This is a genomic window from Rahnella sp. PCH160 (assembly GCF_047784855.1).
Classification (GTDB): domain Bacteria; phylum Pseudomonadota; class Gammaproteobacteria; order Enterobacterales; family Enterobacteriaceae; genus Rahnella.
In genome coordinates this window covers 576,433-690,814 of the sequence record NZ_JBLOGT010000001.1, presented here as the reverse complement: position 1 = coordinate 690,814, position 114,382 = coordinate 576,433, and the positions used below count along the sequence as shown (strand labels likewise).

Annotated in this window: 113 protein-coding genes and 3 pseudogenes (2 of these 116 running past the window's edge); 75 read left to right on the top strand and 41 right to left on the bottom strand. The window is 52.3% G+C overall.

Annotated features, from left to right (window positions below; translation table 11 throughout):
• The 4 genes from feoB to greB all read right to left on the bottom strand — a co-directional run.
• Positions 1-2,051, bottom strand: partial view of a Fe(2+) transporter permease subunit FeoB gene (feoB, locus tag ACM5QY_RS03210; RefSeq protein WP_416119170.1) — the 5' portion only. The gene continues 268 nt to the left of window position 1, outside the view; 2,051 of the gene's 2,319 nt are visible here — the first part of the coding sequence; it begins with the start codon at positions 2,049-2,051; the stop codon falls past the left edge of the window.
• A gap of 98 nt (positions 2,052-2,149) precedes the next feature.
• Positions 2,150-2,374 carry a ferrous iron transporter A gene (feoA, locus tag ACM5QY_RS03205; RefSeq protein WP_104923656.1) on the bottom strand — a complete coding sequence of 75 codons (225 nt, stop codon included), beginning with the start codon at positions 2,372-2,374 and terminating at the stop codon, positions 2,150-2,152.
• 426 nt (positions 2,375-2,800) lie between these two features.
• Entirely contained in the window at positions 2,801-5,134 is a 2,334-nt protein-coding gene (locus ACM5QY_RS03200) for a Tex family protein (RefSeq protein ID WP_416119169.1), read from the bottom strand.
• Between the two features lie 120 nt (positions 5,135-5,254).
• Positions 5,255-5,728: a transcription elongation factor GreB gene (greB, locus tag ACM5QY_RS03195; RefSeq protein WP_416119168.1), complete on the bottom strand. Its 474-nt coding sequence runs from the start codon at positions 5,726-5,728 to the stop codon at positions 5,255-5,257.
• 260 nt (positions 5,729-5,988) lie between these two features.
• Here greB and ACM5QY_RS26490 point away from each other — a divergent pair.
• The 3 pseudogenes from ACM5QY_RS26490 to pbpC all read left to right on the top strand — a co-directional run.
• Positions 5,989-7,744, top strand: a pseudogene (locus ACM5QY_RS26490) (alpha-2-macroglobulin family protein); the annotation flags it as partial.
• 68 nt (positions 7,745-7,812) lie between these two features.
• Positions 7,813-12,006 (top strand): annotated as a pseudogene (locus tag ACM5QY_RS03185) (alpha-2-macroglobulin family protein); the annotation flags it as partial.
• A 58-nt stretch (positions 12,007-12,064) separates the two neighbouring features.
• Positions 12,065-14,433, top strand: a pseudogene (gene pbpC, locus ACM5QY_RS03180) (penicillin-binding protein 1C).
• A gap of 38 nt (positions 14,434-14,471) precedes the next feature.
• Here the strand turns inward: pbpC and ACM5QY_RS03175 are convergent.
• From ACM5QY_RS03175 to ACM5QY_RS03160, 4 genes are all read right to left on the bottom strand, one after another.
• On the bottom strand, positions 14,472-15,563 hold the full coding sequence (locus ACM5QY_RS03175) for a fimbrial protein (RefSeq protein ID WP_416119167.1): 1,092 nt from the start codon (positions 15,561-15,563) through the stop codon (positions 14,472-14,474).
• Between the two features lie 10 nt (positions 15,564-15,573).
• Positions 15,574-18,099 (bottom strand): fimbria/pilus outer membrane usher protein, encoded by a 2,526-nt coding sequence (locus ACM5QY_RS03170; RefSeq protein ID WP_416122808.1) that lies wholly within the window; start codon positions 18,097-18,099, stop codon positions 15,574-15,576.
• A 68-nt stretch (positions 18,100-18,167) separates the two neighbouring features.
• A complete protein-coding gene (locus ACM5QY_RS03165; protein WP_416119166.1) occupies positions 18,168-18,854 on the bottom strand; it encodes a fimbrial biogenesis chaperone in 687 nt (228 codons plus the stop codon).
• Between the two features lie 93 nt (positions 18,855-18,947).
• Positions 18,948-19,502: a fimbrial protein gene (locus ACM5QY_RS03160; RefSeq protein ID WP_416119165.1), complete on the bottom strand. Its 555-nt coding sequence runs from the start codon at positions 19,500-19,502 to the stop codon at positions 18,948-18,950.
• 651 nt (positions 19,503-20,153) lie between these two features.
• Here ACM5QY_RS03160 and ompR point away from each other — a divergent pair.
• Entirely contained in the window at positions 20,154-20,873 is a 720-nt protein-coding gene (gene ompR / locus ACM5QY_RS03155) for an osmolarity response regulator transcription factor OmpR (protein ID WP_009635740.1), read from the top strand.
• Positions 20,870-22,228 carry a two-component system sensor histidine kinase EnvZ gene (gene envZ, locus ACM5QY_RS03150; RefSeq protein ID WP_416119164.1) on the top strand — a complete coding sequence of 453 codons (1,359 nt, stop codon included), beginning with the start codon at positions 20,870-20,872 and terminating at the stop codon, positions 22,226-22,228. The genes ompR and envZ overlap by 4 nt, the downstream gene beginning before the upstream one ends.
• 402 nt (positions 22,229-22,630) lie before the next feature.
• Here the strand turns inward: envZ and pckA are convergent, their stop codons facing one another.
• The 5 genes from pckA to ACM5QY_RS03125 form a co-directional block, all read right to left on the bottom strand.
• Positions 22,631-24,253 carry a phosphoenolpyruvate carboxykinase (ATP) gene (gene pckA / locus ACM5QY_RS03145; RefSeq protein WP_416119163.1) on the bottom strand — a complete coding sequence of 541 codons (1,623 nt, stop codon included), beginning with the start codon at positions 24,251-24,253 and terminating at the stop codon, positions 22,631-22,633.
• Between the two features lie 239 nt (positions 24,254-24,492).
• On the bottom strand, positions 24,493-25,377 hold the full coding sequence (gene hslO / locus ACM5QY_RS03140; protein ID WP_416119162.1) for an Hsp33 family molecular chaperone HslO: 885 nt from the start codon (positions 25,375-25,377) through the stop codon (positions 24,493-24,495).
• 21 nt (positions 25,378-25,398) lie between these two features.
• Positions 25,399-25,803 (bottom strand): ribosome-associated heat shock protein Hsp15, encoded by a 405-nt coding sequence (gene hslR / locus ACM5QY_RS03135; protein ID WP_416119161.1) that lies wholly within the window; start codon positions 25,801-25,803, stop codon positions 25,399-25,401.
• A gap of 24 nt (positions 25,804-25,827) precedes the next feature.
• Complete coding sequence (yrfG, locus tag ACM5QY_RS03130; RefSeq protein ID WP_416119160.1) at positions 25,828-26,517, bottom strand: GMP/IMP nucleotidase; 690 nt, start codon at positions 26,515-26,517, stop codon at positions 25,828-25,830.
• A gap of 122 nt (positions 26,518-26,639) precedes the next feature.
• Positions 26,640-28,781, bottom strand: a complete 2,142-nt coding sequence (locus tag ACM5QY_RS03125; protein ID WP_416119159.1) for an intracellular growth attenuator family protein — start codon at positions 28,779-28,781, stop codon at positions 26,640-26,642.
• 442 nt (positions 28,782-29,223) lie between these two features.
• Here ACM5QY_RS03125 and nudE point away from each other — a divergent pair, with 442 nt between their 5' ends.
• Complete coding sequence (nudE, locus tag ACM5QY_RS03120) at positions 29,224-29,781, top strand: ADP compounds hydrolase NudE (protein ID WP_104923641.1); 558 nt, start codon at positions 29,224-29,226, stop codon at positions 29,779-29,781.
• Positions 29,782-29,876: 95 nt separating this feature from the next.
• Here nudE and mrcA read toward each other — a convergent pair whose 3' ends face one another.
• Positions 29,877-32,435, bottom strand: a complete 2,559-nt coding sequence (gene mrcA / locus ACM5QY_RS03115) for a peptidoglycan glycosyltransferase/peptidoglycan DD-transpeptidase MrcA (RefSeq protein WP_416119158.1) — start codon at positions 32,433-32,435, stop codon at positions 29,877-29,879.
• Positions 32,436-32,556: 121 nt separating this feature from the next.
• On the opposite strand from mrcA, the gene pilM reads away from it, so the two are divergent.
• The 11 genes from pilM (at position 32,557) to trpS (ending at position 42,583) form a co-directional block, all read left to right on the top strand.
• Complete coding sequence (gene pilM, locus ACM5QY_RS03110; protein ID WP_416119157.1) at positions 32,557-33,396, top strand: pilus assembly protein PilM; 840 nt, start codon at positions 32,557-32,559, stop codon at positions 33,394-33,396.
• Complete coding sequence (locus ACM5QY_RS03105; RefSeq protein ID WP_416119156.1) at positions 33,396-33,959, top strand: PilN domain-containing protein; 564 nt, start codon at positions 33,396-33,398, stop codon at positions 33,957-33,959. The genes pilM and ACM5QY_RS03105 overlap by 1 nt, the downstream gene beginning before the upstream one ends.
• Positions 33,956-34,810, top strand: coding sequence for a pilus assembly protein PilO (locus ACM5QY_RS03100; RefSeq protein ID WP_416119155.1), 855 nt, complete (start codon positions 33,956-33,958; stop codon positions 34,808-34,810). The genes ACM5QY_RS03105 and ACM5QY_RS03100 overlap by 4 nt, the downstream gene beginning before the upstream one ends.
• Complete coding sequence (gene hofQ, locus ACM5QY_RS03095; protein WP_416119154.1) at positions 34,810-36,066, top strand: DNA uptake porin HofQ; 1,257 nt, start codon at positions 34,810-34,812, stop codon at positions 36,064-36,066. The genes ACM5QY_RS03100 and hofQ overlap by 1 nt, the downstream gene beginning before the upstream one ends.
• 348 nt (positions 36,067-36,414) lie before the next feature.
• Positions 36,415-36,936, top strand: coding sequence for a shikimate kinase AroK (aroK, locus tag ACM5QY_RS03090; RefSeq protein WP_104923635.1), 522 nt, complete (start codon positions 36,415-36,417; stop codon positions 36,934-36,936).
• Between the two features lie 56 nt (positions 36,937-36,992).
• Positions 36,993-38,075, top strand: coding sequence for a 3-dehydroquinate synthase (gene aroB, locus ACM5QY_RS03085; RefSeq protein ID WP_416119153.1), 1,083 nt, complete (start codon positions 36,993-36,995; stop codon positions 38,073-38,075).
• A gap of 129 nt (positions 38,076-38,204) precedes the next feature.
• Positions 38,205-39,251: an SPOR domain-containing protein gene (locus ACM5QY_RS03080; RefSeq protein WP_416119152.1), complete on the top strand. Its 1,047-nt coding sequence runs from the start codon at positions 38,205-38,207 to the stop codon at positions 39,249-39,251.
• Between the two features lie 80 nt (positions 39,252-39,331).
• On the top strand, positions 39,332-40,147 hold the full coding sequence (dam, locus tag ACM5QY_RS03075; RefSeq protein ID WP_152327512.1) for an adenine-specific DNA-methyltransferase: 816 nt from the start codon (positions 39,332-39,334) through the stop codon (positions 40,145-40,147).
• A 49-nt stretch (positions 40,148-40,196) separates the two neighbouring features.
• On the top strand, positions 40,197-40,874 hold the full coding sequence (rpe, locus tag ACM5QY_RS03070; protein WP_152327511.1) for a ribulose-phosphate 3-epimerase: 678 nt from the start codon (positions 40,197-40,199) through the stop codon (positions 40,872-40,874).
• Positions 40,867-41,565: a phosphoglycolate phosphatase gene (locus ACM5QY_RS03065; protein WP_416119151.1), complete on the top strand. Its 699-nt coding sequence runs from the start codon at positions 40,867-40,869 to the stop codon at positions 41,563-41,565. Before rpe ends, ACM5QY_RS03065 begins: the two co-directional genes overlap by 8 nt.
• Before the next feature lies 1 nt (position 41,566).
• Positions 41,567-42,583: a tryptophan--tRNA ligase gene (gene trpS / locus ACM5QY_RS03060; RefSeq protein WP_416119150.1), complete on the top strand. Its 1,017-nt coding sequence runs from the start codon at positions 41,567-41,569 to the stop codon at positions 42,581-42,583.
• A gap of 75 nt (positions 42,584-42,658) precedes the next feature.
• Here the strand turns inward: trpS and ACM5QY_RS03055 are convergent, their stop codons facing one another.
• The 5 genes from ACM5QY_RS03055 to nirB all read right to left on the bottom strand — a co-directional run bounded on the left by ACM5QY_RS03055 (position 42,659) and on the right by nirB (position 50,190).
• A complete protein-coding gene (locus tag ACM5QY_RS03055; protein ID WP_416119149.1) occupies positions 42,659-44,371 on the bottom strand; it encodes a ShlB/FhaC/HecB family hemolysin secretion/activation protein in 1,713 nt (570 codons plus the stop codon).
• 93 nt (positions 44,372-44,464) lie between these two features.
• Positions 44,465-45,610 (bottom strand): collagen-like triple helix repeat-containing protein, encoded by a 1,146-nt coding sequence (locus ACM5QY_RS03050; protein WP_416119148.1) that lies wholly within the window; start codon positions 45,608-45,610, stop codon positions 44,465-44,467.
• Between the two features lie 238 nt (positions 45,611-45,848).
• Positions 45,849-47,231 carry a siroheme synthase CysG gene (gene cysG / locus ACM5QY_RS03045; RefSeq protein WP_416119147.1) on the bottom strand — a complete coding sequence of 461 codons (1,383 nt, stop codon included), beginning with the start codon at positions 47,229-47,231 and terminating at the stop codon, positions 45,849-45,851.
• Positions 47,232-47,290: 59 nt separating this feature from the next.
• Positions 47,291-47,641 (bottom strand): nitrite reductase small subunit NirD, encoded by a 351-nt coding sequence (gene nirD / locus ACM5QY_RS03040; protein WP_416119146.1) that lies wholly within the window; start codon positions 47,639-47,641, stop codon positions 47,291-47,293.
• Entirely contained in the window at positions 47,638-50,190 is a 2,553-nt protein-coding gene (gene nirB / locus ACM5QY_RS03035) for a nitrite reductase large subunit NirB (RefSeq protein ID WP_416119145.1), read from the bottom strand. The genes nirD and nirB overlap by 4 nt, the downstream gene beginning before the upstream one ends.
• Positions 50,191-50,401: 211 nt before the next feature.
• Here nirB and ACM5QY_RS03030 point away from each other — a divergent pair, with 211 nt between their 5' ends.
• The 3 genes from ACM5QY_RS03030 (at position 50,402) to ACM5QY_RS03020 (ending at position 53,882) form a co-directional block, all read left to right on the top strand.
• Positions 50,402-51,685 carry a cytosine deaminase gene (locus tag ACM5QY_RS03030; protein WP_416119144.1) on the top strand — a complete coding sequence of 428 codons (1,284 nt, stop codon included), beginning with the start codon at positions 50,402-50,404 and terminating at the stop codon, positions 51,683-51,685.
• A 145-nt stretch (positions 51,686-51,830) separates the two neighbouring features.
• A complete protein-coding gene (ppiA, locus tag ACM5QY_RS03025) occupies positions 51,831-52,397 on the top strand; it encodes a peptidylprolyl isomerase A (RefSeq protein WP_416119143.1) in 567 nt (188 codons plus the stop codon).
• A 474-nt stretch (positions 52,398-52,871) separates the two neighbouring features.
• Positions 52,872-53,882, top strand: a complete 1,011-nt coding sequence (locus ACM5QY_RS03020; protein ID WP_416119142.1) for a LacI family DNA-binding transcriptional regulator — start codon at positions 52,872-52,874, stop codon at positions 53,880-53,882.
• An 82-nt stretch (positions 53,883-53,964) separates the two neighbouring features.
• On the opposite strand, the gene ACM5QY_RS03015 is transcribed toward ACM5QY_RS03020, so the two are convergent.
• Positions 53,965-55,320: a NosD domain-containing protein gene (locus ACM5QY_RS03015; protein ID WP_416119141.1), complete on the bottom strand. Its 1,356-nt coding sequence runs from the start codon at positions 55,318-55,320 to the stop codon at positions 53,965-53,967.
• A gap of 77 nt (positions 55,321-55,397) precedes the next feature.
• Positions 55,398-56,831 (bottom strand): glycoside-pentoside-hexuronide (GPH):cation symporter, encoded by a 1,434-nt coding sequence (locus ACM5QY_RS03010; RefSeq protein WP_416119140.1) that lies wholly within the window; start codon positions 56,829-56,831, stop codon positions 55,398-55,400.
• 367 nt (positions 56,832-57,198) lie between these two features.
• On the opposite strand from ACM5QY_RS03010, the gene ACM5QY_RS03005 reads away from it, so the two are divergent.
• The 5 genes from ACM5QY_RS03005 (at position 57,199) to ACM5QY_RS02985 (ending at position 62,900) form a co-directional block, all read left to right on the top strand.
• Positions 57,199-58,722, top strand: a complete 1,524-nt coding sequence (locus ACM5QY_RS03005) for a helicase HerA-like domain-containing protein (RefSeq protein ID WP_416119139.1) — start codon at positions 57,199-57,201, stop codon at positions 58,720-58,722.
• A gap of 242 nt (positions 58,723-58,964) precedes the next feature.
• The gene (locus tag ACM5QY_RS03000) at positions 58,965-60,170 is read left to right on the top strand and encodes an aldose 1-epimerase family protein (protein ID WP_416119138.1); all 1,206 of its coding nucleotides are present in this window, start codon (positions 58,965-58,967) and stop codon (positions 60,168-60,170) included.
• 153 nt (positions 60,171-60,323) lie between these two features.
• Complete coding sequence (locus ACM5QY_RS02995) at positions 60,324-60,899, top strand: aminodeoxychorismate synthase component II (RefSeq protein ID WP_416119137.1); 576 nt, start codon at positions 60,324-60,326, stop codon at positions 60,897-60,899.
• A gap of 167 nt (positions 60,900-61,066) precedes the next feature.
• Positions 61,067-62,287, top strand: coding sequence for a bifunctional acetylornithine/succinyldiaminopimelate transaminase (argD, locus tag ACM5QY_RS02990; protein WP_416119136.1), 1,221 nt, complete (start codon positions 61,067-61,069; stop codon positions 62,285-62,287).
• Between the two features lie 238 nt (positions 62,288-62,525).
• Entirely contained in the window at positions 62,526-62,900 is a 375-nt protein-coding gene (locus ACM5QY_RS02985; RefSeq protein ID WP_416119135.1) for a hypothetical protein, read from the top strand.
• Positions 62,901-63,022: 122 nt separating this feature from the next.
• Here the strand turns inward: ACM5QY_RS02985 and ACM5QY_RS02980 are convergent, their stop codons facing one another.
• Together ACM5QY_RS02980 and crp are read right to left on the bottom strand one after the other, a co-directional pair.
• Positions 63,023-65,098 (bottom strand): YccS/YhfK family putative transporter, encoded by a 2,076-nt coding sequence (locus tag ACM5QY_RS02980; RefSeq protein WP_416119134.1) that lies wholly within the window; start codon positions 65,096-65,098, stop codon positions 63,023-63,025.
• 61 nt (positions 65,099-65,159) lie between these two features.
• Positions 65,160-65,792: a cAMP-activated global transcriptional regulator CRP gene (crp, locus tag ACM5QY_RS02975; RefSeq protein ID WP_013573634.1), complete on the bottom strand. Its 633-nt coding sequence runs from the start codon at positions 65,790-65,792 to the stop codon at positions 65,160-65,162.
• A 362-nt stretch (positions 65,793-66,154) separates the two neighbouring features.
• Here crp and ACM5QY_RS02970 point away from each other — a divergent pair, with 362 nt between their 5' ends.
• Positions 66,155-66,562, top strand: a complete 408-nt coding sequence (locus ACM5QY_RS02970) for an OsmC family protein (protein ID WP_416119133.1) — start codon at positions 66,155-66,157, stop codon at positions 66,560-66,562.
• A 57-nt stretch (positions 66,563-66,619) separates the two neighbouring features.
• On the opposite strand, the gene ACM5QY_RS02965 is transcribed toward ACM5QY_RS02970, so the two are convergent.
• The 9 genes from ACM5QY_RS02965 to yiaK all read right to left on the bottom strand — a co-directional run bounded on the left by ACM5QY_RS02965 (position 66,620) and on the right by yiaK (position 75,318).
• Positions 66,620-67,489, bottom strand: coding sequence for a phosphoribulokinase (locus ACM5QY_RS02965; RefSeq protein WP_101077437.1), 870 nt, complete (start codon positions 67,487-67,489; stop codon positions 66,620-66,622).
• Between the two features lie 137 nt (positions 67,490-67,626).
• Positions 67,627-68,328 (bottom strand): L-ribulose-5-phosphate 4-epimerase, encoded by a 702-nt coding sequence (gene araD, locus ACM5QY_RS02960; protein WP_416119132.1) that lies wholly within the window; start codon positions 68,326-68,328, stop codon positions 67,627-67,629.
• A complete protein-coding gene (locus ACM5QY_RS02955) occupies positions 68,322-69,182 on the bottom strand; it encodes an L-ribulose-5-phosphate 3-epimerase (RefSeq protein WP_416119131.1) in 861 nt (286 codons plus the stop codon). Before ACM5QY_RS02955 ends, araD begins: the two co-directional genes overlap by 7 nt.
• A complete protein-coding gene (ulaD, locus tag ACM5QY_RS02950) occupies positions 69,179-69,838 on the bottom strand; it encodes a 3-keto-L-gulonate-6-phosphate decarboxylase UlaD (RefSeq protein WP_416119130.1) in 660 nt (219 codons plus the stop codon). The genes ACM5QY_RS02955 and ulaD overlap by 4 nt, the downstream gene beginning before the upstream one ends.
• Entirely contained in the window at positions 69,831-71,360 is a 1,530-nt protein-coding gene (locus ACM5QY_RS02945; RefSeq protein ID WP_416119129.1) for an FGGY-family carbohydrate kinase, read from the bottom strand. The genes ulaD and ACM5QY_RS02945 overlap by 8 nt, the downstream gene beginning before the upstream one ends.
• A gap of 9 nt (positions 71,361-71,369) precedes the next feature.
• The gene (locus tag ACM5QY_RS02940) at positions 71,370-72,707 is read right to left on the bottom strand and encodes an MFS transporter (protein ID WP_416119128.1); all 1,338 of its coding nucleotides are present in this window, start codon (positions 72,705-72,707) and stop codon (positions 71,370-71,372) included.
• 106 nt (positions 72,708-72,813) lie between these two features.
• Positions 72,814-73,788 carry a DUF4862 family protein gene (locus ACM5QY_RS02935; RefSeq protein WP_416119127.1) on the bottom strand — a complete coding sequence of 325 codons (975 nt, stop codon included), beginning with the start codon at positions 73,786-73,788 and terminating at the stop codon, positions 72,814-72,816.
• A gap of 52 nt (positions 73,789-73,840) precedes the next feature.
• Positions 73,841-74,308, bottom strand: a complete 468-nt coding sequence (locus ACM5QY_RS02930) for a NanQ anomerase/TabA/YiaL family protein (RefSeq protein WP_416119126.1) — start codon at positions 74,306-74,308, stop codon at positions 73,841-73,843.
• Positions 74,309-74,319: 11 nt separating this feature from the next.
• Complete coding sequence (gene yiaK / locus ACM5QY_RS02925) at positions 74,320-75,318, bottom strand: 3-dehydro-L-gulonate 2-dehydrogenase (RefSeq protein WP_416119125.1); 999 nt, start codon at positions 75,316-75,318, stop codon at positions 74,320-74,322.
• A gap of 300 nt (positions 75,319-75,618) precedes the next feature.
• On the opposite strand from yiaK, the gene ACM5QY_RS02920 reads away from it, so the two are divergent.
• Positions 75,619-76,425 (top strand): IclR family transcriptional regulator, encoded by an 807-nt coding sequence (locus ACM5QY_RS02920; RefSeq protein WP_152327483.1) that lies wholly within the window; start codon positions 75,619-75,621, stop codon positions 76,423-76,425.
• Positions 76,426-76,427: 2 nt separating this feature from the next.
• Here the strand turns inward: ACM5QY_RS02920 and ACM5QY_RS02915 are convergent, their stop codons facing one another.
• Positions 76,428-76,673 (bottom strand): YheU family protein, encoded by a 246-nt coding sequence (locus tag ACM5QY_RS02915; protein WP_416119124.1) that lies wholly within the window; start codon positions 76,671-76,673, stop codon positions 76,428-76,430.
• Positions 76,670-77,698, bottom strand: coding sequence for a hydrolase (locus tag ACM5QY_RS02910; RefSeq protein WP_416119123.1), 1,029 nt, complete (start codon positions 77,696-77,698; stop codon positions 76,670-76,672). Before ACM5QY_RS02910 ends, ACM5QY_RS02915 begins: the two co-directional genes overlap by 4 nt.
• A 100-nt stretch (positions 77,699-77,798) precedes the next feature.
• Between ACM5QY_RS02910 and ACM5QY_RS02905 the strand changes: the two genes are divergently transcribed.
• Positions 77,799-78,401: a LysE family translocator gene (locus tag ACM5QY_RS02905; protein ID WP_416119122.1), complete on the top strand. Its 603-nt coding sequence runs from the start codon at positions 77,799-77,801 to the stop codon at positions 78,399-78,401.
• 72 nt (positions 78,402-78,473) lie between these two features.
• Here the strand turns inward: ACM5QY_RS02905 and ACM5QY_RS02900 are convergent, their stop codons facing one another.
• On the bottom strand, positions 78,474-80,393 hold the full coding sequence (locus tag ACM5QY_RS02900; protein WP_416119121.1) for an ABC transporter ATP-binding protein: 1,920 nt from the start codon (positions 80,391-80,393) through the stop codon (positions 78,474-78,476).
• A 129-nt stretch (positions 80,394-80,522) separates the two neighbouring features.
• On the opposite strand from ACM5QY_RS02900, the gene kefG reads away from it, so the two are divergent.
• The 4 genes from kefG to slyD all read left to right on the top strand — a co-directional run bounded on the left by kefG (position 80,523) and on the right by slyD (position 83,954).
• Positions 80,523-81,077: a glutathione-regulated potassium-efflux system ancillary protein KefG gene (gene kefG, locus ACM5QY_RS02895; protein WP_101077422.1), complete on the top strand. Its 555-nt coding sequence runs from the start codon at positions 80,523-80,525 to the stop codon at positions 81,075-81,077.
• Complete coding sequence (gene kefB, locus ACM5QY_RS02890; protein WP_416119120.1) at positions 81,077-82,885, top strand: glutathione-regulated potassium-efflux system protein KefB; 1,809 nt, start codon at positions 81,077-81,079, stop codon at positions 82,883-82,885. The genes kefG and kefB overlap by 1 nt, the downstream gene beginning before the upstream one ends.
• Positions 82,886-82,963: 78 nt before the next feature.
• A complete protein-coding gene (locus tag ACM5QY_RS02885) occupies positions 82,964-83,167 on the top strand; it encodes a YheV family putative zinc ribbon protein (RefSeq protein WP_104923594.1) in 204 nt (67 codons plus the stop codon).
• Between the two features lie 199 nt (positions 83,168-83,366).
• On the top strand, positions 83,367-83,954 hold the full coding sequence (slyD, locus tag ACM5QY_RS02880; protein WP_416119119.1) for a peptidylprolyl isomerase: 588 nt from the start codon (positions 83,367-83,369) through the stop codon (positions 83,952-83,954).
• A gap of 74 nt (positions 83,955-84,028) precedes the next feature.
• On the opposite strand, the gene ACM5QY_RS02875 is transcribed toward slyD, so the two are convergent.
• Positions 84,029-84,247 (bottom strand): protein SlyX, encoded by a 219-nt coding sequence (locus ACM5QY_RS02875; protein ID WP_104924813.1) that lies wholly within the window; start codon positions 84,245-84,247, stop codon positions 84,029-84,031.
• A 293-nt stretch (positions 84,248-84,540) separates the two neighbouring features.
• On the opposite strand from ACM5QY_RS02875, the gene fkpA reads away from it, so the two are divergent.
• The 11 genes from fkpA (at position 84,541) to bfr (ending at position 92,907) form a co-directional block, all read left to right on the top strand.
• Positions 84,541-85,392 carry an FKBP-type peptidyl-prolyl cis-trans isomerase gene (gene fkpA / locus ACM5QY_RS02870; protein WP_416119118.1) on the top strand — a complete coding sequence of 284 codons (852 nt, stop codon included), beginning with the start codon at positions 84,541-84,543 and terminating at the stop codon, positions 85,390-85,392.
• Between the two features lie 264 nt (positions 85,393-85,656).
• Positions 85,657-86,379 carry a helix-turn-helix transcriptional regulator gene (locus ACM5QY_RS02865; RefSeq protein WP_165061123.1) on the top strand — a complete coding sequence of 241 codons (723 nt, stop codon included), beginning with the start codon at positions 85,657-85,659 and terminating at the stop codon, positions 86,377-86,379.
• On the top strand, positions 86,376-86,768 hold the full coding sequence (gene tusD / locus ACM5QY_RS02860) for a sulfurtransferase complex subunit TusD (RefSeq protein ID WP_416119117.1): 393 nt from the start codon (positions 86,376-86,378) through the stop codon (positions 86,766-86,768). The genes ACM5QY_RS02865 and tusD overlap by 4 nt, the downstream gene beginning before the upstream one ends.
• 22 nt (positions 86,769-86,790) lie before the next feature.
• Positions 86,791-87,150 (top strand): sulfurtransferase complex subunit TusC, encoded by a 360-nt coding sequence (gene tusC / locus ACM5QY_RS02855; protein ID WP_416119116.1) that lies wholly within the window; start codon positions 86,791-86,793, stop codon positions 87,148-87,150.
• A 13-nt stretch (positions 87,151-87,163) separates the two neighbouring features.
• Positions 87,164-87,451, top strand: coding sequence for a sulfurtransferase complex subunit TusB (gene tusB / locus ACM5QY_RS02850; protein ID WP_416119115.1), 288 nt, complete (start codon positions 87,164-87,166; stop codon positions 87,449-87,451).
• A 143-nt stretch (positions 87,452-87,594) separates the two neighbouring features.
• Complete coding sequence (gene rpsL / locus ACM5QY_RS02845) at positions 87,595-87,969, top strand: 30S ribosomal protein S12 (RefSeq protein ID WP_013573668.1); 375 nt, start codon at positions 87,595-87,597, stop codon at positions 87,967-87,969.
• A 96-nt stretch (positions 87,970-88,065) separates the two neighbouring features.
• Entirely contained in the window at positions 88,066-88,536 is a 471-nt protein-coding gene (rpsG, locus tag ACM5QY_RS02840; protein ID WP_005969574.1) for a 30S ribosomal protein S7, read from the top strand.
• Between the two features lie 96 nt (positions 88,537-88,632).
• Positions 88,633-90,747 (top strand): elongation factor G, encoded by a 2,115-nt coding sequence (gene fusA, locus ACM5QY_RS02835; RefSeq protein ID WP_104923589.1) that lies wholly within the window; start codon positions 88,633-88,635, stop codon positions 90,745-90,747.
• Between the two features lie 71 nt (positions 90,748-90,818).
• Positions 90,819-92,003, top strand: a complete 1,185-nt coding sequence (gene tuf / locus ACM5QY_RS02830; RefSeq protein WP_416119114.1) for an elongation factor Tu — start codon at positions 90,819-90,821, stop codon at positions 92,001-92,003.
• A gap of 145 nt (positions 92,004-92,148) precedes the next feature.
• Entirely contained in the window at positions 92,149-92,343 is a 195-nt protein-coding gene (gene bfd / locus ACM5QY_RS02825) for a bacterioferritin-associated ferredoxin (RefSeq protein ID WP_416119113.1), read from the top strand.
• Between the two features lie 84 nt (positions 92,344-92,427).
• A complete protein-coding gene (gene bfr, locus ACM5QY_RS02820; RefSeq protein ID WP_416119112.1) occupies positions 92,428-92,907 on the top strand; it encodes a bacterioferritin in 480 nt (159 codons plus the stop codon).
• Positions 92,908-92,932: 25 nt separating this feature from the next.
• On the opposite strand, the gene ACM5QY_RS02815 is transcribed toward bfr, so the two are convergent.
• Positions 92,933-93,757, bottom strand: a complete 825-nt coding sequence (locus ACM5QY_RS02815; protein WP_416119111.1) for a prepilin peptidase — start codon at positions 93,755-93,757, stop codon at positions 92,933-92,935.
• 438 nt (positions 93,758-94,195) lie between these two features.
• Between ACM5QY_RS02815 and rpsJ the strand changes: the two genes are divergently transcribed.
• The 31 genes from rpsJ to ACM5QY_RS02660 all read left to right on the top strand — a co-directional run bounded on the left by rpsJ (position 94,196) and on the right by ACM5QY_RS02660 (position 109,121).
• Positions 94,196-94,507 carry a 30S ribosomal protein S10 gene (gene rpsJ / locus ACM5QY_RS02810; protein ID WP_009639175.1) on the top strand — a complete coding sequence of 104 codons (312 nt, stop codon included), beginning with the start codon at positions 94,196-94,198 and terminating at the stop codon, positions 94,505-94,507.
• 31 nt (positions 94,508-94,538) lie between these two features.
• Positions 94,539-95,168: a 50S ribosomal protein L3 gene (gene rplC, locus ACM5QY_RS02805; RefSeq protein ID WP_056778020.1), complete on the top strand. Its 630-nt coding sequence runs from the start codon at positions 94,539-94,541 to the stop codon at positions 95,166-95,168.
• Between the two features lie 16 nt (positions 95,169-95,184).
• Complete coding sequence (rplD, locus tag ACM5QY_RS02800) at positions 95,185-95,790, top strand: 50S ribosomal protein L4 (RefSeq protein WP_009639177.1); 606 nt, start codon at positions 95,185-95,187, stop codon at positions 95,788-95,790.
• Complete coding sequence (rplW, locus tag ACM5QY_RS02795) at positions 95,787-96,089, top strand: 50S ribosomal protein L23 (protein WP_056778023.1); 303 nt, start codon at positions 95,787-95,789, stop codon at positions 96,087-96,089. The genes rplD and rplW overlap by 4 nt, the downstream gene beginning before the upstream one ends.
• 19 nt (positions 96,090-96,108) lie before the next feature.
• Positions 96,109-96,933 carry a 50S ribosomal protein L2 gene (rplB, locus tag ACM5QY_RS02790; RefSeq protein WP_104923584.1) on the top strand — a complete coding sequence of 275 codons (825 nt, stop codon included), beginning with the start codon at positions 96,109-96,111 and terminating at the stop codon, positions 96,931-96,933.
• A 14-nt stretch (positions 96,934-96,947) separates the two neighbouring features.
• The gene (rpsS, locus tag ACM5QY_RS02785; RefSeq protein ID WP_004929772.1) at positions 96,948-97,226 is read left to right on the top strand and encodes a 30S ribosomal protein S19; all 279 of its coding nucleotides are present in this window, start codon (positions 96,948-96,950) and stop codon (positions 97,224-97,226) included.
• Positions 97,227-97,240: 14 nt separating this feature from the next.
• Positions 97,241-97,573, top strand: a complete 333-nt coding sequence (rplV, locus tag ACM5QY_RS02780) for a 50S ribosomal protein L22 (protein WP_004391423.1) — start codon at positions 97,241-97,243, stop codon at positions 97,571-97,573.
• Between the two features lie 17 nt (positions 97,574-97,590).
• The gene (gene rpsC / locus ACM5QY_RS02775; RefSeq protein WP_104923583.1) at positions 97,591-98,289 is read left to right on the top strand and encodes a 30S ribosomal protein S3; all 699 of its coding nucleotides are present in this window, start codon (positions 97,591-97,593) and stop codon (positions 98,287-98,289) included.
• Positions 98,290-98,301: 12 nt separating this feature from the next.
• Complete coding sequence (rplP, locus tag ACM5QY_RS02770; protein WP_104923582.1) at positions 98,302-98,712, top strand: 50S ribosomal protein L16; 411 nt, start codon at positions 98,302-98,304, stop codon at positions 98,710-98,712.
• Entirely contained in the window at positions 98,712-98,903 is a 192-nt protein-coding gene (gene rpmC / locus ACM5QY_RS02765) for a 50S ribosomal protein L29 (RefSeq protein WP_013573692.1), read from the top strand. The genes rplP and rpmC overlap by 1 nt, the downstream gene beginning before the upstream one ends.
• Positions 98,903-99,157, top strand: a complete 255-nt coding sequence (gene rpsQ, locus ACM5QY_RS02760; protein WP_014333604.1) for a 30S ribosomal protein S17 — start codon at positions 98,903-98,905, stop codon at positions 99,155-99,157. The genes rpmC and rpsQ overlap by 1 nt, the downstream gene beginning before the upstream one ends.
• A gap of 170 nt (positions 99,158-99,327) precedes the next feature.
• Entirely contained in the window at positions 99,328-99,699 is a 372-nt protein-coding gene (gene rplN, locus ACM5QY_RS02755) for a 50S ribosomal protein L14 (protein ID WP_008457164.1), read from the top strand.
• Between the two features lie 10 nt (positions 99,700-99,709).
• Positions 99,710-100,024 (top strand): 50S ribosomal protein L24, encoded by a 315-nt coding sequence (gene rplX / locus ACM5QY_RS02750; RefSeq protein WP_013573694.1) that lies wholly within the window; start codon positions 99,710-99,712, stop codon positions 100,022-100,024.
• Positions 100,025-100,038: 14 nt separating this feature from the next.
• Positions 100,039-100,578: a 50S ribosomal protein L5 gene (gene rplE, locus ACM5QY_RS02745; RefSeq protein WP_013573695.1), complete on the top strand. Its 540-nt coding sequence runs from the start codon at positions 100,039-100,041 to the stop codon at positions 100,576-100,578.
• Positions 100,579-100,591: 13 nt separating this feature from the next.
• A complete protein-coding gene (gene rpsN / locus ACM5QY_RS02740; protein WP_013573696.1) occupies positions 100,592-100,897 on the top strand; it encodes a 30S ribosomal protein S14 in 306 nt (101 codons plus the stop codon).
• 33 nt (positions 100,898-100,930) lie between these two features.
• A complete protein-coding gene (gene rpsH / locus ACM5QY_RS02735; RefSeq protein WP_104923581.1) occupies positions 100,931-101,323 on the top strand; it encodes a 30S ribosomal protein S8 in 393 nt (130 codons plus the stop codon).
• 13 nt (positions 101,324-101,336) lie between these two features.
• Positions 101,337-101,870, top strand: coding sequence for a 50S ribosomal protein L6 (rplF, locus tag ACM5QY_RS02730; protein ID WP_013573698.1), 534 nt, complete (start codon positions 101,337-101,339; stop codon positions 101,868-101,870).
• Between the two features lie 9 nt (positions 101,871-101,879).
• The gene (gene rplR / locus ACM5QY_RS02725) at positions 101,880-102,233 is read left to right on the top strand and encodes a 50S ribosomal protein L18 (RefSeq protein WP_013573699.1); all 354 of its coding nucleotides are present in this window, start codon (positions 101,880-101,882) and stop codon (positions 102,231-102,233) included.
• Between the two features lie 14 nt (positions 102,234-102,247).
• A complete protein-coding gene (rpsE, locus tag ACM5QY_RS02720; RefSeq protein WP_101080135.1) occupies positions 102,248-102,748 on the top strand; it encodes a 30S ribosomal protein S5 in 501 nt (166 codons plus the stop codon).
• A gap of 6 nt (positions 102,749-102,754) precedes the next feature.
• The gene (gene rpmD / locus ACM5QY_RS02715) at positions 102,755-102,934 is read left to right on the top strand and encodes a 50S ribosomal protein L30 (RefSeq protein ID WP_101080134.1); all 180 of its coding nucleotides are present in this window, start codon (positions 102,755-102,757) and stop codon (positions 102,932-102,934) included.
• 3 nt (positions 102,935-102,937) lie between these two features.
• A complete protein-coding gene (gene rplO, locus ACM5QY_RS02710) occupies positions 102,938-103,372 on the top strand; it encodes a 50S ribosomal protein L15 (RefSeq protein ID WP_013573702.1) in 435 nt (144 codons plus the stop codon).
• 7 nt (positions 103,373-103,379) lie between these two features.
• The gene (gene secY, locus ACM5QY_RS02705) at positions 103,380-104,711 is read left to right on the top strand and encodes a preprotein translocase subunit SecY (protein ID WP_034793668.1); all 1,332 of its coding nucleotides are present in this window, start codon (positions 103,380-103,382) and stop codon (positions 104,709-104,711) included.
• Between the two features lie 33 nt (positions 104,712-104,744).
• Positions 104,745-104,861 (top strand): 50S ribosomal protein L36, encoded by a 117-nt coding sequence (gene rpmJ, locus ACM5QY_RS02700; protein WP_012768118.1) that lies wholly within the window; start codon positions 104,745-104,747, stop codon positions 104,859-104,861.
• Between the two features lie 148 nt (positions 104,862-105,009).
• A complete protein-coding gene (gene rpsM, locus ACM5QY_RS02695; protein WP_013573704.1) occupies positions 105,010-105,366 on the top strand; it encodes a 30S ribosomal protein S13 in 357 nt (118 codons plus the stop codon).
• 17 nt (positions 105,367-105,383) lie between these two features.
• Positions 105,384-105,773, top strand: a complete 390-nt coding sequence (gene rpsK, locus ACM5QY_RS02690; protein ID WP_004929731.1) for a 30S ribosomal protein S11 — start codon at positions 105,384-105,386, stop codon at positions 105,771-105,773.
• Between the two features lie 32 nt (positions 105,774-105,805).
• Positions 105,806-106,426 carry a 30S ribosomal protein S4 gene (gene rpsD, locus ACM5QY_RS02685; protein ID WP_095923750.1) on the top strand — a complete coding sequence of 207 codons (621 nt, stop codon included), beginning with the start codon at positions 105,806-105,808 and terminating at the stop codon, positions 106,424-106,426.
• Positions 106,427-106,451: 25 nt separating this feature from the next.
• Positions 106,452-107,441, top strand: coding sequence for a DNA-directed RNA polymerase subunit alpha (locus tag ACM5QY_RS02680; protein WP_002919219.1), 990 nt, complete (start codon positions 106,452-106,454; stop codon positions 107,439-107,441).
• Between the two features lie 40 nt (positions 107,442-107,481).
• Positions 107,482-107,871, top strand: a complete 390-nt coding sequence (rplQ, locus tag ACM5QY_RS02675) for a 50S ribosomal protein L17 (protein WP_034793661.1) — start codon at positions 107,482-107,484, stop codon at positions 107,869-107,871.
• A 160-nt stretch (positions 107,872-108,031) separates the two neighbouring features.
• Positions 108,032-108,397: a DnaJ family domain-containing protein gene (locus tag ACM5QY_RS02670; RefSeq protein WP_416119110.1), complete on the top strand. Its 366-nt coding sequence runs from the start codon at positions 108,032-108,034 to the stop codon at positions 108,395-108,397.
• A gap of 5 nt (positions 108,398-108,402) precedes the next feature.
• Positions 108,403-108,819 (top strand): Zn(2+)-responsive transcriptional regulator, encoded by a 417-nt coding sequence (zntR, locus tag ACM5QY_RS02665; RefSeq protein WP_416119109.1) that lies wholly within the window; start codon positions 108,403-108,405, stop codon positions 108,817-108,819.
• 101 nt (positions 108,820-108,920) lie between these two features.
• Complete coding sequence (locus tag ACM5QY_RS02660; protein ID WP_416119108.1) at positions 108,921-109,121, top strand: alternative ribosome-rescue factor A; 201 nt, start codon at positions 108,921-108,923, stop codon at positions 109,119-109,121.
• A gap of 30 nt (positions 109,122-109,151) precedes the next feature.
• On the opposite strand, the gene mscL is transcribed toward ACM5QY_RS02660, so the two are convergent.
• A complete protein-coding gene (gene mscL / locus ACM5QY_RS02655; protein WP_416119107.1) occupies positions 109,152-109,568 on the bottom strand; it encodes a large-conductance mechanosensitive channel protein MscL in 417 nt (138 codons plus the stop codon).
• Between the two features lie 167 nt (positions 109,569-109,735).
• Between mscL and ACM5QY_RS02650 the strand changes: the two genes are divergently transcribed.
• Positions 109,736-110,847 (top strand): IS3 family transposase gene (locus tag ACM5QY_RS02650; RefSeq protein ID WP_416118689.1). Its coding sequence is split into 2 segments (ribosomal slippage): positions 109,736-109,997 and positions 109,997-110,847, totalling 1,113 coding nucleotides; the frame shifts between segments, so codons are not numbered across the junction.
• A 54-nt stretch (positions 110,848-110,901) separates the two neighbouring features.
• Here the strand turns inward: ACM5QY_RS02650 and trkA are convergent.
• From trkA to fmt, 3 genes are all read right to left on the bottom strand, one after another.
• A complete protein-coding gene (trkA, locus tag ACM5QY_RS02645; protein ID WP_104923577.1) occupies positions 110,902-112,278 on the bottom strand; it encodes a Trk system potassium transporter TrkA in 1,377 nt (458 codons plus the stop codon).
• A gap of 60 nt (positions 112,279-112,338) precedes the next feature.
• Positions 112,339-113,628 (bottom strand): 16S rRNA (cytosine(967)-C(5))-methyltransferase RsmB, encoded by a 1,290-nt coding sequence (rsmB, locus tag ACM5QY_RS02640; protein ID WP_416119106.1) that lies wholly within the window; start codon positions 113,626-113,628, stop codon positions 112,339-112,341.
• 74 nt (positions 113,629-113,702) lie between these two features.
• A protein-coding gene (gene fmt / locus ACM5QY_RS02635; RefSeq protein ID WP_416122807.1) for a methionyl-tRNA formyltransferase crosses the window boundary here: on the bottom strand, positions 113,703-114,382 show its 3' portion. The gene runs 280 nt beyond the window's last position; the window shows 680 of its 960 coding nt (coding positions 281-960); the start codon falls outside the window, past its right edge; the stop codon is at positions 113,703-113,705.

Genomic DNA, 114,382 nt, shown 5'->3' with positions numbered 1-114,382 from the left:
GCGCCCATCACCGAAACACAAGGCACGTAAAGCAGCACGAAAATCAGGTAGCTGTAAGCAGAAATCGCTGAGCCAAACTTGGTGCTCATCACGCCCATTGAGCTGACGCCCATTTCGCCGTCGCCCTTGCTGGCTTCAATTGGGTTAGAAAGTACGCTGATGCTGAAGGTATCTTTCAGACCCTGCCAGGTTTGCTTGAACGCGCCACCCAGTTCGGCAGGGAGGTCAAAACTGGCGGCATCAAACTGTTCGTGAGTAATGTGCTCGGCGGTATACAGCGTATTGAGCGTACCGACGACGACTTCTTTCGCCATCGCCCCGGTGACCAGCCCGACGGTCGCCTGCCAGTTATCCGGATGAACACCCATCGGCGTCAGTACCGGCGTCAGCACTTTACTGACAGAGGCCAGCGCAGAATCATTGATGCTGTCGACGGCCTGGCCGCTGAAGGAGAAACTGTTCAGTGCGCCGATGAAAATACTGGCGATCACGATCACTTTACCTGCACGCAGCACGAAACCTTTCAGACGCTGCCAGGTTTGCAGCAACAGGCTTTTCAGGTGCGGAACGTGATACACCGGCAGTTCCATCACGAACGGAGACGCTTCGCCGCGCATGATGGTGTATTTGAGCAGAAGCCCGGTCAGGATCGCGACCACAATTCCCAGCAGATACAGCGAGAAGACAACGGACGCGCCGTCCTGCCCGAAGAAGGCGGCGGAGAAAACGGCGAAAATCGCCAGACGCGCACCGCAGGACATAAACGGTGCCATCATGACGGTGATCAGGCGTTCACGCGGGGCATCCAGCGTACGGGCACCCATAATCGACGGCACGTTACAGCCGAAACCGACAATCAGCGGCACAAAGGATTTGCCCGGCAGGCCGAGTGACTGCATCAGGCGGTCCATCACGAACGCCGCACGCGCCATATAACCGGAATCCTCGAGGAAAGAGAGGAACAGGTACATCATGCCGATTTGCGGAACCAGCGGCAGAACGGTGTTAATCCCGCCGCCAATGCCCTGCGCAAGGAAAATCGTCAGCCACTGCGGGAAGTGCAGCGTAAAGCCAATCCATTGCATACCTTGAATGAAAATGGCTGCGGAGCCGATATCAAAAATCGGTTGCAGCGCGCCGCCGATGTTGATCGCCAGCACGAACATCAGGTACATCACCAGCAGGAAAATCGGCACGCCGAGGAAGCGGTTGAGGATCACGCGGTCCAGCACCTGCGTCAGCTTGTTTGGCGCGGTGAGATGTGAATTACTGACTGCCGCGCACAGTGACGCAATGCTCTGGTAACGCGCATCGGCGATCAGCAGGGCAGGATCAGTCAGATCTTGCTGCGCCAGACGCGCTTTTACTTCCGGCAATAAAGCCTGCGCGCTGCCCGCGTGAGTCTGGCTGTAAATATCCCCTTCAAGGATTTGCAGCGCCAGCCAGCGGCGTTGCTGCATCGCCATATTTTCCGGCATGGCGGCGGCCAGCACGTCCACTTCCTGTTGCAGAACCGGATGATAGGTCACGCGTTCGAGTTTTTCGACCTGCGGAAGGGTATCGATGGCGGCTTTCAGTTCTTTGATACCGCTGGCGCGGGTGGAAACCAGCGCGATGACCGGGCAACCCAGACGGGCAGACAGCGCCGGGATATCGATGTTGATGTTCTGGATTTTGGCGATGTCGAGCATGTTGAGCGCGACGATGCACGGAACACCGAGTTCGAGCAGTTGCAACGTCAGATACAGATTGCGTTCAAGATTTGAGGCATCAACCACGTTGATCATCAAATCAGCGCCGCCGCTCAGAATGTAATGGCAGGCAATTTGTTCATCGAGCGAGGTTTGCTCGGAGATGGTCGTCAGGGAATACGTCCCCGGTAAATCCACCAGCGTGATCCGATGTTCTTCTGTGGAGAAATGGCCTTCTTTGCGTTCAACGGTCACGCCAGCCCAGTTACCGACGCGCTGGCGGGAGCCGGTCAGCTGATTAAAAAGCGTCGTCTTACCTGAATTGGGGTTACCAATCAGGCCGATAGTTAATGGTTTCATACGTTAAGGTCTACGTGTGAGAAAGGGAAATCGCGGGGAGTCAAAGCGGCCCGCCCCAAAAAAAAGGTCAACATGACTACGTGGCCTGATGCTGAAGATCAGGCCATCATCTCGAGCATGAGCAGGTCGAGGTCTTTCTTTCTAACCACGAGGCTGGTGCGGCGGGTTTCGATTTGTACCGGGTCACCCATCGGTGCGACGCGGATAATATTGAAGAATGAACCCGGCAGCATGCCCAGTGAGAGCAGTTTCTGGCGGTAAGCCGGGCTAATTTCATGGGAAAAGCCGGTGATTTTATAAGCACATTTTGATTTAAGTTGCATAGTTTCCTCGCGAAGCGATCCGGTAAATGTGGAGACGGCGGCAGGAGAGTAAAGGTCCTGCAATGCCGCGCGTCCTTGCCCGGTGTTCCCACTTAACGGCGATGAGTGTGGCAAAAAGAATTGCTCAAAAATTGTCCCTGATGCGAAGTGGTCAGCCTGAAACTGACAGCGCATTGAATACGCAAAGAAGTACAAACGAAAATAGTTATCATAATTAGTACGCGTGAAGAGACAAAAGAAAAGAGGTTAACCTCTTCACGGGTATCTCCACCGCGAGGCATATGCTATGCCTGTGGGATACCTGTTTTATTGATTTACCTCAGTGATTGATTCATTAGGACAGTGTTTAAAAAGTGTCGAAAAAAAATACATAAAAAAAGCCGCTGGTTATCAGCGGCTTTCGTTTGATGGGGGAAAACGAAAAAATCAGCGTTTTTTACCCATTGCGGCAGCCAGCGCATCGGCCATCGCATTATTCCCGGCCGGAGCCGCATTACGGCCTGCCGGTTTGTTGGCCGCAGGACGTTTCTGCGCATCCCGGTTATTGCCGGACGCCGGTGCAGAGGCGCGGCGCGCCGGTGCTTCGCCCGGTTGCTCGTCCAGACGCATGGTCAGGGCAATACGCTTGCGCTGCAAATCGACTTCCATCACTTTGACTTTAACGATATCGCCGGCTTTCACCACGGTGTGCGGATCTTCGACGAACTTGTTTGCCAGAGAAGAAATATGCACCAGCCCGTCCTGATGAACGCCGATATCCACGAACGCACCGAAGTTGGTGACGTTGGTGACTGAGCCTTCGAGGATCATGCCCGGCATCAGGTCATTCATGGTTTCCACACCCTCGGCAAAGGTCGCGGTTTTGAACTCAGGACGCGGATCGTGCCCCGGTTTTTCCAGCTCTTTGATGATGTCGGTAACCGTCGGCACACCAAATTTTTCATCAGTGAATTCGCTGACTTTCAGGCCGCGCAGCGCGTTGGAATCGCCCATCAGCTCTTTCAGTGCCAGTTGTGTGGCGGCCAGAATGCGTTCGACGACCGGATAGGTTTCCGGGTGGACCGTTGAGGCATCGAGCGGGTTATCGCCGTGATTGATACGCAGGAAGCCCGCGCACTGTTCAAAGGCTTTTGGCCCCAGACGGCTGACTTTCAGCAGTTGTTCGCGGTTGCGGAACTGCCCGTTTTCATCACGCCAGTTAACGATATTCTGCGCCATCATGCGGGTCAGGCCTGCGACGCGGGTCAGCAGCGGAACCGATGCGGTGTTGAGATCCACACCCACGGCGTTCACGCAGTCTTCGACGACGGTGTCGAGTTTCTTCGCCAGCTGAGACTGGCTGACGTCGTGCTGATACTGACCGACACCGATGGATTTCGGATCGATTTTCACCAGCTCGGCCAGCGGATCCTGCAAGCGACGGGCAATGGAAACGGCGCCACGAATCGATACGTCCAGATCCGGGAATTCCAGCGCGGCCAGTTCGGAAGCGGAATAGACGGACGCGCCTGCCTCGCTGACAATCACTTTCTGCGCAATCACTTTCGGGAATTGTTTTTGCAAATCAAGGAAGAAGCGCTCGGTTTCGCGTGAAGCGGTACCGTTGCCGATCGCGACCAGCTCAACGTTATGTTTGATGCACAGCGCGGCAACCTGCTGCGCCGCTTTCGCCGCCTGACCGGTATGGGGATAAACCGTGTCGATATCCACCAGTTTGCCGGTGTTATCCACAACGGCGACTTTTACGCCGGTACGCAGACCCGGATCGAGGCCCATTGTCGCGCGCATTCCAGCCGGTGCGGCCATCAGCAAATCGTGCATGTTGCGGGCGAAAACGTTAATCGCTTCGTCTTCGGCGCGTTCTCGCACGGTGCTCATCAGTTCGGTTTCGAGGTGCAGAAGCACTTTGATACGCCACGTCCAGTTCACCACCGCGCGACGCCAGACGTCGGCCGGTGCGTTGTTCAGACGCAAGCCCAGATGGTCGATAATCAGTTGTTCGGCGTAGCTTTCTTTCGGCGGTTCATCGTGCTGCGGATCGGCATTCAGCGCCAGTTGCAATACGCCTTCGTTGCGGCCACGGAACATCGCCAGCGCACGGTGAGACGGCACCTGAGAAATCGGTTCATGGTGATCGAAATAATCACGGAATTTCGCGCCTTCCTGTTCTTTGCCATCGACCATACGGGACGTCAGATGGGCATTTTTCCACAGATAATCACGGACTTTCGCCAGCAGCGCGGCATCTTCGGCGAAACGTTCCATCAGAATATAGCGCGCGCCATCGAGTGCGGCTTTGGTGTCGGCGACGCCTTTTTCGGCATCGATGAATTGGGCGGCGGTGGTTTCCGGTTCGTTCTTCGGTTCATTCCACAGCAGGTCGGCCAGCGGCTCAAGGCCCGCTTCAATCGCAATCTGCCCGCGCGTACGGCGTTTAGGTTTAAACGGCAGATAAAGGTCTTCCAGCTCGGTTTTGCTCAGCGTGGTGTTGATGGCTTTTGCCAGATCGTCGCTCAGTTTGCCCTGTTCGTCGATGGATTTGAGGATGGTCTGGCGGCGGTCTTCCAGCTCACGCAGATAGCCCAGACGTGTGTCTAACTGACGCAACTGGGTATCATCCAACCCGCCGGTGACTTCCTTACGATACCGCGCAATAAAGGGCACGGTATTACCTTCATCCAGCAGACGCACCACGGAAGCTACCTGCTCCGGGCGAACCTGCAATTCACTTGCGATAATGCGGCTCAGTTGATCATTCATAGGTCGGGTATCAGTTTTTTCGTTAGTGAGTGACGTAAATACAGGGCACCGTTATACGATTTGAAGGCTGAAAATGCCAGCCGTCGGGACGATGTGCCTCACGTTTTGGGCGTTATCTGATTATTTGCCGTAGTCGATTTCATTGACGTACCACGTCGCATCACCGACCGGCGTGGTGACCACCAGACTGTCGCCGACTTCCTTTTTCAGCAGCGCTCGCGCCATCGGGGAGTCGATAGAAATGTAGTCTTTGCGGCCAAAAATTTCGTCATAACCGACAATGCGAAAGCGTTTGATGTCACCGTCGTCGTTTTCCACTTCCACCCACGCGCCAAAGAACACTTTGCCATCCTGTTGCGGCGAGTAATCGACGATGCGTAGCTGTTCCATGCATTTGGTCAGATAGCGGATACGGCGGTCAATTTCACGCAGGCGCTTTTTGTTGTACTGGTAATCGGCATTTTCACTGCGGTCGCCCAGGCTGGCGGCCCAGGTCACCTTTTTGGTGACTTGCGGACGCTCTTCGCGCCACAGAAAATCCAGCTCAGCTTTGAGCTTGTCGTAGCCTTCGCGGGTAATCAGTTTGGTCTTCATATCCTCTGCCACTTTCCTTAAAATTCTTTCGCCATTGTTTCACACAATTGCGTTGCTGGCAGTGCAGAAATTGACCGAAAAAACTGCCGGGCTGCTACGCTTTATCTGATGGCTTTTTAGTCGGATAGTTATTATCCTTCGCCGCGCTTCTTGCGAATTTATTATTCCGTTACAACTTTCGCAATATTCTGAATTTCAAAATATTTTTATTAAATATCACTTCAGATTATGGGTCATAGGGATTAGGGGTACAGCTACAAATGGATTTACTCAGATTCTTACTGCGTTTGCCTTTTACGTTGATAAAAGGCGTCCTCCGCGTGCTGGCTTTTCTTTTAAGTCTGCTCGGGCGCGTCATTAAACCTGTTGTCGGCAATATCGACTGGCGTGCGCCGGTCTGGTGGACGGCAATGTCCGGCTGGCTCAAACGCGGATTTACGCGGCTGGAAGGCGACGTCGATAAATACCCGAAAGCCATCAGTCTGGCGATTCTGGTGCTGCTGTGCGCGGCGGGCGCGGGCGTTTATGGCTGGCACTGGTGGTTAAACCGGCCGCAGCCGATTGAGCCAGCGCCGATGGTGTATCAGGAAACCAGCGTGCGGGTCAGTAACCCGGAAGCGATTAATTATGCTGCGCAAAAACTTGCGCCTCAGCAGGCCATTTTTAATTTTAGAAATTCGGCGGCGCCGCTGACTGATGTCGGCAAAGTGGTCGAAAAAGGCATTGCGCTCAAACCGGCTACCGAAGGCGAATGGAAATGGATCAGCGGTTATACGTTAGTCTTCACGCCGAAAAATCCGCTGCCGATGGGCACGAAATACGAAGTGAATTTCACGCCGGACGTATTGCTCGCGCCGCAAATAAAACTGGCGACCACGCGTTACGAATTTACCGTGCCGGCCTTCGATTATCAGTTGGGCACCGCCGAGTATTTCCAGGACCCGCAGGATCCACAAAAACGCAGCGCGATTTTTAACGTCAAATTCAATGCGCCGGTGGATGTGGCCAGCTTTGAGAAACAAATCTCTCTGGGTCTGAGCGAAGGGAAAGCCAAAACGGAATCCAAACTCAATTATTCCGTGGTGTATGACCAGAAAAAACTCAATGCGTGGGTGCATTCTGAACCGCTGAAATCACTCGATCACGGTGGTTCCGTGCATGTGACCATAGGCGAGGGCGTGAAAGCGTCCGTGGCATCGAATGCCACCACGCAGGCGCGTAATGCCTGGGTTTCCGTGCCGACGCTTTACAGCCTGACCGTGAGTGACGCCAGCGCGCAGGTGGTCGATGCCGACGGCGCGAAAGGTCAGCGTGCGCTGATCATCGGGTTCAGCGATGCGGTGAAAGATAAATATATCCGCCGCGCCGTGAAAGTCTGGCTGTTACCGCAGCACGATCCGAATGATTCAGACGCCGCAACCGGCCCGGACGATTACGCCAGCTGGAATGTGGACAGCGTCGAAAATAACGTACTGGCGCAATCCACGCCGCTCAATATCCAGCTGAACGAAGCCGAAAGCGACTATCAGCCGCAGTTCAGTTTCCGCTTCGATGCGCCCGCGCACCGCGCCATGCTGGTGGAAATCGACAACGTACTGACGTCTTCCGGCGGCTATAAAATGCCGGAAAAAGTCTACCGCATTGTTGAAGTCCCGGATTATCCGAAATCCCTGCAATTTATGTCGCAGGGTTCGCTGCTGTCGGTGAACGGTGACAAGCAAATCAGCGTGGCGGCGCGCAACGTGCCGGGAATGCGTCTGGACATCAAACGCGTGATCCCAAGCCAGCTGCAACACATCGTGTCATTTAAAAGCCGTGAATATTCGTCGGCGGAATTTAACCGTCTGAATGACGAATACTTTACCGAGCACTTTAAATACCAGACGGCGGTGAATAACGACAAACCGGGTGAAGTGAATTATCAGGGCGTCGATCTTTCCCGTTATCTGTCCACTGATCCTTCCTCGCATCGCGGCGTATTCCTGCTGACGCTATCGGAATGGGATCCGAAGAAGAAAGAAGAAAAACCGGCGACCGATGACGACGGTTATCAGTATCAGGATGACGATCAGAGCGGAGACGAAGCGCCGGTCGGCGATTCCCGCTTTGTGGTGGTCACCGATCTGGGGATTATCGCCAAGCGTTCGCAGGATAAAACCCGCGACGTGTTTGTGCAGTCGATTCACAGCGGTACGCCGGTCAGCAACGCCAAAGTGTCGGTGATTGCGAAAAACGGCGTCACGCTGCTGACGCAAACCACCGGCGCCGACGGGCATGTGCGTTTTCCGGCGCTGGACGTTTACACCAGCGAGCGGCAACCGGTGATGTTCCTGGTCGAAAAAGAGGGTGATGTGTCGTTCCTGCCCGCCGACCGCAATAACGATCGCGGCCTAGACTTCTCACGGTTTGACGTCGATGGCGAAATTACCCCGAACGATCCGCGTACGCTGAGCAGTTATCTGTTCTCCGATCGCGGCGTTTATCGTCCGGGTGACACTTTCAACATCGGTCTGATCACCCGCGCAGCCGACTGGAGTATGGGCCTGGCCGGTGTTCCGGTACGCGCTGAAATCCACGACCCGCGCGACAAGCTGATGAGCACCATTCCGCTGACGCTCGGTGCCAGCGGTTTCAACGAGCTGAGCTATACCACTGACGACAATTCACCGACCGGTGAATGGAACGTTTATCTGTACCTGATCGGCAAAGACAACGAATCTTCCGTGCTGCTGGGTCACACCTCAGTCAACGTGAAAGAGTTCGAGCCGGATCAGCTGAAAGTGAAACTGCAGCTGACGCCGGAACGTAAGCAGGGCTGGGTGAAACCGACGGAATTGCAGGCCAATATCGACGTGCAAAACCTGTTTGGTACGCCAGCGCAGGATCGCCGCGTGACGTCGAAACTGACGCTGCGCCCGATGTACCCGAGCTTCGACGCGTTCCCGGATTATGCGTTCTACGAGAATCGGCAGAACAGCGACGGGTTTGAAACCAATCTGGAAGACCGCACCACCGACGATAAAGGCACTGCGAATATTCCGCTGGATCTGAAATCGTATGCCGATGCGACCTACCAGTTGCAACTGCTGTCAGAAGCCTTTGTGGCCGGTGGCGGGCGTTCAGTCTCTGCGACCGCGCGGGTTCTGGTTTCGCCTTATGATTATCTGATTGGCGTGAAACCGGACGGCGATTTGGGGTACATCAATCGCGGTGCAGTTCGTCATCTGAACGTGATTGCCGTTGATCCGACCCTTAAACAGATTGCCCTGCCTGCGCTGAAAGTGGCGCTGATCGAACAGAAATACATTTCGGTTCTGACTAAGCAGGATTCCGGCGTTTATAAATATCAGTCGAAAATGAAGGAAGTGCAGCTTTCGGAACAACCGCTTTCGCTGACCGCGCAGGGCAACGACCTGACGCTGACGACCGACAAGCCGGGCGATTTCGTGCTGGTGGTGGAAGACGCGCAGGCCAACGTGCTTAACCGCATCGCGTACACCGTCGCGGGCAACGCCAACCTCAGCCGTTCGCTGGATCGCAACGCCGAGCTGAAGCTGAAACTCAATCAGGCGGAATATCAGCCGGGTGAGGAAATCGAGGTTTCCATCAATGCGCCTTATACCGGCAGCGGATTGATCACCATCGAGAAGGACAAAGTCTACAGCTGGCAGTGGTTCCACACGGATACCACCAGTTCCGTGCAGAAAATCCGTGTGCCGGCCGGAATGGAAGGCAACGGCTACATCAACGTGCAGTTTGTGCGTGATGTGAATTCTAATGAAATCTTCATGAGCCCGCTGAGTTACGGCGTGATGCCGTTCAAGATCAGCACCAAAGCGCGCCAGAACTATCTGGAAGTGGATGCGCCGGAAGTGATTAAGCCGGGCGAAAATCTGGCGATGACCGTCATGACCGATGGCCCGCAGCAGGTTGCGCTGTTTGCCGTGGACGAAGGTATTTTGCAGGTGGCGCGTTATCGCCTGAAAGATCCGCTGGAGTATTTCTTCCGCAAGCGCGAGCTGGGCGTGGAAAGTTCGCAAATCCTAGACCTGATCCTGCCGGAGTTCAGCAAGCTGATGCAGCTGGCGGCAGCGCCGGGCGGTGACGGCGGCGAAGGGCTGGATCTGAACGTCAATCCGTTCAAACGCAAACGCGACAAACCGGTGGCGTACTGGTCGGGCATTACCGAAGTGAACGGCGAGAAGCAGTTTGATTATCAGGTGCCGGATTACTTCAACGGCAAAATCCGCGTGATGGCGATTTCCGTCACACCGGACAAAATCGGCAAAGCGCAAACCGCGGCGACTGTGCGCGACAACTTCATCATGACGCCAAACGTGCCTGCAATGGTTGCGCTGGGCGATGAATTTGATGTCAGCGTCGGCGTGAGCAATAACCTCGAAGGGCTGAACGGCAAGAGCGTGGCCATCGCCGTGCATCTGGCGGTGCCGCCGCAGTTGGAAGTGGTCGGTAAAGCGGATCAAAACCTGTCTCTGGCTGAAAAACGTGAAGGCGTGATTAATTTCCGCCTGCGCGCCAAAGCTGTGCCGGGGGACGCGCCGCTGGTATTTGAAGCAACGTATGCCGATAAAACCAGCCGCCGCACCATCAGCACGTCGGTACGCCCGGCCATGCCATTCCGCACGCAGTCAGTGATGGGGCGCATGAGCGGCAGCAGCCAGAACGTCGATAACCTTCGTCAGATGTTTGATGCTTACGCGGTGCGCAAAGCCGCGGTGTCCAACTCGCCGCTGGTGCTGACTAACGGGCTTTCACAGTATCTGGCGGATTATCCGTATTACTGTTCTGAGCAGATTGTCAGCCGTTCCATTCCGATGATCCTCGAAGGTCTGCATCCGGAAATGAAAGGCTCGCTGAGTCAGGCCGAGACCAGCAAAAAACTGAAAGACATGCTGGCGATCCTGCGTTCACGTCAGAACGACAGCGGCGCGATTGGCCTGTGGCGTTCGTCGCCGCAAACCGATCCGTTCGTCACGCCTTACGTGGTGCAATATTTGCTGGAGGCCAAAGGGGCAGGCGTTGCATTACCGGCCGGTATGCTCGATGAGGCCAACGCGGCACTGCGCGAGCTGGCGGCCAGTCAGAGTGATGATTTGTACACCCTGCGTCTGCGCGCGTGGGCGGTGTATCTGTTAACGCGTCAGGGTGAGATCACCACCAGTTCGCTGGCGTCGGTGCAGGACACGCTGCAACAGCGCTATCCGGACACCTGGAAAACTGATCTCAGCGCGCTGTATCTGGCGTCGTCTTACCGCATGCTGAAAATGGATGATGAAGCCAATACCCTGTTGCAGCCAACGTGGAAGCAACTGAGTAAGGCGTATGACAAAGCCTGGTGGACGCAAAGTTACTTTGACCCGCTGGTTCAGGACGCGACGCGGTTGTATCTCATCGCCCGCCACTTCCCGGAAAAAGTGTCTGCTATTCCGCCGCAGGTGCTGGAAAACATGGTCAAATCGCTGAAAGAGGAGCGTTACACCACCTATTCTTCGGCAATGAGCATTCTGGCGCTGGAGAGTTATTCCGCACAGGTCGCGGCGCAGGCCACGGCACCGGACGCGCTGAAAATCACGCAGATCAGCAAAACCAAAAATGTTGAACCGCAGCTGATTTCCAGCGTTCAGGGGCTGTTTGCGAAAGCCAATTTCACCGCCGATGCGAAGGCATTGCGCGTGGAGAATGGTAACGACACACCAGCGTGGTACGTGGTGACGCAGGCCGGTTATGACCTCGCCGCGCCGAAGAAAGCCATTTCGCGCGGGCTGGAAATTACCCGTGATTACACCGATGACCAGGGTAAACCGGTGACGCAAATTACGCTGGGGCAGAAAATCAATGTACACCTGAAAATCCGCGCCAATTCGAAAGAAGGGCAGGATAATCTGGCGATTGTCGATTTGTTGCCGGGTGGATTTGAAGTGGTACAGCAAACGGCACCGGAACCGGAATCTGACAGCAGCGATGAAAACAGCGATGCAGCAGCTTCCGCATCCTGGCAGTCACCGCTGTCCGCCTCCGGCTCGACGTGGGCGCCGGATTACAGTGACATTCGCGAAGACCGCGTGGTGATTTACGGCAGCGCCAGCACTGATGTGCAGGAGTTTGTCTATCAGATCAAAGCCACCAACACCGGCAGTTTCATCATCCCACCGGCGTATGGCGAAGCGATGTATGACCGCGAAGTTCAGGCACTTTCCGTCAGTGATCAAAAACTGGTGGTCGTCCCGGCAGACGAACCGGCTGTAGCTCAAAAATAATAGACCGCAGACTGCGCCCCGCTGTTTTGGCGGGGCGTAACTGACGCTGAGTAGCAAGATGAACACCTTTCCTCTTTTTTTCAAAACAGCCAAACGCCTCCTGCAAAATATCGCCATGGCGGGTTTTTTACTGGCGCTGCTGCTTCTGGCGTGCCGTCTCTGGCCACATCCGCCGCTTTCTCAGGGGCAACCTTTTTCATCCGTCTATTATGACCGGCATGGAACGCTGATGCGCATCACGCTGGCCAATGACGATCGTTATCGCGTGTGGACGCCGCTCGAACAGGTTTCGCCGCTGGCGGTAAAAGGTCTGTTGCTGCACGAAGATCGCTGGTTTTACGTCAATCCGGGTTTCAATCCGTTCAGCCTGATGCGCGGGTTCTGGCGTAGTTATGTGGCGGGCGGAAAAATGCAGGGCGGTTCGACCATCAGCATGCAACTGGCGCGGATGCACTGGCATCTCAATACCCGCACGCCATCGGGCAAGATTATGCAGATCTTACGCGCGGTCCAGCTGGAGCTGAGTTATTCCAAACACGATATTCTTGAAGCCTATCTGAACTACGCGCCCTATGGCCGCAACATTGAGAGCATCGGCGCGGCCAGCCTGATTTATTTCAACAAAGCCCCGAAAGACCTGACATTGCCGGAAGCGCTGACGCTGGCCGTTTTGCCGCAATCCCCCAGTTACCGCATCGACGCCAAAACCGGCGTGCTGGGCACGGCACTGACGCAGGCACGCAACCGGCTTTTCGGCCGCTGGCAGGCGCATTACGCGACCGACAGCAGCCAGATTTCACTGTTCAAACTGCCGCTGGCGCTGCGTCAGCCGGAGCAGATGCCGTACATCGCACCGCACTTTATCGAGCAGCTTCGCCAGCAAAATCAGCAGCTGGTTCAGACCGATAACCGCGTGGACACCACGCTGGACGCCGGTTTGCAACGGCTGATTGAGCGGCAGGTCAGCGCCTTCATCACCCGCAATGAAAGCCGCGGGATCCATAATGCCGCCGCCCTGCTGGTGGATACCCGCGATATGGGCGTGCGGGCGCTGGTGGGCTCGGCGGACTATTACAACCGTGAAATTCAGGGCAGGTAAACGGCACGAACGCCAAACGCTCGCCGGGCTCGGCGCTTAAACCTTTTATTTATGCGCTGGGGATGGAGCAGGGCGTGCTGCATCCGATGACCATCCTGAAAGATGTGCCTTCGGCGTTCGGGGCTTATGCACCGGAGAATTTTGACCGGCGTTTTCTCGGGCCAGTCACCGCCACAGATGCCCTGAACTTCAGCCGCAATATTCCGGCGGTGTACGTCGCTTCACAGCTCCGGCAGCCGACGTTCTACCAGTTTCTGCGGCTTTCCGGTGTCGCGGATATGTCGAGCGAAAACCATTACGGCCTGTCGCTGGTGCTGGGCGGTGGCGAAGTGACGATGCAGGAGCTGGCAAAACTGTATGCGCTGCTGGCGAACCGTGGCGTTCTGCAACCACTACGGATGCAAAAGAGCGATCCGGCAGCCGCGACGCCGGTCAGATTGCTCAGCGAGGAAGCCAGCTTTATGACGCTGGACATGCTGCGTCAGCACCGCCGCCCCGGCGATACGCTGGCTCAGCAGCCTTCATCGTTACCGGTGTACTGGAAAACCGGCACATCGTGGGGGTTCCGTGATGCCTGGAGCGTGGGCATTTTCGGGCCTTACGTTCTGGTGGTCTGGGAGGGGAATTTCGACAGCAAAGGTAACAACGTGTTTGTGGGTGCCGAAGCCGCCGCGCCGCTGTTCTTCAATATCATCGACAGCATTAACGCCAGCTATCCCGCGTTGCAGGAACCCCGCCATCCGTTTCCGAAACAGCTGAAGCGGGTTGATATCTGCCTCGCCAGCGGTGATTTACCGACGCCCTGGTGCCAGCAAAAAGGCAAAACGTGGTTTATACCCGGAAAATCGCCCATCAAAGTTGATACGGTTTATCGCCCTGTCAGGCTGGATAAACTGACCGGCGAAGTGGCTTGTCCGCCTTATGAAGAAAACGAAACCCGCACGGAAGTTTTTGAGTTCTGGCCGTCAGATCTGGCCAATGTGTTTGCTCAGGCAGGCCTGCCAAAACGCAAACCGCCGGTGAATCACTGTAAAAATGAGGGTGCCGACGTCAGCGGCAATCCGCCGCGCATTACATCTCCGCTTAAAAACACGGTCTACACCCTGCGGCAATCTCAGCAAGGGCGCGACAGGATTTCGTTCAACGCGGTGACGGATGCGGACAGTAAAACGGTCTACTGGTTTGTGGATGATATTTATCTCGGCAGCTCTGCCAGCAAATCGGCCATCGACTGGCGGCCCATCAACAACGGGCAATACCGCATCCGTGCCGTCGACGATCATGGCCGCGCCGACAGCCGGTTAATCAGTATTGAAATTTTGAACTAAGTAGGAAATCAGGCAGCGGATAAGCTGCCTGATTTTTATCATCTGATATCGACTTTTAGCGTAGCTGTTGCTTCGAATTCACCGGTATCGAGTTCGCCGCCCACCAGATTTATCGGAAATGCAGTCAGGGTGACTTTTCCCAATCCGTTCTGGTTCATGGGTAAAACACCTTCTGCAAAGGGCATGTAGGTCCCGCCCGCATCCTGCACCACAATCCCTATATCTGCCTTGTTATCGGACGGACGGCGGCGTGCAATCAGGTAATATTGATTCTCAACGTCCTGTCCCTCGAGGATCATTTCGAGTTTGTCGTTGACAGGAATGACCGGTAGCCCGCTTTTTGTGCAGTCATATTTGATATCAAACGTGACAGGCCGGTAACCATCCGGTGGCGTATTTATCTTTGTGAAACTGCTGCCCTGAATTGTGCCGAACCTGACGGAGATAATTTCCCCCTGATTGATCTCACAGTTTTGTGGCACCGTAATTGTTCCGCTGAGATACAAAATTGCAACGGGCGATCCCAGCGGAGGGGCCGTTGTGTTTACCGTTGCCGAAGAGGCATAAACCCGGGCAATTTCAATACGAGGGATGGTGACTTCGCCAATAAAAGGCGTCGTAATGTAAAGGTCTACTTTGCCCTGCGAACCGGTGTTCAGATTATCTTGCGTGCTCTGCTGTGCACAGATACCGGTGTTTTCCTTATCCCAATGATGTGTTCCGTCACTGACGGCTTTACTGGTAGGAACGATCACGTTTCCATTTTTAGGGATGGCGACCTGGGTCATTACATCGAGATGATCATTAATTTTGAAGTAGTTCGTGGTATGTCCGAGCGGGAGCGAAGTTTGCAGGCTGTACATAATCAGCACCCCATTCGCGCTCGACGCATCTGCCGCTGAACAGTTGCAGGTAATTTGATAACTTTGCTGGCTGCTGTTCAGCGCCTCAGAGAAAGTGCTACCCCGCGCGTTATCATCGCTACTCAGGTCACGCAAAATAGAGTTTTCATACGTAGTCGCACTGCCATTTCTGGATTCACAGGTGGCCGAGCCCGCGAGTGCGGGTAAGGCATAGAGACTTGAAATACCCAATATCAGTGCAAACAACGTGCTTTTACTGTGGTTCATGTTTTTATCCTTAAATGCATGAGGCCGTGATGGATTGCACCGTTGAGGCAACGGGCTTCAGATTTATGCTGGCTTTGCATTGTTGGTTAGCCGCAATCCCCCACTTCACGTGCAAACCCACCTGCTCGCCTGTCTTTATCCCGGAGAGATAAAGGACGCCGCCATCATCTACGATATTTTCCAGCGATTGATCTTCACTGACCGCAACGGCACCGAAAGGAACTGTCGTGCCATCATTGCGCACCAGTTTGATTAAGGCGCGTGCGCCTATGTGGGCATCAAAATGGGCCAGAACCATTGCACCTTTATTGGGAATGACTAATTCAGATGTATTAGTCACATCCACGTCATCAGGCAAAGTGGTCGTGTCGAGAACGATGCGGTTTTCGGTATAAGACGTGAGGTAAGGCACGACGGCGTAGCCACGCCAGTCGGTCCTGAGGCCCGGCAGATTTTGTACTCTTGCACCGCTCGCCCCATTGGCATCAATCAGGGCAAATGAATCCCCCAGGGGTTGGGACAGCGTAACGCCATGGGCGTGAGCGACAACGCCGCCAGCAACGCCATAGCTCATTTGCTGGGAATTGTTGTCGTAATAATAACCGGCGTTGAGCGTGCCGTAGGATGACCGATAGGAAGTATTAATATTGCTGCTGTCGTTTCCTCCTTGCCGGGTATGACTTTGCTGAAGCGAATAACTGAGCCGATGATCGTCCAGAGCCGTCCCACTGAGTCCGATTTGCTGACGAGTTTCACCTTCTTTATCGTGCGTAACATTATAGGTTGCCCAGCTTTGTGGCAGCCATCGGCTTAGCGGAACGCGAATATTCAACGCGATCTGTTGATCATTATCTCCACCGCCCAGTCGGCTGTAGGAATAGGACAGGTTATAGCTGATGCCGTAAAGGGTGGTGTTCATCCCGAGGGCGATATTTTTCTCTTTGTTGCTATCACGCCAGTAGTTCTGCTGATAAGCCGACACGTACATACTTGTACCTTCCCAAAGCGCCTGATTAATACTGACCTGATATTTGCTGCGCTTATGGCCCTCTTGTGTCGCGTTATCCTGAGACTGATTCGCCTCATCGAAATCGTAGAATCCGCTGGTTGAATAGCGGTAGCTGGCAATTGAAAAGTTAGTATCAGTCGCCTCGATGTTTTTAGAATATTGAATACGATAAGACTGGCCGCTGCTGTTTTGATTGTTGTCCAGTGTGGTTTGAGCCTGCGTAATATCGACAGAAACAGAACCTAATGACAGTAAACTGAACCCAACCCCAGCCATTCCGGAAACATAATCGGGTGACAATAATGTACCGGCATACATTGTAATTTCATTCGAGACACCATAAATCACCGTGCCTTGGGCAAAGTCTGGTTCTTTGTCGCCATTGTTGTTTGAACGGTAGCGTCCTGCGGTGCCGCTGTATTTCAGACGCCCCGGACGTTGCATCACCGGCACGGATGAAAAAGGCTGATTAAACCTGCGCTCAGTTCCGTCGGCTTCTTTAATGGTGACTTCTAAATCGCCGCTGTAGGAAGACGGGTAAAGGTCGTTAATTTCGAATGCACCGGGCGCGACATAACTTTGATAAATGATATATCCATCTTGCCGGATGGTAACTTCGGCGTTGGAGCTGGCTATTCCTCTGATCGTCGGTGCAAAACCTCGCTGGCTGTCGGGCAGCATATTGTCGTCGGAAGCTAGCTGAACACCGATAAATTGCAGACTGGGAAACAGATCGCCCGGTGTCGAGCTTTGGCCGATCAGAAACTGGGATTTAAGACTTTTGATGTCGCGCTGAGCGTAAGTTGAAATGGCATCCCAGCTTTGCTGACCGTCGCTGCTGCTGTAGGTGCTGTAATTACGTAAACGCCACGCGCCCAGATTCAACCCGTTTTGCATGTTCAGATACTGGCTGGAATCATCGCTGCCATTCTTGTTCTTTCGCTGAGATCCAGAGAATGCATAGTTAGAAAACAACACAGGGACACCGTCATCCCATCTTTTCGGATCGACATAGCCGTTGGCTTTACGATCCATCGCAGCCTGCGGAATGCTGATATCGAGGCGCATCCGGTTAAAATCGAATTTAGCGGCTGCTGCGGGAATATACTGAGCTAATGCATCCAGAGGGGCATCATGCTGGTGATTTGCCAGAGAGGGAAATGCGTCGACCCTGACGTTCATTGCGCGAAGTAAATCAGGCGTTATCTCAGGTTCAAGCGAGCCATCGGGCATCTGGTTGTAACGAATTTCTTGCTGGAGCACCTTATCAAGATTGACGTAAACAGCGGTATCGTACATACCTGCTATCTGCGCCTTATCACTTCTGGAAAAAATAGAAAGATCTACATTGTCAGTGGGTTGTCCGCTTTGCTCAAGCAGCCGGGGATCAAAAAAAACGTCTTCTGCCCGCGCAATATCAATAAACAAAGCCGTCATCGTGAAAGCACAGATCAGTACAAGTGTGAAAATATGACACTGCAGGCGGGGGCAATTTCCCGGATTTATTGCATTCGGAGAGTTATCCATAGTCATTATCACTGAATTCCCTGAAGAGATTCTGATGCAGCTAAATTGCCGGGTTAAAAAACATGTAATTAGAGACTTCTCTTTTCGGGTGGTGTGTCGCCGCCATAATCATTGATTGCGCTCCACTCAACGGTATTGCCAGAGATATCGCCTGGAATTTTCACGTTGATTTGGCTGCCAGGTGCAATCATTTCAGTGTCTTTGAGCAAGGTATTGCCCACCGTCAGATAACTGAACACAACGTAATAAGAGGAAGGATTAGTGATGTTGAGTTGACCATTAGCGCGTGAGAAGGTCAGTAGCTTATAGGCGTCATAAGATTTCCCTTGTAATTTCTCAGGGCGGTAAAAAAGTTTTATTCTTGTCTTAATAACTAACCTTAACTCGTTAGCATCATTTTTGGGAGTGGATGGGATAGCGCGTACATTAATATAAAATATGGATTCTCTATCTTGCGGCAATTCTCCTCCTGTATATGAAATACGAAGGTTGTTTTCATCATTTGCATTCAATCTAAAAAGTGGAGGGGTGACAACAAACGGACCACGTGTTTTCCCGTCCCCATTATCAATCCAGGACTGAATCAGAAACGGTTTACTTTCCGATTTGTTGCTAAGAGGCAATGACGCTTCTTTTTTATTAGCGGCATAAATTACACGGGTACGACCCACAAGAATTCCGCCACCATAACTTAGCTGAATAGAAAAGAAAAACAGAAGAGTTAACTGAATGAGTCGGTTGATTGCATTGCACATGTGATTATTCGATCCAGAAATGAGTAGGCCTTGTTTTTTTATAATAGTTAAGCCGGCAGGCTCCGTGACAGAGTCCGCCGGCGTCAAAGCAGATTAGCGATAATCGAGGGTAACGTTGACACTTGCATCGGCTGGACCGGCAGTGATGTCATCTGGATCTTTGAACGACTGGTAGTTTGCAAGCAAATTGACATCCATCGTTGCTGTTTTAATGTCATAGGTAATAGTCGGTAAAGTATTCAGCAGCATAACGGCTTTTGTATTGGCATCCAAAATTTGAATACCTACGCCGTCCGCCATCGTATCGCTGAAGCTATTGCCCAGTTTCACGAGATTAGGATGGGTTGAATCAACCGCTTCTGCCTCCAGCCATATACGGAAATGCGGAAGAGGGTCGCCCTCTTTCTGTGCCACAGGGCAGTTCGCTAAAGGCAGAGTGAAAGGGATATTTGGGGAAGTATCGCCAATTTCTCTAAATTGAGCTGCGGAATATGTACCCAAAGGAACATCTACATCATTCCCCCCGTTAATGACACATGCAGTTTTAATAATTGCGCCAGAGAAGTTAATTCTTCCATCAATCGCATAGCTATTTCCGGCTAATGCCAGAAGCAACCCACTTACCATGAGCTTGTATGTCGTTTTCATTGTTGCATCCATTCTGAAATAAAACGTTGAAGGTTGTCCCGCGAAGTTTATCAGAAAGTTCGCAATACCACTGATGATTTTTCGCGGAAAGTGAGTCTATCAATTGTTTTGTTTATTGAATAGTAGGTATTAGTTTGTTGAGTTACACGATGATTTAAATTTGATCAGTTCTATTCATTTTATTGATCATTGATGGGATTCTAATTCAATTTATTTATTGTTCATCATGGTTTCAAATAAAATATATATCTTTCTGAATATATAATTAATACGTTTCTTTTAATTGAATGATTTAATTGTATTCCAACAGGAAGAAAGCGAATAAACGGAATTTCAAGGGCACTAATAACGATATTCACAGTAATTTTTAAGAATGTCTTTTTCATTAAAGCGCCGTTTCATCTCTGATACAGAAACCCGCAGCTCGCTTTTCAACCATCATGCGCGGGAGAGTATGCACACGGGTCGCGGTGCGATCTCCGGAGAACCGAGCACAAAGGTCGGAAGATTGCTCTGATATTGTTGATAAATTAGGAAAAGCATATCCATTGTTACAATTTCGTCTAGAATATATACCAATAAACGCTGTCTGTTTTGATTGATATTTCTAACAATAGAAGCTTCAGGCATTCACGCCTTTGGGAGATTTACATGCAAGAAAATCACAAGATTCTGGTAGTCGATGACGACATGCGCCTGCGTGCACTTTTGGAGCGTTATCTGACTGAACAGGGTTTCCAGGTGCGTAGCGTTGCCAATGCTGAACAGATGGACCGTTTGCTGACCCGTGAGTCTTTCCATCTGATGGTTCTGGATTTGATGTTGCCTGGTGAAGATGGTTTGTCTATCTGTCGCCGCCTGCGCAGCCAGAGTAACCCGATGCCAATCATTATGGTTACGGCAAAAGGCGAAGAAGTTGACCGTATCGTGGGCCTCGAAATCGGTGCCGACGACTATATTCCTAAACCGTTCAACCCGCGTGAGTTGCTGGCTCGTATCCGTGCGGTGCTGCGTCGTCAGGCGAATGAACTGCCGGGCGCGCCTTCTCAGGAAGAAGCCGTGATTTCCTTTGGTAAGTTTAAACTGAACCTCGGCACCCGCGAAATGTTCCGTGAAGATGAGCCTATGCCACTGACTAGCGGTGAATTTGCCGTGCTTAAGGCGCTGGTCAGCCATCCGCGTGAGCCGCTGTCTCGTGACAAACTGATGAATCTGGCACGTGGCCGCGAATACAGTGCAATGGAACGTTCTATCGATGTGCAGATTTCCCGTCTGCGCCGCATGGTAGAAGAAGATCCGGCGCATCCGCGTTACATCCAGACCGTCTGGGGCCTGGGCTACGTATTTGTGCCGGACGGCAGTAAGGCATGAGACGAATACGCTTTTCACCGCGTAGCTCGTTTGCCCGAACACTGTTATTAATCGTCACCCTGCTGTTCGTCAGCCTGGTGACGACCTATCTGGTGGTGCTGAACTTTGCCATCCTGCCCAGTTTGCAGCAGTTTAATAAAGTCCTGGCGTATGAAGTCCGTATGCTGATGACCGACCGGCTGCAACTGGAAGATGGCACGTTGCTGGCGGTTCCCCCTGCGTTTCGTCGCGAGATTTACCGCGAACTGGGCATTTCGCTTTACACCAACTCTGCAGCTGAGGAGAGCGGTCTGCGCTGGGCGCAGCACTATGAATTCCTCAGCCAGCAGATGGCGCAACAGCTTGGTGGCCCGACGGACGTGCGCGTTGAGGTCAATAAAAATACCCCGGTTGTGTGGCTGAAAACCTGGTTGTCGCCTGATATCTGGGTACGCGTTCCTCTTACCGAAATCCATCAGGGCGATTTCTCTCCGCTGTTCCGCTATACGCTGGCAATTATGTTGCTGGCCATTGGTGGCGCGTGGCTGTTTATCCGCATCCAGAACCGACCCCTTGTTGAACTGGAGCACGCGGCCTTACAGGTTGGGAAAGGCATTATTCCGCCGCCGTTACGTGAATACGGTGCTTCTGAAGTGCGTTCAGTGACGCGCGCCTTCAACCAGATGGCCGCCGGTGTAAAATTACTGGCTGATGACCGCACGTTGCTGATGGCTGGTGTAAGCCATGATTTGCGTACGCCGCTGACGCGTATCCGCTTAGCGACAGAAATGATGAGTGATGATGACGGTTATCTTGCCGAGTCGATTAATAAAGACATCGAAGAGTGCAACGCCATCATTGAACAGTTCATTGATTATCTCCGCACCGGGCAGGAAATGCCGACGGAGATCACCGATCTCAACGGTATTTTGGGTGAGGTGATTGCCACCGAAAGCGGTTACGAACGTGAAATAGATTCCGATCTGGTCGACGGCGAATTGCTGGTGAATGCCCATCCGCTATCCATCAAACGTGCTGTAGTGAATATGGTGGTGAATGCCGCCCGGTACGGAAATGGCTGGATCAAAGTCAGCAGCGGACGTGAACTTCAGCGTGCGTGGTTCCAGGTTGAAGATGATGGACCGGGGATTGCGCCGGATCAGCTCAAACATCTGTTCCAGCCGTTTGTACGTGGCGAAAGTGCCCGAACCACCAGCGGAACCGGGCTTGGGCTGGCGATAGTGCAGCGTATTATTGATGCACATTCCGGGACTCTGGATATCGGCCGCAGTGATCGCGGTGGATTGAGGATCAGGGCGTATCTGCCGTTGCCGGTGGAGATACTGCAGAAAACTGCTGCAGTTCCGGTTTCTTAAGCGGGACTGGTGGAGGTTTCGGTTTTTCACTTGCAGTGATCGCTTAACTCACCGCGCCGAAACCGACAAGAGAGGGCCAGGACGGCCCCTCTTTTGACTCTCCCCGTCTTTTTACAACCCGCGCTGACGCTCGCAAACTATTTTTCAGCAACATCGGTTATTGCCGCAAACGCCGCCGCTGCGCGGTTCTCTCGCCTCGGATTCGAACCTGCTCGAAAAAAGACTCTCGCTGTTTCTCACCACTCACCCGACGTCGTTTTGAAAGCGGCCAATAGCTTTCTAAAGCGCAGCCTTCCCAACGTCCTGTTAGAGGAAATTATTGGGCAGCAACCCACGACCTTGAGCTTAAGGCCAGTAATAAAAAAGGCGCGGAAGCCCGCGCCTGAGAAAGGAGATTATCGCCTAACGGTGCGGGCCTGCGCTCACCAGCGCTGCGCCTGCCGGAGTATCGGTATATTTATCAAAGTTATCGATAAACAGCTGAGCCAGATGTTCAGCTTTTTCCTGCCATTGTTCGCGGCTGCCGTAAGTATTGCGCGGATCCAGAATAGGGTTGTCGACGCCCGGCAGTTCGGTTGGAACGGCCAGATTAAACAACGGCAGCGTGAAGGTTTCGGCGTCATCGATCGTCCCGTTCAGAATCGCATCGATGATGGCGCGGGTGTTTTTCAGGGAAATACGTTTACCCGTCCCGTTCCAGCCCGTATTGACCAGATAAGCCTGAGCGCCTGCGGCTTCCATGCGTTTTACCAGCACTTCGGAATATTGCGTCGGGTGCAGCATCAGGAACGCTGCGCCGAAGCAGGCGGAAAACGTTGGGGTTGGTTCATGCACGCCACGCTCGGTGCCCGCCAGTTTCGCCGTAAAGCCGGAGAGGAAATGGTATTGCGTCTGGGATGCGGTCAGCCGGGAAACCGGCGGTAAAACGCCAAACGCATCTGCCGTCAGGAAAATGACTTTGCTGGCGTGCCCGGCTTTCGAGACCGGTTTCACAATGTTCTGAATGTGATAGAGCGGGTAGGAAACGCGGGTGTTCTCGGTTTTGCTGTTGTCATCAAAATCGATTTTACCGTCTTCACTGACCACCACGTTTTCCAGCAGCGCATCGCGTTTGATGGCACCAAAGATTTCCGGCTCAGCTTCCTTGCTCAGTTTGATGGTTTTGGCGTAACAGCCGCCTTCAAAGTTGAAGACGCCATCGTCGTCCCAGCCGTGTTCATCGTCGCCAATAAGCTTACGTTTTGGATCCGTGGATAACGTGGTTTTGCCCGTGCCGGAAAGGCCAAAGAACACGGCCACATCGCCTTTTTCACCGACGTTGGCAGAACAGTGCATCGACGCAATTCCCTGCAAAGGCAGCAGGTAGTTCATGACGGCAAACATACCTTTCTTCATTTCGCCGCCATACCAGGATCCGCCGATAAGCTGCATGCGTTCGGTCAGGTTGAAAGCGATGAAGTTTTCCGAGTTCAGCCCCTGTTTCTGCCAGTCAGGATTAGTGCATTTCGCGCCGTTCATCACGACAAAGTCAGGCTCAAAACCTTCCAGCTCGCTGTCCGTCGGACGGATAAACATGTTTTTGACGAAATGCGCCTGCCAGGCCACTTCCGTAATAAAGCGCACTTTCAGGCGTGAATTGGCGTTCGCACCACAAAACGCGTCGACGATAAACAGGCGTTTACCGGAGAGCTGATTGCCGACGCGCGTTTTCAGTGACGTCCAGACTTCCTGAGAAAGCGGTCTGTTATCGTTCTTACCTTTGCCCTGATCGGCCCACCACAGCGTGTCGCGGGTGGTGTCATCACGGACAATGTATTTATCTTTCGGAGAGCGGCCGGTAAAGATACCGGTATCGACATTTACTGCGCCCAGCTCTGTCACTTGTCCGCGCTCAAAGCCTTCCAGACCGGGGGCTGTTTCTTCGTTGAAAAGAAGATCGTAATCAGGGTTATAGACGATTTCGCTATTCTGATGGATCCCGTAACGGGCGAGTGTTTCGGCGGTGACCCCGAGAGTTGTAGGCATTTCCCTGCTCCTTGAACGGAAATTTGAATCCCCCACGTCAGAAACCCGTAGGGATAAACTCATTATAATTGTAGGTATTTATCGATTTTTAACCGCGATGGGTATCAAAGAATAACGGGGGGTGTAAATAATTTTATGGAATTGTGATGAAAACTCTAAATTTGTGCAAATGACGTTATGCATAAGCAATAAAAAAGGGACTTTTCAACGAAAAGTCCCCGGATGGCGTTTGTTAACGATTAATGAACGTTATTATTTTCAGGATGAACGTCGCCGTCCGCCTTCAGGGTTGCCAGATCCATTGCGTTGAACTCGTAGTCGGAACCACAATAATCACAGTGCATTTCAATTTTACCGTCTTCTTCCAGCATCTCGAGGATTTCACTGTCAGGCAAGGTGAGCAACGCACCGGCACAACGTTCGCGCGAGCAGGTGCAGCGGAAACACACATCCTGCGGTTCATACAGTGTGACTTCTTCCTGATGATACAGACGATAAAGCACTTCGTTAGCGGGCAGGGTGAACAGCTCTTCTGCCTTGATGGTGGTGGTCAGCTGAGCCAGATGGCTGAATTCTTCCGGGTCGGTCTCTTCGGCTGGCAGCACCTGCAACAACATGCCGCCTGCGGCTGGCTGGCCTTCAGATTCACCGGTACGGATGAAAATGCGGGTCGGCAGCTGTTCTGACTGCATGAAGTAGTTTTCCAGGCACTCGGCCAGGTTTTCACCTTCCAGGCCGACGACGCCCTGATAACGTTCACCCTCGCGTGGCGAAATGGTGATCACCATGTAGCCGTTGCCAATCATCTCTTTGAGCGAACTGCCTTCAGTGATATCACCTTGCAGGCGCGCGATGCCGCGCAGTTCCTGACGGTTGTTCCCGTTGATCACCGCCAGTTTCAGCGGGCCATCACCTTGCAACTGAACGGTGATGTCGCCGTCAAATTTCAGCGTAGCGGTCAGCAGGCTGGTGGCGACCAGCATTTCGCCCAGCAGATTGCGGACTTCTGCCGGGTAATCGTGACCGGCAACGATCTGCTGGAAGGTTTCATTGAGCGCGACCAGTTCACCGCGGACGGCATGATTATTGAACAGGTAACGGTGCAGTTGGTCATGATTGGACATAGTTTTCTCTCTCAGTGACGATCACTCTTGATCGCCATATTTAAATTTGATCAGGTTGCGGCGTTCCTTTTTATCCGGACGTCTGTCCGGGTGCGGCATCGCATTCATTTTGCGCGCCGCGGAGATTTTCTCCCGGCTGACGATGCTCGCGTCGGTTTCCTGATAAAGCGTCTGCGCTTCTTCCGCACTGCGGCGCTGAGTCGTCAGCCCCAGCACAATGACCGTTTTGGCGTCATTTCCCTGACGAAGGGTGATTTCGGCATTCAGTTCCATCAGTTTGCTGGGTTTTCCCCGCTGGCCGTTGTAATGCACTTTGCCGCCGTCAATCATCTCGCGTGCCAGCGCGCGGGTCTTATAAAAACGAGCCGCCCACAGCCATTTATCGAGACGAACTGCATTATCGTCTTCTTCCGTTTTGCCTTTCATTTTTCTCCCCTGAAACTACCGGTATTACCTGTCCGGGCCTGCCACGGGGTCAATCGAAGGCAACAGGCTGCGGAAGTCATTGATCGAGGGATAACCCTGAAATGACTTGTTTGCCGTGGTGGAATCTGGATTTTCTATACCCAGACAATAGCGGATACCGAAGGTTTTTGCCGCATTGAGGATAGGTTCACCGTCGTCGACAAATAATGTCCTCTCAGGAATAAAACCGGTCTGTTGTTGCACCGCTGACCACAACCGCTGATCTTCCTTCGGATAACCAAATGTGTGGGTGGAAAGTAATAAATCAAGGTGCTGGTCTAAACCGGTATGTTCAATTTTAACCGAAAGACTGTGGGGATGCGCATTGGTCAGCAAAATGGTCTGACGTCCGGATTGTCGCAAATGGGTCAGAAAGGGTACCGTATCGTCACGTAAGCGCGCATTTTTGCCGATGTCAGTGGTCATCTGGTAAATATCAAGGTTTAACCGTTCGCTCCAGTAATCAAAGCAGTACCAGTTCATGGTGTGCTGAACGGCAAGATATTCGTCATGAATAATCTGACGTGCATTCTCCAGCGGAATTGCGCGTTGCTGGCTGAGCGCCAGCGGTACATCCTGCAACCAGAACTGGCTGTCGAAGGCCAGATCCAGCAGCGTGCCATCCATATCGAGTAAAACGGTGTCGATGTTATTCCAGTCAAAATCAGGGGGCATGACAACTCCATGTCCTGGCGGCTGGATGGACGTCGGGCGGCGCAGGAGCGAATGATTAAATGCAGGGAAGGGCGTCAGGGTAACATAATCAGTGACGGTGGCGCAGTGCCACCGTGTGTTTTTCAGCCCGGTGTATGGACCGGCATTGGCATCAGCGTCGGGTGAAAACAAGAATTATAATATTGCTGAATGTCGTCGATACGGCGTTTATCTTTCACAAAGCGGCGGATAAATAGCACGGTATTCACGAACAGGATACCGATAAGCAGGATCAGCAATAAGCTGGTGCCCAGATAGCGCCACAGCGTCGAAATGTCCGGTTCACTGTGCAGTGAAATGTGACGTGTTCCGTTGGCATCAATGCTGATACTGGTGATCACGCCCTGCGCGCTGAATGGCGTATGCAGCAAAAGTGTAGAGAGGTGTTGCAACTGTTTCCACTGATCCTGTGGAGGATTGGCGTATAGCCCGACAGGCGGCACCGGCATTTCAATAAGCTGATGACCTTCATCGTTGCTGATCAAAAAGCCGCCCGGCGGCGGGCTGTTCAGGCTATCAGCGGCACGGCGGGTTTCCTGAATAAAGAACGAAGACGTGGCGTTGTTAACCAGTTCACTCAGAGACTGCGCGCTGACCGGGCGCAACAGAACGTTGATCCCTTGCAAAGAACCGGCTTTGGCACGTTTCACCAATGCGTTCCAGTTGCTGGAGTTACCCAGATTGACCAGCGCATTTTTCAGGCGCACACAATCATTGCTCTTGCCGCATAACGTTTCCGTTTTCAGCACAATATCGGCGAAATCATCGAGCAGGATCATGCCGGATTTTTCAATGGCGGTCGCCAGTTGCGGGTTGATGTTCTGCTCAGGGGTTTCTCCGGGGTGCATCTGGTTATTCACCGTGGTCTGCAGCGCGGTGGCGGCGTCAATAATTTCGGACTGCGGGACAGGTAACGGCGTTGCGGTATTCCAGTAAATTCCTGAGCAATCAAAAGGCATGTAACCGGAAGCTGTACGGCTGGCAGAAGGCGGCACGTAGCACATGCCGCTGCCCTGAACTTTGAGAGTATCGCCGACGCGTAGGGCCGTTTTTTCCAGTTCCTGCACGCTGTTGACCTGAGAACTTTGTGCGCCCTGAAGCCACGCGACGCTGAGTTTCAAAGGCAAACCGAGAGGGATATAAACCAGTAAAACCAGCAGCAGGAGGAAAGCACAGGTCGCCAGCACCAGGTTTTTACCCCACAGCTGGAGCGGGAATTTTTTCACTTCTTCGTGTAACGACAGATAGCTTCCCTGACGCACGACCTGGCTGTTCATATACACTTCAACGTCGGTCGGTTGCCCTAAATCACGCCCGATGTAAGGCTGCCAATGCGACGGATAAACCAGATCGACTGCACCGAGCGAAATATTGCTGATATCGCCTTGTTTAGATTCGCCAAACAGCCCCCAGCGTTTAGGTAAGCCCCGCAGGCAATGAATTTCTTTACGGTTTTTACCTAAACGCTCGGACACCAGCCGCCAGACAACCCATGCAACCAGACAGGCGGAAAGCGTCAGCAGCCAGGGCAACAGCATGACCGGGCTTTGCAGCATGATGAACAACAGCAAAAGCGCGCCGGAGATGGCCAGCGCTTCTCTAACACCGTTAGACCGGGTCAGCGCGTGCTCTTCCCGCGTTTCCCTGCGCACTTTCACCAGCTCAATGTGTTCGCTTTCTTCATGACGAATCGAGGCATTTTGTGGCTGGGAAGGCATGACAGCAGAAACCGGCGCGGGGCCTTCGTATACGTGATCGGCCAGCGTATGACCATTGAGTGAAATCACCAGCGGCATGGTCTGGGTTTTGATCAGCTCGACCTGATTTTCCTGGGCAATATATTGCTCCCAGAAAGGAGGAAGATGGATTTCAGTGGCGTCCAGAAAGTAGCGCCACTTGTTGGGATCTTCGCTGGCGACACCATAACGCGTGATCGCCTTCGTCACGCTGAAGACATTCTCACTTTTCGTCGTCAGGGTGAGCTTATCGCGCAGGATAATCAGATCATTACGGTGGGTAATCGGCGTCTGCCCGAGACCTTCATTCTGGCGCAGATAGCGCTCAACGGCGTCGCGTTCTTTTTGCGAAAGTTTTCGCTGACTGGGTGTGGGAAAGCGCACGACGGCGTCGTCGCGCTGACGACGACGCATGACAAGCCAAAAATACGATCCTGTAGCAATGATTGCGATACACAACAACACCAGTGTCACGACTACTGTGCTCATCCGATCCCCGTTCAGACGTGGGTGACTTACGTCAACTCTGTGAAAGTATTATACATAAACGAAATGCACATTCCGCGCGCGGAGGTCTTTTTGATAGGAATTTTATTGTTGCTTGCCTGAATCGCGTGCACAAAAACACCACTGTAAAGGATACCGGCATTTGTGAGGCGTCGGGTATCGGTATAATCCTATTTTGAAGTGAGTGCATTTTTGTTAAAGCAAAAGTGTGACGCCAGTAAGTCAGAGGCTTTTTTTTAAACGGGGCGGGTGTGCTTTTTAAACAAAAATTCTTGCTTAAGGGATCGGCGGCACGGATGTTATTCTGTAATTATTGCGATTCTGGGCCGCATTAACGCACAATGACTTCTGTAAGCGGCTTTTTAATCGTAAAACGAACCCATTAAAATGCCTCTGGTCAGGTGAATAATAAGCTGGGGATGAAATGACACAACACCTGCAAAAACCGAAAATCCTGAAGGTGGAAACCGTTGCCCGTTCGCGTTTGTTCACCATTGAATCTGTCGAGCTGGCTTTCAGCAATGGAGCCGAGCGCGTTTATGAACGTATGCGCCCTTCAGAGCGTGAAGCCGTGATGATTATTCCGGTCATTGATGACGAACTGGTGCTTATCCACGAATACGCGGTGGGCATAGAAAGTTACGAACTGGGATTCCCCAAAGGGCTCATTGATGCCGGTGAAGGTGTGCTTGAAGCGGCGAACCGTGAACTGATGGAAGAAGTCGGCTTTGGCGCGCGGCACTTCGATGTGCTGGCAAAACTGACCATGGCACCGTCTTATTTCTCCAGCCGTATGAATATCGTCATCGCAAAAGATTTGTATCTGCAAAGCCTCGAAGGCGATGAGCCGGAGCCTTTGCCGCAAACCCGCTGGCCGGTTTCGCGCATGATGGAATTACTGCAACATCCTGATTTTTGCGAGGCGCGCAACGTCAGCGCGTTATTCCTGGCACATGATTTCCTGACGCGCAACGCGCGCTAGCAGAGTCAAATACAAAAAAAGCCGGTCGTGCATTATGCAGACCGGCTTTTTGTTATCCGGCGATGTGTGCCGGACAACGTATTCTTTCATGCCTGTCAGAACAGTTCGTGTTCCTGACCATTATCCATAATGGTGGTTCCGACTTCGTGAACCGCATGTTCCGTCGGTTGCGTCCCGTCGATGAAGTATTCCGGACGGCTGTTACCGCCGCCGTCGGATAACTTACCGGTGCTCTTATCGATGGTCACGGTCACAATGCCCGGAGGCGGCGTTTGTGGCTGTTCCGGCACACCTTCCAGCACAGATTTCATGTAATCATCCCACGCGGGCTGGGCACTCTTCGCCCCGCCTTCATAGCCTGAAATCTGATCCGGGATTGCGCCTGAAGCCGTCGTGCGGCCCAAATCACGGCGGTGATCGTCGAAGCCAATCCAGACAGAAGTGACCACTTCCGGACCGCCGTATCCAGAGAACCAGGCATCTTTCGAACTGTTAGTCGTACCGGTTTTGCCGCCGATATCATGACGTTTCAAATCACGGCCTGCACGCCAGCCAGTCCCCATCCAGCCCGGTTCGCCGAAGATGTTGGAGTTCAGAGCGTCGCTGATCAGGAATGACAGTGGTGCGCTGATGACGTGCGGCGCATATTGCTGCGCAGCATCCACCTGCGGCGAGTTCGGCGGAACCTGTTCCAACTGTGGCGTAGGTACGCTGGCATTGTTGTTTGACGTAGACGTTGCAACGTTTTCAACATTGTCATCCGACAGCACGGCAGATTTCTGCGTTTCGCCGTAAATCACCGGGATATTACAGGTGCGGCAGACGATTTTCGGTTTGGCTTCAAACTGTACCTGACCGGATTCATCGACGATTTTGGTGATGAAATACGGGTCAACCAGGAAGCCGCCGTTGGTCAGCGTCGCATAACCACGCACAACCTGCAGCGGGGTGAAGGAAGCCGAACCGAGCGCCAGCGATTCGGAGTGAACAATGTTCGCTGCCGGGAAGCCGAAACGTTGCAGATATTCTGCCGCGTAATCCACACCCATCGCGCGCATTGCACGCACCATCACCACGTTCTTGGATTCACCTAAACCCTGACGTAAACGGATCGGGCCGTAGTACGTTGGCGGTGAGTTTTTCGGACGCCAGTCAGTGCCTGCGCCGGCATCCCAGCGGGTAATTGGCATATCGTTGAGGATAGTGGCCAGTGTCAGGCCCTTATCCATCGCGGCGGTGTACAGGAACGGTTTGATATTCGACCCGAGCTGACGCACCGCCTGATTAGCACGGTTAAATTTGCTCTGGTTAAAGTCAAAGCCACCGACCAGCGCTTCAATCGCACCGTCAGTCGAGTTCAGGGAAACAATGGCTGAGTTGACGTCAGGAACCTGCGCCAGCCACCAGTCATCGCCCACTTTACGTACCCAAACCTGTTGGCCTGGTTGCACCACGTCGGAGACGCGTTTTGGCGTCGCGCCCTGAGCCGTGTCACTGCGATAAGGACGTGCCCAGCGCATTCCGCTGTAAGGCAGGGTTATCACCGCGCGGTTGGACAGGGTTGCGCTTGCCTGAGTGTTATCCGTTGCGGTAACCACGGCCGGGAACAACGGGCCATAAACCGGCAGCGTTTTCAGAGACTGAACAATCTTGTTCTCATCCCATGCCGGCTCGCCGACTTTCCACAACTGATTTGACGGGCCACGGTAGCCATGACGCATGTCGTAGTTCATCACGTTGGTGCGCAAAGCTTCCTGCGCGGCCAGCTGAGTTTTCTTGGTGATGGTGGTGTAGACCATATAGCCATCGTTATAGGCGTTGTTGCCATAACGTTTCACCATCTCCTGGCGCACCATTTCAGTCAGATACGGCGCGGAGAATTCAATGTGCGGGGCATGATAATTCGCCACCAGCGGCTCTGCACGAGCCTGGTCGTACTGCGCCTGCGTGATGTATTTCTCATCCAGCATACGCGCCAGCACGGTATTACGGCGCGCCAGAGAACGATCATGAGAGTACAGCGGGTTGAAGGTTGACGGCGCTTTGGGCAGACCGGCAATTACCGCCATTTCGCTGAGCGTCAGTTGATCAACGTTTTTACCGAAATAAACCTGCGCTGCGGCACCCACGCCGTAGGCGCGATAACCGAGATAGATCTTGTTCAGATACAACTCAAGGATTTCATCTTTGGTCATCATCTGTTCGATACGGATGGCCAGGAAAGCTTCCTTGATTTTACGGGTCAGCGTGCGTTCGGGGCTGAGGAAGAAGTTACGGGCTAACTGCTGAGTAATGGTACTCGCGCCCTGCGAGGCGTGCCCGGACACCAGCGCAACAGAAGCCGCACGGAAAATTCCGATCGGATCCACGCCGTGGTGTTCATAGAAACGACTGTCTTCTGTCGCAATAAACGCATGCACCATCTCCGGTGGGATCTGGTCGAGTTTCAGTGGGATACGGCGTTTTTCGCCGTACTGGGCGATCAAATCACCTTCAGCACTGTAAACCTGCATCGGTGTTTGCAAGCGCACGTCTTTAAGCGTGGCGACGTCGGGAAGCTGAGGCTCGATATATTTATACAAACCGAAGATCGAGGCTGCTCCCAGCAAAATGCAACACACTGCAAGAATCAATAAATACTTTACGAACTTCACCTGAGATTTCCCATTAAGTGTCAATTGGGCAGTTTATAAACAACCGCGCGGTAGTATAAAGGCAAGGCAGCAACATGGATACGTTCTTTTATTTACCTGACAATATGGAGATTGAGCGAAAATGCGACTACAAGCATGGCAGGTAGGTCTGGATATTCAAGCCGGTTTTGCCCGTGCGATTGCCGTTCAGCGGCGGCGGCATGGCTGGCAATTACGTCACTGGTGGCAACATCCCTTGCCCGATTTCACATTGCGGGAGGGGATATTACATGAGACCACGCCGCTGATCGCCATTTTATCGTGCTGGCGAAAAACGCTGCCGGCGGCGATTTCGCTGCGAATAAGCCTTCCTGCACAACGGATTATGCAACAGCGACTGGCTGCGCCGGACAGCCGTTTACGTGAACCTGCCCGCAGTGCATTTATCTTTGCCTGCGCTGCCAAAGAGTTTCCGCTGAGCATGGAACATCTGGTGATGGATTACCGCGCTGACCCGCATGGCGATAATCAGGTTGTGGTGACGGCGGCACGGCAGCAGGAAATTGAGCAGTGGATATCCTGCCTGGCTCAGGCGCATCTGTTTCCCGATACCATTGAACTCGCTCCCTGCGCGCTTCAGGTTGCCGCGCATGCCGCAGGGCTTCCGGGTGATGCACTGTTAATCCATCCGCTTGATGATGCTTTCCTGTGGGTTTCACCGCACAGCCTGCCTTTTCAGTTTGGCCTGTTTTCTCACGGTGAAATCGAAAACGAGCCCTCTTTTTTAGAGAAAGTACGCGCTCAATACCGTGCTGCCGCCTTGTGCCATCGCGACGTGTTTTTCAGTGGTGAATCACCACAGCCGCGGATGCAAAACTGGTCACCACTGAGTGCCATCGGCCAGTTATCTGCGCCGCTTCCGGCCAACCCGGGTGCATTTGCTCCCGCTGTCGGGCTGGCGCTCCGTCAGGCCGATTACTGATGCTGCAGGTTAACTTCATGCCGTGGCGCAGGCTGCGTCGTCAGCGCCTTTTGCACTGCTGGCTCAGGGGCTTCGTTTGTATTCCCGCCGGTATTGTTTGTGGCGTGATGTGCCTGTCGCTTTTTATCCTTCAGGAGCGAACCCTGTTGCAGGTGCATTTATCTGCGCTAAATTCCAGCACACAAACGTTATCGCTTCAGCAACGACGTGTGACCAGTGCACAGGCGCAGCTCAAAGTGATCACCGATAAACGCATCGCCAGCCAGCAGCACAGACAGGCCAGCCTGAACGATCTTCAACTTCTGGCGTTGCTGTCGGCGCAGATCCCAGCGGAAGTCTGGCTGAGCGAACTGACGGAACATCAGGGGCAACTGACGTTAAAAGGGAAGGGCCGTTTTTATCACGACATTCTGGCATTCAGCGAAGCGCTGGCCGCCAGTCCCTTGCTGCGGGATGTTCATCTGTCGAACGTGGAGCAGCAGCCTGACCATACGCTGAGTTTCGTGCTGAAAACGCGGTTTCAATGGCTGAATGCAGCGCCTGTTGAGAAGGTGTTGCCATGATGACGACATTCTCCGTGCGCCTTGAGCCCCTGATGGAAAAACCGGGCTGGCAACGTATTGTGGCACTGGCGGGATGCGCGCTGATTTTTGTTCTGATCTGTTATCAGTTTTTGCTCCGGGGCTTATGGCTGGAGCGAACAGAGTTAAAGCAGAAAACCGAAGTGCAGCAACTGACGGTTTCGCGGGCGCAGGCCACATTATTGCAGGCACCTGCGCTGGACAGCATTGAATCTTCGCTTAACAAAAGCGTTGCGGCACAGCAGCAGCGTTTACCGCTGGCACAGCAATTTGCGCAGCCGCTAAAAGACGCGCAGGCCACGCTGATTCGCTGGCAGCCAGCCGCAGAACCGGCTGGCGAGCCTCAGGGAGAATTACAGCTGAAGTTATCCTTCAGCGGCCTGATGAATTTTCTGTCAGCACTTCAGCAGCAGGAACAGCCCGCATTCAGTGAACTGAGTTTGCAGTCTGCCGGAAGTGAAATGACGGCGTCGGTTTTGCTGACACAAACGACGGGGCTGGAATCTCTTCCTGAAAATGCAATCACTGCGGTGGCGCAGCGTGATCCGTTCGCTGCGGCCGTTTCATCGTCCTGCACAACAGCCGTTCAACCGCTTTTGTGGCGGTTAAGCGGTATCTCTTTTGCCGGTGAACAGTTTTCTGGCTGGTTGATTTCGCCCGAAGGGCGATGGACCCGTGTTGAAACGGGCACACAGCTCGGCACGCCTGCGTGGACCATCGACAATCTGGACAGCTCACACGCTGAACTCAGCATCACGGATCTCCAGTGTGGTGAGCAGCGGCAGACACTTTGGCTTGGCAAAAACACGAATTCTCCAGGGAAAGGAAATTAATGAAAAACAGTCGTTATCTTCTGGCAGTACTCATGCTGTGTTTCAGCGCGGTAAAAGCGGCAACGTTGCCACCGGTGTCTCTTGAGTTTCAGGCTTCTCCGGTTGCGATGGTATTGCAGGCACTGGCGGAAACGAGGGAGTTAAATCTGGTGATAGCGCCGGGCGTCGACAGCCAGATCAGTGTGAAGCTGAAAAATGTTCCCTGGCAGCAGGCGCTGGACATCATTTTGCAAATGAGCCATCTCACCAGCCAGTTACAGGGGAATGTTTTGCTGGTGTCACCGGTTATCGATCCGCTTGTGCAACAGCAGCAGCGTCAGGACGCCGCAGAGCAAATGGCGCAGCAAAGCCCGGTTCTCAGCCTGACGGTGCCTTTGAAATATGCTGATGCAAAAGAAGTTGCGCTCAGTCTGAATGCGCAAAAAGGCTCACTGCTTTCCGCCAAAGGCAGCGCAACCGCCGATCCGCGCACCAACACACTTTTATTACGGGATACCCGCGAAGCGCTTGATGCCGTGGAGCCGTGGGTAAAAGAAATGGACTTGCCGTTGCAGCAGGTACAGCTGTCTGCGCATATTGTCACGATGAACAGCGAAAGCCTGCGTGAATTGGGTGTACGCTGGGGATTCAACGGGGAAGAAGCCATCACCAAAGCGGTGCGCGTGAATAATTTCAGTATGGGCCTGCCGGTGGAAAATCCGATGTTTGCTGCGGGTTTTAACCTGGCGCACATCAGTGGCCGGATTCTGGATCTGGAACTGACGGCGCTTGAGCAGGAAGATAAGGTGGATATCATCGCCAGCCCGCGTTTGCTGACTGCGCATATGCAAACCGCCAGTATCAAGCAGGGCACTGAAATTCCGTATCAGGTTTCAAGCGGAGCCAGCGGCAGCACGCCTATCGAATTTAAAGAAGCGGTGCTCGGTATGGAAGTGACGCCGAAAATCCTGCGCGACGGACGCATCCAGCTGGCGCTGCAAATCAGCCAGAACATGCCGGGGCGAAGTATCAAACAGGCCGAAGGCGAAGCGCTGGCAATCGATAAGCAGGAAATTAAAACGCAGGTGACGGTAAAAGACGGTGAAACTCTGGTACTTGGCGGGATATTTCAGCGTAAAAACCAGAAAACAGACACAAAAGTGCCGGTGCTGGGCGACATTCCCGTCGTGGGTTCCTTGTTTAAACACCAGTACATGAATGAACAGCGGCGCGAGTTGGTGATTTTCATCACTCCGACCTTAATCCGCACCCAATAAACGGGTATTCTGGCTTAACTGAAATTGCACAATAACGTTGAGCGCATACAACTTTTTGTGTCGTGAGAGGCTTCTGAGTTTGACGCTGCCGTCGATTTAGCTTACAAGGGTTACCGAATTGAGCACCGTGATCTTTTTATTACGACAGACACGCCGATAAAAACGTACGGTTTCCCTCCTGCGGCGTGCAAAGTGATTTATTCGGTTGCCAAACTACCAAGAGTGTTGAGATAATTTTTTTCTGATCTCGCACTATATCGCTCATGAGGTTTCAGTTTAGGTCCCGCCGCTGATTTGATTGGCGGGGCGGGTTATCATCAACGACTTGTCTTAGTAATACCGAAAAACATGGCAGAGAAACGCAATATCTTTCTGGTTGGGCCTATGGGTGCCGGCAAAAGCACTATTGGTCGACAGTTAGCTCAGCAACTCAATATGGAGTTTTTCGACTCCGATCACGAAATTGAGCGACGTACCGGAGCTGATGTGGGCTGGGTATTTGATTTAGAAGGCGAAGACGGATTCCGAGACCGCGAAGAAAAAGTGATCAACGAACTGACAGAAAAACAGGGCATTGTTCTGGCAACAGGTGGGGGTTCCGTTAAATCACGTGAAACCCGTAACCGTTTGTCGGCGCGTGGCGTTGTCGTCTATCTTGAAACTACCATCGAAAAACAACTGGCGCGTACACAACGCGACAAAAAACGTCCATTATTACAAGTGAGTGCTCCGCCACGTGAAGTACTTGAAGCACTGGCGAAGGAACGCAATCCTTTGTATGAAGAGATTGCCGACGTCACTATTCGTACCGATGATCAAAGCGCCAAAGTCGTTGCTAACCAGATTATTAACATGCTGGAAAGTAACTGATTCTTGGTTCAAATCATTGCCTGAGGGTGTCAGCTAAAAAGGTTACAAAGCACGACATGGAGAGGATTACCGTAACGTTAGGGGAGCGTAGCTACCCCATTACGATTGCTGCCGGATTGTTCCACGATCCGGCTTCTTTTATGCCGGTAAAGGCAGGCGATCAGGTCATGATAGTGACCAATGAGACGCTTGCTCCTCTCTATCTGGATGCTGTTCGTTCAGTGCTGGAGCAGGCAGGCGTTCGTGTTGATCAGGTGATACTGCCTGATGGTGAACAATACAAATCCCTGACTGTTCTAAATGACGTGTTTTCCGCGCTGCTTGAAAAGCCGCACGGACGTGATACCACGCTGATTGCCCTTGGTGGCGGCGTTGTCGGTGATTTAACCGGCTTCGCTGCTGCCAGTTATCAACGCGGCGTGCGTTTTATTCAGGTGCCAACCACGTTGCTGTCTCAGGTTGATTCCTCCGTTGGCGGTAAAACGGCGGTAAACCATCCGCTCGGAAAAAACATGATCGGCGCGTTTTATCAACCTGCGTCGGTGGTGGTTGATCTCGACTGTCTGCGAACGCTGCCTGCCCGTGAAATGTCATCGGGTCTCGCGGAAGTTATCAAATACGGCATTATTTTGGATGCCGACTTCTTTGTCTGGCTTGAAGACAACATGGAAGCATTACTGGCGCTCGATATGAACGCGCTGGCGTATTGCATCCGTCGTTGCTGCGAGCTGAAAGCTGAGGTTGTGGCTGCCGATGAACGCGAAAACGGCATGCGCGCCTTACTGAATCTGGGCCATACTTACGGCCATGCTATTGAAGCAGAAATGGGTTACGGCAACTGGCTGCACGGCGAAGCTGTCGCAGCGGGTATGGTGATGGCGTGTTATACCGCGCATCGCCTCGGGCAATTTAGCCTAGGTGATATCGCCCGGGTCAAAGCGTTGTTAACCCGCGCGGGTTTACCGGTTGCAGGCCCGCAGGTCATGGAAGCGCAGTCTTATCTGCCGCACATGATGCGTGATAAGAAAGTACTGGCTGGCGAGCTGCGTCTGGTTTTACCCAAAGCAATTGGTCAGTCTGAAGTGCGCTCCGGCGTATCGCATGAAATGGTGCTGGCTTCGATTGAAGATTGCCGTTAAGACTGCGGCCATGATTTTGGCCAGATAACGACCGATTTTACCAATGCCCAGCAAAGCTTTATTTTTTAGTCAGGAAAGTTGCTCCGCGTAAAACCTGTTTCAGGTTTTTAGCCGGGTTGGAGGTTTTAGATGGATGATTTAACACCGGAAGACGATCTCAAACCAGACACCAGCGATCGCCGCCCACCGCGCGCGCGCAAACCGTCTCCTTCCATTCCTAAGGTTCCTGTTAATCGTCAGTACGTGATGATCGGCATTGGTATTGTTGTGCTGGTCTTGCTGATTGTCGGCATTGGTTCCGCCATGAAGTCGCCAACGACGACCCCATCCGCGCAGCAGAACAACGGGCCTAAAGACATCAGCCTTGCGGGCAACGATGCCGCCGCTCCGGCTCAGCCTTCTGTGCAGGCTCAGGCGAATACGGCGCAGGCAGCCAGCGGTCAGCAGCCACAGACCATCGGTTTACCGCCGGTTTCGTCAACCCCTACCGAAGCACAGCCTCTGCCAGATACCGGGCAGAAAGAGCGTGTCGATCTACCCGGCGATATGGGCGATGCCTTATCTTCTCAGCAGAATCAGGTGGATGGCGTAGCGCAGGGCAGTATGACGCCCGCCGCCCAATCACTGACCTCTTTACCAACAGCACCGGCCACGGTGAACGGTTCGGCGCGTACACAGGCGCCAGCGGGCGTTCAGCCTTCAGCAACGCATACCCGTCCGGTACAGCCTGCGCGTAATGCACAACCTGCTCATACTGCGAAACCGGCTGAGCACAAACCGACGGCAACCCCATCGCATACGGCGAAATCTCAGCCTCAGCAGGCCACGAAATCACCGGCGACACATCCGTCAGCCGCACCAGCTGTCTCAGCCCCTGTTGTTGCTTCCGGCAGCGCTTCGGCGATTAAATCTGCGCCGGGTTCGCATTTTACCCTGCAATTGAGCGGAGCTTCTCAGTCCAGTACGTTGAACGCGTTCGCAAGAGAGCAGGGCCTGAAAAATTATTTGGTTTATCAGACCGCCCGCGACGGGAAGCCGTGGTTTGTACTGGTTAGCGGCAACTATGCGTCTTCTGCAGATGCTAAGCGTGCCATTTCCAGCTTGCCTGCGGAGGTTCAGGCGAAAAAACCGTGGGTCAAACCTGTACACCAGGTACAGCAAGACCTTAAAAAATGAATCTGATCTCAACGCGATTTGCTGTCTAAAAACAAGATACAATCTGCGGCTGTGAATTGTATAAGTAGCTAACTGACGGCATGAAGAAGAACCGCGCGTTTTTGAAGTGGGCTGGCGGCAAATACCCGCTGATAGATGACATCAGACGTCATCTTCCAGCGGGAGATTGTTTGATAGAGCCTTTTGTTGGCGCGGGTTCGGTATTTTTGAATACCGAGTATGACGCTTATATTCTGGCGGACATCAACAGCGACCTGATCAATCTCTATAACATCGTGAAAATGCGTACAGAAGAATTTGTGCGCGACGCCCGTGTGCTTTTCACGCCTGAGTTTAACGAATCAGATCGTTTTTACGCACTGAGGGCTGAGTTTAATGCCAGCAGCGATCCTTATCGTCGTTCGGTACTTTTCCTCTATCTCAACCGCCATTGTTACAACGGCCTCTGTCGTTATAATCTCAGTGGTGCGTTTAATGTCCCGTTCGGCCGCTATAAAAAGCCGTATTTCCCTGAAGAAGAGCTCCACTGGTTTGCTGAAAAAGCCCGCAATGCCGTGTTTGTTTGCGAGCATTATCAGGATACTTTGTTGAAAGCGCAGTCGGGCTCGGTGGTGTATTGCGATCCCCCTTATGCACCGCTTTCGGCGACGGCCAATTTTACGGCGTATCACACCAACAGTTTTAGTATGGAAGATCAGCGCAATCTGGCACGGCTGGCGTATCAGCTTTCCCATGAAAATAATGTGCCGGTGCTGATTTCCAACCACGAAACACCGCTGACGCTGGAATGGTACGCAGAGGCGAAACAGCTGCACCGCGTCTCGGCGCGCCGGACCATCAGCAGCAAAGTTGCCCAACGCAGCATGGTGAATGAACTTTTAGCGTTATATCGCTGATTGCCGTTTAGCCGGTAATCATCGGGTACCTTATCGTTTGGAGAAGCGGATGAAACAGTTTTTGATTGCACCGTCCATTCTATCGGCTGACTTTGCCCGCCTGGGTGAAGACACGGCGAAAGCATTGGAAGCTGGCGGAGATGTCGTCCATTTTGATGTGATGGACAATCACTACGTCCCGAATTTAACGATGGGGCCGATGGTCCTCAAGTCACTGCGCAATTACGGCATCACCGCGCCTATCGACGTGCATCTGATGGTGAAACCGGTTGATCGTTTGATCCCGGATTTCGCAGAAGCGGGGGCGTCTTACATCACTTTCCACCCTGAAGCCTCCGAGCACGTTGACCGCTCGCTGCAACTGATTAAAAGCCACGGCTGCAAAGCCGGTCTGGTTTTCAACCCTGCAACGTCCCTGAGTTATCTGGATTATGTGCTGGATAAACTGGATGTGATCCTGCTGATGTCCGTCAATCCGGGCTTTGGCGGTCAGTCATTTATTCCGGGCACGCTTGATAAACTGCGTCAGGTTCGCAAAATTATCGATGACAGCGGTTACGACATTCGCCTTGAAATCGATGGCGGCGTGAAAGCTGAGAATATCCGCGAAATCGCCGCCGCCGGTGCAGACATGTTCGTCGCCGGCTCCGCCATCTTTAACCAGCCTGATTACCGCACCGTTATTGACCACATGCGCAGTGAGCTGGCGAAGGTCTCCCATGACTGAGCCTCTTGTTGCACGCGGCATTGCGTTTGATTTAGACGGCACGCTGGTCGACAGCGCACCCGGCCTGTCAGAAGCCGTTGATTTAGCATTACGTGATTTTGGCTTACCGGCCGCAGGCGTTGAACGCCTGAGCACCTGGATTGGCAACGGTGCTGACGTGATGGTTGAACGCGCGGTTCGCTGGGCAGAAGGTGATTTATCGCCCGCATTCCTGCAAAAAGTGCGCGATAAATTCGACCATTACTATGCGGATACCGCGGCTTCCGGCAGCCGTTTATACCCGCAGGTGAAAGAAACGCTGGCCGCGCTGGTGGCTCTGGATCTGCCATTAGGGCTGGTCACCAACAAACCCACGCCGTTTATCGCGCCTCTGCTTGCCTCACTGGGCATCGACAGCTATTTCTCGCTGGTGATTGGCGGGGATGACGTTGTGGTGAAAAAACCGCATCCGGCACCGGTCTATCTGATGCTGGGAAAACTCGGTCTGCGTGCCAGCGAAATGGTCTTTGTGGGCGATTCCCGCAACGATATTCATTGCGCTCAGGCGGCGGGCTGCCCTTGTGTGGGCATGACTTACGGCTATAACTACGGTGAATCCATCGCGCTGACCAAACCCGATCGCGTATTGGATCATTTCGCCGACCTTTTGCCCACTCTGGGGCTGTCATCTTTACAAGATCAGGAAGCATAAAATGAGTAAACCCATCGTATTTAGTGGCGCACAACCCTCCGGTGAATTGACCATTGGCAACTACATGGGTGCGCTGCGTCAATGGGTCCATATGCAGGACGATTACGAATGCATTTACTGCATCGTCGATTTGCATGCGATCACCGTCCGTCAGGATCCTGCTCAGCTGCGTAAAGCGACGCTTGATACGCTGGCGCTCTATCTGGCCGTCGGTATTGATCCGAAGAAAAGTACGATCTTCGTGCAGTCTCATGTTCCTGAGCATTCCCAGCTGAGCTGGGCGCTGAACTGTTATACCTATTTTGGCGAGCTGGGCCGTATGACGCAGTTCAAAGACAAATCAGCGCGTTACGAAAGTTCCAATAGCGAAAGTATCACCGCCGGTCTGTTTGATTATCCGGTACTGATGACTGCGGATATTCTGCTGTATCAGACCAACCAGGTGCCGGTCGGTGAAGACCAGAAACAGCACCTGGAACTGAGCCGCGATATTGCCAGCCGTTTCAATGCGCTGTACGGTGAGGTGTTTACCGTGCCAGAGCCGTTTATTCCGAAATCCGGCGCGCGCGTGATGTCGTTGCAGGAACCGACTAAAAAAATGTCCAAGTCGGATGACAACCGCAAAAACGTGATCGGCCTGCTGGAAGATCCGAAAGCGGTGACCAAAAAAATCAAAAGTGCGATGACCGACTCCGAAGAGCCGCCTGTCGTGCGTTATGACGTGAAAAACAAGCCGGGCGTGTCTAACCTGCTGGATATTCTGTCCGGCGTGACTGGCAAAGCGATTCCAGAGCTGGAAGCCCAATTCGAAGGCCAGATGTATGGTCATCTGAAAGGCGCTGTCGCTGAAGCGGTTGCCGGTATGCTGACCGAAGTACAGGAGCGTTATCACCGTTTCCGTAACGACGAAGCTTACCTGCAGGAAGTGATGCGTGAAGGCGCTGAAAAAGCGCGCGCGCGTGCAAAAGTGACGCTGGCAAAAGCCTATGAAGCTATCGGATTTGTGCCTGCACCTTAATCGCTGAGTTTGTTTGAAAATCAAAAGCCACGCCTGCGGGACGTGGCTTTTTTGTTTTCGGGTCGGCTTGCAGCGTTAAGAACCGGCGCTGAAGTTGTAGGTAAATGTCGCGTTGTAGCGCCAGTCACGGGAATGGCTGTCGAGCGGCGCATCGCCAAGGGCCCGCGCGGCTTCGACCGATAACGTGTAGTGACGGTTATCGCCAAACATCACGCCAATCGCATAAGACGACAGATTCTGCTTCGGTAATCCGGCCTGATTAAATCCGGTGTGCGCGCCGTCGATCACCGTGTAAGGCTGAATGGTTTTAAGCCAGTCTCCCTGTTCCAGATTGTGGATATAACGCAGTTCTACCTGGCCGCCGACGCCGTAATCGCCTTGCGCATCGCTGTCCGGATAACCGCGCCCGTAATGCAGTGCGCCGAAGTTCACCCGCTCAGGCTCCGGCAAATCATTATCTGACCAGTCGCCTTCGACTGACGTACTGAGCCGCCATTTTTTGTCGAACAGGTACGCGGCGTCGCCGTTGAATTTCCAGCGTGTAAACGACAGGTCGGCATTTGGGGTGGAGTTCGTCGCGCCCAGCCCGTCGATCCCCTGACGGACATTAAATTTCGTGCTCCAGTAAGACTGGTCGTATTCGCGATAACCCGCCAGCGTGATCTCCGCTGCCGGATAGCGTATGCGCTGATTCACTTCCGGCAGCCGGACGCGCTGGTTACCCAGACTTGCCTGCAAATCGTAATCATATTTTTTGTCGAGATAATCCAGCCCGCCGCTGATCGTCCACTGTTTTTTCCGTGTCAGCTCTAACGGATAACTGAACACGACGCCGCCGTTGTATTGCGTCTGGGTATTCTGCGAACCGACGTTGATGCCGTTTGGCAGCGACAAAATGGTGTTGTAGTCTTTGTCTTTCTGCTGGTAATAACTGCCTTTGAGCTGCATCAGCAGCCCGTCGTCACCGAGATATTGCTGATAGTTCAGACCGGCATAGGTTTTGCGCGAGTCGCTTTCCAGCGGAATTAACGTTGCAATTCCCAGCTGTTCGCCGTAAGTGCTTAGCCCGCTGAGCGTGGCGTTGACCACCGCGGAACTGTCACCTTTACGCGTATCGACGGCGGTCTGAATGTTCCAGTTACGCGGGCGCAAAGCCTGCACATTCAGCACGGTGGCGCCGTAGATATTGTCCGGGTTATTGGCGGAGGCGGTCACTTTGGTGTCCGGCGTGCGCTCCATCAGGATGGTGTAACGCTCGAACGTATCCTGCGTCAGCGGTTTCTCCGCCATGATGTGCTGCGACAATTTGCTCAGCCAGCGCCCGACCTGCTGATTATCGCTGTGGATTTGCGTGCCGGAAATATACCCTTCGACCAGCCCGATTTTCACCACGCCATCTTTGAAATTATCCGCCGGAATATATGCATAGGAGAGCACAAACCCGTCCTGGTGATAACGCCGGGTAATTCCGTCCGTGGCTGCCAGCAGTTGCGACAGCGGCACTTTCTTGCCGACGTAAGGGGCAAAAGGCGCGGCCAGTGAATTCAGCGGATATTGCGTACCACCGACAAACTGAATGTGTTTCACATCTATCAGCGTCTGAGGCGTCAGGCTCGGGGCGGTTTTTTGTGCGGGCAGTTCGATTTTTTGCGTTTTAGCCGGAGGTTGTGAAATCGGCTGGGCCAGTCTGGCCGGGTTATTCGGGTCAATCAACGTAGGGAACATGTCTGCCGAACTGTAACCAACGACAGAGCCCAGTAACGCCACTATGCAGGATTTTATTCTCATAAACATTCCTTGAACGCACAGGCAAATGTGGGAACCCGGAGGGAGAAGCCCGCTTCCCGGATGTCCGGACAGCGGGCTTTTTACAACAACGTACTATGGGGTTTTATTCACCTTCAGGCCGAGCCCACCGGTGACTGTCCCCAGCGTGGTCCCCACGCCCGCAATCAGACCGCCTGATTGTGTGAGCGAAGCGCCTGCGCCAGCAGAAATACCACCAGAATTACTGGCGGTGGTCGTCGTTGTGCTGCTGGCCGGAACCAGAAGCGTACCGGTTTTAGACACTGCCTGGCCGGTATCCGTGACGGCGGTGCCCAGACCCGCCAGCGCCGGTGTGCTGGTAGAAACCTGTGTCCCGACGGAACTGACCGTACCGCCCACCTGATTCAGCAAGCCGTTAACAGGCGCGCCCACTCCAGTCGCGCCGCCCACGGTTTGCGTGGTGGTTTGCACATTCGCGACAACCGGCGTCACGATGCCAGTCGCTGCCGTCGTGACGCCGGAAAGCGCGCCGCTCTGCACGTTTTGCGCCAGACCGTTGCCGGTCGTGGTGACCAGAGATCCGACGTTATTCACCAGACCGCCCGTCGCACCGGTTACGCCACCCAGCGGTGTTCCGGCCGTATTGGTTGCAAGGGATGTCCCGAGGCCGGACACGCCGGAGCCTAAATCAGCCACCGCTTTCGGTACGCCTGCGACCGTAGTGCCGATAGCATTAGGATTGGTGCCGATCTGGCCCACACCGTTCTGAATGCCGCTGCCCACCGAAGTCACCGCATTACCGGCGCTGTCGATAATGGTCACAACACCGGTACCTGCGACCGGAATATTACTGACAGGCGTCTGGCTGGCGATACTGCTGACTTGTGTGCCCAGGCCGCTGACTGCGCCACCCGCACTGCTCAGGATGGTGCCGGTAGTGAGTGTGGTGGATGTCGTTCCGGTGCCTGTCCCCGTTCCAGTTCCAGTTCCCGTTCCGGTACCTGTTCCATTGCCTGCGGTGGTCGTTCCGTCACCGGTCGTCGTTGTGCCTGTTCCTGTCCCGGTTCCATTTCCGGCTGTCGTTGTGCCGTCACTGCCTGTTGTTGTCCCCCCTCCGGTCGTCGCCGAGCCGGTGGTTGACGTTTTTGCCGTATGAGAAGAACCGCCGCCGCCACTGCCGCTACAGGCAGCCAGTGACAGGGCAACTAAGATTGCCAAAGCAACCTTGTTTACATGACCAATATGAATGGTATGGCGCATGATTTGACCCTCCACGGGAGAATACGCCACAGTTGGCGTACTTAAAGTTTAAGTTGAAGATTCTGAATATTCCATTTGTGCGGCGTGATTATTTTGGTTTTTAGAGTGTAATTTCTGTTATTGAGGTTTTTTATTCTGTTATAGGAATTTTCTTATAATTTGAGTGGGAGAAGTGAAAGGGTATTCACTTCTCTGAATTGATTAAAAAAATAAATGGGGTTTCGCGGTGGAATGGGAATTACTGCGGCGTTTCGCTGGCAAACCAGTTGAGTTTCTGGCGCAGGCTGACCACGCTGCCGACGATAATCAGGCTCGGGCTTTGCACCTGTTTTGCCAGATTTTCGAGGTCAGTCAGGTTTCCGGTGACCACGCGCTGCTGCTGGCTGGTGCCGTTTTCGACCAGCGCGACAGGCGTTTGTGCCGCCAGACCGTTTTCCAGCAGACGCCGTTGGATCTCGCCCGCCTGTGTCAGCCCCATATAAAACACCAGCGTTTGCTGGCCCTGTGCCAGACACGCCCAGTCGAGTGCGCCGTCCTGTTTGGCGTGACCGGTGATTAACCGGACGCTTTGCGCATGGTCGCGGTGCGTCAGCGGAATGCCGCTGTAGGCCGAACAACCTGACGCGGCCGTAATGCCCGGCACAACGGAAAACGCGATGCCCGCGGCTTTCAGGGCTTCCAGCTCTTCGCCGCCACGGCCAAAGATAAACGGATCGCCGCCCTTCAGCCGCACAACGCGTTTACCCATTTGCGCCTGTTCCAGCAGAATTTCGTTGATGCGCTCCTGAGGAACACAATGATGTCCGGCGCGTTTGCCGACGAAAATGCGCTCGGCGTCGCGGCGCACCAGATTCAGTACGCCGTCGGAAACCAGCCGGTCATAAACCACCACATCGGCCAATTGCATCTGCTGCAAACCTTTGAGTGTCAGCAGACCGGCATCGCCCGGCCCGGCACCGACCAGAATCACTTCGCCGTGTTTATCCACTGGCTCGCTGAATAATTCTTCGAGATATTGCCCGCTTTGCGCGTCGTCATTATTGGCCAGTGATTGTGCCAGACGATGATGATTAAACAGTTTTTCCCACCAGCGGCGGCGGTCAGACATCTCACTGAACTGCGCTTTGACCCGCGCACGTAATCCGCCCGCAACCTGCGCCAGTTTGCCCAGATGCTGCGGCAAAATCGATTCCAGACGTTCGCGTAACAGGCGCGCCAGAACCGGCGCATTGCCGCCGGAAGAGACGGCGATCATCAGCGGTGAACGGTCGATAATCGACGGCATAATCACGCTCGCGCTTTCCGGTGCATCCACCACGTTACAGAACACGCGGCGTTGCTCGGCGGCTTCGCTGACTTCCTGATTCACTAAATCAGAATCTGTCGCGGCGACGACCAGCCACTTTTCATCGACCAGCAGCGGCGAGAATTCGCCTCTCAGCAGGCGGACTTTGCCTTCGTCTGCCCAAATCTCAAACTGCGGCGTGAAGGTGAGGGCGTTCACCGTCAGTTTGGCACCGGAATCCAGCAGCAAACGGGCTTTGCGTTCGGCAACGTCGCCGGCGCCCACCAGCAGACAGGCTCTGTTTTTTAACTGACAAAAGAGGGGTAAATAATCCATGTCGACGTTCCCAAAAGCAGATAACAACGCCGCCCGAAGGCGGCGTGAAGGCGCGGAGTTTAGCAGGCTTCAGCGTGAAGGCTGGCGGTATTGATTTCCACATGGCCGCCCTGAACACGAACTTCATAGGCCGGAATAGAATGCGTATCGTCTTCCATACACAAACCATCCGTCAGGCGGAAATGTTGTTTTTTTAGCGGGCTGGCGACCCACAACTCGCCCTGATGTTCCGCAATAATCCCGCGTGAAAGCACGCTCGATTTTGCGAAGGGATCGATATTCGACAACGCGAAAATCTGTTCATCAGCGTAAGGACGGAACAGCGCAACCTGCTGATCGCCCGCCAGCGCACAAACGCCGCAGCCCGGCAGGATTTGCTCAACAGAACAAAGCGTTAACCACTGGCTCATAATACTTCCTCCCCGTCGGCGATCATTTTCACCGGAATGCGTTCGTCCGGGCGCGCCGGACGGTGCTGTTCGCGTTCTGACACGAACTGGACGTTCGGGTCGCGCTGCGCGCTGTTGATAAAGTGCGTGAAGCGGGTCTGCGCCGCCGGATCGTTCAGCGTTTCCTGCCATTCGCAAACTGCAGATTCACGCAGGCGCGCCAGTTCGGCTTCCAGCTGATCGTTCAGGCCGAGTTTGTTATCGATAATCACTTTGCGCAGATAATCAATGCCGCCTTCGAGGTTGTCCATCCAGACCGAGGTGCGTTGCAGCTTATCGGCGGTGCGGATGTAGAACATCATAAAGCGGTCGAGATAGCGCAGCAGCGTTTCGTTATCCAGATCGGCGGCCAGCAGATCGCCGTGGCGCGGTTTCATCCCGCCGTTACCGCAGACATACAAATTCCAGCCGTTTTCGGTGGCGATAATCCCGACGTCTTTGCCCTGAGCTTCCGAACATTCACGGGTACACCCGGAGACGCCGAACTTCATTTTGTGTGGCGTGCGGATGCCTTTGTAGCGGTTTTCCAGACTGATGCCGAACCCGAGGCTGTCGCCGACGCCATAACGGCACCAGGTGCTGCCGACGCAGGTTTTCGCCATGCGCAGCGCTTTCGCATACGCCTGACCGGTTTCGAAACCGGCGTTAATCAGTTTCTGCCAGATCGCCGGTAAATCGTCTTTCTGCGCGCCGAACATCCCGATGCGCTGCGAGCCAGTGATTTTGGTGTAGAGGTTATATTCCGCCGCAATTTCGCCAATCGCCATCAGGCCCTGTGGCGTGATTTCGCCGCCCGGTGAGCGCGGGATAACGGAATACGTGCCGTCTTTTTGCATGTTGGCGAGGAAGACGTCGTTGGTGTCCTGAAGCGGTGTGTGCTGCGCTTTCAGCACGTAGTCATTCCAGCAGGAGGCGAGCAGCGAACCGACGGTCGGTTTACACACTTCGCAGCCATAACCTTTGCCGTATTTATTGAGCAGATCGTCAAACGAACGGATGCCTTCGACGCGGATCAGGTGATACAGCTCCTGACGGGAATACGCAAAGTGTTCGCACAGGTGATGGTTTACTTCGATGCCCTGTTTGCTCAGCTCAGCGTTCAGTACCTGTGTGACCAGCGGAATACAACCGCCGCAGCCGGTACCGGCTTTGGTCGCGGATTTCAGCGCCGCGACGGTATGGCAGCCGCCCTGAACCGCTTTGATGATGTCGCCTTTGGTGACGTCAAAACAGGAGCAGATTTGCGCGCTTTCCGGCAACGCATCGGTGCCGATCACCGCGCCGCCGCTGCCTGCGTGGGCAGGCAGGATCAGCGCATCCGGGTTTTCCGGCAGTTCGATATTATTCAGCACCAGCTGCAAAAGATTACCGTAATCGCGGGTGTCGCCGACCAGTACCGCGCCGAGCAACGTTTTGTTGTCTTCGCTGACGACCAGACGTTTATATAACGCTTTGCTTTCATCCAGATAAACGTAGCTGCGTGCGCCCGGTGTGCGTGCGTGAGCGTCGCCGATCCCCGCGACATCAACGCCCAGCAACTTCAGCTTGGCGCTCATGTCCGCGCCGGTGAAGGTATTTTCGCGGCCCAGAAGATGGTCTGCGGTGACCTGCGCCATTTTGTAGCCCGGCGCGACCAGACCGAAAGTACGCTGATTCCACGACGCACATTCGCCGATGGCGTAAACGTCAGGATCGCTGGTCTGGCACTGGTCGTTAATGACGATGCCGCCGCGCGGTGCAATCTCGAGATCACACTGGCGCGCCAGTTTATCCTGCGGACGGATGCCGGTAGAGAACACGATGAAATCGACTTCCAGCGCGGTGCCGTCAGCGAATTCCATGGTTTTGCGGGCAGAGCTTCCGCCCTGAACGATTTGTTTGGTGTTTTTCGCGGTGTGAACCTGCACGCCCATGCTTTCGATTTTCTGGCGCAGCTGGCTGCCGCCCATCACATCAAGCTGTTCCGCCATCAGGCCGGGTGCGAATTCAACAACGTGCGTTTCCACGCCGAGGTTTTTCAGTGCGCCTGCCGCTTCCAGCCCGAGCAAACCACCGCCGACGACGGCACCGCGTTTGCTGCGACGGGCGCAGGATTCGATGGCGTGCAAATCTTCGATGGTGCGGTAAACGAAACAGTCCTGGCCGTCAGAACCGGGGATCGGCGGCACCCACGGGTAGGAACCGGTCGCGATAATCAGTTTGTCGTAGTACACCGTGCGGCCGCTGCTGGAGTGAATCACTTTTTCCTGGCGGTTCAGCGTGATGGCGCGTTCACCAATCAGCACGCTGACGTGGTGTTTTTCGTAAAATCCTTCACGAACCAGCGACAGTTCTTCGGCGGTATGGTGTGAGAAGTAAGAGGAAAGATGGACGCGGTCATAGGCCACGCGCGGCTCTTCACATAATACCGTGATATCGAACTGACCCGGCTCCGCTTTATCCAGCAAATCCTCGATAAAGCGATGGCCGACCATGCCGTTACCAATAATCGCGAGTCTGACTTTGTTCATAATTGCCTCAATTTTGATTTTATGAGGCTAAACATAACCCGCGCGTAACAGGGGGTATTGATGCAAATCAAGCCGCTCCCAATATACTCCTTAGGTGGTATTTGACTGATTTAATTGGGTTTTTATGTAACCTTTCGATTTATAAACACTTTCAGGCTATTGTTCTTCTATTGCTTTCTAAAACCGACTTTCTATAACGATGAGGTTACGCGTGACGAAAACCCCTTTACGGACCATCAAAAACGCACGCCTGCCCGGCAGCGAAGGATTGTGGCAGATCGATATCGAAGACGGCGTTGTCCGCCAGATCATCTCCCAGCCACAAAATGATGCGCAGGGTGAACATATTCTTGATGCGGAAGGCGGGCTGGCGATCCCGCCTTTTATCGAACCGCATATTCACCTTGATACCACGCAAACCGCCGGTCAGCCCGCATGGAATCAGTCAGGTACCCTGTTTGAAGGCATCGAACGCTGGGCGGAACGCAAGGCGCTGCTCACGCATGAAGACGTCAAACAGCGCGCGTGGCAGACGCTGAAATGGCAGATTGCCAACGGTATTCAGCATGTCCGCACGCACGTTGATGTCTCCGACCCGACGCTGACGGCGCTGAAAGCCATGCTGGAAGTGAAAGCCGAAGTCGCGCCGTGGGTTACGCTGCAAATCGTGGCGTTTCCGCAGGAAGGGATTATGTCGTACCCCAACGGCGAAGCCCTGCTGGAAGAGGCGCTGAAGCTGGGTGCTGACGTTGTCGGGGCCATTCCGCATTTTGAATTTACCCGCGAATATGGCGTGGAATCGCTGCACAAAACCTTTGCGCTGGCGCAGAAGTACAACAAGCTCATCGACGTGCATTGCGATGAAATCGATGACGAACAATCGCGTTTTGTGGAAACCGTGGCGGCGCTGGCGCTGCGCGAAAACATGGGCGAGCGCGTCACCGCCAGCCATACCACCGCGATGCACTCTTACAACGGTGCGTATACCTCGCGGTTGTTCCGTCTGCTGAAAATGTCCGGCATTAATTTTGTCGCCAATCCGCTGGTGAATATCCATCTGCAAGGGCGTTTTGATACGTACCCGAAACGTCGCGGTATTACGCGCGTGAAAGAAATGCTGGAGGCGGGCATTAACGTCTGCTTCGGCCATGATGACGTCTTTGACCCGTGGTATCCGCTGGGCACCGCCAATATGTTGCAGGTTTTGCACATGGGGCTGCATGTCTGCCAGCTGATGGGATATCAGCAAATTGACGACGGCCTGAAGCTGATTACCACGTACAGCGCGCGAACAATGAATCTGACGGATTACGGGCTGCAAAGCGGCAATCCGGCGAACCTGGTGATCCTGCCCGCGCAGAATGGTTTTGATGCCGTCCGCCGCCAGACGCCGGTGCGTTATTCCCTCCGTCAGGGCGTGATTATCGCGCAAACGCAACCGGCGAAAACGGTCATCCATCTTGATAGGGATTACCCGGTGGATTTCAACAGCTAACGCTCAGATAAATACCCTGTAATATTCTGAAATATCTGAACAATTTAGTTTAACGCGTAAATAAAGGTAAAGGTCTGGCGCTGAGCCTAAAGCCTCTTTAGAATCAGTGGGATCTGTTGTTTGTATTCTGGATAAAGGAACCGTCATGTTTAAACGTACTTTAGTGGCCTTAACTGCGCTGCTATCCCTGACTGCAATGTCACCGGTTTTCGCCGCCGGTCAAACCCACGTAATGCTGACCACTTCAGCAGGGAATATCGAACTGGAACTCGACAGTGCGAAGGCACCGGTTTCTGTGAAGAATTTCGTCGATTATGCCCAGAGCGGCTATTACAACAACACCATTTTCCATCGCGTGATCCCGGGCTTTATGGTCCAGGGCGGCGGCTTTACTGCGGATATGCAGCAGAAAGCGACCAAAGAACCTATCAAGAACGAAGCTGACAACGGCCTGCGTAACCTGCGCGGCACCGTTGCGATGGCGCGTACAGCCGATAAAGACAGCGCGACCAGCCAGTTCTTCATCAACGTGGCAGACAACGCTTTCCTGGATCACGGCCAGCGTGACTTTGGCTATGCCGTTTTCGGTAAAGTCATCAAAGGTATGGACGTGGTCGACAAAATGTCCTCTGTGAAAACCGACAACGTCGGGCCATACCAGAACGTTCCAACCACGCCGATCGTGATTTTGTCTGCGAAAGTGCTGCCTTAACGTTCAGCTTTCCGGTTCCGGAAAAAACGGCTTCCTGTTATGGAAGCCGTTTTTTTGTCGACGAAAAATATTATTACCGTCCATTAAAATCAGCCCCAGATCTCTGTCGTAACTGAGATTAATCCCCTTCTGAAATATAAATGATAATCGCCGGAAGAAATATAAGTTACCGCACCGGATTTTCCGTCCTGTCCAGCACCCTTATTTATTGTGTTAATGAGTCGTTTATTTACCCTTGTTATTAATGGCTGAGGAGAGTATTAGCCAATATTTTTTTAAAGGACAGTGGATATCACTGTGCAACCTCTGATACAACGTGAAGGGTAAATAATAAATTTCGGTTCGGGTTTTTATTAGCAATGTGATCCCGGTGCTGGTTTCATGTAACAAAACGACATGTGATGGGGTTTGCATACTTCGTGGCGTGCAGATTTTATATTATTGATAACGAATGTAACCGGTGACATGAAGAACATGGCTTCTATAAAAGATGTGGCGACAAAAGCGGGTGTTTCTACCGCAACCGTGTCACGGGTGATCAATAATCATCCCAGCGTGTCCGTTGAGACTCGTCGCGATGTGCACAGCGCAATGGATTTTCTCTGTTACGTCCCCAACCGGAGCGCCGTTCAACTGAACGGTAAATGCTCCGGGTTAATAGGCGTAGTGGTCCCCAATCTGATTAATCCGCATTTCTGTGAACTGCTGGCCTCGCTTGAGGAGGAAGCCCGTTACGTAGGGAAATCTGTGCTGGTTAAAACCCACCAGAACCAGCCATTTCAGGATAAGCAGCTGGTAAGAATCTTAGTTGGAATGGGAATCGAAGCACTGATTTGGGTTCCCACCGAAGCGGAATCTTCTTTGTCAGAGTGGCTGCTGAGCACGGGTGTCAATACTGCGGTTGTGACACAAACCTCGCGTTTCTTTAATTCAGTGTCTAACAACCAGGAACGCGGGGCGGAGACGATAGCCGAGCATTTTATTGATATCGGGCGTACCCGTTTTGGCTTTATCGGCCAGGACGGCGTAGACAACCGCAAAATGTCGGCCTTTTGTAAGAAAGCACTCAGTCACGGCCATCGGGTGGAAAAACACCACGGCTACTGGATCCCCAAAGGTGACGGTGAAAATAGCCGGGGACATATTCATTCTCTGGATTCCATCGTTGATAAAATAACGAGTCGGGAAGATAAAATAAACTGCCTGCTTATTTATAACGACGTTGCCGCAAGTTATGTTATCGAAAAACTCAGGCGCAGGGGAGGGAGTGTGCCGGGAGATATTGCTGTGGCAAGCTTCGATAATACAATTATTGCGCAGATGATGAATATCACCAGCATCGCTCAGCCCATAAATGAGATGGGGAAACTGGCCTTTGAACTTATCAATAAAACTGAGAAATACGATCACATCGATTCAATCGCATTGACAACAAAACTTATTGTTCGGGAGAGCAGTCTCGGAATGACTGTGACGAAAATATAATTATTCCGCCAGAACCTCTGGTTTGTTCGCAATGCAAAACGGGTGCCCCTGAGGCACCCGTTCTTGTTACGACTCCGGTTGCTTACAATCCTGGCGCGGGGGTAGCTCTGAAAGCATTCACCGTTCTGTCCATCACGACCTGTGCATCACGTCCCGAATCAAGGATCGTATTGTGCAGAGATTCGTTATCTATCTGCACCGCCGTGACATCAAGCGGCTTCAGGGCATCGACGGTCAGCAACGCCCCCACCTGTGCATCGAAGCAGGAATTTGTTGCGGCCGTTTGCATTTTGGACTCTTCGGTCGTGGTAACCATGTGATTGCTGGAAATAAAATTACCCGTGCCTGAAACAATGCGTATGATGACCGGCTTTGCTCCGGACGGCCTGATATATTGAGTCTCAATCGTTTCCGAAATATGGTTAGAAATAACAGAGTTATTATTTCCGCTTATATGCAGGAGACCATACAAATCATCTACGCCGTTATCGTATTCCTGCATCGGTAACCAGGGCTCATGGTCGCGCAGAAAATGATTCGAAGAAACCAGCACTTCCGAGCTGTTATTATCAAGGACTAACATCCCCGGATAAAATGAATGGAATCGGTTGCTGGTCACCGAGGAACGCACGACGCCAGAAAAATGGACACTGCTTTTTCCGCGTGGAAAAACATTATTCGCTGTCACCAACAGGCCGCCAAAATTTTGCGCATAAATGGAATATCCTTTATAACCCGCACCGATGAGGTTATCGGTTATTTTGGACGCCTGTCCTGAGCCGCGTAATTCGATGCAGTTTCCGCATTCAGCGATGAAATTATCATGTATAGAAAGTGCATCAGACTGATACGTGGTAATACCATGCTCTAAATACACGAACCCCATGCCGGTAATACGGAATGAATCCTGCGCATTTGCGATATAAATACCCGTTTTCCCATTCGTGTAGCTATTCTCTGGATCGTGATGTCCTGAAGCATCATCCACAAAGTGCAAACCATCAATACAAAAATCGGCAAATTCGACTGAGCTTATACGAGGTTCTCCCTCCCGCTTCACATAGAACGCGGCTCCGGTGTTTTCGTCACTTCCTGACTGAGGTAAAATATCCACCAGCACCCGGCTGCCGGCTGGCCATACTTCGTGCCAGTGTGCCAGTTCACCCGGCGGCGTATTAAAACGAATACTTGAAGACGTAAAACCGTGGCCAGATCCCATGATTTTCAGATAGCTGATATCAATAACAACCTGAGTCGTCAGATGATAATCACCTGGCGGGATATAAATCACTGCACCCGGTTTTCCGCCGTCATTAACATCAACGTTCGTTTGCCTGGTTTTAATATCTGCGATGATGCTGTTAATAACCTTGCCAATATCTTCGTATGGATTAGCTACATTCCACTCGGTAACGTCGTAATTGTTTTTACTCACCATAAATAAAAGTTCCTGTAACAAAAATAGGAAAGCGAGTGCAGCCCGAAAATGCGGGCTGCACTTCGTTTATTCACCAATCAATGCGTGGGTTGAATAACTGTGGTATCACTTTGCTTTTGTGACTGCGCGTGGCCGTTCTCCAGTTCGCGTTTGGCGAGATCGACTTTAATCCTCTCAAGGAATGTATTATTCAGCTTGAAATAACGTACTACATACGCGCTGAGGAAATAGCTCACCATTGGAAGTAACGAGAACATCATAATAATGCCCTGAATCGTCTGTGGGTTTTGTTCCGGTTTATTAGCGATATAACCCGTATATGACAGTATCCAGGCGACAATGGCACCCGCCACCGCCAGCCCCATTTTTAACATGAACAGGTTTCCCGCGAAGGAAATACCGGTCAGGCGTTTGCCAAATTTCCAGTCACCGTAGTCATCCACGTCGGACATCATGGCCCACAGAATAGGGCCTGACTGAATTAAATGGAGAATATTAATGACGATAAACAGGGCTAACAGCGGCGTCAAAGAGGCTGGGTCGACAAACCACAGCGCGAACGACAGGATGCCGAGAATAATATTGATAATACGGAATAACTTAATTTTATCGAAGCGATCGGTGAGCGGCTTAGCAATGACACTCCCTGCCATATTGCAGGCGACGCCAAGTGCCATGAAGAAGGTAATAAACCCGACAGAAGCGTGCATTACGTAGGTGGCGTAATAAATGGTAACTGCACCGCGGATAAAGGCCGGAAAGACGTTAAGGAAAGTAATTGAAATCATCAGCAGCCACTGATCATTTTTCACGATGTCTTTCAGGTCGCGTTTTAATGAATCGTTAGCTTTAATTGAAACCACACGCTCCTTAATACTGGAGAAGCAGAAAAGGAACATTAACGTCGCCGCTCCGCCCATAATCATCATTGTCATCTGGAAACCCGATGCCCTGTTGCCATTACCCAGCCAGTCGGTCAGAGGCAAAATAGAGCAGGAGATAATCAGTGTCGCGAGGCCGTTAAGGAAGAAACGCCATGACAGGCAGCCCATGCGTTCTTTCTGGTTTAGCGTAATCACGCCCGCAACCGAGCAATACGGAATATTTATCGCCGTGTAGATCAATGACATGATCAGATAAGTGACCCAGGCATAAATGATTTTCCCGTTCATGCTCAGATCCGGCGTGGTGAACATTAAGACTGCGCCCAGACCAAACGGCACGGCCATCCACAACAACCAGGGCCGGAATTTACCCCAGCGGGTTTTGGTGCGGTCGCATACAGCGCCCATAACCGGGTCGCTGAAGGCGTCAAATATACGGATGACCAGAAATAAGGTGCCAACGACTGCGGGATCTAAGCCATACACATCGGTGTAAAACCATGTCAGATAAAGGGCCAGTACACTCCAGATCATACATGAACCGGCATCGCCCATCCCGTAACCGATCTTTTCTTTACGGCTCAGTTTTTCGTAAGCGCTTTTATTTTCCATTGTAGTTACAGACATATATACACCTTGTTATTGCGCAGACATGAATACAAAGCAATGACAATTTCAGCCAGTGCTGATGAAGTGAAAGAAGGGAATAGTATTTATCCCGCAACGTTTTAGGATTATTCAGAACGCGCAATAAGAGGGCGCCAAAAACTCTGCTATTTGTGAGGTCTTTCAATGATGCCATGAAGATTAAATATGTCGTTCTGAGCGTGGTACTTACTATAATTTATGATGGAAGCTAAAAGTGTAAGCCAGGCCACATGTTGTTTTGTTACATAAAACCCTGGCTAATGCTCTCAACTTTATTTAGCCCGGCCTGTTTTGACTTATCAGGTTTTGATAAACGTTCCCGCGTCCCACTTTCAAGGAAAATGAAATGAGCGAACCCCGCCTGATTGCGAAAGCGATAAGTGAAGGTAAACCGGTTCAGGATCTGGTGATCCTGCCTGCGCTGGCTAACCGGCATGGATTAATTACCGGCGCGACCGGCACCGGCAAAACGGTCACGCTGCAACGCATGGCCGAACAGTTTTCGCGTATCGGCATTCCGGTTTTTCTGGCCGATGTGAAAGGGGATTTATCGGGGATTGGCACGCAAGGCGTGCCGTCGGAAAAACTCGCCGTGCGTCTGAAAAATATCGGCGTCACCGGCTGGCAGCCGCAGGCGTGCAGCATTATCCCGTGGGATATCTTCGGAGAAAAAGGCCATCCGATCCGCGCGACGATTTCCGATCTCGGGCCGCTTTTGCTGGCGCGGTTGCTGGATCTGAATGACGTGCAAAGCGGCGTGTTGCAGCTGGTCTTCAAGATTGCCGATGATAACGGCCTTTTGCTGCTCGACATGAAAGATTTGCGCGCGATGGTGCAGTTTACCGGCGAAAACGCGAAGCAGTTCCAGACGCAGTACGGCAACATTTCCACGGCGTCCATCGGGGCGATTCAGCGCGGCCTGCTGACGCTGGAAGGTCAGGGTGCGAATCAGTTCTTCGGCGAGCCGATGCTGGATATTAACGACCTGATGAAGACCGATAAAAACGGCCACGGGATCATCAATCTGCTGGCCGCAGATAAGCTGATTAATCAGCCCAAACTCTATTCTGTTTTCCTGCTCTGGTTACTGGCGGAGCTGTTCGAGCATCTGCCGGAGGTGGGTGACCCGGAACAGCCCAAACTGGTGTTCTTCTTTGACGAAGCGCATTTGTTGTTTAACGACGCGCCTGAAGCATTGCTGACGAAAATCGAACAGGTGGTGCGCCTTATCCGTTCCAAAGGTGTCGGGATTTACTTCGTCACGCAGAACCCGCTGGATATCCCGGACAGCGTACTCGGGCAACTCGGCAACCGGGTTCAGCACGCATTACGCGCCTTTACGCCGCGCGACCAGAAAGCGGTGAAAGCCGCGGCGCAGACTCTGCGGGCCAATCCGGCGTTCGATGCGGAAACGGCGATTAGCGAGCTGGGCGTCGGCGAAGCGCTGGTGTCTTTCCTCGACGAAAAAGGGCGGCCGGAAATAGTGCAGCGCGCCATGGTCATCGCACCGGAATCAAAAATGGGCATGCTGGCGGAAGATGAGCGCAATAAAGCCATTAACCAGTCGCCGCTGTATGGCCGCTACGAAGACCGTGTGGATCGCGAATCGGCGTATGAAAAAATCAGCGCGCAGGGCTTCGGCACCGTGGTTGCGCCACAACCGGGTGGTGCGGCTAAACTCGCTGCTGAAACCGATTCTGGCGGCGGGCTGATGAGCGGCCTTAATGAAATTCTGTTTGGCAGCACCGGCCCGCGCGGCGGAAAACGCGATGGCGTGGTGCAGGTTGCGGCAAAAAGCATGGCCCGCGATTTAGGGCGGCAAATCCTGCGCGGCGTTTTGGGTTCCATTATGGGTGGCCGTAAAAAGTAATCCGCTCTGCTCAACACCCCAAGCTGAAACGCATCAGCTTTGGGTGTGCTTTACCTGCCGGACTTCTCACTATTTCCTGTAACAACATTTGTTTCATTCCATTTTTTGCCACTTGCAGCACGTTGTGACCGGTGGTTTTATTGCAATACCGATCAAGGTGAAGGCTGTCACGTTTTTCGCCCTGCGGGATTTGTAGGCTGAATTGCTTTTGGGCTAAATCAATTCAGCAAAAAGGAGTGGATGTGAAAAAATTACTCGTCACCGGGATCGTCATGGGGCTTTTTTCGTGGCAGGCTGCTGCACAAACCATCGTGCTGACGGATGCTGAAGCCGGTACTGAACTGGGAAATTGGAAAACTGACAGCAAAAAGCTGAATATCGCCGGTGCAGATTTCAGCATCGAACAAAAAGTCTTACATGGCGGTAAACAGGAAGGGTCTAAAGTCATTACGATCACCAGCAAAGGGCTGACCATTGCTCTTAGCCCGACGCGCGGCATGGATTTACTGCATGTCACCGGCGATAACATCCGGCTGGGCTGGGATTCGCCGGTGCAGGAAGTGGTGAATCCGGCGTACATCAATCTGGAAAGCCGCAATGGCGTGGGCTGGCTGGAAGGTTTCAACGAAATGATGGTGCGCTGTGGCTTTGAATGGACCGGACATCCTGTTACCGCTGACGGCATGATTTACACGCTGCATGGCCGCGCAGGCAACACGCCAGCCTCGAAAGTGGTGGTGGATATTGCAGAAAAAGCGCCGTACGAAATCACCGTGCGCGGGTTGCTGAAAGAAGACACCTTCAAAAAAGCCAAACTGGAAACCTGGACTGAGCTGCGTTATGTGCCGGGCAGCCAGTCATGGACCATTCACGACCAGCTGACTAACGCGTCCGATTATCCGCATGACTACCAGATTATTTATCACAGCAACTTTGGTCAGCCGATCCTTGAGCAGGGCGCGCGCTTTATCGCACCGCTGAAATCCATTTCTCCGTTCAATGATTACGCCAAAAAAGGCCTGACCGACTGGCAGACTTACGCCGGGCCAACCAAAGGCTTCGATGAAATGGTCTTCAACATGGTGCCGCTGGCGGATGCACAAGGCAAAACCATCGCGGGCGTCGTGAACAAAGCCGGTGATAAAGGCGCGTCGATTGAGTTCGATACGCATCAGCTTCCGCTGCTGACGCTGTGGAAAAATACTGACACCCTCAAACAGGGCTATGTGACCGGTATTGAACCGGGCACTAACTACGCGTATCCGGTAACGATTGAGCGTAAACAGGGTCGTGTGAAACAGCTGCAACCCGGCCAGAGCACCGTGTTTGAGCTGAAATATTCCCTGCTGCCGGATGCAAAAGCGGTTCAACAGCTTGAGCAAAGGGTGAAAACGTTGCAGGGTGAACACAAAACCGAGGTCAGCGATCAACCGATTGCCGTTGAGTAATCGTTGCAGCCGCATAATCTGCATAGAGGACGCCGCGCAAGGCGTCCTTTTTTTGCCGCGTTAATCAAAAAACAGATCGACAAAATTTTGAAGCCCGCGCTGAAAAATGCGTAGAATTGCCCGGTAAATTTTTCGACTTTACCGGGATTGACCATGCTGCTGCTGATCGACAACTACGACTCGTTTACCTATAACCTCTACCAATATTTTTGCGAGCTGGGGGCAGAGGTCAGCGTGATGCGTAACGATCGGCTGACGATTGCGGATATAGAACACCTTTCCCCGTCACATCTGGTGATTTCGCCCGGCCCGTGTACGCCGGATCAGGCAGGGATTTCCCTGCAAGCCATCACGCATTTTGCCGGTAAGCTGCCGGTTCTCGGCGTCTGCCTCGGGCATCAGGCAATGGCGCAGGCGTTCGGTGCAAAAATAGTCCGCGCCCGTCAGGCCATTCACGGTAAAACGTCTCCCATCCGCCATACCGGCAACAGCGTTTTTAGCGGGCTGAATAATCCGCTGACGGTGACGCGCTACCATTCGCTGGTGATTGCGCCCGACACGTTGCCTGATTGCTTTGACGTCACCGCGTGGACTGAGCGCGAAGGCGGGCGTGACGAAATCATGGGCATCATGCACAAAACTCTGCCGCTGCACGGCGTTCAGTTCCATCCGGAAAGCATTCTCAGCGAGCAGGGACATCAGCTTCTGGATAATTTCCTTAAAATCTAAACACTTAATTGCATGGTAAAAATTACTTACGCGACAGGCATGATTTCTGTTTGCCTGCGTGTGATTTTTTATGCATATTTTGTGATTATATTTTCACATCCATTGCGGCTGTGAATTCCAGATCATCGTAACAACTCACTGGTAAGAATCAGAAAGGGAGAAGGGTTATGGCAGAAAAAGCAGCGGTTAACCGGGGCACGTTCGATAAAGTGATTTTGCCGGTTTATTCACCCGCGAAATTTATCCCGGTGAAAGGCAAAGGCAGCCGCGTGTGGGATCAGCAGGGTAACGAATATGTTGATTTCGCGGGTGGGATTGCGGTGACCGCGCTGGGCCATTGCCATCCGGCACTGGTGAAAGCGTTACACGATCAGGGCGAAACCCTGTGGCATGTGAGCAACGTTTTCACCAACGAACCCGCGCTGCGACTGGCACAGAAGCTGATCGACGCGACCTTTGCTGACCGCGTATTTTTTGCCAACTCCGGCGCAGAAGCCAACGAAGCCGCATTCAAACTGGCGCGCTATTACGCTTCGCATCGCCACAGCCCGTACAAAAGCAAGATTATCGCTTTCCATAACGCCTTCCACGGTCGCACGTTGTTTACTGTTTCCGTCGGCGGCCAGCCAAAATATTCCGACGGTTTTGGCCCGAAACCGGCTGATATCGTGCACGTACCCTTCAACGATCTCGACGCGGTAAAAGCGGTGATCGACGACCATACCTGCGCCATCGTGGTGGAGCCGGTTCAGGGCGAAGGCGGCGTAATGCCCGCCACTCAGGAATTCCTGCAAGGTCTGCGCGAGCTTTGCGATAAACATCAGGCGTTACTGGTGCTCGATGAAGTTCAGAGCGGCATGGGCCGCAGCGGTAAGCTGTTCAGCTACATGCATTACGGCGTGACGCCGGACATTCTGACCACGGCGAAAGCACTGGGCGGCGGTTTCCCGGTCAGTGCCATGCTGGCAACCGAAGACGTTGCGTCGGTGATGGAACCGGGTAAACACGGCACCACCTACGGCGGCAACCCGCTGGCCTGCGCCGTCGCCGAAGCCGCGCTGGATATCATCAATACGCCCGAAGTGCTGGCCGGTATCAGCGAACGCCGCGAGAAATTCATCAGCGCGCTGGATGCGATCAACCAGAAATACCCTATCTTCAAAGAATTCCGCGGCCAGGGGCTGCTGATTGGCGCCGAGCTGTCGGACGCCTTCAAAAACCGCGCCGGAGAGTTTCATGCAGCCGCCGCTGATTTCGGGTTGATGATGCTGGTGGCGGGCCCGAATGTGATGCGGTTTGCACCATCACTGGTGATCGACTTCGCGGATATTAGCGAGGGGATGGAGCGGTTTGAGAAAGCGGTAGCAAAAATTTGCGGGACACGCTGATGAAATCGGATCGAGACGGTTTCTCACTCGCCGTGAGGGCTTGACCGAGGAAGTTTCGGTTTTTCACTCGCCGTGAAGGGCTGACCGAGGAAGTTTCGGTTTTTCATGGGCGGTGATCGCTCAGCGGCTCGCGCAGAAACCGCCCAAGAGAGGGAAGTGCTTTCCCTCTCTTGGATCTCTCCCCGCTTTTTCAAACAAGCGCTACCGCTGGCTGGCTATGTTTCAGGCGCCACATCTATTGCCGCAAAATCCCGCCGCTGCGCGGTTCCTTCCAGTCGGATTACAAACCGCGCGAAAAGATACGCGGTTTTCCACCTCTCCTTTCAGCGTGATTTTTGAAAGCGGCCAGAGGCTGATCCCAATTCAAAATCAGGCCGGTTTTAATCTTTTACAAAGGCAATCTGGCGCACTCAAAATCCAGCTGAACGGAGCGGCTTCGAGACCAGAGGCTCGAAGACCGAGTGAAGGCAGCACGAAGTGCCTGGATTTGCGCCACACGCGGATGTTCCAGAATATGTCCATCGATCCAGCGGTAGCGCGTGTTGAAAAAAAAGCGTGGGAGATCAAAGAGGGAGGCGCTTTCCTCCCTCTTTGTCGGTTTCGGCGCAGTTGAATAGGTGATCACTGCATATGAAAAACCGAAATTTTCTCGGTCATAGCCCCTCACGGCGAGTGAAAAACCGAAACCTTCTCGATCCAGCCTTTAAACGGGGGATATAAAAGGGGATCCCCCTTTTACGCCCGCCGCGTCAGCCAGATCCCGTGATGTGGCCTCTGCTTCCACGCCAGTGACGAAATGGTATGCATCACACTCAGATGCGAAATCACCCTGCGCAGGTGCCGCTCCATTTCGGTCAGCGGCATGTCCGGGTGCAGTTCCGGCGCATTAAACAGGCTGTTCTCGCTGCCGGGGCCGTCGTACAGCAGCCGTTGCTGACAGCTTTGCAGCGCAATTTCGCAGGTTTGCAAATACTCCGTTGCCAGCTTTTCCGGCAGCATGTAATGCTCGCGGGCGAGAATGGTCATCGCGTTGATGTGCTCAACGACAAACTGACTGTGCGTGACCCACAAACGCATATCCGCCAGATAATGCGAGTTAAAACCCGGTTCCTGCATCGCCTGGCTCAGCGAGGTGAACAGCTTGTTGTGCGCCTGATTCACCTGCATCCGGGTGTACGCGAGTTTCGACGCGTCAGGGTTTTCCTGCAGGATAAGCCGGATGGCGTCCTGATACGTTTCCAGCGCCTGATGGGCGTTCTGGCGCATCAGGCCACTTTGCCATTGCGGCCACAGCCAGATGGTGCCGCCGAAGGCCAGCGCACAGCCAATCAGCGTATCGATAAGTCGCGGCACCAGAAAATGGATGCCGTTCATCGCCAGCAGCTGCAACGTATACACGGCGGTGACCGTCATCCCGACCATCGCCAGCCCGTAGTTTTTGCGCAGCACCGTGTAGGAAATCAGCGTCACCACCAGCATACAAATCAGCGTGATGCCTTCCGGCATCTCCAGTTTCAGCAATCCGGCGGCAATCAGCAGACCGGCCAGCGTGCCGAGCGCACGGTGCTGGATACGCACACGGGTGGCGTTATAACCGTTCTGGCTGACCAGCATGATGGTCAGCAAAATCCAGTAGGGTTTCGGCAGATTGAAGAAGAGGCCCAGGCTGCTGCCGATCGCCAGAATCAGCCCCAGACGCGCAGCGTTGCGCAGGGCTGAAGATTTAAAAGACAGATAACTTTTCAGTGCAGGCCAGAACGGCAGGCGCGGCTGGGAGTTCATCAGATCTCGGCGGTACAGCGGGCGCTGCGTCCGCAGCAGTCGGGCGATGCGGCTGAAATGGTAATAACAAAAGCGGCCAACCGGATTGTCCGGATTTTGTGCCGCGATTTTTTCCAGCGCCGCCAGTTCATTCGCCATCGTGAAACGTTCGGAAAACCGGTGATAAAGAATATCGTCCGCAATCACGCGCAGCCGGGCGGAAATCACCTGCGCATTCCGGCGGATCACCGCTTCGGCGTGGCTTTCTTCCACCAGTTTTTGCACTTCTTCCGGCTGATGCAGGCTCACCGTGATGTGTTCCTGCAAATCGAGCGCGACCTGAAAACGCTGGAACAGCCGCTTGTGGTGATGATTATGCCCGTGCTGCGGGAGCATGTGCAGTTGCTGATACAGCAACGCAATCAGATCAATAACCTGCTGCTGACGTTTGAGCAGCGGCGGAAGGGCAGTTTCCGGGTCGGTATGCTGCGTCAGCAGGCTGTATTTGGCCTCGAAATAATCCGCGAGCTGTAAATACAGCTGACTGAGCGTTTCTCGCATTGGCTGTTCTTCGGAAATACGGAACCACGCCCAGTTAAACAGCCCGTACCAGGCGGTGCCGGCGGCAAACAGCGCGGGTGCCTGCCACATCGGCCTCACGCCGACCATGCTCAGTGTGAAGATGGTGGCCACCAGCGCGCCGGGCAATAAACGCGCATGCAGCGGGCTGATTTCACCGGTAACGCCGAGCAGTAAGGCCAGCGTTAACATAATGAGCGGCAGGGGAATGTGCCAGTTTTCGAGCATCACCTGCAAAAGAATACTGCTGACGGCAAACAGCGAACCGCCGACCATCAGGCGTTTAAAGAAGCGTTTGTGCGGGGTATCGAGACCGGCAACGTTGCAGCAGGCCGGACACAGGGAAAACAGCAGGCCCATTTGCAGATTGCCAAACAGCCAGCAAATACCGACAGGCAGGCACAACACCAGCGTCTGGCGCAGCGCGTAGTTAACTTCGGGATGATAGAACAGTCTTCGCCATAGCGTCATGGGTAAAGCTTAGCCCATAAAAAAGGCGCGACAGTAAGCTGTCGCGCCAATTTCTGAGGGATTAACGTGTGCCGTAAACGACAATCGTTTTACCGTGTGCGGAGATCAGGCTCTGATCTTCCAGCATTTTGAGAATACGTCCGACTGTTTCACGTGAACAACCGACGATTTGGCCGATTTCCTGACGGGTGATCTTGATTTGCATCCCGTCCGGATGGGTCATTGCATCAGGCTGTTTAGCCAGATTCAGCAAAGTTTGCGCGATACGGCCTGTTACGTCGAGGAAGGCAAGGTTGCCGACTTTCTCTGACGTCACTTGCAGACGGTTTGCCATCTGCGCGGAAAGACGCATCAGAATATCCGGGTTTACCTGAATCAGCTGGCGGAATTTTTTATAAGAAATTTCAGCCACTTCGCAGGCAGTTTTAGCACGAACCCAGGCACTGCGTTCCTGCCCTTCTTCGAAGAGTCCCAGCTCGCCGATGAAGTCACCTTGGTTAAGGTATGACAGTATCATTTCTTTGCCTTCTTCATCTTTAATCAGGACGGCAACCGACCCTTTCACGATGTAGTACAGCGTTTCGGCTTTTTCACCCTGGTGAATCAGCGTACTTTTAGAAGGATACTTATGTATATGACAGTGAGACAGGAACCATTCGAGAGTCGGGTCTGTTTGTGGCTTGCCGAGAACCATTAGCTATTATCCTCTGTTATTATCGCTGCCCAAAATCACAGGGCTCAGAGTTCCCTGTACGGCACTTACTTTATAAAGCGCCCTTTCAGCATATAACTCCCCAGAAATGCTGCAAGCGGATGTCGGAGTGAAACAGCCTGATTATTGCTGTTAACACCGTGGGTTCTGTTCTTAAACCGCAAAAACCGTCACCGCAATTTACTGGAAAGTATGTTTCGGCTTTGTTTGTAACACAGGATTGCAATGCTGTCTTCTGTTGTCTCGCTTCAGCATGATGGCGATCGGGTTACGTTGCCAGATTTTGGGTGAAAGGGTAGTCTGAGGGGAAAATTTGACGAATTTATCCACCGGGAGAAGAGTACATGCACGCACGCGTAAAATGGGTAGAAGGGCTGACATTTTTGGGGGAGTCAGCGTCGGGCCATCAGATCACAATGGACGGCAATGCGGGCGATAAAGCGCCGAGCCCGATGGAGATGTTGCTGATGTCGGCGGGCGGTTGCAGCGCGATTGACGTGGTTTCTATTTTGCAAAAAGGCCGCAATGACGTCCGTGACTGCGAAGTGAAACTGACCTCTCAGCGCCGCGAAGAAGCACCGCGTCTGTTCACGCACATCAATCTGCATTTCATCGTCACCGGCAAAGACCTGACGGATAAAATTGTCGATCGCGCCGTCAGCCTGTCTGCGGAAAAATACTGCTCCGTTTCCCTGATGCTGGGCAAAGCCGCGACGATCACCCACAGTTTTGAAGTGGTGAACGCCGAATAATTCACGACCAGCGCAAAGGCGCGGCCGGTTTGTGTCAGCGCCATGCCCTGATTTCACTTACTCGATTTTCTTCCCTTCCATCAGGCGCTGCACCAGCGGCGCCATAATCAGCTCCATCGCCAGCCCCATTTTGCCGCCCGGCACCACCAGCGTTTTGATGTGCGAGATAAACGAGCCCTGCAACATCGCCAGCAGATACGGGAAATCAATGTCGTCCAGCCCCTGGAAATGGATCACCACAAAGCTTTCATCCAGCGAAGGAATAGCTTTTGCGGCAAACGGGTTGGAGGTGTCGATGGTCGGCACGCGCTGGAAGTTAATGTGCGTGCGGGAAAACTGCGGCGTGATGTAGTTGATGTAGTCGTCCATCGAACGCACCACGGAATCCATCACCGCTTCTCGGGAATGTCCGCGCTCGCCGGTATCGCGCACCAGTTTCTGGATCCATTCGAGGTTAACGATGGGCACCACGCCGACCAGCAAATCGACATGCGCCGCGACATCCGTTTTGTCGGACACCACGCCGCCGTGCAGGCCTTCGTAGAATAAAATGTCCGTCGGTTCCGGCAATGCCTGCCACGGCGTAAACGTCCCCGGCACCTGATTGTAGGGAACCGCTTCGTCATAAGTATGCAGATATTTGCGTGAACGGCCGGTGCCGGTTTTGCCGTATTCGATAAAGCTTTTTTCCAGCAAACCGAAGTCGTTGGCTTCCGGCCCGAAGTAGCTGATATGACGCCCGAGGTCTCGGGCTTTGCGGATGGCGGCGTCCATTTCCGGGCGGGTGAAGTGGTGAAAACTGTCGCCTTCCAGCTCAGCGGCGTGCAGGCCAAGCTGCTGGAATATTTTCCGAAATGCCAGACTGGTGGTGGTGGTGCCTGCACCGCTCGAACCGGTAACGGCAATAACGGGATGTTTGGCTGACATAATGCGCTGTTCTCCATAAAGGTGAGGCAGGCAGGCGTGTCGCGGTCTTTTCTGTGGTCGAAGACCTGGCGACATCGCTGCGCATAATTAAGCCTATTGTTACCATATTTATTCGAGAAGTGACAGGCGACGACCGGTTATTTCAGCTGCCCGTAATAGGCGTTTTTCCCGTGTTTACGCAGATAATGTTTGTCCATCAGCGGTTGTTGCATAGCGCTAAGCGCGGGCGTCAGCTGGCGGGAGAAGATGCCCATGTAGGCGCATTCCTCCAGCACGACGGCGTTGTGCACGGCGTCAGCGGCATTTTTTCCCCAGGCGAATGGCCCGTGAGAATGCACCAGAACCGCCGGGATCTGCATGGCGTCCAGACCACGCTTCAGGAACGTTTCGATAATGACGTTACCGGTTTCCCGTTCATATGCGCCGTTGATTTCTGCTTCGGTCATCAGGCGCGTGCAGGGAATATTGCCGTAGAAGTAATCGGCGTGCGTGGTGCCCCAGGCCGGTAAATCCAGCCCGGCCTGCGACCAGATTGTCGCGTGGCGGGAATGCGTATGCACGATGCCGCCGATTTCCGGAAACTGCCGGTAAAGCGCCAGATGCGTGGCGGTATCCGACGACGGATTTTTGTCGCCTTCGATGCGCTCACCGGTATGCAGATCGACGACGACCATATCGCTGGCTTTCATGTCGGTATATTCCACGCCCGACGGTTTGATCACCACCCGCCCTTTTTCGCGGTCAACCGCGCTGACGTTGCCCCAGGTAAACGTCACCAGATGATGCGCGGGCAGCGCCAGATTGGCTTCCAGCACGTCCTGTTTCAGCTGTTCTAACATGCGAATTCTCCTTCCTGCATTTTGGCTTCAATCCACTGGCGGGCTTTGATGATTTCCAGCACCGGCTCGGCGGCAGTTTCCGTCCACATTTCGATGAGGAATGCGCCGCGATAATTCAGTGCGCCCAGCGTGCGGAAAAAACCGGTGAAATCGACGCAGCCGTCGCCGAACGGCACATCGCGGAACTGGCCTTTTGAGGTCGCGGTGACCGGATAGGTATCTTTCAGGTGGATGGCGGCGATGCGGTCAATGCCCAGCGCCAGCTCCGATGCGATGTCGTTTCCCCACGCGCTGAGATTGCCGATGTCCGGATACACGCTGAACCACGGCGAATTCAGGCGTTCGTCCCACGCTTTCCACTTGGTTATCGAATTCATGAATTCGGTGTCCATGATTTCGACCGCCAGCGTGACCTGCGCGGCGGCGGCCTGTTCCACCGCCCACGCCAGTCCTTCGGCAAATCGTTCGCGGGTACCGGCGTCGGACGCTTCGTAATACACGTCATAACCGGCCAGCTGTAAGGTACGGATGCCTAAATCGCGCGCCAGTTTGATGGCTTTGGTCATCACTTCCCGCGCACGTTCGCGGACGCTTTCATCGTGGCTGCCGAATGGAAAGCGGCGGTGCGCGGAAAGGCACATCGACGGAATGGAGACGCCGATTTCCATCATCGCTTCGACCAGCGCGACGCGTTGCGTAATGCTCCAGTCGAGGCGTGACAGGCGCTCATCGGTTTCATCCACCGACATTTCAACAAAATCAAAGCCACAGCTTTTGGCCAGCGCCAGCCTTTCCGGCCAGCTCAGGTGTTTTGGCAGCGCTTTTTCATAGATGCCCAGCGGATGTTTTCTCATGCCGTTGCTCCCCAGATGGCGCTGATTTGCTGATGAAACGCCTGCGCGACCTGCGCGGGTTGCGTTGCGTCGGATAACGCGCGCCCGGCAATAAACGCCTGAACGTCAATGTCGCGGAACAGCGGCAAATCCGCAGGCGTGATGCCGCCGGTGACGGAAAGGCGCAGCCCGATATCCGACAGCTGTTTCATGCGATCCAGATCCTGCTGGCCCCAGGTTTGTCCGCTGGCCTGCGCGTCGCGTCCGCGGTGATAAATCGCCTGACGGATCCCCGCCGCGTGCCAGTCGCGCGCATCCTGCATCGTCCAGTTGCCGAAGAGTTCTATCTGGATTTCGCCCCGATATGTTTTCGCCACGTCGTGCGCTTTGATAACCGTCGCCAGCGGTGCGGCGCAAATCACCGTCATCCAGTTAGCCCCGGCTTTAAACGCCTCCAGCGCCAGCGTTTCACCGGCGTCGGCCACTTTCAGGTCGGCCACCAGAATCTTGTCCGGGCAAAGTTCACGCAGGGTTTCCACCGCCTGCAACCCTTCGCACAGACACAAAATAGTGCCCGCTTCGATGATATCGACGTGATTTTTCAGCGCCTTCGCGGTGCGCAGCGCGGCCGGAAGGTCGGTATGATCCAGCGCCAGCTGGAGAAGAGGTTTAGTCATGATGAAGTTTTCCCTGTGAGTCAGCCGCCGCGCAGCGGGCGTGATAACCGCCCAGTGCGTCGATCAGGAACTGGTAACGTTGTGTTTTTTTCTGATAGGCAATTTGCGCACCGGCGTCGGGTTCCAGACGCTTCACGGCAAAGTGCAGATGGCGCTGGGCTTGCGCGAAAGTCGGATACACGCCAGTGCCGACCATCGCCGCCAGCGCCGCACCCAGGCAGCCGGTTTCTTCGATTTGCGGGCGTTCCACCGGCATTCCGCTGACGTCGGCCAGCATCTCCATCCAGACCTCAGAACGCGCCGGGCCGCCGGTGACGCGCAGGGTTTTCGCCTGCGGAAAGCGCTCCAGCATGCGGTTGAGATGCGTCATGTGGCTGAACACCACGCCTTCGTACACCGCCTGCAACAAATGGCCGCGATGATGCAGCGATTGCAGGCCATAGAATCCGGCGGTCATTTCCGCACCCTGATTGCTGCCATAGAGGAAGGGCAGGAACTGGACGTCGGTTCCGGCTTTCGGCAGGGCGCTGACGGCGCGGTTAATCTCCTCAAACGGCATACTGCCGGTTTGCTGGTTCAGCCATTCGAGATTGGCGGAGGACGTCGGGCTGGCTTCGTGGATGAGATAGCCTTCGCCGCCCGCGTAGCGGCCATAGACGTACGGATGGTTTTCCCGCTCGCCCATTTCCGCTGATATTCCGCTGGTGACCGCCCACGTGCCCATCACCGCATTCAGGGTAAATTCATCGTGAAGTCCGGCGCACAGCGCGGTGGACACCACATCGAATAATCCGCCGACCACCGGCGTTCCGGCGGTTAATCCGGTCAGTTCTGCGACGCCTGGCGTCACGGTTCCGCAGATTTCAGCCGAACCGACCACCGGCGGCAGCGCCGCGCTGATTTCGGCAATCCCTAACATTTCAGCCAGCCGGGCGTCGTAACCGCCGTTCGCCATGTGATACAGATTGGATTCGGAGATGTTGGTTTCTTCGCAGCCACGCTCGCCGGTCAGGCAATAACGCAGATAATCGTGCGCCATCATTACCGTGCCAATTTGCTGATAACGATCCGGCTGATGCAGTTTTATCCAGCGCAGCAATGACACCGGATGCCCGGCCCACAACGCCTGTCGGGTCAGCGGATAGATTTGCTGATGCAAACCGTCACGCTGCCAGGCGCTGATCACATCACCGGCGCGGCGGTCGGAGGACAAAATCCCCCGGCCCAGCGGATTTCCGGATTTATCGAGCAGGAATAACCCTTTGCCCTGCGCCGAGATACCGATGCCTTTCACCTGCGCACCGCTGACGTTTTGCTGGCGCAGCAACGCGGCAATACAACTTGCACATGACGCCCACAGCGCAGGCATGTCACGTTCAGCCCAGCCGGGATGGTCGCTCAGCACCGGCAGGGACTGGCGGCAAACGCCGGATTCCTGCCCTGTGTGATCGTACAATCCCGCCTTGAGATAGGTGCCGCCGCAGTCGATTCCTAACCAGTATTCTCCGGATGAAACTTTCATCGTATTTCCTCAGGCGGCTGTCGGATGGCTGTCGGGTAATTTGTTCGCAGATTGCGCCGGAACGTCACACCGGGCAGGCAGCAGCAATGCCATCAGTGCCGCCAGCGTGAGCGATATCGCCAGACAATAAACACCGGCATCTTTGCTGTAGAAGGTGATGAGCAGGCCGACGGCATACGGCCCGCAGAATCCGCCCAGATTGCCCAAGGCGTTGATGACACCGCGTGCGCCACCGGCCATTTCCGCGCTGAAAAGTTTGGCGGGAATGGTCCAGAACACTCCGGCGGCGGATTGCAGGAAGAAGCCACACCCGACCAGCGCGGCATACGAAAGCCAGACGCTGTTTTTGAGCATTACCGACAGGAACATGCAGGCCGCAAAGCCCAGCAGAGGCAGGAACACGTACAGTTTGCGTTTACCGGTGCGGTCAGACAGCGAGGAGAACAGCAACATGCCCGCCACGGCGCCGATGTAAGGCAGGATTGCGAGGACGCCGACCTGACCCATGGTGGAATGCGTCAGTTCTTTCAGAATGGTCGGCAGCCACAGGGTGTAGCCATAAATGCCGGTCTGGTAGAAGAAATTCAGGGCGATAAGTTGCCACATCGTCCGGTTGGCCAGCACCGCGCCGAGTGAGGCGTTTCTGACTTCTTTCCCGGCAATGGCTTTTTGCTCGGCGGCCAGTGTTGATATCAGCCAGTTTTTCTCTTCGGGCGAAATCCAGCGCGCTTCCTGCGGTCGGTCGCAAACGGTCAGTACCCACATCACCAGAACGACGGCGGAAAGCAGCCCTTCAATGATGAACAACCAGCGCCAGTCGAGTGCGCTGATGATCAAGCCAGAGAGCGGGGCGGTGATGATCCCGGCGATCGGCACGAACATGATCACAATGGCGTTCGCCCTGCCGCGTTCGGCATCGGGGAACCAGTTGCTGATCATCGTCAGTACGACCGGCAACATACCGCCCTCCGCAACGCCGAGTGCGAAGCGCAGGAATAACAGCTGATAATGATTCGTCACCAGGCCGGTGAGAATCGAAATAATGACCCACGCGACCAGTGACCAGCCGATGAATTTCTTACCGCTGCCGTGAACCGCGATTTTTCCGCCCGGAACTTGCAGGAATAAATACCCGATAAAGAATATTCCACCGGCCAGCCCGGCCATGGATGCGGTAATACCCAAATCCGCGTCCATCCCGCCCGGCATGGCGAAGGCAATATTCACCCTGTCCATATAAGAAATAATGCAGGCGATCAGGATGGGTGGAATAATTCTAAGCCAGCGTTGTTTAGGTATTTCTTTTAATAACCGATTGCTTTGCAGAGTATCAGAGTTTTTATTCATAACTTATTACCTTAATAATGAGTTACAGAACCCGTTTAACAAACGAGCGGATTTCCCTCAGAGAAAGGGATGTGGTGTAAAATGAGGTAATGCTATTTTATAATTATTATTTTTTATTGATTGCCAGATTCATGGCCTGAATACCGTCTCGCAAAATAGCAACACGATGATCCACACTGGCGCTGGCATTAATTTCCAGTAGCTTAATGCCCGAGAAGCTCAGGGATTCCGGGGGTGCGTGCCGGAACATTTCTGCGGCAATATCGACGGTCATCAGGCTTTCCTGACATCCGGCTTCACTGCCTGAGAACGGCGCAAACGGTGCGTGCAGGTCCTGCCAGTCGCCATAAGCGCCTTCGCGTGTGGTGCCCGAGAACATCAGCGCCTGAAGAACACCGGCCTGCTGGCTGATTTGCAGATGTTCCAGCGGCAGGGAAGTATTGCGGCCTTCAATGGCGGATCGCGCCCAGTTGATACACACACCGGCGGTTTTCCCTGTGTGGGCTTTGGCCTCTGCAATCGCAGTCAGTTCGTGCGCCAGCGGCAGAAAACCTTTACGCGCAGCCGGTTTATCCAGCGCATCGCAATGCTCGATAATCAGCCCGCACGGCCAGTCCCAGCTCAGGATTTCCTGCAAAGACTCCGTGAAACAGCGCGCGGCCAGGCTGACATTTTGTGTGCCCGCCAGTGGCGCGGACTGCAACTCCACGGCCAGCACTTTGTTTCTGCCAAATCGCGCATTGGTCTGCTCAACCTTTTCGAAAACGTGACGGTAATAGCTGACACAGGCGCGACGTTGTTCGGCGTCTTCGGACGCCAGCCCGAAGCCCGGCAAGGTTCCGCGCCTGCGCATAGTTTCCATCACGCCGGTGACCACGATGTCCCACTCGTCAGGCAGATGCCGGAATAGCCATTCGTCGCCATACGGATGCAAGGTTTCCAGACACGGCTGTTCTATTCCACGGATCCCCGGAATATCGGCCAGTTTGCGCCAGAATTCGGTTTCTTCATTTTCATGTCGCTGATGAAAAGAGGGCGCGCAAGGATAAGCGCCGACAATAAAGCCTGCATTGTTTTGCATATTTATTTTCCCATTGAATTAACTGTCTTTCCGAACTGTTTTATCCTGACGGTTACCCGAGTTTATCCACCTTCACTTTGACGACAATTTTCCGGATATTACTGACGGTATGATGAATACACGCCGGGCGGTGAACATCCTGCGGAAAAAATATGGCGTAGGTTCCCGGTGTCATGATGATTTCGGATTCGTTCTCCATTCCGTGATAAAAAATAATGTCCCTTTCTTCAAGCAACGACTGAGATATTATGTTATTTCCCCGGTCGGCGGCATAACCAATAATTTCATCGCCCCAGGCTAAAAATTGAATATCAATATAACGGCGGTGAACTTCGGGCTGATTTTCCGTTTTTGCTTTGGTCGTCAGATCGAGGATCTGCGCGTAAATATCTCTGCCTTCAATTTCGACGACCCCGGTTTCCAGTGCGTGAAAATCCGTGGTCCGCAAAAAATTCAGCGCCTTCTCGATCGCTGCGGGAAACGTGCAGGGATTCGGATTGCTGATATGTCCGGATATCATGAGCCAACTCCTTATAAGGCCTGAATTTTCGCCCAGACGCTGTCATCGACGGTGATCCCGTTGCGGCGGTTTTCTGCCCGCAGGCGGGTGAACTCGTGGCCCGGCAGGCGCACGGCTTCGTCCGGATTGTTGCGTTCTGCGGTGGTGACGTAATCCATAATGCGCTGAAGTTTTGCATCGCGGGTCGCGCCGTCAATCAGGCGGTCAACTTCGATGGCGATGAAAATCTGCGAAATCCCGTATTCGTCCGCGTTGTCTTCGGTGACTTCCGCCACGGACGCGCCGTCTGAAAGGAGGGTGGCGATCATGTCGAGCACAATGGATAAACCGGAACCTTTCCAGTAGCCCATCGGCAAAATGCGCCGGTTCTTTTCGATGACGCCGGGTTCGCGCGTCAGCTGGCCGTTGTCGTCGAAGCCGCCATCGACCGGCAGTTCGCGGCCTGCGAGACGGTTCACTTCCAGCATGCCGTAGGAGAACATCGACATCGACATATCCACCATCGTGATCGGCGAACCGGGAATGGCGACAATCAGCGGGTTGGTGCCGATACGACATTCTTTCGCGCCCCACGGTGGCATCACCGCGATGGAATTCGTCCAGCAAATCCCGATGTAGCCTTTTTCTGCCGCCTGCCAGCCGTAACTTCCACCGCGCATCCAGTGGTTGGCATTGCGTAACGCCACCAGCCCGATGCCATGGTCAGAAGCCAGAGATATGGCGCGATCCATCATTTTTTTCGCCGTCAGATTGCCGATAGAGCGCTGCGCATCCCATTGTTCAATCGCGCCCAGCGACAGAATTTTTTTCGCTACGGCGTCCGGGTGAATATCGCCCTGATCCAGTTGCTGAATGAAGCGCGGGAAACGGTTTACGCCGTGGGAATAAATGCCGGACTCTGTGGTTTGGGCAAACATCGTGGCGCATTCATCGGCGACCTCAGGTTTGACGTGGCGCGCGATAAGCACTCTTTTGAACTCCTTTTGCAATGTTTCAAAGCTCAGTTTCATACTTTTCTCCGGTGTGATTGTTAAAGGATTGGTTGTTTTTAGATCTCAATATTTCACTATGTGGAATATGATTTCAAAAATCTACTCTTGTCCTGAGCAGATCACAATCCATCCGGGTGTTTTTAAAATGCTTTAAAATCAGTTGGATAAAAACTTCATGTCCGGTTCGTGATGAAGGACACATTTTAGGCAGGGCAAAAAGCAGGCAGGGAAAAGGAGTTATTTCGCGTGCGAAGGAAGTTTGCTATACCATCGGTTCAGGATTGAAACGCCATCGGCACAACGGGAATTCTTCAAGGTATGAAAGACGCAGAGAACGAACAGGGCAAAGATAAACCGGCAGGAAGTCAGAGTCTGTTCCGTGGGTTACAGCTGATCGAAATCCTCAGTAATTACCCGAACGGCTGCCCGCTGGCGCATCTTTCTGAACTGGCGGAACTGAATAAAAGTACGGTTCATCGCTTACTTCAGGGGCTGCAATCCTGCGGTTATGTCACGCCAGCTCCGGCTGCAGGGAGCTATCGTTTAACCACCAAATTTATTTCTGTCGGCCAGAAGTCACTGTCTTCCCTGAATATTATTCACGTCGCCGCGCCGCATCTTGAAGCGCTGAATATCGCGACCGGGGAAACCGTTAACTTCTCCAGCCGGGAAGACGACCACGCCATTCTGATTTACAAGCTGGAACCGACCACCGGAATGCTGCGAACCCGCGCGTACATCGGCCAGCATATGCCGCTGTATTGTTCGGCAATGGGCAAAATTTACATGGCGTACGGCCATCAGGATTACGTGCCGGCTTACTGGGAAAGTCACAGCGAACAGATTCAGCCGCTGACCCGCAATACGATTGTCAGCCTGAAAGAGATGGACAAAGAACTGGCGCAAATCCGCGAGCAGGGTCTGGCGATGGACCGGGAAGAAAATGAGCTTGGCGTATCGTGCCTGGCGGTGCCGGTGTTTGATATCCACCGGCGCGTGACCTATGCCGTCTCGATTTCACTCTCGACGGCAAAACTCGGCGTAATCGGCGAAGAAGCACTGCTGAAACCGCTGAAAGAAACCGCGGCCGCGATTTCCGGCGAGCTCGGGCTGAAGGTGGGGTGAGATCACCCGTCCTGCGGCATTTCTTCCTGCCCGGCGCGGAACTGGCCGCGGGGCATGATATTTAACGTTTCATGCAGTTCTGACCAGACCAGCACGATGTCGCCGCTTTTCAGCTGGCGTTTCACGTCATCCACTTTTTGTTCGAGAGATTTTTCCTGCTCGCCGTAGTCGGTGCCTTCGCGTAAAACGAAAGATTCCACCACGCTGGTGAGCAGCTCTGTGTCCAGTTCCTGCCAGGGAATTATCACAACGTTGTTTCCTTTGTTTTTTCTTCGGTCTGTTCTGTGACGGGGTTTGCTGCGGGTTCTAAATGCGGCGCAATCCACGCCGGAATGCGCTGCTCCAGCCACATCTGCGGGTTACGCAGGCTGCCGGATACGAAACCGACGTGGCCACCGTGTTCGGTTAGCTGGTATTCGACGCAATCCGGTAAATCCCCGGCTTTCGGGATCACGTCCGGTGTCATAAACGGATCGTCTTTCGCATGGATAATCAGCAACGGTGTCCGGACCTGCGCGAGTAACGGCATTCCGCTGCACTGACGATAATAATCCAGCGCGTCGGCAAAACCGTGTGCCTTTGAGGTAATCGCATCGTCGAAATCCCGGATGCGGCGCATGGCTTTCAATTGCGGGAGTGTGACGGGCAGGGTACCGGGATATTTCGCCAGTTTTCGCGACGCGTTTCCTTTGAGCTGTTCCAGCAGGTAACGCTGGTAAATCCGCGATGTACCTTGTTCGAGCCGGTACGCACAGGGTTCCAGCATCAGCGGAGCCGACACCACGACGGCGGCTTTCAGCGTACAATTTTCGCCTTCCTGCCCGAGATAACACGCCAGCATATTGCCGCCCAGCGAAACGCCCACTGCGCCGGTTGGCACTTCACCGTAGGTTTCATTCAGCCAGCGAATGAAAAAGCGGGCGTCTTCGGTTTCACCGGAATGATAAATACGCTGAAGTTTATTCGGTTCGCCGCTGCATCCGCGAAAATGCATGACCACGCCGAGCCAGCCGCGTTCTTTCCACGCCTGTAATAAGCCGTGGGCATAGGGGCTGTAGAAGCTGCCTTCCAGCCCATGGAACAGGATCATCCGAGGCTTATGGCGCGCCTGTTCCGGGTCTTCGCTCCAGGCTAAATCCAGAAAATCACCGTCCGGCGTGTCCAGCCGTTGCCAGTGAGGTTTCAGTTTTGCATTGCGCCGGACCAGGCGCGGAAGCAGCGTCTGGATATGCGGATTGCTGGCCCCGCGCAGGGGATGAAAGGATTCATACATAAGATGAATAAATTTCTCTTAAGGGGCTCTTGTGCGATCAATATCACGCTGTTAGCTTCAATGCTATCGCACATCTTTCGGGTCGGAGAACCCAAATTAAATGGAACTTGGTTTATTTTTCTCGATGCTTGGATTTTTATGGGTCGCGGCTATCACACCTGGCCCGAATAATATGCTGTTAACCACGTCTGGCGCTAACTTCGGTTTCTTCCGGTCACTCTGGCTGATGGTCGGCATTATGCTTGGTATGCAAAGTATTTTGCTGCTGGTGGCGTTTGGCGTGGGCGGGCTGATTACCGTTTATCCTGCGTTACACCTTTTCCTCAAAATCGCCGGGAGTCTGTATCTGCTTTGGCTGGCGTGGAAGATTGCAACGTCAGCGTATGAAAAGCTGGAGACCGGCGCACCGCCGCCGAAGCCGATCCGTTTATATCAGGGCTGGTTGTTGCAATTTCTGAATCCGAAAGCCTGGCTGATGGGGCTTGGCGCTGTCGCCAGTTTCAGTCTCGCCGGTGCCGCCTATAACCATTCGATTGCCGGGATCAGCCTGGGAATGTTTATGGTGAATCTGGTTTCCGGGATTATCTGGCTGGGATTTGGCACCGTGATTGGCCGCCTGTTACGCAGCCGCCGCGCGTGGTACACCTTTAACATCGCGATGGGAATTTTGACCGCCGCGTGTGTATTGCTGATCTGGCACTGATTGCTTCAGACTGAGATTTTTCAGATAAAAAAGGAGCCGTGATGGCTCCTTTTGACTTTTTTTACAGCAAGATCAGCTTTCTATATCAAACGTTTTTGATATCTCTTCCAGCTGTTCCTGGGCATCGAGCCAGGTCATTTCGGTTTCTTCCAGCGCGCCTTTCACTTTGATCTGCTGTTGCAGACACTCGGTGAGATCGGCTTTACGGCTGATGTCGTAAATCGCGGAATCGGTCAGACGCTCTTCGATGGTCGCCAGTTCGGTGCTCAGTTTTTCCATCTGCGCTTCGAGTTTGGTGATTTGCTTGCGCAGCGGCTGAGTCTGGTTGCGGAAATCAGCTTCGCGGCGCTTCTGATCTTTACGCGACTGCGCGCTGTTCACGCCACCGTCTTTGGCCGGCGCATCCTGCTGGCTTTCCTGACGCTGAATGTCCACCAGCCATTGCTGATAATCTTCCAGGTCGCCGTCGAACTGTTCCACTTTGCCGCCGTGAACCAGATACAAATCGTCGGTGGTGGAACGCAACAGGTGACGGTCATGCGAGACGACAACCATCGCGCCTTCGAAGTCGATTAACGCTTCGGTCAGCGCCTGGCGCATGTCGAGATCCAGATGGTTGGTCGGTTCATCGAGCAGCAGCAGGTTCGGGCGCTGCCAGACGATAAGAGCCAGCACCAGACGTGCCTTTTCACCGCCGGAGAAACGCCCGGTCGGATCCGTCACTTTGTCGCCGTGGAAACCAAATCCGCCAAGATAATCACGCAACTGCTGTTCCGTTTCACGCGCGGCGAGACGGGTCAGATGTTGCAGCGGCGATTCGTCGGCACGCAAAAACTCCAGCTGATGCTGGGCGAAGTACCCGAGCTTCACGCCTTTCGCCAGACCGATGTCACCCTGAAGCGGCGGCATAGTCCCGGCGAGCAGTTTGATCAGCGTCGATTTGCCCGCGCCGTTACGGCCGAGCAGGCCGATACGCGAACCCGGCACCAGATTCAGTTTGATGGAATCCAGAATGGTGGTGTCGCCGTAGCCTGCGCTGACTTTTTCCATGCGCAGCAGCGGATCGGGTAAACTTTCCGGCGAGCGGAAGCTAAAATGAAAAGGATTGTCGACGTGCGCCGGGGCAATCAGTTCCATGCGTTCCAGCATTTTGATACGGCTCTGCGCCTGTTTGGCTTTGGTCGCCTGAGCACGGAAACGGTCGATGTAACTTTGCAGGTGTGCCACTTTTTCCTGCTGACTTTCAAACAATGACTGTTGCTGAGACAGCTTGGTCGCGCGCTGGCGTTCGAAAGACGAGTAGTTACCGGTGTATTCATTCAGCGACTGTTGTTCGATGTGCAGGATTTTATCGACAATCGGATCAAGGAAATCGCGGTCATGGGAGATCAGAACCAGTGTCCCGGTATAACCTTTCAGCCACTTTTCCAGCCAGATGACGGCGTCTAAATCCAGGTGGTTGGTCGGTTCATCCAGCAGCAGTAAATCAGAACGGCAAATCAGCGCCTGCGCCAGGTTGAGGCGCATACGCCAGCCCCCGGAGAAGGATTTTACCGGCTGCTGCAATTGATTCTGCGTAAAACCCAGACCGCTCAGCAGGCTGGCCGCGCGCGCCGGGATTGTCCACGCGTTGATGGCGTCGAGTTTGCCGTGAAGTGTGGCGATAGCATGGCCATCATCACGTTCATTGGCGTGTTGTAATTCGGACTCTAACTGACGAAATTCGCGATCGCCGTCGATAACATACTCTATCGCCGGCTCGTCGAGTGCCGGTGTTTCCTGATTCACCCAGGCCAGCGACCAGTTGCTCGGAAAAGTCAGGTTGCCAGCGTCGGCGCTCATTTCACTTTTCAGCAGCGAAATCAGGGTGGATTTACCGCAGCCATTTTTGCCCACCAGCCCGACTTTTTGGCCGGGATTGATGGTCGCAGACGCGTTGTCCAGCAGCACATTGGTGCCACGTCGGATTTGTAAGGAGGAGAAAACAATCATAAAGCGCCGTGTTGAGAGTATGTTAAATTGTCATGATAATGATTTAAACAAGACGTATCGCGTCCCATTTAGTCTTTGCGAAGCATGGTAACGGAAAAACCGCACCCTGACGACGCTTTGGAGGTATTGATGTCGCAGCCACCAAAGGTTTTGCTGCTTTACGCTCACCCGGAATCACCCGATTCGGTCGCCAACCGCGTTTTACTGCAACAAGCACAGCAGCTCGAACATGTCACCGTGCATGATTTGTATGCGCACTATCCTGATTTCTTTATTGATATCCACCGTGAACAACAACTGCTGCGCGATCACAAAGTGATCGTTTTCCAGCACCCTCTTTATACCTATAGCTGCCCGGCGCTGCTGAAAGAGTGGATGGACCGCGTTCTGGCGCGTGGTTTTGCCAGCGGGGCAGGCGGGAATGCGCTGAACGGAAAATACTGGCGTTCGGTTGTAACCACCGGTGAGCCGGAAGGGGCGTATAAAGCGGGCGGCTATAACCGCTATCCGATGTCTGACATTATGCGTCCGTTCGAGCTGACGTCGGCGATGTGTCATATGCACTGGATGACGCCGATTATCATTTACTGGGCGCGCCGTCAGAAACCTGACGTGCTGCAAAGCCACGCTGAAGCTTACGGCGAATGGCTGAAATCCCCGCTGCCGAACGGAGGGATTGCCTGATGGAGGGTTCGAATTTACCCGCCGCGATCCTGCTGTTTTTATTCGCGGCTGTGGTTGCTGTACCTGTTGCCCAGCGTTTAGGGATTGGCGCGGTGCTCGGCTATTTGCTGGCCGGGATCGCCATTGGCCCGTGGGGCCTGGGTTTTATCCGTGACGTCGATGAAATTCTGCATTTCTCCGAGCTGGGCGTGGTGTTCCTGATGTTTATCATCGGACTGGAGCTGAATCCGGGGAAACTGTGGGAACTGCGGCGGCAAATTTTTGGCGTCGGGGCGGGGCAGGTGATTCTGACCGCGCTGGTGCTGGGCGGTTTGTTGTGGCTGACGAAATTCTCCTGGCAGGCGGCGGTGATCGGCGGCATTGGTCTGGCGATGTCATCGACGGCGATGGCGTTGCAGCTGATGCGCGACAAAGGCATGACGCGCAATGAGGGCGGTCAGCTCGGTTTTGCCGTGCTGCTGTTTCAGGATATCGCGGTGATCCCGGCGTTGGCACTGATCCCCATTCTTGCGGGCGGTTCTGAAGGCAGCAATAACTGGGAAATGATCGGCCTGAAAGTGCTGGCTTTCGGCGGTATGTTAATCGGCGGACGCTATCTGCTAAGGCCGATTTTCCGGCTGATTGTGGCTTCTGGCGTTCGCGAAGTCTTTACAGCGGCGGCACTTCTCGTGGTGCTCGGTTCTGCGTTGTTTATGGACACGCTGGGCTTTTCGATGGCGCTCGGAACATTCATCGCCGGTATTTTACTGGCCGAAAGCGAATATCAGCACGAACTGGAAATCGCGATTGAGCCGTTTAAGGGTTTACTGCTCGGGCTGTTCTTTATTTCTGTCGGCATGGCGCTCAATCTCGGCGTGCTTTATACCCATATTCTGCTGGTGCTGGCCGGTGTCGTTATTCTTGTGACCGTCAAAGGCGCGGTGCTTTATGCGCTTTCGCGGATGTTCGGATTACGGACATCGGTGCGGTTGCAGTTTTCTGCCGTTCTCAGTCAGGGCGGAGAGTTTGCCTTCGTATTGTTCTCGGCGGCGGGCGCGCAGAAAGTCATCTCCTCTTCGCAGCTTTCGCTGTTGCTGGTGGTGGTGACGTTATCGATGATGACCACGCCGCTGCTGATGCAGTGGGTGGATCGTATTCTGGTTCGTCGCTACAACGACGGCGAAGAAAGCGATGAAAAACACTTTGTGCAGGATGACGAACCGCAGGTCATTATTGTCGGGTTCGGGCGTTTCGGGCAGGTGATTGGCCGGTTGCTGATGGCGAACAAAATGCGCATTACCGTGCTGGAGCGTGATATCAGCGCCGTCAGCCTGATGCGGACTTACGGCTACAAAGTGTATTACGGCGATGCGACTGAACTGGAATTACTCAGGGCGTCTGGTGCGGAAAAGGCGAAGTCAATCGTGATCACCTGTGATGAACCGGAGGATACGATGACCATCGTGCATTTGTGTCAGCAGCATTTCCCGCATCTGAATATTCTGGCGCGTGCCCGTGGGCGTGTTGAGGCGCACGAGTTGTTGCAGGCCGGCGTGGCGAATTTCTCCCGCGAGACGTTTTCCAGTGCGCTTGAATTGGGGAAAAAGGCGCTGGTGACGTTGGGGATGCATCCGCACAGCGCCTATCGTGCCCAGCAACATTTCCGTCGTCTTGATATGCGGATGTTGCGTGAACTGGTGCCGCAAAACCGTGGAGACGTGGCGCAGATTTCCCGCGTGAAAGAAGCGCGCCGTGAGCTGGAAGACATCTTCCAGAGCGAAATGCACAACGAACGGCGTCAGCTTGATGGTTGGGACGATGATGAATAGCCCGGCAGATGAAAATTTATTGTGTCGTCTGAATGAAAAATGACCGGAAGCAATGTCGAAAATTTCAGGAGAATTAACATGGCGTCTACCCGTAAACGTTTCATCGCTGGTGCGGTGTGCCCGAAATGTAAGGCAATGGATACACTGGCTTTATGGCAGGAAGATCAGGTTGAGGTGGTGGAGTGCGTGAAGTGCGGGCACCATCAGCGGCAGACGGATGCGCAGGTCAGTAAGAAGCTGCGCCCGGAAGAGCAAGTGATTGGAATTTTCGATCCGAAGTAGCGTTATTGCTCGCGTTTTTTTATGCTGTTGAGTACAGAGACGCGGATTTCCGCTACACTCTTCGCCAAATTTACCCGGCCACACTTTCAGGATGATCTTATCCAAAAGACGCCGTCACTGAATTAGCCTTAAGCGAAGTAGCGATCGTTCCCGAAACGTTCGCAGACAACAAATTGAGTTTCCAACGGTAGGAGTTATCATGAAAGTAGCAAAAGACCTGGTCATCAGCGTTGCATATCAGGTACGTACAGAAGACGGTGTGTTGGTTGACGAATCTCCGGTGAGCGCACCGTTGGATTATCTGCACGGCCATGGTTCCCTGATCTCCGGTCTGGAAACTGCACTTGATGGTCACGCTGTTGGTGATGTGTTCGACGTGCATGTTGGCGCGAATGACGCTTACGGCAACTACGACGAAAATCTGGTTCAGCGCGTACCGAAAGACGTGTTCATGGGTGTTGACGAGCTGGAAGTGGGCATGCGTTTCCTGGCCGACACCGATCAGGGCCCGGTTCCTGTCGAAATCACTGAAGTTGACGGCGACCATGTTGTTGTTGACGGTAACCACATGCTGGCGGGTCAGGATCTGAACTTCCACGTAGAAGTTGTCGCAATTCGTGAAGCCACTGAAGAAGAACTGGCTCATGGCCACGTTCACGGTGAACACGGCCATGACCATGGTCACGACCATGAACACGGTGACGGTTGCTGCGGTGGTCACGGCCACAGCCATGACCACGAGCACGACCATGACCACGGTAAGAAAGGGGGTTGCGGTTGCCACTGATCGTTCTGTAAACAGGGCGGTTGAAACGAAAAGGCGCCGGTCAGGCGCCTTTTTGCTGGGTGCAATTGCGGAAATCAATAATGCGGCGGCGGCATTTCTTCCGACTGATCGGCAATCATTGACGGCTGGCTGGCGCGCAGTTTGTCTGTCAGTAAACGCAGGTGATCATGCAATCTGCTCATCTCCAGCTGGTGCTGCGTCACAATCAAATTCAACTCTTCGATGGTGATTTCCTGAAAAGCCAGTTTGTTTTCCAGCATCTCCAGACGTTGTTCAACGGTGTTTGAGTCCATCATCATTCCCTCATTGTGCGTCCCAAGCCTCTCAGATTGAGCGCTGACCGGAACCTCATTCTGTATTATAGACCGGCGATTCTACCCGTAAACCCGCCGGATTGCCTGACCCCTGTGGCGCTTTATCGGGGTGAACGGAGAATTTTACGAAACTAAATGATGCAAAAAAGGTCGGAATAAGACGCTAATGGCATGTATAGAGATTGTTTTGTCGTGAGACGGACAGTTATAGTAACCGCCGAACTTTCGTAATTATTACCAGAGGTCACACACTTCTGGTCTTGGAGAAATGGATGAAATCACTGTTTAAAGTAACTCTGCTGGCAACCACCATGGCTATCGCCCTGAATGCCACTCAGGTTATGGCTGCTGAAGCCACAGCACCGGCCGCTGCTGACCCTGCGCCAGCCGCTGCAGCTGCACCGGCAGCAACAGATAAGACCAAGTTCAAAAGTGATGACGAGCAGGCAGCGTATGCACTGGGTGCATCTCTGGGCCGTTACATGGACAATTCACTGAAAGAACAAGAAAAACTGGGTATCAAACTGGATAAAGACCAGTTGATCGCCGGTGTTCAGGACGCATTTGCGAACAAAAGCAAACTGTCTGATCAGGAAATCGAACAAACTCTGCAAACCTTCGAAGGCCGTGTGAAAGCTTCTGCACAGGCTAAAATGGAGCAGGACGCTAAAGCTAACGCTGACAAAGGCGACAAATTCCGTGCTGACTTCGCCAAAGATAAAGGCGTGAAGAAAACTGAATCTGGTCTGCTGTATCAGGTAGAGAAACCAGGTACCGGTGCAGCGCCGAAAGACAGCGACACCGTTGTTGTTAACTACAAGGGCACCCTGACCGACGGTACTGAGTTCGATAACTCTTATACCCGTGGCGAGCCACTGTCCTTCCGTCTTGACGGTGTTATTCCTGGCTGGACCGAAGGCCTGAAACACATCAAGAAAGGCGGCAAAATCAAGCTGGTCATTCCACCGGAACTGGCTTACGGCAAAACGGGTGTCCCTGGGATCCCTGCTAATTCTACTCTGGTGTTCGATGTTGAACTGCTGGACGTGAAAGCAGCGCCAAAAGCTGATCCTAAAGCTGCAGAAAAACCTGCTGAAGCAGAAGCTGCGCCGAAAGCTAACTAAGCTACCGCACTGTTACTGCATAAAACCGTCGCTTAACGCGGCGGTTTTTTTTCGTCAGTCACTTTTATCTGAACCTGCCCCTCATTTTATTGCGGTTACTCTATGATGATAACTTGACGCTTTTGTCTGCCCGGCATAACGTCACAGATCCATATACTCGCAAGGTCGTTTTTTCTGTACTTTTGATACAGTAACGATCCTGGAACGATGAATAATGCGCTCTGACTCCCGTTGGAAGGCGCGATATAGAGGGTGGTAGCTTCGATGTCTAATTCGCTTATAACTGGCGAAACCGGCGATCTGGATTTGCTGGACCAACGTCCTTTCAGCCAGGTCGACCATGAAATTTTGTCTTCATACGAGGCCGTGGTGGACGGGCTTGCAATGCTGATTGGTGAGCACTGCGAAATTGTTCTGCATTCACTGGAAGACCTGAAATGTTCAGCAGTCCGCATTGCTAATGGTGAACATACGGGCCGGAAAATCGGCTCGCCGATTACTGATCTCGCACTGCGCATGTTGCATGACATGACCGGCGCAGACAGCAATGTATCCAAAGCCTATTTCACCCGTGCAAAAAGCGGTGTGTTGATGAAGTCGGTGACTATCGCCATCCGCAACCGTGAGCAGCGTGTCATCGGGCTGCTGTGCATCAACATGAACCTGGATGTGCCTTTCTCGCAAATCATTCAGACCTTCATGCCACCGGAAACGCAGGAAGTGGCTTCTTCGGTTAACTTCGCGTCGTCAGTTGATGATCTGGTCGCTCAGACGCTGGAATTCACGATTGAAGAAGTGAATGCGGATCGCAATGTTTCTAACAACGCGAAGAACCGTCAGGTTGTGCTGAATCTTTATGAAAAAGGTATTTTTGATATCAAAGATGCGATTAACCAGGTGGCTGACCGTCTGAATATTTCCAAACATACTGTATATCTTTATATCCGCCAGTTTAAAAGTGGTGACCTGGTGGGGAACGAACGTTGAAGCTCCGCTACTGCCTTTTGGTAACCGGTCCGGCATATGGAACGCAGCAAGCCAGTGCGGCTTATCAGTTTGCACTGGCACTGATTGCCAGCGGGCATCAGCTCGACAGCATTTTTTTCTATCGTGAAGGCGTACTGAACGGCAATTTGCTTTCTGCACCGGCTTCAGATGAATTCGATTTAGTGAGATCCTGGCAGCGTCTGGCCGCCGATTATCAGGTTGCGCTTAATGTGTGCGTCGCTGCGGCATTGCGTCGTGGCGTGATTGACGAAACGGAAGCCCAAAATCAGGGGCACGGTCAGACTAACCTGCAGCCCGGTTTTCATCTGACGGGTCTGGGCAGTCTTGCCGAAGCTTCGCTGACCTGTGACCGTATGGTGCAGTTCTGATGTGCTATTGCAGAGAACAAAAATGAAGAAGGTAGCATTTATATTCACGCAGGGACCTCACGGGTCTTCCGCAGGGCGCGAAGGCCTTGATGCATTGCTTGCTACTTCAGCGCTGAACGAAGATATCGGGGTCTTTTTTATGGCAGACGGCGTTTTTCAGCTGATGCCAGCGCAGCAGCCTGAAAAAATTCTTGCCCGTAACTATATTGCCACGTTCGGTGTGCTGCCCCTTTATGATGTCGACCAGTGTTTTGTCTGCACCGAGTCTCTGAAGGCTCGCGGTTTATCTTCAGGACATGAATGGGTACTCGATGTTGAGCCGCTGTCCGTGACTGAAATCCGTGGTCGGTTGGCCAGTTACGATGTGGTGATGACGTTTTAAATCAGGAAATCCCATGCTTTTTACCCTTTCCAGTTCTCCGCAACATTGTGATTTTTCATTGCTTCTTAAGATGGTTACACCGGATGACGCGCTTTTGCTGATGCAGGATGGAGTCCTCGCGGCAATACATGACAGTGAAGCCTGCGAACTGCTGAGCCAGTACGTTCAGTCAGTTTATGTTTTAAGCGAAGATCTGGCTGCGCGAGGATTGGTTGGTCAAATTTCGCACAAAGCCACCCTGATCGACTATACTGGTTTCGTTGCGCTGACGGAGAAACATGCCCAGCAAACGGCATGGTGAATCAACGATGTACTGTATATTTCTTGACACCCTCTTAGGTCAGCCCTAAAATTCTGCGTCCCCATATTAGCTAATGCTTTTTATGGGGCGATTTATCACGCGTTTACAAAGTAGTTTATGAATCAAAATCCAGGAGCTTTTTAATGGCAACAATTAATCAGCTGGTACGCAAACCACGCTCTACGAAGGTTGCTAAAAGCAACGTTCCAGCGCTGGAAGCTTGCCCGCAGAAACGTGGCGTATGTACTCGTGTATATACTACCACCCCTAAAAAACCAAACTCCGCACTGCGTAAAGTATGCCGTGTGCGTTTGACTAACGGTTTTGAAGTTACCTCCTACATCGGCGGTGAAGGTCATAACCTGCAGGAACACTCCGTGATCCTGATCCGTGGCGGTCGTGTAAAAGACTTGCCAGGTGTGCGTTATCACACCGTCCGTGGCGCGCTGGACTGTTCAGGCGTTAAGGATCGTAAGCAATCTCGTTCTAAATACGGCGTTAAAAAGCCGAAGTCTTAATGGTTCTCCGTTAAGTAAGGCCAAACATTTTCACTTTACTGTCAAAATAAACTCTTAGAGTTTTGGACAATCCTGAATTAACAACGGAGTATTTCCATGCCACGTCGTCGCGTCATTGGTCAACGTAAAATCCTGCCAGATCCTAAGTTCGGATCCGAACTTCTGGCGAAATTCGTAAACATTCTGATGGTAGATGGTAAAAAATCTACTGCAGAAGCAATCGTCTACACTGCTCTTGAGACCCTGGCTCAACGTAGCGGTAAAGGCCATCTGGAAGCTTTCGAAGTCGCTCTGGACAACGTTCGTCCGACTGTCGAAGTTAAGTCCCGCCGCGTAGGTGGTTCTACTTACCAGGTTCCAGTTGAAGTCCGTCCGGTTCGTCGTAATGCCCTGGCAATGCGTTGGATCGTTGAAGCTGCTCGTAAACGCGGTGATAAATCCATGGCTCTCCGCCTGGCGAACGAACTTTCTGATGCTGCAGAGAACAAAGGCACTGCAGTTAAGAAACGTGAAGACGTTCACCGTATGGCTGAAGCCAACAAGGCGTTCGCCCACTACCGCTGGTAATCACTTCGCAGTAGTTATGCTAACCAAGCGGGCGCTTCAAGAAGCCAACCCGCTTGGGTTAACCGAACTTGAACGTCCTAGTAATAGAGGAATCAAATGGCTCGTAAAACACCCATTGAGCGCTACCGTAACATTGGTATCAGTGCTCACATCGACGCCGGTAAGACAACCACTACCGAACGTGTTCTGTTCTACACCGGTGTAAACCACAAAATCGGTGAAGTTCATGATGGCGCAGCCACCATGGACTGGATGGAGCAGGAGCAGGAACGTGGTATTACCATCACGTCCGCTGCGACCACCTGTTTCTGGTCAGGTATGGCTAAGCAGTTCGAACCACACCACATCAACATCATCGACACCCCAGGGCACGTTGACTTCACCATCGAAGTTGAACGTTCCATGCGTGTTCTTGATGGCGCGGTAATGGTTTACTGTGCTGTTGGTGGTGTTCAGCCACAGTCTGAGACCGTATGGCGTCAGGCAAACAAATATAAAGTTCCACGTATCGCGTTCGTTAACAAAATGGACCGTATGGGTGCTAACTTCCTGAAAGTTGTTGATCAGATTGAAAAACGTCTGGGCGCAACTCCGGTGCCTCTGCAATTGGCAATCGGCGCGGAAGAGAAATTCACCGGTGTTGTTGACCTGGTGAAAATGAAAGCGATCAACTGGAACGAAGCCGATCAGGGCGTGACCTTCGAATACGAAGAGATCCCGGCTGATATGCAAGAACTGGCTGAAGAATGGCGTCAGAAACTGGTTGAGGCCGCTGCTGAAGGCTCTGATGAGCTGATGGAGAAATTCTTTGGTGGCGAAGAGCTGACTGAAGAAGAGATCAAAAGCTCACTTCGTGCACGTGTATTGCGTAACGAAGTTATCCTGGTTACCTGTGGTTCTGCGTTTAAAAACAAAGGCGTACAGGCAATGCTGGATGCGGTTGTTGAGTATCTGCCAGCACCAACTGACGTTGAAGCTATCAACGGTTTGTTGGATGACGGTAAAGACACTCCGGCAGTTCGCCATTCTGATGATGCAGAGCCGTTCTCTGCTCTGGCGTTCAAAATCGCTACTGACCCATTCGTGGGTAACTTGACGTTCTTCCGTGTTTATTCCGGTCTCGTCAACTCAGGTGACACTGTATTTAACCCAGTGAAATCTCAGCGTGAACGTCTGGGTCGTATCGTTCAGATGCACGCTAACAAGCGTGAAGAAATTAAAGAAGTTCGTGCAGGCGACATCGCTGCTGCGATCGGTCTGAAAGACGTGACTACGGGTGACACCCTGTGTGATCCGGATAACGTGATCATTCTGGAACGCATGGAATTCCCTGAGCCGGTAATCTCCGTTGCAGTAGAACCAAAAACCAAAGCTGACCAGGAAAAAATGGGTCTGGCTCTGGGACGTCTGGCGAAAGAAGACCCATCATTCCGCGTTTGGACTGATGAAGAGTCTGGTCAGACAATCATCGCAGGTATGGGTGAGCTTCACCTGGACATCCTTGTTGACCGTATGCGTCGTGAGTTTAACGTTGAAGCTAACGTCGGTAAGCCGCAGGTTGCTTACCGTGAAGCGATTCGCGCTAAAGTTACTGATGTTGAAGGTAAACACGCTAAGCAGTCTGGTGGTCGCGGTCAGTATGGTCATGTTGTGATCGACATGTATCCATTGGAGCCAGGCTCTAATCCGAAAGGGTATGAGTTTGTCAACGAAATCAAAGGTGGTGTGATTCCTGGTGAATTCATCTCTGCGATTGATAAAGGCATCCAGGAACAGCTGAAGTCTGGTCCATTGGCGGGTTACCCAGTAGTAGATCTCGGTGTGCGTCTGCACTTCGGTTCTTACCACGACGTTGACTCCTCCGAGTTGGCGTTTAAACTGGCTGCTTCTATTGCCTTTAAAGATGGTTTTAAGAAAGCAAAACCTGTTCTGCTTGAGCCGATCATGAAGGTTGAAGTAGAAACGCCGGAAGAGAATACTGGTGACGTTATCGGTGACCTTAGTCGTCGCCGTGGCCAGCTGAAAGGTCAGGAATCAAACGCTACTGGCGTTCAAATTCACGCTGAAGTTCCGCTTTCCGAAATGTTCGGTTATGCGACTCAGCTGCGTTCACTGACCAAAGGCCGTGCATCTTACTCCATGGAATTCCTGAAGTATGATGATGCGCCGAATAACGTGGCCCTGGCCGTTATTGAAGCTCGTGGCAAATAAGCCACTGGTTTAAACACAATGATCCCGTGCTCTCTCTTTGAAGGGAGAGCACAAGAGTAAGGAATATAGCCGTGTCTAAAGAAAAATTTGAACGTACAAAACCGCACGTTAACGTTGGTACTATCGGCCACGTTGACCACGGTAAAACTACCCTGACTGCAGCAATCACTACCGTTCTGGCTAAAACCTACGGCGGTTCTGCACGCGCATTCGACCAGATCGATAACGCACCAGAAGAAAAAGCTCGTGGTATCACCATCAACACTTCACACGTTGAATATGACACCCCAGCTCGTCACTACGCGCACGTTGACTGCCCAGGCCACGCCGACTATGTGAAAAACATGATCACCGGTGCTGCTCAGATGGACGGTGCAATTCTGGTTGTTGCTGCAACTGACGGCCCTATGCCTCAGACTCGTGAGCACATCCTGTTGGGTCGCCAGGTTGGCGTTCCATACATGATCGTATTCATGAACAAATGCGACATGGTTGATGACGAAGAGCTGCTGGAATTGGTAGAAATGGAAGTTCGTGAACTTCTTTCTCTGTACGAATTCCCAGGCGACGACATCCCAGTTGTTCGTGGTTCAGCGCTGAAAGCACTGGAAGGCGAAGCTGAGTGGGAAGCTAAAATCATCGAACTGGCTGGTTTCCTGGATTCTTACATCCCAGAACCAGAACGTGCTATCGACCAGCCGTTCCTGCTGCCAATCGAAGACGTATTCTCCATCTCCGGCCGTGGTACAGTTGTTACCGGTCGTGTAGAGCGCGGTATCGTTAAAGTCGGCGAAGAAGTTGAAATCGTGGGTATCAAAGATACCGTGAAATCTACTTGTACTGGCGTTGAAATGTTCCGCAAACTGCTGGACGAAGGCCGTGCTGGTGAGAACGTTGGTGTTCTGCTGCGTGGTATTAAGCGTGAAGACATCGAACGTGGTCAAGTTCTGGCTAAACCAGGCTCAATCAAACCACACACGACCTTTGACTCAGAAGTTTATATCCTGAGCAAAGATGAAGGCGGCCGTCATACTCCGTTCTTCAAAGGCTACCGTCCACAGTTCTACTTCCGTACAACTGACGTGACCGGTACCATCGAACTGCCAGAAGGCGTTGAGATGGTAATGCCAGGTGACAACATCAACATGGTTGTTACCCTGATCCATCCAATCGCGATGGACCAAGGTTTGCGTTTCGCAATCCGTGAAGGCGGCCGTACTGTAGGCGCTGGTGTTGTTGCTAAAGTTATCGCTTAATCGCTGATAATTAAAAGCAAAAAAGGGGTGCTTCGGCACCCTTTTTTATTGTGAGAAATTTGTGAGGGAAGTGCATAAACAGCATTTGCAATAATAACCATTCTCATTTACAGTTAGTCTAAGATTTAGACGAAGTGTGGTTTATATGTACGTGTGTTTATGTAATTCAGTCAGTGATAAAACGATCAGACAGGCCGTAAGGTGTTACCAGCCACAAACGTTTCAACAGCTCAGAAATTTTGTTCCCGTAGGAACTCAGTGTGGCAAATGTGTGCGAGCTGCACGCCAGATAATGGAAGATGAATTACAGCAAATTCCAGAGTTCAAAAACATAGCGTAAAAATACTTCATTAAAAGTGTGCCTTTTTTTTGACTTACTCTGTACCGGATCTACGCTTTAGATACCGGAACGGAGGAGTTACCTATGAAAGGCGATAAAAAAGTCATTGCACACCTCAATAAACTTCTTGGAAATGAACTGGTTGCGATTAATCAGTATTTTTTGCACGCCCGTATGTTTAAAAACTGGGGCTTAATGCGCCTGAATGGTATCGAGTATCATGAGTCTATCGACGAAATGAAACATGCTGATATCTATATAGAGCGTATTTTGTTTCTGGAAGGTCTTCCTAATCTGCAAGATCTCGGCAAACTCAATATTGGTGAAGATGTCGAGGAAATGCTGAAGTCAGATTTACTTCTTGAGCTTGAGGGTGCGAAAGATCTGCGCGAAGCCATCGCACATGCTGATTCCGTTCATGATTACGTCAGCCGAGATATCATGATCACAATTTTGGCCGATGAGGAACATCACATCGACTGGCTGGAAACAGAGATTGAACTCATTGGCCGCATTGGCCTGCAAAACTATATCCAGTCTCAGTTAAAAGATGAATCGCAGTGAGGTCTGAGAGCTGAACCCGTAAAGATTACATCAGCCAGAGCATGTGGCTCTTCTGGCAGATGTAGATGAGCAAGCCAGCAGATGAAAGTCCGGGGCCAAACGGTATAAGATGACTACTGCGCCCCGTTGCTTTCCAACACAGCCAAAATACAATCCCCGAAAATGCAGCTAAAGTGCAGACGAGCGGAAGCATTTCAAATCCCACCCATGCTCCGATGGCTGCGAGTAATTTTAAATCACCGTACCCGATACCTTCTTGCCCTGTGAAAATTCTAAATATCCAATAAAGTATCCACAAAGACAGATAACCTAAGATTGAGCCGAGCACAGCAAACTCCAGTGGTATTCCAAAGCCAGACACGCTTAACAGTAACCCCAACCACATTAGCGGCTGAGTGAGTGCATCTGGCAACAGAAGGGTGAAGCAATCGATCATACTTAGGGCTATGAGAAACCAAGCGAATACGCATATTTGGATAACATCGATGAGGGAGGGGGCAACAAAAGAGATGCTGAGGAACAACAGCCCACAAGTTAACTCTGCAAGCGAATAGCGTAAAGAGATTCGCTCATGACAGTAATAGCCGCGCGGCTTAAGTAACAACTCATTAAATAAGCGAATGTTTTGCCAGGTACTCAATACGTGTTTGCAGTCTTGGCAATAGCATGCAGACGTTGAGAAATCTGGAAGGAGACCTGAGTCTGTCTTTGAGCTCACTTTGGGACAATAATGACAGACGAACGCATTGAAAAAACGGCCGAAGAACAAACCTGCTACCAAAGAGCCAACCTGCAAACTGTATGTAAAAATCCCACGCCCTCCCAGCAGACCTCGCCATATTTCCTCCATGATTTTTCCTTTCACTAGCTTAAATCGCAAAATTTAGTAGCTGAAGATATTGCATTTCATATATGAGAACGGCGAGAGAATTCAATCTTAACTGTGATGACATTTTGAAAATGATGATTTGAAGGGAGGGTATAGGTGGGATGAATTACTGAGAGAGAAACAGATTCAACAGGAAGGCCAGTCATGATGTGTCGAGCAAAATAAAAGCACATCGTCAGCATTGGGAGTTGCTTATTCCGGCGATTTACGTATAATGCGCGGGCTTACCTAATATTGGTAAGCCTGATTCAATCAGAATCAGCTGGCCAATGAGGTAACTCGCTGGTCAACAATACTCCCGATATGGGGGTTATGTGAAGAACGATTACACTCTCCCATCAATCGAAATGGGTATGAGTAGTAATCATTTACGTTTAAAATAATTGGAGCTCTGGTCTCATGCAGAACCAAAGAATCCGTATCCGCCTGAAAGCGTTTGATCATCGTCTGATCGATCAATCAACTGCGGAAATCGTTGAGACTGCGAAGCGCACTGGTGCGCAAGTTCGTGGTCCAATCCCGCTGCCGACCCGCAAAGAGCGTTTTACTATTCTGATTTCTCCGCACGTCAATAAAGATGCGCGCGATCAGTATGAAATTCGTACTCATAAGCGTCTGGTTGACATCGTTGAGCCAACCGAGAAAACCGTTGATGCTCTGATGCGTCTGGATCTGGCTGCTGGTGTAGACGTGCAGATCAGCCTGGGTTAATCAGGTCATTGACGATTGAGAGGTTGAAACAATGATTGGTTTAGTCGGTAAGAAAGTGGGTATGACTCGTATCTTCACAGAAGATGGCGTTTCTATCCCAGTAACCGTTATCGAAATTGAAGCAAACCGCGTTACTCAGGTCAAAGACCTGGACAACGATGGTTACCGTGCTGTGCAGGTTACTACTGGTAGCAAAAAAGCTAACCGTGTAACCAAACCAGAAGCGGGTCACTTCGCTAAAGCTGGCGTAGAAGCTGGCCGCGGTCTGTGGGAATTCCGCCTTGCAGAAGGTGAAGAATTTACTGCAGGTCAGAACATTAGCGTTGAAATTTTCGCAGACGTTAAGAAAGTCGATGTTACCGGTACTTCTAAAGGTAAAGGTTTTGCTGGCACAGTTAAGCGCTGGAACTTCCGTACCCAAGATGCTACCCATGGTAACTCCTTGGCACACCGTGGACATGGTTCAATCGGTCAGAACCAGACTCCAGGTAAAGTGTTCAAAGGTAAGAAAATGGCAGGCCAACTGGGTAACGAACGTGTAACCGTTCAGAGCCTGGATGTAGTACGCGTTGATGCTGAGCGCAACCTACTACTGGTCAAGGGTGCTGTTCCGGGTGCAACCGGTGGCAACCTGATCGTTAAACCTGCTGTTAAGGCTTAACGTCGAGGAGATAGGAATGGAATTAGTAGTGAAAGACGCGCAAAGCGCGCTGACTGTTTCCGAAACTACCTTCGGGCGTGATTTCAATGAAGCGCTGGTACACCAGGTCGTTGTTGCTTATGCAGCAGGTGCCCGTCAAGGTACTCGCGCTCAGAAGACCCGTGCTGAAGTAACTGGTTCCGGTAAAAAACCTTGGCGTCAGAAAGGTACTGGCCGTGCGCGAGCAGGTTCTGTAAAGAGCCCAATCTGGCGTTCCGGTGGTGTGACCTTCGCTGCAAAGCCACAGGACCACAGTCAAAAAGTAAACAAAAAGATGTACCGCGGCGCGCTGAAAAGCATTCTGTCCGAACTGGTACGTCAAGATCGTCTGATCGTTGTCGAAACGTTCTCTGTCGAAGCGCCTAAAACTAAGCTGCTCGCACAGAAACTGAAAGACATGGCTCTGGAAGACGTGCTGATTGTAACTGGCGAAGTCGACGAGAATTTGTTCCTGGCGGCACGTAACCTTTACAAGGTTGACGTTCGCGATGTTGCAGGTATCGATCCAGTAAGCCTGATCGCCTTCGACAAAGTGGTTATGACTGCTGACGCTGTGAAGCAAGTTGAGGAGATGCTGGCATGATTCGTGAAGAACGTCTGCTGAAAGTGCTGCGCGCGCCGCACGTTTCTGAAAAAGCTTCTACCGCGATGGAAAAGAACAACACCATCGTACTCAAAGTTGCCAAAGACGCGACTAAAGCAGAAATCAAAGCTGCGGTTTCGAAGCTGTTTGAAGTCGAAGTCGAAGACGTAAACACCTTGCTGGTTAAAGGCAAAGTGAAACGTCAGGGTCAGCGTGTTGGTCGTCGTAGCGACTGGAAAAAAGCTTACGTCACCCTGAAAGAAGGCCAGAATCTGGACTTCATCAGCGGCGCTGAGTAAGTCGGAGGAGTAAGAAACAATGGCAATTGTTAAATGTAAACCTACATCTCCGGGTCGTCGCCACGTTGTTAAAGTGGTTAACCCTGAGCTGCACAAGGGTAAACCTTTTGCCCCGCTGCTTGAAAAACTGAGCAAAAGCGGTGGCCGTAACAACAATGGCCGTATCACCACCCGTCATATCGGTGGTGGCCACAAACAGCATTACCGTCTTGTTGACTTCAAACGCAACAAAGATGGCATCGCTGCAGTGGTTGAGCGTCTGGAGTACGATCCGAACCGTTCCGCGAATATCGCGCTGGTTCTGTACAAAGACGGCGAACGCCGTTACATCCTGGCGCCGAAAGGCCTGAAAGTGGGTGACCAGATCCAATCTGGCGTTGATGCTGCAATCAAGACAGGTAACGCCCTGCCTATGCGCAACATCCCAGTAGGTTCAACGGTTCATAACGTAGAAATGAAACCAGGTAAAGGCGGGCAGATGGCTCGTTCAGCCGGTGCCTACGTTCAGATCGTTGCTCGTGACGGTTCCTACGTAACTCTGCGTCTGCGCTCTGGCGAAATGCGTAAAGTTCAGATTGATTGCCGCGCCACCTTAGGTGAAGTCGGTAACTCTGAACATATGCTTCGCGTTCTGGGTAAAGCAGGTGCAAGTCGTTGGCGTGGTATTCGTCCTACCGTTCGCGGTACTGCGATGAACCCAGTCGATCACCCACACGGTGGTGGTGAAGGTCGTAACTTTGGTAAGCACCCGGTAACTCCGTGGGGCGTTCAAACCAAAGGTAAGAAGACCCGTAGCAACAAGCGTACTGATAAATTCATTGTACGTCGCCGTAGTAAAAAATAATTAGAGGATAAGCCATGCCACGTTCTCTCAAGAAAGGTCCTTTTATTGACCTGCACTTGCTGAAGAAGGTAGAGAAAGCGGTGGAAAGCGGTGACAAGAAGCCTTTGCGCACTTGGTCCCGTCGTTCAACGATCTTTCCTAACATGATCGGTTTGACCATCGCTGTCCATAATGGTCGTCAGCACGTACCAGTGTTCGTTTCCGATGAAATGGTCGGTCACAAACTGGGTGAATTCGCGCCGACTCGTACTTATCGCGGCCATGCGGCTGATAAAAAAGCTAAAAAGCGCTAAGGTAGGAGGAAGAGATGGAAACTATAGCTAAACATCGCCACGCTCGTTCTTCTGCTCAGAAGGTCCGCCTTGTTGCTGACCTGATCCGCGGTAAGAAAGTGTCGCAAGCTCTGGAAACTTTGGCCTATACCAACAAGAAAGCTGCTGGTCTGGTTAAGAAGGTGCTGGAGTCTGCCATTGCTAACGCAGAACACAACGATGGCGCTGACATCGATGATCTCAAAGTCACGAAGATTTTCGTAGACGAAGGCCCAAGCATGAAGCGCATTATGCCGCGTGCTAAAGGTCGTGCAGATCGCATCCTGAAGCGCACCAGCCACATTACTGTGGTTGTGTCCGATCGCTGAGACTCTGGAGACTAGCAATGGGTCAGAAAGTACATCCTAATGGTATTCGCCTAGGTATTGTCAAACCTTGGAATTCTACTTGGTATGCAAATACCAAAGATTTCGCTGACAACCTGGACAGCGACTTTAAAGTTCGCCAGTTCTTGACTAAAGAATTGGCGAAAGCTTCCGTTTCTCGCATCGTTATCGAGCGTCCAGCGAAGAGCATCCGTGTGACTATTCACACTGCTCGCCCTGGCATCGTTATCGGCAAGAAAGGTGAAGATGTCGAAAAACTGCGTAAGGTCGTAGCGGATATCGCTGGCGTTCCTGCGCAGATTAACATCGCCGAAATCCGTAAACCGGAACTGGACGCAAAATTGGTTGCTGACAGTATCACTTCACAGCTGGAACGTCGCGTTATGTTCCGTCGTGCTATGAAGCGTGCTGTACAGAACGCAATGCGTCTTGGCGCTAAAGGTATCAAAGTTGAAGTAAGCGGCCGTCTTGGCGGTGCTGAAATCGCGCGTACCGAATGGTACCGTGAAGGTCGTGTTCCGTTGCACACTCTGCGTGCGGATATCGATTACAACACATCTGAAGCGCACACCACTTATGGTGTAATCGGCGTTAAGGTATGGATCTTCAAAGGTGAGATCCTGGGTGGTATGGCTGCAGTTGAACAACCGGAACCGGCTGCTCAACCTAAAAAGCAGCAGCGTAAAGGCCGCAAGTAAGGAGAGTCGCTGATGTTACAACCAAAGCGTACAAAATTCCGTAAGGTGCACAAGGGCCGCAACCGTGGTCTTGCGCAAGGTACGGATGTGAGCTTCGGCACTTACGGTCTGAAAGCTGTTGGCCGTGGTCGTCTGACTGCTCGTCAAATTGAAGCAGCACGTCGTGCGATGACCCGTGCAGTTAAGCGTCAAGGTAAGATCTGGATCCGAGTATTCCCGGACAAACCGATCACCGAGAAACCGCTTGAAGTTCGTATGGGTAAAGGTAAAGGCAACGTAGAATATTGGGTTGCTTTGATTCAGCCTGGTAAAGTCCTGTATGAAATGGACGGTGTGCCTGAAGAGGTAGCTCGTGAGGCCTTCCAGCTGGCAGCAGCCAAACTGCCTATCAAAACCACCTTTGTAACTAAGACGGTGATGTAATGAAAGCACAAGAGCTGCGCGAAAAAAGCGTGGAAGAGCTGAACACTGAGCTTCTTAACCTTTTGCGTGAGCAGTTTAACCTGCGCATGCAAACGGCAAGTGGCCAGTTGCAGCAAACACACCTGTTGAAACAAGTGCGTCGTGATGTTGCACGTGTGAAGACTTTACTGACTGAAAAGGCGGGTGCGTAATGACTGATAAGATCCGTACTCTGCAGGGTCGCGTAATCAGTGACAAAATGGAGAAATCCATCGTTGTTGCGATTGAACGTGTGGTGAAACACCCGATCTACGGTAAATTCATCAAACGTACGACCAAATTGCACGTACATGACGAGAACAATGAATGTGGTATCGGCGACGTTGTAGAAATCAGCGAATGCCGTCCGCTGTCTAAGACTAAGTCTTGGACCTTGGTTCGAGTTGTAGAGAAAGCGATTCTGTAATACAGTAGCGCCTCTCAAAAATAAATAAACGGCTCATGTACGTGGGCCGTTTATTTTTTCTACCCATAATCGGGAACCGGTGTTATAATGCCGCGCCCTCATATTGTGGGGATTTCTTAACGACCTATCCTGGGTCCTAAAGTTGTAGTTGACATTAGCGGAGCACTAACATGATCCAAGAACAGACTATGCTGACCGTGGCCGACAACTCCGGTGCACGTCGCGTAATGTGTATCAAGGTTCTAGGTGGCTCGCACCGTCGCTACGCAGGCGTCGGCGACATCATCAAAATTACCATCAAGGAAGCAATTCCTCGCGGTAAGGTGAAGAAAGGCGATGTGCTGAAGGCGGTAGTGGTGCGCACCAAGAAGGGTGTTCGTCGCCCGGACGGTTCTGTCATTCGCTTCGATGGTAATGCATGCGTTATTTTAAATAATAACAGTGAGCAGCCAATCGGCACGCGTATTTTTGGGCCGGTAACTCGTGAACTGCGTAATGAGAAGTTCATGAAAATTATCTCTCTGGCACCAGAAGTACTCTAAGGAGCGAACCATGGCAGCGAAAATCCGTCGTGATGACGAAGTTATCCTGCTTACCGGTAAAGATAAAGGTAAGCGCGGTAAAGTAAAAAATGTCCTGTCTTCTGGCAAGGTCATTGTTGAAGGGATCAACCTGGTTAAAAAACATCAGAAGCCTGTACCGGCCCTGAACCAACCAGGCGGCATCGTTGAAAAAGAAGCTGCAATTCCGGTTTCTAACGTTGCTCTCTTCAACACGGCTACTGGCAAGGCGGACCGTGTAGGCTTTAGATTCGAAGACGGCAAAAAAGTCCGTTTCTTCAAATCTAACAGCGTAACTATCAAGTAATTTGGAGTAGTACGATGGCGAAACTGCATGATTACTACAAAGACGATGTCGTAAAAAAACTCATGGCTGAGTTTGGTTACAATTCTGTCATGCAAGTCCCTCGGGTCGAGAAGATCACCCTGAACATGGGTGTTGGTGAAGCGATCGCTGACAAGAAACTGCTGGATAACGCAGCAGCTGACCTGGCAGCAATCTCCGGTCAAAAACCGCTGATCACCAAAGCACGCAAATCAGTTGCAGGCTTCAAAATCCGTCAGGGCTATCCGATCGGCTGTAAAGTAACCCTCCGCGGCGAACGCATGTGGGAGTTCTTTGAGCGTCTGGTCTCTATTGCTGTTCCACGTATTCGTGACTTCCGCGGCTTGTCTGCTAAGTCTTTCGATGGTCGTGGTAACTACAGCATGGGCGTGCGTGAACAGATCATCTTCCCGGAAATCGATTATGATAAAGTCGATCGCGTTCGTGGTTTAGATATTACTATCACCACTACTGCGAAATCCGATGATGAGGGCCGTGCATTGCTGACAGCCTTTAACTTCCCGTTCCGCAAGTAAGGCAGGGTTACTAATGGCTAAGCAATCCATGAAAGCACGCGAAGTCGTTCGCGTAAAACTGGCTGATAAATACCGCGCTAAACGCGAGGAATTGAAAGCTATTATCTCTGGTGTGAACTCATCCGACGAAGATCGTTGGGATGCAGTTCTTAAGCTGCAGTCTCTGCCGCGTGATTCCAGCCCGTCTCGTCAGCGTAACCGCTGCCGTCAAACTGGTCGTCCGCATGCTTTCCTGCGGAAGTTCGGGTTGAGCCGTATTAAGGTCCGTGAAGCCGCTATGCGCGGTGAAATTCCGGGTCTTAAAAAGGCTAGCTGGTAATTGTCACCAATTGAATCACGGGAGTAAAGACAGATGAGCATGCAAGATCCGATCGCGGATATGCTGACCCGTATCCGTAACGGTCAAGCCGCGAACAAAGTTGCGGTCACCATGCCTTCCTCCAAGCTGAAAGTGGCTATTGCCAACGTGCTGAAGGAAGAAGGCTATATTGAAGAATTTAAAATCGAAGGCGACGCCAAACCTGAACTGGAATTAGTACTGAAGTACTTCCAGGGAAGCCCGGTGGTAGAAAGCATTCAACGTATCAGCCGTCCAGGTCTGCGCATCTACAAGAAAAAAGATGAGCTGCCAAAAGTTATGGCCGGCATGGGTATCGCTGTTATTTCTACCTCTAAAGGTGTTATGACCGATCGTGCAGCTCGCCAGGCTGGTCTTGGTGGCGAGATTATCTGCTACGTAGCTTAATTGGGAGGAAAGAATGTCTCGTGTTGCAAAAGCACCCGTCGTCATTCCTGCCGGCGTAGAGGTAAAACTCAACGGTCAGGTTATTTCGATTAAGGGTAAAAACGGCGAGCTGTCACGTACTATCCATGACGCTGTTGTAGTTAAACAGGAAGAAAATACACTGACTTTCGCTCCACGCGAAGGCGCTGTAGACGGTTGGGCCCAAGCGGGTACCACTCGTGCACTGTTGAACTCTATGGTTGTAGGTGTTACCGACGGCTTCACTAAAAAGCTTCAACTGGTAGGTGTTGGTTATCGTGCTGCTGTTAAAGGCAACGTGGTGAATTTGGCCTTAGGCTTCTCTCACCCGGTCGATCATCAACTGCCGGAAGGCATTACTGCAGAATGCCCGACCCAAACCGAAATCGTGCTTAAAGGCGCTGATAAACAGGTTATTGGTCAGGTTGCTGCGGATTTACGTGCCTACCGTCGTCCTGAGCCTTATAAAGGCAAGGGTGTCCGTTACGCCGACGAAGTCGTGCGTACCAAAGAGGCTAAGAAGAAGTAAGGTAACACTATGGATAAGAAATCTGCTCGTATCCGTCGTGCGACCCGCGCACGCCGCAAGCTCAAAGAATTGGGTGCGACTCGTCTGGTGGTACATCGTACCCCGCGTCATATTTACGCACAGGTCATCGCACCAAACGGTTCTGAAGTCATAGTTGCTGCATCTACTGTAGAAAAAACTATCACTGAGCAACTGAAGTATACCGGCAACAAAGATGCTGCCACTGCTGTAGGTAAAGCTATCGCAGAACGCGCATTGGAAAAAGGGATCACGAAAGTATCCTTTGACCGTTCCGGTTTCCAATATCATGGTCGAGTCCAGGCACTGGCAGATGCTGCCCGTGAAGCTGGCCTTCAGTTCTAAGGAAGAGGTTTAAGATGGCTCACATCGAAAAACAAGCTGGCGAACTGCAGGAAAAGCTGATCGCGGTAAACCGCGTATCTAAAACCGTAAAAGGTGGCCGTATCTTCAGCTTTACCGCACTGACAGTAGTTGGTGATGGTAACGGTCGCGTTGGTTTTGGCTACGGCAAAGCACGCGAAGTTCCGGCAGCGATCCAGAAAGCGATGGAAAAAGCCCGTCGCAACATGTTGAATGTCGCGCTGAATAGCGGCACCCTGCAGCATCCTGTTAAAGGTGCTCATACGGGTTCCCGTGTGTTCATGCAGCCGGCTTCCGAAGGTACCGGTATCATCGCCGGTGGTGCAATGCGCGCCGTCCTGGAAGTTGCAGGGGTACATAACGTATTGGCTAAAGCTTATGGTTCTACAAACCCGATTAACGTGGTTCGTGCAACTATTGATGCTCTGGCAAATATGAAATCCCCACAAATGGTCGCTGCCAAGCGTGGTAAATCCGTTGAAGAAATTCTGGGGTAATTAACCATGGCAAAGACTATTAAAGTTACACAAACTCGCAGTTCAATTGGCCGCCTGCCTAAGCATAAAGCTACTCTGGTTGGTCTGGGTCTGCGTCGTATTGGTCACACCGTAGAGCGCGAGGATACTCCTGCTGTACGCGGTATGATCAACCTGGTTTCCTACATGGTTAAGGTTGAGGAGTAAGAGATGCGTTTAAATACTCTGTCTCCGGCTGATGGTGCCAAACAAGCGCCAAGGCGTGTAGGTCGTGGTATTGGTTCTGGCCTGGGTAAAACCGGCGGTCGTGGTCACAAAGGTCAGAACTCACGTTCTGGCGGTGGCGTACGTCGCGGTTTTGAAGGTGGTCAGATGCCTTTATATCGTCGTTTGCCGAAATTCGGCTTCACCTCCCGCAAAGCTATGATCACGGCAGAAGTTCGTCTGTCTGAACTGGCTCTGGTGGAAGGCGACGTGATCGACCTGAACGCGCTGAAAGCCGCTAACGTAGTTGGTATCCAGATCGAGTTCGCGAAAGTAATCCTTTCAGGCGAAGTTGGTCGTGCGGTAACTCTGCGTGGTTTGCGTGTCACCAAAGGCGCTCGTGTTGCTATCGAAGCTGCTGGCGGTAAAATTGAGGAATAAGTAGCAGATGGCTAAGCAACCGGGATTAGATTTTCAAAGTGCCAAGGGTGGACTAGGCGAACTGAAGCGCAGACTTTTGTTTGTTATCGGTGCGCTGATTGTTTTCCGTATCGGCTCTTTTATTCCGATCCCTGGTATTGATGCCACTGTACTTGCCAAATTGCTCGAGCAGCAAAGAGGCACCATCATAGAAATGTTTAACATGTTCTCTGGTGGTGCACTCAGCCGTGCTTCAATCTTTGCTCTGGGGATCATGCCGTACATTTCGGCATCGATCATTATCCAGTTGTTAACGGTGGTTCATCCAGCGTTAGCGGAAATTAAGAAAGAAGGGGAGGCTGGCCGTCGTAAGATTAGCCAGTACACCCGATACGGTACGCTGGTATTGGCAGTGTTTCAGTCGATCGGTATTGCTACCGGTTTGCCGAACATGCCTGGTATGCAAGGCCTGGTGTTAAATCCAGGCTTCGCATTCTACTTTACTGCTGTTGTGAGTCTGGTTACTGGGACAATGTTCCTCATGTGGCTGGGTGAACAAATTACTGAACGAGGTATCGGTAACGGTATTTCGATCATTATTTTTGCCGGTATCGTAGCGGGTCTCCCGCCAGCAGTTGCACATACTATCGAACAAGCTCGGCAAGGCGACCTGCACTTCCTCCTGTTGCTGTTGGTTGCAGTTTTAGTGTTTGCAGTGACTTTCTTTGTTGTGTTTGTCGAACGTGGTCAACGTCGTATTGTCGTTAACTATGCCAAACGTCAGCAAGGTCGTCGTGTCTATGCAGCACAGAGCACGCACTTACCGTTGAAAGTGAATATGGCCGGGGTTATCCCTGCAATCTTCGCTTCCAGCATTATTCTGTTCCCTGCCACGATTGCATCATGGTTCGGGGGCGGAACTGGTTGGAACTGGCTGACTACGATTTCGCTGTATTTGCAGCCTGGACAACCGCTTTATGTGTTACTCTATGCGACTGCAATCATCTTCTTCTGTTTCTTTTATACTGCGTTGGTGTTTAACCCGCGTGAGACAGCAGATAACCTGAAGAAGTCCGGTGCATTTGTACCAGGAATTCGTCCGGGAGAGCAAACGGCGAAGTACATCGATAAAGTGATGACTCGTTTAACCTTAATTGGTGCGATGTATATTACTTTCATCTGCCTTATCCCGGAGTTCATGCGTGACGCGATGAAAGTTCCATTCTACTTTGGTGGTACTTCACTACTAATCGTAGTCGTGGTCATTATGGACTTTATGGCTCAAGTGCAAACTCTGATGATGTCAAGTCAGTACGAGTCTGCATTGAAGAAAGCAAACCTGAAAGGCTATAACCGCTGATCTGGTGCGTTTGCGAAGTTACGGAGAGTAAAAATGAAAGTTCGTGCTTCCGTCAAGAAATTATGTCGTAACTGCAAAATTGTTAAGCGTAACGGTATCGTTCGCGTAATCTGCAGCGCCGAACCGAAGCATAAACAGCGTCAAGGCTGATTATCTCGCATATTTTTCTTGCAAAGTTGGGTTGAGCTGGCTAGATTAGCCAGCCAATCTTTTGTATGTAAGCAGCAATACTATTTGAGTATCCTGAAAACGGGCTTTTCAGAATGGTATTGCCGTATATAAATAGTAGGAGTGCATAGTGGCCCGTATAGCAGGCATTAACATTCCTGATCAGAAACATACCGTAATCGCATTAACTTCGATTTACGGCATCGGTAAAACCCGCTCACAGTCTATCTGTGCTGCATCCGGTATTGCTGAAAATGTTAAGATCAGTGAGCTGTCTGAAGAGCAAATCGAAAAACTGCGTGACGAAGTTGCCAAGTTCATTGTTGAAGGTGATCTGCGTCGTGAAGTCACCCTGAGCATCAAGCGTCTTATGGACCTTGGGACTTATCGTGGTTTGCGTCATCGTCGTGGTCTTCCAGTACGCGGTCAGCGTACCAAGACTAACGCACGTACCCGTAAGGGTCCGCGTAAACCGATCAAGAAATAATCGGGGTGATTGAATAAATGGCAAAGGCACCTGTTCGTACACGTAAACGTGTAAGAAAACAAGTCTCTGACGGCGTGGCTCATATCCATGCTTCTTTCAACAACACCATTGTTACCATTACCGATCGTCAGGGTAATGCTTTGGGTTGGGCAACAGCTGGTGGTTCCGGTTTCCGTGGTTCTCGTAAATCCACTCCGTTCGCAGCTCAGGTTGCAGCAGAGCGCTGCGCTGACGCAGTGAAAGAATACGGTATCAAGAATCTGGAAGTTATGGTTAAAGGACCTGGTCCTGGTCGTGAGTCTACTATCCGCGCATTAAACGCGGCTGGTTTCCGCATCACTAATATTACTGATGTGACTCCTATCCCTCATAACGGTTGTCGTCCGCCGAAAAAGCGCCGCGTATAACGCTGCTTTTTTAGGTTTGTTGGAGAGAGAAAATGGCAAGATATTTGGGTCCTAAGCTCAAGCTTAGCCGTCGTGAGGGCACAGATTTATTCCTTAAATCTGGCGTTCGCGCGATCGATACCAAGTGTAAAATTGAACAAGCTCCTGGTCAGCATGGTGCGCGTAAACCGCGTCTGTCTGACTACGGTGTACAGTTACGTGAAAAGCAAAAAGTTCGCCGTATCTATGGTGTTCTCGAGCGTCAGTTCCGTAACTATTATAAAGAAGCAGCACGCCTGAAAGGCAACACCGGTGCAAACCTGTTGCAACTGCTTGAAGGTCGTTTGGACAACGTTGTTTATCGTATGGGCTTCGGCGCTACTCGTGCGGAATCGCGCCAGTTAGTTAGCCACAAAGCTATCATGGTAAACGGTCGCGTTGTTAACATCGCTTCTTATCAGGTATCTCCGAATGACGTTGTCAGCATCCGAGAGAAAGCTAAAAAGCAATCTCGTGTGAAGGCCGCTTTGGAGTTGGCTGAACAGCGTGAAAAGCCGACTTGGCTTGAAGTTGATGCTGCTAAGATGGAAGGTGTGTTCAAGCGTATGCCTGAACGTACTGATCTGTCTTCCGACATTAACGAACACCTGATCGTCGAGCTTTACTCCAAGTAAGGCTTAGTACCAAAGAGAGGACACAATGCAGGGTTCTGTGACAGAGTTTCTAAAACCGCGCCTGGTAGATATCGAGCAAGTCAGTTCGACGCACGCCAAGGTGACCCTTGAGCCTTTAGAACGTGGCTTTGGCCATACTTTAGGCAACGCACTGCGCCGTATTCTGCTTTCATCCATGCCGGGTTGCGCGGTGACCGAGGTTGAGATTGATGGTGTACTGCATGAGTACAGCACCAAAGAAGGCGTACAGGAAGATATCCTGGAGATCCTGCTCAACCTGAAAGGGCTGGCGGTGAGAGTTCAAGGGAAAGATGAAGTTATTCTTACCCTGAATAAGTCTGGCATTGGCCCTGTGACTGCAGCCGACATTACCCATGATGGTGATGTCGAAATCGTCAAGCCGCAACATGTCATCTGCCACCTGACCGATGAGAACGCTGCTATTAGCATGCGCATCAAAGTTCAGCGCGGTCGTGGTTATGTGCCGGCGTCTGCCCGAATTCATTCGGAAGAAGATGAGCGCCCAATTGGTCGTCTGTTAGTAGATGCATGCTACAGCCCTGTAGAGCGAATTGCCTACAATGTTGAAGCAGCGCGTGTAGAACAGCGTACTGATTTGGACAAGCTGGTTATCGAAATGGAAACCAACGGTACGATCGATCCTGAAGAGGCGATCCGTCGTGCGGCGACCATTCTTGCTGAACAACTTGAAGCTTTCGTTGATTTACGTGATGTACGTCAACCGGAAGTCAAAGAAGAGAAGCCGGAATTCGATCCAATCCTGCTGCGCCCTGTTGACGATCTGGAATTGACTGTCCGCTCTGCTAACTGCCTTAAGGCAGAAGCAATCCACTACATCGGTGATCTGGTACAGCGTACCGAGGTTGAGTTACTTAAAACACCTAACCTGGGTAAAAAATCTCTTACTGAGATCAAAGATGTACTTGCGTCCCGTGGTTTGTCTCTGGGCATGCGCCTGGAAAACTGGCCACCAGCAAGTATTGCTGACGAGTAACCGGATCACAGGTTAAGGTTTTACTGAGAAGGATAAGGTCATGCGCCATCGTAAGAGTGGTCGTCAACTGAACCGTAACAGCAGCCACCGACAGGCTATGTTCCGTAACATGGCCGGCTCTTTGGTTCGTCATGAAATAATCAAGACGACCCTGCCGAAAGCGAAAGAGCTGCGTCGCGTTGTTGAGCCGCTGATTACTCTTGCCAAGACCGACAACGTTGCAAATCGTCGTCTGGCATTCGCCCGTACTCGTGATAACGAGATCGTGGCAAAACTGTTTAATGAACTGGGCCCGCGTTTCGCGAGCCGTGCCGGTGGTTACACTCGCATTCTGAAGTGTGGTTTCCGTGCAGGCGACAATGCGCCGATGGCTTACATCGAGCTCGTTGATCGTGCAGAGTCACAAGCAGAAGTAGCAACTGCTGAATAATCTGTAGATGCATGAAAAAGCCGGGCTTTGCCCGGTTTTTTTACGCCTAAAATTTGACGTCTCAAATTTCATCTCTTCCAGCACCATACATCCTGAATTTCTTTTCTTTCCGCGCTATGCTGCTCTAAGGTGAAACTGCCAGTCTGGCTAAGGCATAATCATGTTTCTGATTGATCAGTGGGTTGAAAAACACATTCAACATGCTCAGGAAAATGGTGAGTTTGATAATCTTCCCGGAAGTGGGCAGCCTCTTATCCTTGATGATGATAGCGGTGTTCCAGAGGCGCTGAGAACGGCTTACCGTATTCTCAAAAATGCAGGTTATTTGCCTCCTGAGTTACAGGATCGAAAAGAAGTGATGGAATTGGATCATATGCTTAATGTTCTAACCTGCGATGATCCTCTGTTTTCTGTTATTGAAAAGCGCCTCAAAGTCCTCCTACTGCGTTTGCAGCAAGCGGGTATGAACATAGACTTGCTTCATGGGCGGTATAAAGAAGCGCTAAAGGATAACTTTGGAGGTTAATGATCATGTATAAAATTGGTGAGCTGGCTGCTTTGGCGGGCGTCTCGACAGATACTGTTCGTTATTATGAAAAACAGGAAATGATGGCGGTGGGTTTACGAAATCCCTCAGGCTATCGTCAGTATGACGAGAACGATTTACAACGCTTGCGATTTATCCGGTATGCAAAATCTACCGGATTTACGCTTGATGCAATAAAGGAACTGCTCTCTATTCGCGTTGATCCCCTGCATCATACTTGCCAGGAATCGAAGTCTATCGTTGATGAGCGTCTTGCTGAGGTTGAACTGAAATTGCAAGAGCTGACACAGATGCGGGAATCATTGAAAAGACTGAGTGCTGCTTGCTGTGGTTCTGCCCACACCACTGAAAGCTGCTCAATTTTAGAGGCACTTGAAGATGGGGCCGGAAAAGTGGCCTGATTTACTGATACATTTTGAAAAGTATACTACCGGCTGGAAATTAAACACAGTATGATGCGCTGGTATTTTATCCAATCGCATTTTTATAAACCGAGGAATCTATGACTCACTATAAGCACCAAAAAGGGACCATTCAGGATAATGCTTTGCAGGCTCTTCTTCATGACCCACTGTTTAAACAGCGCATTGAGAAGAATCAGAAAGGTAAGGGAAGTTATCGTAGAAAAGAGAAGAATGGAAAGGGGAGTTATCTGGAGGGCAGTGTTGAGTGTTTAATCGAATATTCAACACTGCCCTTCTAAAATTCAAACCAAAAGCAATTTTCTTCTTCGTTACAATTTCGGTGTCTGCTGCCCTTTCAGTAAATCGCGAATCTCTGCCAGTAAAATTTCTTCAGCAGTAGGTTTTGGCGTTGCTGCAGGCACATCTTCCTGTTTACGACGCATTTTGTTCATCAGGGTGATCGCGCAGAAGATTGCTAAAGCAACAATGACGAAATCAAAGATATTTTGGATAAACACGCCGTAATGCATCACGACTGCGGGTACGGTTCCCTGCGCTTCTCTGAGTACAAAAGCGAATTGCTTGAAATCGACACCACCAATCAGCAGGCCCAGCGGTGGCATAATAATATCAGCAACAAATGATGACACTATCTTGCCGAAGGCTGCACCAATGATGACACCAACGGCCAGATCGACCACATTGCCGCGCATGGCAAATTCACGAAACTCTTTCATAAAACTCATAAAATACTCCTTGGCAAATTCATCAAATGTGTCCAACAAAGTAAAGACCATATGTTGCGTCTTCGCTATAAAAGTTCTCTACTGAAACTGTAAGTATCCCGGTAAAACGAACCATTCACTTTTAGAGATCTTCCGACATACTGATTATGTCCCCTGAGGAGATCGCTATGCGCAAGATCCGATTCACCGAGCACCAGATCATCGCCGTCCTGAAATCCGTCGAAGCTGGCAGGACCGTCAAAGATGTCTGCCGCGAGGCCGCAATTTCAGAAGCCAGCTATTACAACTGGAAAGCGAAATATGGCGGGATGGAAGCCGCCGATATCAAAAAGATCAAAGATCTGGAAGACGAGAACCGGCGGCTCAAACAGATGTTTGCCGACCTCAGTCTGGAATGCCGCGCGTTGAAAGACGTCATCGAAAAAAAGCTTTAAAACCAGCGATAAAGCGTGAGCTCGTCAGCTATCTGACGGCGCAATTTGCCATGAGCTTACGTCAGGCATGCAGGACATTATCGCTGAGCAGGACGGTGTATTTTTATCAGCCCGATACCCGTCGCGATGAGCCGGTGATCCAGGCGCTGACTGAAATGGCGGAACGCTATCCGCGATACGGTTTTAAGAAGCTCTTTCAGGTGCTTCGCAGGCACGGTAATGCCTGGAATCATAAGCGTGTACACCGGATTTACTGCCTGCTGAAACTGAATTTTCGTCGTAAGGGTAAACAACGCCTGCCGGTGCGCGACCCGGTACCATTGGCAACACCGGAAGCATTAAACCAGAGCTGGTCGATCGATTTTATGCACGATGCGCTCGTCTGCGGCAGACGCTTTCGAACCTTTAACGTGGTGGATGATTTTAACCGTGAGGCGCTGGCGATAGAAATAGACCTGAATATTCCGGCCCAGCGTGTCGTCCGGGTACTGGACAGGATTGTGGCAAACCGCGGATACCCGCTGAAGATGCGGATGGACAATGGACCGGAATTAATCTCACTGGCTCTGGCGAATTGGGCAGAAGAGCATGGTGTGATGCTGGAATTTATCAAGCCGGGTAAGCCGACGCAGAATGCCTTTATCGAACGGTTTAACCGGACGTACCGGACAGAAATACTGGATTTTTACCTGTTCAGAACTCTGAACGAAGTACGGGAAATCACAGAGCGCTGGCTGATGGAATATAACAGCGAGCGACCTCATGAATCTCTGAATAACCTGACGCCGGAAGAGTACAGGCTGATGGCCGAAAATACGGAAATCTCAAAAAGTGCGTGGAACTAAAACGGGTGTGCTTACAAAACCTGCTTAGCACCAAATTATCAGCGACTCATCAATTTATAAGAAGAATGGACTCGGTTGGAACAGGCGTTCCACATCCCTGACAAATTTCTTATCCGTAATAAACATCACCACGTGATCACCTTGCTGGATCCGGCTGTTGCCATTTGCAATGATGACATCATTCCCGCGTACGATAGCGCCTATCGTGGTACCAGGCGGTAATTTGATTTGTTCCACCGTACGACCGACGACCTTAGATGTCGTTTCATCGCCATGCGCAATGGCTTCAATGGCTTCGGCCACACCCCGGCGCAAGGACGAAACACTGACAATGTCGGCTTTTCTGACGTGCCCAAGCAGTGCTGAAATCGTCGCCTGTTGCGGTGAGATCGCAATATCAATCACGCTGCCTTGGACCAAATCCACGTAAGCGCTGCGCTGAATGAGAACCATGGCTTTCTTGGCTCCCATACGTTTTGCCAACATTGCAGACATGATGTTTGCTTCATCATCATTGGTAAGTGCTATGAACACATCGACTTGCTCGATGTGTTCTTCTGCTAACAGCTCTTGGTCAGAAGCATCGCCATAGAAAACAATTGTATCCTGTAACAGCTCCGCGAGTTCGGCAGCGCGCTGCTGATCGCGTTCAATCAGTTTTACACTGTAATTCTTCTCGAGACGTTGGGCCAGACCAGCACCAACGTTACCGCCACCGACGATCATGATCCGCTTGTAGGGTTTTTCCAATCGTTGAAGTTCGCTCATTACCGCACGGATGTGCTGAGAGGCGGCTACAAAAAACACTTCGTCGCCCGCTTCAATAATGGTAGAACCCTGTGGACGGATAGGACGATCCTGACGGAAAATTGCCGCAACGCGGGTTTCAATATGCGGCATATGTTCGCGCATTGAGGAGAGGGCATTACCGACCAACGGACCACCGTAATAGGCTTTTACCGCCGCAATGCTCACTTTACCTTCTGCAAAATTTACAACCTGCAGAGCACCCGGATACTCAATTAATTTGTAGATATAGTCAGTGACTAGTTGCTCAGGTGAGATCAGGTGGTCAATCGGCACAGCTTCAGGATGGAAAAGCTTTTCGGACTCACGGATATATTCCGTGGAGCGAATGCGCGCAATGCGGTTTGGTGTATTAAAAAGCGAATACGCAATCTGACAAGCCACCATGTTGGTTTCGTCAGAATTGGTCACTGCCACCAACATATCAGCATCTTCAGCACCGGCTTCACGGAGTACGCGCGGATGAGAACCATGCCCCTGCACAACGCGGAGGTCAAATTTGTCCTGAAGTTGACGTAACCGGACTGTATTGGTGTCGACAACGGTAATGTCGTTGTTTTCACCCACCAGGTTTTCGGCGAGCGTTCCACCAACCTGTCCGGCACCGAGAATTATTATTTTCATATGACTCTCTGTTTGGCCGCGAAGATTTCAGCCTGAGTAAGTAGCATTAATACTAAACAATCATCTTTTGATCAGTTTAGCGTAATAGAAGCCATCACCGTCTTCGGCGTGTGGGAGGTTCTGCCTGCCAGGCTGTTCCATTGTTCCGGTCTCGACCAGCGTTGCATCAGGATGAGACTTCAGGAATTCCGTTATTTGCAGGCAGTTCTCTTCGGGTAAAACCGAGCACGTTGCGTAGACCATGACCCCTTTGCTTTTAAGGCGCGGCCATACGGCTTCAAGAATTTCTTTTTGCAAACTCGCAAGCTCAGCAATATCGCTGTCTCTGCGCAGCCATTTTATGTCGGGATGTCGGCGGATAACACCCGTTGCCGAGCAGGGGGCATCCAGCAGAATACGATCGAAGATGCGGTCGCCCGCCCAGGTCTGTGGTTCGCGGCCATCGCCTTGTTTTACTTCTGCACTGAGATTCAGACGCTGCAGATTCTCATGAACACGCTTCAGACGTTGTTCGTCCACATCAACAGCCAGTACGTGGGATTTTGGGGCAGCTTCAAGTATGTGAGTCGTTTTGCCGCCAGGAGCACAACACAGATCGAGGATCATCTCTCCATCCTGTGGATCCAGCAGATCAACACTGCCTTGTGCCGAGGCGTCTTGTACCGTCACCCATCCTTCAGCAAAGCCGGGGAGCAGGCCAACTTGACAAGGCGTGAGCAGACGTAATGCATCTGAATACTCAGGATGTGGAACAGCTTCAATTTGAGCTTCATTCAACAAACAAAGATAATCGTCGCGGGTATGGTGTCTGCGGTTTACGCGCAGCCACATAGGCGGTCTTTGATTATTGGCATCAACAATGCTTTCCCAAGCATCGGGATAGGCTTTCTTCAGCCGGTTAAGAAGCCAGCTTGGATGGAGATAACGGCTGTCGTTATTGGCCATACGTTGCAGCAATTCTTCTTGTTGACGCTGAAACTGCCGGAGAACACCGTTGATCAGGCCTTTTAGCTGTGGGCGCTTAAGTGCCACAGCACCTTCTACGGTCTCTGCCAATACGGCATGAGCAGGAATACGAGTGTGAATCAGCTGATACAAGCCAACCATCAGTAAGTAATGCAGAGTCCGTTGCTTTCCCGTCAACGGTTTTGCCATGAGTTGTTGCAAGCACCATTCGAGCTGAGGCAATACTCTCAGCGTACCGAAACATAATTCCTGCAACAATCCGCGATCTTTATCTGAAATGTTTTTCTGCAGACCTGGCAGGACCGTCGACAAAGACAAACCTTTGTCTAGAACCTGGCTAATGGCTTGAGCTGCAATACTACGGAGATTATAGGCTGTTTTCATTGTTCAAATAGCTGAATGGATCAGCATTATCAAAGAGATAAGGCCCGACGAAATATCGGGCGTAGTCGGGAGGGTCAGGCTAAACGGGAGCCTTCGATAAACCATTCACGACGAGAGTTCAGCAAATCCTGTGCGGACATTGCCTTTTTACCTGAAGGTTGTAACTGGGTGATGTTCAAGATGCCGTCAGACGTAGCAATCTGGATCCCCTTTTTATCCGCAGAAACAATCGTGCCGGGCAGGGCGTTGTGACTTGCAGGCAAACTTTCAGCTGACCAGACTTTCACGGGTTGCTCATCGATCATGAAGAAACTGACCGGCCACGGATTAAATGCACGTACGCAGCGCTCCAACTGTTCAGCGGAAAGCGTCCAGTCTAAACGAGCTTCCTCTTTACTGAGCTTTTCAGCATACGTAGCGAGTTTTTCATCCTGTACTTCTGGTTTAGCCGTTCCGTCCGCCAGTTGCCCGAGTGTTTCGAGCATACCTTTCGGGCCGAGCTCAGCCAGTTTGTTATAAAGGGATGCGCTGGTATCTTCCGGGAGAATATCGCATTCCACTTTATGCAGCATGCTACCGGTATCAAGGCCAACATCCATCTGCATGATAGTGATGCCGGTTTTGGCATCGCCAGCCCATAAGGAACGCTGGATTGGTGCTGCACCACGCCATCGAGGCAGCAGAGAACCGTGCACGTTAATGCAACCCAGTTTAGGCATTTCCAGCACAGCTTTAGGTAAAATCAGACCATAAG

Bases quoted from the DNA above. Each gene is read 5' to 3' on its own strand.
- feoA (WP_104923656.1), bottom strand. From the start codon at position 2,374: ATGCAACTTAAATCAAAATGTGCTTATAAAATCACCGGCTTTTCCCAT.
- ACM5QY_RS03200 (WP_416119169.1), bottom strand. From the start codon at position 5,134: ATGAATGATCAACTGAGCCGCATTATCGCAAGTGAATTGCAGGTTCGC.
- greB (WP_416119168.1), bottom strand. From the start codon at position 5,728: ATGAAGACCAAACTGATTACCCGCGAAGGCTACGACAAGCTCAAAGCT.
- ACM5QY_RS03175 (WP_416119167.1), bottom strand. From the start codon at position 15,563: ATGAACCACAGTAAAAGCACGTTGTTTGCACTGATATTGGGTATTTCA.
- ACM5QY_RS03170 (WP_416122808.1), bottom strand. From the start codon at position 18,099: ATGGATAACTCTCCGAATGCAATAAATCCGGGAAATTGCCCCCGCCTG.
- ACM5QY_RS03165 (WP_416119166.1), bottom strand. From the start codon at position 18,854: ATGTGCAATGCAATCAACCGACTCATTCAGTTAACTCTTCTGTTTTTC.
- ACM5QY_RS03160 (WP_416119165.1), bottom strand. From the start codon at position 19,502: ATGAAAACGACATACAAGCTCATGGTAAGTGGGTTGCTTCTGGCATTA.
- ompR (WP_009635740.1), top strand. From the start codon at position 20,154: ATGCAAGAAAATCACAAGATTCTGGTAGTCGATGACGACATGCGCCTG.
- envZ (WP_416119164.1), top strand. From the start codon at position 20,870: ATGAGACGAATACGCTTTTCACCGCGTAGCTCGTTTGCCCGAACACTG.
- pckA (WP_416119163.1), bottom strand. From the start codon at position 24,253: ATGCCTACAACTCTCGGGGTCACCGCCGAAACACTCGCCCGTTACGGG.
- hslO (WP_416119162.1), bottom strand. From the start codon at position 25,377: ATGTCCAATCATGACCAACTGCACCGTTACCTGTTCAATAATCATGCC.
- hslR (WP_416119161.1), bottom strand. From the start codon at position 25,803: ATGAAAGGCAAAACGGAAGAAGACGATAATGCAGTTCGTCTCGATAAA.
- yrfG (WP_416119160.1), bottom strand. From the start codon at position 26,517: ATGCCCCCTGATTTTGACTGGAATAACATCGACACCGTTTTACTCGAT.
- ACM5QY_RS03125 (WP_416119159.1), bottom strand. From the start codon at position 28,781: ATGAGCACAGTAGTCGTGACACTGGTGTTGTTGTGTATCGCAATCATT.
- nudE (WP_104923641.1), top strand. From the start codon at position 29,224: ATGACACAACACCTGCAAAAACCGAAAATCCTGAAGGTGGAAACCGTT.
- pilM (WP_416119157.1), top strand. From the start codon at position 32,557: ATGCGACTACAAGCATGGCAGGTAGGTCTGGATATTCAAGCCGGTTTT.
- ACM5QY_RS03105 (WP_416119156.1), top strand. From the start codon at position 33,396: ATGCTGCAGGTTAACTTCATGCCGTGGCGCAGGCTGCGTCGTCAGCGC.
- ACM5QY_RS03100 (WP_416119155.1), top strand. From the start codon at position 33,956: ATGATGACGACATTCTCCGTGCGCCTTGAGCCCCTGATGGAAAAACCG.
- hofQ (WP_416119154.1), top strand. From the start codon at position 34,810: ATGAAAAACAGTCGTTATCTTCTGGCAGTACTCATGCTGTGTTTCAGC.
- aroK (WP_104923635.1), top strand. From the start codon at position 36,415: ATGGCAGAGAAACGCAATATCTTTCTGGTTGGGCCTATGGGTGCCGGC.
- aroB (WP_416119153.1), top strand. From the start codon at position 36,993: ATGGAGAGGATTACCGTAACGTTAGGGGAGCGTAGCTACCCCATTACG.
- ACM5QY_RS03080 (WP_416119152.1), top strand. From the start codon at position 38,205: ATGGATGATTTAACACCGGAAGACGATCTCAAACCAGACACCAGCGAT.
- dam (WP_152327512.1), top strand. From the start codon at position 39,332: ATGAAGAAGAACCGCGCGTTTTTGAAGTGGGCTGGCGGCAAATACCCG.
- rpe (WP_152327511.1), top strand. From the start codon at position 40,197: ATGAAACAGTTTTTGATTGCACCGTCCATTCTATCGGCTGACTTTGCC.
- ACM5QY_RS03065 (WP_416119151.1), top strand. From the start codon at position 40,867: ATGACTGAGCCTCTTGTTGCACGCGGCATTGCGTTTGATTTAGACGGC.
- trpS (WP_416119150.1), top strand. From the start codon at position 41,567: ATGAGTAAACCCATCGTATTTAGTGGCGCACAACCCTCCGGTGAATTG.
- ACM5QY_RS03055 (WP_416119149.1), bottom strand. From the start codon at position 44,371: ATGAGAATAAAATCCTGCATAGTGGCGTTACTGGGCTCTGTCGTTGGT.
- ACM5QY_RS03050 (WP_416119148.1), bottom strand. From the start codon at position 45,610: ATGCGCCATACCATTCATATTGGTCATGTAAACAAGGTTGCTTTGGCA.
- cysG (WP_416119147.1), bottom strand. From the start codon at position 47,231: ATGGATTATTTACCCCTCTTTTGTCAGTTAAAAAACAGAGCCTGTCTG.
- nirD (WP_416119146.1), bottom strand. From the start codon at position 47,641: ATGAGCCAGTGGTTAACGCTTTGTTCTGTTGAGCAAATCCTGCCGGGC.
- nirB (WP_416119145.1), bottom strand. From the start codon at position 50,190: ATGAACAAAGTCAGACTCGCGATTATTGGTAACGGCATGGTCGGCCAT.
- ppiA (WP_416119143.1), top strand. From the start codon at position 51,831: ATGTTTAAACGTACTTTAGTGGCCTTAACTGCGCTGCTATCCCTGACT.
- ACM5QY_RS03020 (WP_416119142.1), top strand. From the start codon at position 52,872: ATGGCTTCTATAAAAGATGTGGCGACAAAAGCGGGTGTTTCTACCGCA.
- ACM5QY_RS03015 (WP_416119141.1), bottom strand. From the start codon at position 55,320: ATGGTGAGTAAAAACAATTACGACGTTACCGAGTGGAATGTAGCTAAT.
- ACM5QY_RS03010 (WP_416119140.1), bottom strand. From the start codon at position 56,831: ATGTCTGTAACTACAATGGAAAATAAAAGCGCTTACGAAAAACTGAGC.
- ACM5QY_RS03005 (WP_416119139.1), top strand. From the start codon at position 57,199: ATGAGCGAACCCCGCCTGATTGCGAAAGCGATAAGTGAAGGTAAACCG.
- ACM5QY_RS02995 (WP_416119137.1), top strand. From the start codon at position 60,324: ATGCTGCTGCTGATCGACAACTACGACTCGTTTACCTATAACCTCTAC.
- argD (WP_416119136.1), top strand. From the start codon at position 61,067: ATGGCAGAAAAAGCAGCGGTTAACCGGGGCACGTTCGATAAAGTGATT.
- ACM5QY_RS02980 (WP_416119134.1), bottom strand. From the start codon at position 65,098: ATGACGCTATGGCGAAGACTGTTCTATCATCCCGAAGTTAACTACGCG.
- crp (WP_013573634.1), bottom strand. From the start codon at position 65,792: ATGGTTCTCGGCAAGCCACAAACAGACCCGACTCTCGAATGGTTCCTG.
- ACM5QY_RS02970 (WP_416119133.1), top strand. From the start codon at position 66,155: ATGCACGCACGCGTAAAATGGGTAGAAGGGCTGACATTTTTGGGGGAG.
- ACM5QY_RS02965 (WP_101077437.1), bottom strand. From the start codon at position 67,489: ATGTCAGCCAAACATCCCGTTATTGCCGTTACCGGTTCGAGCGGTGCA.
- araD (WP_416119132.1), bottom strand. From the start codon at position 68,328: ATGTTAGAACAGCTGAAACAGGACGTGCTGGAAGCCAATCTGGCGCTG.
- ACM5QY_RS02955 (WP_416119131.1), bottom strand. From the start codon at position 69,182: ATGAGAAAACATCCGCTGGGCATCTATGAAAAAGCGCTGCCAAAACAC.
- ulaD (WP_416119130.1), bottom strand. From the start codon at position 69,838: ATGACTAAACCTCTTCTCCAGCTGGCGCTGGATCATACCGACCTTCCG.
- ACM5QY_RS02945 (WP_416119129.1), bottom strand. From the start codon at position 71,360: ATGAAAGTTTCATCCGGAGAATACTGGTTAGGAATCGACTGCGGCGGC.
- ACM5QY_RS02940 (WP_416119128.1), bottom strand. From the start codon at position 72,707: ATGAATAAAAACTCTGATACTCTGCAAAGCAATCGGTTATTAAAAGAA.
- ACM5QY_RS02935 (WP_416119127.1), bottom strand. From the start codon at position 73,788: ATGCAAAACAATGCAGGCTTTATTGTCGGCGCTTATCCTTGCGCGCCC.
- ACM5QY_RS02930 (WP_416119126.1), bottom strand. From the start codon at position 74,308: ATGATATCCGGACATATCAGCAATCCGAATCCCTGCACGTTTCCCGCA.
- yiaK (WP_416119125.1), bottom strand. From the start codon at position 75,318: ATGAAACTGAGCTTTGAAACATTGCAAAAGGAGTTCAAAAGAGTGCTT.
- ACM5QY_RS02920 (WP_152327483.1), top strand. From the start codon at position 75,619: ATGAAAGACGCAGAGAACGAACAGGGCAAAGATAAACCGGCAGGAAGT.
- ACM5QY_RS02910 (WP_416119123.1), bottom strand. From the start codon at position 77,698: ATGTATGAATCCTTTCATCCCCTGCGCGGGGCCAGCAATCCGCATATC.
- ACM5QY_RS02905 (WP_416119122.1), top strand. From the start codon at position 77,799: ATGGAACTTGGTTTATTTTTCTCGATGCTTGGATTTTTATGGGTCGCG.
- ACM5QY_RS02900 (WP_416119121.1), bottom strand. From the start codon at position 80,393: ATGATTGTTTTCTCCTCCTTACAAATCCGACGTGGCACCAATGTGCTG.
- kefG (WP_101077422.1), top strand. From the start codon at position 80,523: ATGTCGCAGCCACCAAAGGTTTTGCTGCTTTACGCTCACCCGGAATCA.
- kefB (WP_416119120.1), top strand. From the start codon at position 81,077: ATGGAGGGTTCGAATTTACCCGCCGCGATCCTGCTGTTTTTATTCGCG.
- ACM5QY_RS02885 (WP_104923594.1), top strand. From the start codon at position 82,964: ATGGCGTCTACCCGTAAACGTTTCATCGCTGGTGCGGTGTGCCCGAAA.
- slyD (WP_416119119.1), top strand. From the start codon at position 83,367: ATGAAAGTAGCAAAAGACCTGGTCATCAGCGTTGCATATCAGGTACGT.
- ACM5QY_RS02875 (WP_104924813.1), bottom strand. From the start codon at position 84,247: ATGGACTCAAACACCGTTGAACAACGTCTGGAGATGCTGGAAAACAAA.
- fkpA (WP_416119118.1), top strand. From the start codon at position 84,541: ATGAAATCACTGTTTAAAGTAACTCTGCTGGCAACCACCATGGCTATC.
- ACM5QY_RS02865 (WP_165061123.1), top strand. From the start codon at position 85,657: ATGTCTAATTCGCTTATAACTGGCGAAACCGGCGATCTGGATTTGCTG.
- tusC (WP_416119116.1), top strand. From the start codon at position 86,791: ATGAAGAAGGTAGCATTTATATTCACGCAGGGACCTCACGGGTCTTCC.
- tusB (WP_416119115.1), top strand. From the start codon at position 87,164: ATGCTTTTTACCCTTTCCAGTTCTCCGCAACATTGTGATTTTTCATTG.
- rpsL (WP_013573668.1), top strand. From the start codon at position 87,595: ATGGCAACAATTAATCAGCTGGTACGCAAACCACGCTCTACGAAGGTT.
- rpsG (WP_005969574.1), top strand. From the start codon at position 88,066: ATGCCACGTCGTCGCGTCATTGGTCAACGTAAAATCCTGCCAGATCCT.
- fusA (WP_104923589.1), top strand. From the start codon at position 88,633: ATGGCTCGTAAAACACCCATTGAGCGCTACCGTAACATTGGTATCAGT.
- bfd (WP_416119113.1), top strand. From the start codon at position 92,149: ATGTACGTGTGTTTATGTAATTCAGTCAGTGATAAAACGATCAGACAG.
- bfr (WP_416119112.1), top strand. From the start codon at position 92,428: ATGAAAGGCGATAAAAAAGTCATTGCACACCTCAATAAACTTCTTGGA.
- ACM5QY_RS02815 (WP_416119111.1), bottom strand. From the start codon at position 93,757: ATGGAGGAAATATGGCGAGGTCTGCTGGGAGGGCGTGGGATTTTTACA.
- rpsJ (WP_009639175.1), top strand. From the start codon at position 94,196: ATGCAGAACCAAAGAATCCGTATCCGCCTGAAAGCGTTTGATCATCGT.
- rplC (WP_056778020.1), top strand. From the start codon at position 94,539: ATGATTGGTTTAGTCGGTAAGAAAGTGGGTATGACTCGTATCTTCACA.
- rplD (WP_009639177.1), top strand. From the start codon at position 95,185: ATGGAATTAGTAGTGAAAGACGCGCAAAGCGCGCTGACTGTTTCCGAA.
- rplW (WP_056778023.1), top strand. From the start codon at position 95,787: ATGATTCGTGAAGAACGTCTGCTGAAAGTGCTGCGCGCGCCGCACGTT.
- rplB (WP_104923584.1), top strand. From the start codon at position 96,109: ATGGCAATTGTTAAATGTAAACCTACATCTCCGGGTCGTCGCCACGTT.
- rpsS (WP_004929772.1), top strand. From the start codon at position 96,948: ATGCCACGTTCTCTCAAGAAAGGTCCTTTTATTGACCTGCACTTGCTG.
- rplV (WP_004391423.1), top strand. From the start codon at position 97,241: ATGGAAACTATAGCTAAACATCGCCACGCTCGTTCTTCTGCTCAGAAG.
- rpsC (WP_104923583.1), top strand. From the start codon at position 97,591: ATGGGTCAGAAAGTACATCCTAATGGTATTCGCCTAGGTATTGTCAAA.
- rplP (WP_104923582.1), top strand. From the start codon at position 98,302: ATGTTACAACCAAAGCGTACAAAATTCCGTAAGGTGCACAAGGGCCGC.
- rpmC (WP_013573692.1), top strand. From the start codon at position 98,712: ATGAAAGCACAAGAGCTGCGCGAAAAAAGCGTGGAAGAGCTGAACACT.
- rpsQ (WP_014333604.1), top strand. From the start codon at position 98,903: ATGACTGATAAGATCCGTACTCTGCAGGGTCGCGTAATCAGTGACAAA.
- rplN (WP_008457164.1), top strand. From the start codon at position 99,328: ATGATCCAAGAACAGACTATGCTGACCGTGGCCGACAACTCCGGTGCA.
- rplX (WP_013573694.1), top strand. From the start codon at position 99,710: ATGGCAGCGAAAATCCGTCGTGATGACGAAGTTATCCTGCTTACCGGT.
- rplE (WP_013573695.1), top strand. From the start codon at position 100,039: ATGGCGAAACTGCATGATTACTACAAAGACGATGTCGTAAAAAAACTC.
- rpsN (WP_013573696.1), top strand. From the start codon at position 100,592: ATGGCTAAGCAATCCATGAAAGCACGCGAAGTCGTTCGCGTAAAACTG.
- rpsH (WP_104923581.1), top strand. From the start codon at position 100,931: ATGAGCATGCAAGATCCGATCGCGGATATGCTGACCCGTATCCGTAAC.
- rplF (WP_013573698.1), top strand. From the start codon at position 101,337: ATGTCTCGTGTTGCAAAAGCACCCGTCGTCATTCCTGCCGGCGTAGAG.
- rplR (WP_013573699.1), top strand. From the start codon at position 101,880: ATGGATAAGAAATCTGCTCGTATCCGTCGTGCGACCCGCGCACGCCGC.
- rpsE (WP_101080135.1), top strand. From the start codon at position 102,248: ATGGCTCACATCGAAAAACAAGCTGGCGAACTGCAGGAAAAGCTGATC.
- rpmD (WP_101080134.1), top strand. From the start codon at position 102,755: ATGGCAAAGACTATTAAAGTTACACAAACTCGCAGTTCAATTGGCCGC.
- rplO (WP_013573702.1), top strand. From the start codon at position 102,938: ATGCGTTTAAATACTCTGTCTCCGGCTGATGGTGCCAAACAAGCGCCA.
- secY (WP_034793668.1), top strand. From the start codon at position 103,380: ATGGCTAAGCAACCGGGATTAGATTTTCAAAGTGCCAAGGGTGGACTA.
- rpmJ (WP_012768118.1), top strand. From the start codon at position 104,745: ATGAAAGTTCGTGCTTCCGTCAAGAAATTATGTCGTAACTGCAAAATT.
- rpsK (WP_004929731.1), top strand. From the start codon at position 105,384: ATGGCAAAGGCACCTGTTCGTACACGTAAACGTGTAAGAAAACAAGTC.
- rpsD (WP_095923750.1), top strand. From the start codon at position 105,806: ATGGCAAGATATTTGGGTCCTAAGCTCAAGCTTAGCCGTCGTGAGGGC.
- ACM5QY_RS02680 (WP_002919219.1), top strand. From the start codon at position 106,452: ATGCAGGGTTCTGTGACAGAGTTTCTAAAACCGCGCCTGGTAGATATC.
- rplQ (WP_034793661.1), top strand. From the start codon at position 107,482: ATGCGCCATCGTAAGAGTGGTCGTCAACTGAACCGTAACAGCAGCCAC.
- ACM5QY_RS02670 (WP_416119110.1), top strand. From the start codon at position 108,032: ATGTTTCTGATTGATCAGTGGGTTGAAAAACACATTCAACATGCTCAG.
- zntR (WP_416119109.1), top strand. From the start codon at position 108,403: ATGTATAAAATTGGTGAGCTGGCTGCTTTGGCGGGCGTCTCGACAGAT.
- ACM5QY_RS02660 (WP_416119108.1), top strand. From the start codon at position 108,921: ATGACTCACTATAAGCACCAAAAAGGGACCATTCAGGATAATGCTTTG.
- mscL (WP_416119107.1), bottom strand. From the start codon at position 109,568: ATGAGTTTTATGAAAGAGTTTCGTGAATTTGCCATGCGCGGCAATGTG.
- trkA (WP_104923577.1), bottom strand. From the start codon at position 112,278: ATGAAAATAATAATTCTCGGTGCCGGACAGGTTGGTGGAACGCTCGCC.
- rsmB (WP_416119106.1), bottom strand. From the start codon at position 113,628: ATGAAAACAGCCTATAATCTCCGTAGTATTGCAGCTCAAGCCATTAGC.